Raw genomic sequence first — 115343 nt, 5'->3', positions numbered from 1 at the left:
GGGGAGCCGGTGTGTTACCGGCGCCGGACTTGCAGCTGACCCTGACCACAGCGGCACCGGGACGGCAGCTGCAGCTGCAGGCCGGCAGCGACGCAGGCCGGGCAGCGCTGGCCCGTTTGCACCAGCTACACACAGGCACTGTGCCTGCCAACCACTGACTACGAGAGTGCGCCTGAACATTATGTTGCAGCGGGGACAGGCAATAATCGCGATGGCAGCCAGCCTGTGGCTGTTGCTGGCCGCGCCTCTGTCGCTGGCCGACGCGGTGGTGGACAGTGTGCGCCTGTGGCGTGCACCGGACAGTACCCGCCTGGTGTTTGACCTCAGCGGCGAGGTGGAGCACAAGCTGTTTCCCCTCAGCAATCCCGATCGTCTGGTGATCGATCTCAAACAGGCCAGCCTCAATACCTCCCTGTCGCAACTGGAACTGGAAGGCACGCCCATCCGCAGCGTGCGCTCGGCGGTGCGCAACGGCAGGGACCTCCGCGTGGTGCTGGATCTCAGTGGCGCCATCCGGCCGAAAAGCTTTTTCCTGCGCAAGCACGCTGACAAGAGTGACCGTCTGGTGGTCGACCTCTTCGATCGGGCCGCGGAAGTGGAAAAAACCGTGCAACAGGCGGTACAACAGCAGAGCGGTACGCGGGATATTGTGATTGCCATTGACGCCGGCCACGGCGGTGAGGACCCGGGCGCGCTGGGGCCAAAGATCGGCGGCAGCCGGCTGCGGGAGAAAGACGTGGTGCTGGCCATCAGTAAAGAGCTGGCCGCCATGATCAACGCCGAAAAGGGTTACCGGGCCGAACTGGTGCGCACCGGCGACTACTATATTCCCCTCAGCAAACGGCGCGATGCCGCCCGCGAGAAACGCGCTGACCTGTTTGTGTCGGTTCACGCCGATGCGTTTACCAATACCAAGGCCCGCGGCGCGTCTGTATTCGCGCTGTCGCTGCGCGGCGCCACCTCGGAGACGGCACGTTTCCTGGCCCAGAGCGAAAACGAGGCTGACCTTATCGGGGGTGCCGGCAGCCTGAGCCTGGATGACAAGGATGAAATGCTGCGCGGCGTGCTGGTGGAGCTCTCCATGAACAAGCAGCTGGAGCACAGTCTGCTGGCCGGCGACCGGGTACTGAAATCCATGGATTCGGTGGCTAAACTGCACAAAAACAACGTGGAGCAGGCGGGCTTCGCGGTGCTGAAGTCACCGGATGTGCCCAGTATCCTGGTGGAAACCGGGTTTATCTCCAACCCGGATGAAGCCAAAAAGCTCAACAGCAGTTACTACCGCAAGCAGATGGCGAAATCCATTTTCACCGGCATCCGCCAGCACTTTGAGGCGTTGCCTCCCGCCGGTACCTATATCGCCTCCCGCAAAAACGGTGGGGCGAAAGTCGCAGGTGGCCTGGAGCACGTCATTACCCCGGGGGATACTCTCAGTGGCATCGCCCGCCGTTACGATGTCAGTGTGGCTGATATCCAGAAGGCCAATCGAATGAACAACAGTGTGATTCGTGTCGGCCAGAAATTGAAGATTCCGGCCTCCTGACACCGCCGCGGTGCCGGCCTCCTGATGCCACCACTGCGCCGCGCCTCTGAACCAGACCCAACCGTTTAATGGAAAGATTGATGGCAAAAATTCAGTTGCTCAGCCCCCGTTTGGCCAACCAGATCGCTGCGGGTGAGGTGGTGGAGCGCCCGGCGTCGGTAATCAAGGAGGTGCTGGAGAACAGTCTGGATGCGGGCGCCACCCGCCTGGATGTGGAGGTGGAGCAAGGTGGCACCAAACTGATGAGGGTGCGGGATAACGGCGGCGGGATCGACAAGGATGACCTGCCGCTGGCGCTGAGCCGCCACGCCACCAGCAAGATCTATCATCTCGACGACCTGGAAGCGGTGGGCACCCTCGGTTTCCGCGGCGAGGCATTGGCCAGTATCAGCTCGGTGTCGCGGCTGACGCTGACCAGTAATACCGAAGAGAGCAGCAATGGCTGGTGCGCCCGTACCGAAGGACGGGATATGGAGGCGGAGCTGATGCCGGCGGCGCACCCCAAAGGCACTACGGTGGAAGTGCGGGACCTGTTCTTTAATACCCCGGCGCGGCGCAAATTCCTGCGCACGGAAAAGACCGAGTACAACCGCATTGAAGAGGTGGTGCGGCGGCTGGCGCTGTCGCGCTTTGATGTCACCTTTAACCTGCGCCACAACGGCCGCGCCATTCACAACTGGCGTGCGGCTCAGTCACAGGCGGAGCAGGAGCGGCGGGTGGCACAGGTGTGCGGCCCCAGCTTTATGGAAAACGCCCTGCATCTGGATATCGAACGCTCCGGCTTACGCCTTTGGGGGTGGGTGGCTCTGCCAGCCTTCTCCCGCAGCCAGGCAGACCTGCAGCACTTCTTCGTCAATGGTCGCGCCATTCGCGACAAGCTGGTGAGCCACGCGGTGCGCCAGGCCTATCAGGATGTGTTGTTTCACGGCCGTCACCCGGCCTTTGTGCTCTACCTGGAACTGGATCCCGCCAGCGTCGACGTCAACGTCCACCCCACCAAGCACGAGGTGCGCTTTCGCGACAGTCGCATGGTGCACGACTTCCTGTTCCGCAGCCTGCACCAGGCACTGGCGGATGTACGGCCACAGGACCGGCTATCGGGCAGTGAGCCATCAGCGGTGCTGTCACAGCCACAGGCCGGGGTCAGCGGCGGGGCCAGCGCCGGCGAATTTCAGGGACAGGAGGCGATGCGCTTCCAGCCCCAGGGCGCCAGTCGTCCCATGGGCACCGGCTATGGCGGCGGCAGTGTGGCGGCGCCGTCAATGGATGGTTATCGCTCGCTCTACAGTGTGGCCGAGCCTGCGGTGGCGGCAGCACCCATGGGCTTGCCGCAGGAGAACGAGGAGATTCCGCCGCTGGGTTACGCCATCGCCCAGCTGAAAGGCATTTATATCCTGGCGGAAAATGCCCAGGGCCTGATTCTGGTGGATATGCATGCGGCCCACGAGCGCATCACCTATGAGCGCCTCAAGCAGGCCACCGACAGCCAGCAACTGCAAACCCAGCCACTGCTGGTGCCGGAGACCATGGCGGTGAGCCAGAAAGAGGCGGATTACGCCGAGGAGAATCGCGCCCTGTTCCAGCAGCTCGGTTTCGACCTGCAACGGGCGGGGCCGGAGAGCCTGATCATTCGCCAGATTCCGGTGCTGTTGAATCGCGCCAATGTGGAGCAGCTGGTGCGGGACGTGCTCGCCGATCTCCTGCAGCATGGCAGTACCCGTCGCTTGCAGGAGCATATGAACACCATTCTGGCGACCATGGCCTGTCACGGGTCGGTGCGTGCCAACCGGCGGCTGTCGATTGCGGAGATGAACGCACTGTTGCGGGATATGGAGGCCACCGAGCGCAGCGGCCAGTGCAATCACGGCCGTCCCACCTGGACCCTGATGAGCATGACCGAGCTGGACAAGCTGTTCCTGCGCGGCCAGTAGACCGCGCCGGTTCACACTAATTGGGTTGTCTCTTTACCCCGGCCACAGGCGCCGGCAGGCAACCCTTCTGCAGTAACTCCAGGGCGGCTTCGGCATCCACCGGTTTGGAGTAGAGGAAGCCCTGGCCGAAGTCGCAGGCGTTGTGAGCCAGAATATTCTGGTGCGCCAGGGTCTCCACCCCTTCTGCCACCACCTTCAGGCCCAGCTTGTGAGCCATGGCGATAATGGCGCTGACGATTTCACGGTCGTCGTTGTCACTGGTGATGTCCTGGATAAACGAGCGATCAATTTTCAGCACGTTGACCGGCAGTGATTTCAGGTAACTGAGTGAGGAGTGGCCGGTTCCAAAGTCGTCAATGGCGACAGAGACCCCCAGCGCCTGCAGGCTGCTGAGCTGTTTGCGGGTCAGTTCCACATCTGTCATCAGCATCGTCTCGGTCACTTCCAGCTCCAGACTGTGAGGCTGGACCCGGTGACGCTCCAATGAGGCAGATACCTGCGCCACCAGATCGGTATCCTGCAGCTGGCTGGGAGAGAGGTTGATGGCTGTGCAGGTCACCTGTTGGCCGAGACTGCGCCAGAGGGCGACCTGCCGGCACACCTCGTCGATGACCCAGCTACCCAGTGGCACAATCAGTCCGGTCTCTTCCAGTACGCTGATAAACATATCCGGGTAGAGCAGCCCGCGCTCCGGGTGTTGCCAGCGTATCAGTGCTTCAAAGCCAAACACGCGGCCGTTTTCCAGTTCGATCTGTGGTTGGTAGTGGAGGATAAATTCCCGGTTGCGAATGGCGCGGCGCAGCTCGGATTCAAACGCTACCCGGTGTACCGCTTCTTCGGTCATGTAGGACTCGAAGTGCAGGTAGGTGTTGCGACCCCGGGCCTTGGCCTTGTACATGGCGAGTTCGGCGTTGCGCAGCAACTCCTCGCTGCTGCTGCCGTCAGCGGGTGCCGAGACAATACCGATACTGGCGGAGACGATCACATCGGCGTGACCCAGCTTGATCGGGGTACTGAGGGCTCGCAGTATATTCTGCGCCACACCGAAGTGATCCTGCGGGTGGGTCATGGAGGAGAGAATGATGCAGAACTCATCGCCGCCAAGCCGGGCGATGGTGTCGGTGGTGCGCACGCATGAGCGCAGTCGCTCTGACACCACCTTGAGCAGCTCATCGCCGGCGGAATGGCCCAGGGAGTCGTTGATGCGCTTGAAGTTATCGAGGTCGATATAGAGGAGCGAAAAGAAGGCATTGTCCGCCGCACTGATCTTCAGCGCGGCGTTGATCTGCTCGATCAGTACCGGGCGGTTATTGAGCTGGGTCAGTGTGTCAAAGGTGGCGAGGGTGTGGAGCCGGTTGCTGCGCTGGATCAGCTCGTCGCTCATGGCGGTCAGCTGCTCACACACGTTTTCCTCAATGCTGTTGAGTTGGTCGATTTCATCGCTGAACCAGTGATTGGCCCGGTTCTGTTGCAGACGCTCCAGGGCAGTGCGGAAGTTGCCGCTGGTGAGCATCGGTACTATCTCTGCCAGCCGTTTCAGGCGTTGGATGGGTTGCCAGATCAGCAGCAGTAACAGCAGGCAGGAGAGCAGGATCCCGGCGACCGCTGCCACCATGTGCGAGGAGCTGGAGGCCCGCATAATGGCAGCGCTGGAAGAGGTGTCGGCGATGATCACGAAATAGCCGGGGCGGCGGCTGGCTTCAATGGAGACAAGGTCGACATCGTAGGTGCGTCCCTGGAAAGCAACACTGTTGCTCTGATTGAGAGCGCTGCGCAAGCCCACCTGCTCCGTCAGGGTTTGCAGAATGGGAATGGCGCTGCCGGGTGATGTCATGATCTTGAGATCCTGTTGCCATCCCGACAGATGCTCCACCGCGGAGCCGTTGTTGCTGGTGCTCGGCAGCATGATACCGATGTGAGTGCCGGATATGCGGGCGAAGTCGATCAGCATGTCTGCCATGCTGATCTCCAGCTGCAGATACTGCGGCTGTTTGTCGGCGGTCAGAATGGGGGCAACGATGACCTGACGACAGGAGCGTTCACAGACGATGCCCCAGTGGGGCGTGGGAGTGATGTCAGAGTTTTCAGGCAGCTGTGCCTGAACCTTGCTGGTCTGCCAGAGCACTTTGCCACTGTGGTCATAAATTGCCGCGTCCTCAATGCCCCAGTTCAGTTGCAGGGTGGGCCAGTTGGCGAGCAGCAATTGTTGCAGCGAGAGCTGTGGTTCGCTGCTGCCCAGTGCCGGCATCAGGTCGATCAGTTGCAGGTAATGGTGGTAGGACTGAATCAGCAGTCCCTCCAGCTCTCTGTTGATGGAGGCAAAGTTCTGTTGCTGTTGCTGCTGTGCCAGGCTCTGCATCTGCCGGTGGTTGAGAAACAGCAGCAGACTGCAGAGCCCGATCAGAATGGCCGCAATCAGGCCAACCGCTTTCCATTTCAGACTGACAAACATGGCCGTCGCCTCAGAACTGATAGTGGATCTGGGCGGCAACCATGGACCACTCCTCTTCAGCATCCGGCAACCAGTTCTCGTTCCAGGAGAGCCAGGCGGTGCCAGTCACCTCGTGCAGCTCCAGTGCCAGGTGCCAGTTCTTGTTGGGGCTGTAGGAGATGCCGAAGGTGGAGTCATAGGCGTAGCGGTTGTGCGCTGGTCGCCCGGTGGCCGCAGCGAACTGACTGCCGTCCTTGTCGTCCTTGTCGGCGTAGAAGATGTCCCGCCGGGCGTAGACGCGTACCCCATTGGGCCAACGATAGGCAATGGCGCCGTAGAGGCTGCGGGTGGGCTGGTCATTACGGCCCCGGGGTGAGGAGTCGTAGCGATCGTAGGTCAGGTTCTGGAACTCGGTGGTGAACTGCCAGCGCTCCAGATTGGCGTCCAGTGAAAACAGGTGAATATAGGTGGTGGTGTGGCCGGGGTAACCGTTCAGCGGCACCAGCTGGGTCACGCCGGGGCCGACAGTGACCTGGCGCATGCCGGGATCCGGATCGAACTCGGTATAGATTTCGGTGTAGGTGTAGCCGAGTTTCAGCCGTGAACCGAAGGATTCGGTGGTGATGCGGGCGATGGTGATCTCTTCGTTGACCAGCTCACCTTTGAGATAGGCGGGGATAAAGAACTCGTTTTCCGCCTCTTCCGTAATGATCGGTTTGCCAGTCAGCAGGTCCAGCTGCAGCAGGTGATCGCCGAGGTACCAGTGTCCGTAGAGGGAGACAGAGTCGGAGCTGTGGAAAACATCCCTGAATGGATCCATATAGATGGACTCCGCCAGCAGGATGGAAGGCCGGTAGGCGGCGATATCGCGGGTTTCGCTGTAGAGTCCATAGGGGTTTTTCACCCGTCCGGCGCGCAGTCCCCACTGTGTGTCCATGCTCTCGAACAGATTCAGGTCGGCGAAAGCGTAGTCGGTATAGATGCCATCCGGGGAGGTCTTGCCGGCGCGGCGGTAGAGTGCCTGCCCGGAGACCGTCAGCCTCGGGTGCAGGCGCCAGTTGAGGCCCAGGGCGGCGCTGCTGAATTCCCAGCTGTAATTCTCACTGTCGCCAAAAAAGCTGTTGTCTGAAGTCTTGATAACCCCCTGGCTCAGGTAGCCATGCCATTGGGGGCCGGACTCCGCCAGCAGCTGCGGACTCAGCAGACAGCAGAGCAGGGCCAGCGCGTGACGCGCGAGCTGCTTGCTAGGGCGTAATATCGACAATAATAAGAGACTCATTGCTCTTCTCTTGTAGGAGTTCGGAGATATCCGGGGTCAATTCCAGATAACCAATGCTGCCCGGGTGCCGGCGCAGCTGTTGCAGCATGGTGTCGCTGTCAGGGACTTCGTTGGGGGCCTGCCCGGTGCCGGTGTAGACCAGCCGGTCCCAGTGGCGGCGCAGCTGGTGTGGCAGTAACGCCAGGACCTGCTGCACGAATCGCTGGTGGGCGGCATCCTGGTCGGGCATGACGTAGGCCCGGATGGGGGTGCCATCGCTCCAGCGGCGGGCGTTCATGGAGAAGATGGCGCGAATTTCGTTGATTTCCAGGCTTTCCCGGTAGGGGGGCGGATTCAGCAATACTGCAATCCGCTGCGGGGGGGCGTCTGTATCGGCGGCGTGCACACTCCCGCAGGCGGCTATAAGCAACCACAGCAAGACGTATCTCAGGTGTGAGATGGGGGTGGGGAGATGGCGCTGATGATGCGTCATGGAGCGTTGGTGCAAAAGTCCTCCACGCGCTGGGGTAAATTGCACTGGCAATGCCGATTCAAGATTTTGGCATTGTAATGCAAGATAGGCCCTCCTGTTACCCCGATTCGTACCCAATTACCGGTCGAGTTGATGGTTAACAACCGCCACATGGTAAAATGCAATAATGCACGACAGCAATGTTTTTTCAGGTGACAATGGCCGGCCGTTGGTGGTCTTTCTGATGGGCCCCACCGCCTCGGGCAAGACCGATCTGGCCATCGCCCTGCACCAGCGATTGCCCATGGATATCATCAGTGTCGACTCGGCGCTGGTCTATCGCGGCCTTGATATCGGCTCTGCCAAGCCCGATGCCGCGGAGCTGGCGCAGGCGCCGCATCGACTGCTGGATCTGAGGGATCCTGCGGAACCCTACTCGGCCGCCGATTTCCGCGAGGATGCGCTGCAGGCAATTGCGGAAATACACGGCGCTGGGCGTATCCCGCTGCTGGTGGGCGGTACCATGATGTATTTCAAGGCGCTGCTGGAGGGCTTTGCGGACATGCCCGCCGCCGATGCCGGGGTGCGGGCGGCTATTGAGGCTGATGCTGAACGCCATGGCTGGCCCTGGGTGCACCGGCAGCTGGCGGCGGTTGATCCGGAAGCGGCAGCGCAGATTCACCCCAACCACTCCCAGCGACTGAGCCGTGCGCTGGAGGTCTACCGGGTCAGTGGCGAGACCATGACCGCCCTGCGTGAGCGGCAGGAGCGCCAGGCCCAGGATTTGCGGCAACGCTTTGACGTAGTGCAGGTGGCCATTATGCCCCGTCAGCGCAAGGTGCTGCATGAGCGCATCGAGCGGCGCTTCCGGCGCATGTTGGAGCAGGGGTTTCTGGCGGAAGTGGAGGCGCTGCACCGGCGTCCGGAGCTGCACCGGGATCTGCCGGCGATCCGTGCCGTGGGCTACCGCCAGGTGTGGGAGTACCTGGATGGTGATTGCAGTTACGAGGAGATGGTGGAGCGGGGCATAGCGGCCACCCGACAGCTGGCCAAACGGCAGTTGACCTGGCTGCGGGGCTGGCCCGAACTGCACATTATCTATACGGACACAGAGGCTGGTCAAAATCGTCAAAATTTTGAGCTTCTGAACGAATTTTTGAACTTTTTACCGAAACTGCCCCTATAATAGGGCGGTGCTATCAGGTTTCTGGTAGGCCGTCAGTCAAAGTCAGTTCATTAAACGCTTGTTGGCCAGTCTGACCATTAGCAGATTGGTGTTTTTGCTTGTTTCTGAATGAAGGAGAATAACTATGTCAAAGGGGCACAGCTTACAAGACCCTTATTTGAATGTTCTGCGCAAAGAGCGCATTCCGGTTTCCATCTATCTGGTTAACGGCATTAAGTTACAGGGGCAGATCGAGTCCTTCGATCAGTTTGTCGTACTGCTGAAAAATACCGTCAGCCAGATGGTTTACAAGCACGCAATTTCTACCGTGGTGCCTTCCCGCCCGGTGCGTGTTCCTATGCTGAACCCTGCGGCCTCTGCCGATGGGGAAGACAGCGAGTCCTGATACCCTGAGGTACGTGGTTGTTTTTTGAGCGTCCCGAATCCGGTGAACTGGCGGTGCTGGTTCACCTGGAATTTCCCCAACACACCGATCCGGATGATCCCCGCGAATTCGAAGAGCTGGTGCTGTCAGCCGGCGGTGATCCCGTTGCCATGATTTCCGGCCATCGCGCCACCCCCCATGCTCGCTACTTTGTCGGTACCGGCAAGCTCGAGGAGCTGCGGGAGTGTGTCGAGACACACGGCGCGGAGCTGGTGATCTTCAACCACACCTTGAGCCCGAGCCAGGAACGCAACCTGGAGCAGGAGCTCAAGTGCCGGGTGCTGGACCGCACCGGTCTGATCCTCGATATCTTTGCCCAGCGCGCCCGCACCCACGAAGGTAAGCTGCAGGTGGAGCTGGCGCAACTGCGCCACATGTCCACCCGGCTGATTCGCGGCTGGACCCACCTGGAGCGCCAGAAAGGGGGTATCGGCCTGCGCGGTCCCGGTGAAACCCAGCTGGAAACAGACCGTCGCCTGCTGCGTGTGCGCATCAAGTCCATTGAGAAGCGGCTGGAAAAGGTGCGTAAGCAGCGGGACCAGGGGCGTCGAGCCCGGCGCCGTGCCGAAGTGCCTACCGTGTCGCTGGTGGGTTACACCAACGCCGGCAAGTCGACCCTGTTCAACCGCATCACTGCGGCCGGGGTATACGCCCAGGACCAGTTGTTTGCCACACTGGATCCCACCATGCGCCGCATCGAGCTGCCCACCCTGGGGCCGGCGGTGCTGGCGGATACGGTGGGCTTTATCAGTCACCTGCCGCACCGTCTGGTACAGGCCTTCCGTGCGACGCTGGAGGAGGCCGCCAGTGCCGACCTGCTGCTGCACGTGATCGATGCCGCCGCGGAAGAGCGCAGCCGTAACATCGAGCAGGTGGAGGAGGTGCTGGAGGAGATCGGTGCCGCTGACCTGCCCCAGCTCAAGGTGTACAACAAGATTGACCTGCTGGAGGAGTTGCAGCCGCGCATCGATCGCAACGAACTCGGGCGGCCTGTTGCAGTATGGCTGTCTGCGCAGAGCGGTGCCGGGGTGGAACTGCTGCTGGAAGCCCTGGCTGAACTGCTGGGCGAGGACCGTGTAGTACAGACGCTCATCCTGGCGCCGGCACAGGCGCGTTTGCGTGCCCGTCTCTACGCCTGTCATGCCGTCACTCATGAAGACTACACTGACTGTGGGGACATGGAGCTGGCCATCAATGTGCCAAAGTCCGACCTGTTGCGTATCCTCAGTCAGGAGCACCTGCAGTATGACGAGTTGCGCTGGCATTGAGCTGGCGCCAATTCAGCATAAATAAGCAAAAACAGATTCAAGAACAGAGATCTGCAACCGTTAAGGCAGAGTTAATTCGGTTAACAATAACAGTGGCTTTGTTAGAATCGCTGTCGCTTTGATGGTCGCAGACCAGGAAATTCAAAAACGGAGATTAACTATGGCCTGGAACGAACCGGGTGGTAACGATCAGGACCCATGGGGAGGCAGAAAAGGTGGTGATGGACCGCCGGATCTGGATGAGGCCCTGAAAAAATTTCAGGAGAAGCTGAACGGTATTTTCGGTGGCGGCTCCGGTGGCGGCAGTGGTTCCGGCGGTGGCTTCAGCAGCAGCCTGCTGGGCCTGTTGCTGGTGGGTGCACTGGTGGTCTATGGACTGTTTGGTATCTATCAGGTGAACGAACAGGAGCGTGCCGTGGTGCTGCGCCTGGGTGTCTACCACGATACCGTGGGGCCGGGCCTGCACTGGAACCCGCCGCTGATCGACCAGGTTTTCCCGGTCAACGTCACCAAGGTGCGCTCGCGCAGCGCCCGCGGCCAGATGCTGACCCAGGATCTGAATATCGTCGATGTAACCCTCTCCGTGCAGTACGAAATTGGCGATGTCAAAAGTTTCGTGCTGAACGTGCGTGATCCCGAGAGTTCACTGGTGCAGGCGACCGACAGTGCCCTGCGTCATGTGGTTGGCTCCAGCCCCATGCACGAAGTGCTGACCGAGGGTCGTGAGAAAATTGCCATTGAGGTGCAGACCCGCTTGCAGGCTTACCTTGACTCCTACCAGACCGGTATCAGTCTCGGTACGGTGAACGTGGAAGACACCTCCCCACCCCGTGAGGTGCAGGCAGCCTTCGATGACGTGAACAAGGCGCGGGAAGACGAGGAGCGTCTGAAGAACGAAGCCCAGACCTACTCCAACGGCATCCTGCCGGAAGCCCGTGGTGCGGCGCAGCGCGTGATCGAGGAGGCCATGGCCTACCGCGAGCAAGTGGTGGCCAAGGCAGAGGGTGAGGCCAAACGCTTTGAACAGTTGCTGACCGAGTACCGCAAGGCGCCGAAAGTGACCCGCGAGCGTCTCTATATAGATGCCATGCAGGAAGTAATGTCAAACAGCTCCAAGGTGATGGTGGACGTGGAGGGTGGCAACAACATGCTCTACCTGCCGCTGGATAAAATTATCGGCAGTAGCAGCAAGCCCGTTACTTCCGGTCGTGCGGACGAAGTCTCCCCCGATGTGATTCGTGAGATTGCCGATCAGGTGGCCGATCAGTTGCGCCGTGAGTCAATCAACAACACCCGTCGCAGGGAGGTGCGCTGATTATGAATAACAAACTGTTTGCCGCTGTAGTGGCGGTGTTGCTGGCAGTGGTGCTGGCTTCCAATACGCTCTACATCATTCACGCTACCGAGCGTGGGGTGCTGCTCAAGTTCGGTAAGGTGGTGGAGAGTGACCTGCCACCGGGCCTGCACTGGAAACTGCCGATGGTGCACGAAGTGCGCAAGTTCGATGCCCGTATCCTGACCCTGGATGCGCGTCCCGAGCGTTTCCTGACGGTGGAGAAGAAAGGCATTATCGTCGACTCCTTCGCCAAGTGGCGCATTCAGGATGTGGGCACCTTCTACACCTCCACCAACGGTGAGGAGTCGCGGGTCGAGCAGCTGCTGGCGCAGCGCATCAACGAAGGCTTGCGCAACCAGTTCGCCACCCGTTCCCTGCAGGAGGTGGTGAGTGGTGAGCGTGACCAGCTGATGGAAGACCTGACCGGCAGCCTTAACAAACTCACTCTGGAGCGCTACGGCATCCAGCTGGTGGATGTGCGCGTAAAGCGCATTGACCTGCCGGAGCAGGTGAGCGATTCGGTGTTCAGTCGTATGACCACCGAGCGTGAGCGTGAAGCCCGTGAGCACCGCTCCAAGGGTAAGGAGCAGGCGGAAGTGATTCGCGCCGATGCCGATCGCCAGCGCACGATTCTGGAGGCCGAGGCCTATCGTGATGCGGAGCAGATGCGTGGTGAAGGTGACGCCAAGGCGGCCGCCATCTACGCTGCTGCTTACAATCAGGACCCGGAGTTCTACAGCTTTATGCGCAGTCTCACGGCCTATAAAGAGTCCTTCCAGACCAAGGGTGATGTACTGCTGGTAGCCCCGGACAGCGAGTTCTTCCGCTACCTCAAGGACAAGACCCCCGAATAGGGTGAAAGCCGCGCCGCGCCTGCGTTGTTACGCAGCGCGCATCGGTGGTAGAATGCATCAACCGGGCCCGAACAGGCCCGGTTTTTTTGTGTCTGGCAGATCCGTAATCCTGCCGGCGCCAAGATTTTACAGTCCTCGGAATACAGGCAAGCGCCGGTCATGTGGGAAGAGTTGGGAAAGGCGTTCTGCCTGATGCTGGTACTGGAAGGGATCTTGCCTTTCCTCTACCCCCAGCGCTGGCGCCGTATGGTGGCGACCCTTGCGCAGGTGAGCGACCAGCAGCTGCGCCTGGTGGGACTGTTGAGCATGCTGGCCGGAGCCGGCCTGCTGTACCTGATTCACTGAACGGCGGGTTGCCGGCTCCGGTGCCGGAGTCCTGACCTGCCTCAAGAGGTTGAACATCACCCATGACCTACGCTGACCGTTGGTTATTGCCTGATGGCGTCGAAGATATCCTGCCCGAGAAGGCCGCCCGCATAGAGACCCTGAGACGGCGGTTGCTGGATCTCTACCAGCGCTGGGGCTATGAGCTGGTGATTCCACCGCTGATTGAATACACCGAATCCCTGCTGATCGGTCTGGGTAGCGACATCGACCTGATGACCTTCAAGATCACCGATCAGCTCTCCGGTCGTACCATGGGTATTCGTGCCGATATCACCCCGCAGACCGCCCGTATTGATGCCCACAGTCTGCAGCGCAGCGGGCCGTCCCGTCTCTGCTACGCCGGCCATGTGCTCTTCACCCGTCCCAAGTCACCCCTGGGTACCCGTTCGCCGATCCACGCCGGTGTCGAGCTCTATGGTGAGGCCGGGGTGGAAGCTGACGTGGAGGTGATCTGCCTGCTGCTGGCCTCGCTGCAGGCCTGTGGCCTGCAGCAGCTGAACATCGACCTGGGCCACGTGGAGATCTACCGCAGCCTGGCTGACATGGCCGGCCTGGATGCCACCCGGGAAGGCGAGCTGTTTGACCTGCTGCAGAGCAAGGCGGTGGCGGATATCAACGCCTGGGTGGATGCCAACGTCAAACAGGCGGCGGTTGCCGCCATGCTCAAGGCGCTGCCGCAGCTGGCCGGTGACCGCACTGTCCTCAAGGCGGCGCGGGAAAAGCTGGCCGGCGCTCCGGCGGCGGTGTCAGCGGCGCTGGATACGCTGGATGCGATTGCGGCCAGCCTGACCGAGCGCTATCCGCAGGCGCGTCTCTACTTTGATTTAAGTGAGCTGCGGGGCTACAACTATCACACCGGCGTGGTGTTTGCGGCCTTCGCCCCGGGCTTTGGTGTCTCGGTGGCTAACGGTGGTCGCTACGATCACGTGGGTGAAGTGTTTGGCAACGCCCGTCCGGCCACCGGCTTTGCGATCGATATTACCGCCATCGACAAGCTGGTGCGGGTGCCGCCCCCGTCCCACGGTGCTGTTTTTGCGCCCCACAGTGATGAGCCAGGCTGGTGGCAGGAGATCAATCGCCTGCGCGAGCAGGGCGAAGTGGTGGTGTGTGGCTTTCCCGGTCAGGGCGTGGCGGATGTGCACGCCGATTGCGACCGGCAGCTGGTATTCGAACATGGGCGCTTCTCTGTGAAGTCTCTCTGAATCTGTTAATTCCCTCTACACGAGTTATCTGAACGATGGGCAAGAACGTTGTTGTGCTGGGCACCCAATGGGGTGACGAAGGCAAAGGTAAAATTGTTGACCTGCTGACCGACCAGGTGTCGCTGGTGACCCGCTTTCAGGGCGGTCATAACGCCGGCCACACGCTGGTAATCGACGGCAAGAAAACGGTTCTGCATCTCATCCCCTCCGGCATCCTGCGTGCCGATGTGACCTGCATGATCGGTAACGGTGTGGTGCTGGCCCCCGACGCCCTCATCAAGGAGATGGCCGGCCTGGAAGCCAACGGTGTGCCGGTACGGGAGCGCCTGCGCCTGTCCCCCGCCTGTCCGCTGATCCTGCCCTACCACGTGGCCCTGGATCAGGCCCGCGAAGCGGCTCGTGGCAACGCCAAGATCGGTACCACCGGTCGCGGTATTGGTCCTGCCTACGAAGACAAGGTGGCCCGTCGCGGCCTGCGCCTGGGTGACCTGATGTGTCCCGAGCGCTTTGCCACCAAACTGAAAGAGGTGCTGGAGTATCACAACTTCGCACTGGTGAACTACTACAAGGCCGAAGCGGTGGATTACGACACCGTGCTGAAAGATGCCCTGGCCTGGGGTGAGCAGCTGAAGCCCATGGTGGCCGACGTTACCGACCTGCTGCACACCGCCCGTGAAAACGGCGAAAGTATTCTGTTTGAAGGTGCCCAGGGTTCTCTGCTGGATATCGACCACGGTACCTACCCGTTTGTAACCTCCTCCAACACCACCGCCGGTGGGACCGCTACCGGTTCCGGTTTTGGTCCGCTCTACCTGGATTACGTGCTGGGTATTACCAAGGCCTACACCACCCGCGTGGGCGGCGGCCCGTTCCCCACCGAGCTGGAGTGCGCGGTAGGCAAGCACCTGGGTGAGAAAGGTCATGAGTTCGGTGCCACCACCGGTCGTCAGCGCCGCACCGGCTGGTTCGATGCCGTGGCTGTACGTCACGCCATCCGCATCAACAGTATCTCCGGCCTCTGCCTCACCAAGCTGGATGTGCTGGACGGTCTGGAGACGGTCAAAATCTGTATCGGTTACCAGGACAGCGAGGGCAACAGCATAGGTGTTCCTGCCGATGCGGAAGGCTGGGAAGAGGTGGTTCCGGTCTATGAAGAGATGTCCGGCTGGAGCGACAGCACTGTGGGTGCCAAGAGCTGGGATGAGCTGCCTGCAGCGGCCCAGGCCTACATCAAGCGCCTGGAAGAGCTGGTGGGTGCGCCGGCCGATATTATCTCCACCGGCCCGGACCGGGTAGAGACCATCGTGCTGCGTCACCCCTTCGCGTAACAGCAGTGCACTCTCCGGGTGATGCGTCATCCGGAGCCACAAAAAAGCCGCCTTTCATGGCGGCTTTTTTGTGGCTGTTTATCCGGCAGGTTATTGCTGCCGGTGGTTCCAGTCGATGCACTCCTGCAGGGTGACGCCGCTGCCGCCAAAGATATCCAGCGCGCTGCCGATGGTGAGGTCAACCCGGCCGTCGGAGAGCTGATCCACCAGCTGCAGGTCCTGCAGGCTGCGGGCGCCACCGGCGTAGGTGACGGGAATGGGGCAGCTGTTGCCCAGCAGGCTGACCAGGGCTTCGTCGATGCCACCCTGCAACCCTTCCACGTCAGCGGCGTGAATCAGGAATTCGGCGCAGTGTTCGCTCAGTGCCTGCAATGTCTCGGCGTTGACCTGTGTGGCGGTGACTGTCTGCCAGCGGTTGGTCGCAATGTTCCAGCCATCGCTGGTGCGGCGGCAGCTGAGATCCAGCACCAGTCGTTCGCGGCCGGTTTCGCCCTTGATCCGTTCCAGCCGCTGCCAGGAAAACTCCCCGTCTTCAAACAGCCAGGAGGTGACGATCACCTGGGCGGCGCCAGCCTGCAGGTAGTGGGCGGCGTTGTCGGCAGTGACACCGCCACCGAACTGCAGGCCGCCGGGCCAGGCCGCCAGTGCTGCCAGCACCGCCTCTTCATTGCCGGGGCCCAGGGCGATCACATGGCCGCCGGTGAGCTGGTGCTGGCGATAGAGCTCGGCGTACCAGGCCGAATCCTTGTCGCTGATGAAGTTGGTGGTGGCGCCGCTGTCGTTAAGGCTGCCGCCGACAATCTGTTTCACCTGGCCCTGGTGGAGATCAATACAGGGGCGGAAAAGGGTCACGGCAGGCTCCTTGGGTTGCACGGCGAAAAGGGTGGGGCGGGATTATAGCGTTTTGCCGCGCCCGGGGCAGGCCTTAATCCGCCGCTGTGGCGGGGGCGCCGAGCCAGTCACCCATGGCCTGGAGCGCCTGATCGCGATAAGGGGGCAACTCATTCACCAGCTGGTGTCGTGCGCCGGGAATCATTTTTGTCTGACTGTTGGGGAATACAGCCTGTATCTGCGTCAGGTTGTAGCGGAAGTCGATGGTGCCGTCGTCATCTCCCTGAACCAGTAACAGGGGGCGCTGCAGGGGCGGCTGTTGCACAAACTGCTGCTGCCAGCGGTGCATGGCCTCCGCCCAGCGCAGGGGGGTGTGGCGGTATTGCAGCGGGTCGGCGTTGCGGACAAAGTCGAGGAACGCCTCGTCGTGGGAGTTGCTGGTGAACTTGCGTGGCAGCTGGCGCAGGTGCCGCAGCAGCGGCAGGGCGTATTGCAGGTGTCCCCAGCTTTTGGGGCGCAGCAGTGGTGCCAGCAGGCAGATGCGGTCAATGGCCTCTTGCGAGGGGTGCTGGCAGAGGTAGTTGAGCCACACGGCACCGCCGGTGCTCTGGCCGGCGCCGTGCCAGGGGCGGGGCAGGCGCCCGGGCACTGTGGCGCACAGCGCCAGGCACGCCTCCAGCACCAGGCGGTACTCATCAAATGAGCCAATGCTGCAGCGCTCGCCGCTGCTGAGGCCATGGCCGGGCAGGTCGAAGGCCACCAGATTCCAGCCCTGTTGCAGCAGGTAGCGCAGGGCGTGCTGCATCAACCCGACGTGATCGGTAAAACCGTGCAGGAAAAACAGCGTGCCGCGGGGGGCGGCCTGCAGCCACAGGTGGCAGGCGATACGGTAGCCGGCGGCGTCAAAGGTGCCGCACAGGTGCTGTTGGCAGAGGCCCTCCTGCACAAAGTCGGTGTGGTAGTGCTGGCTCCAGCGGGTCAGCAGCGGCAGCTTGTCCGCCCCGGGGTCGTTGAGCAGGTCGTGGAGGCTGGGAAGCTGGCGACTGAGGGCGTCGGCGTCAGCGGCGGTAAAGGGCATGGCTTAAACCGGCGGCTGTGGCTTTAAGGGCGTGAAAGCGGCCAGACTGACACAGGGGGCGACCGCCTTCAAGGGCTTACTGCCACTGCAGGCCGCTGGTGTCAGCGCTGGCGTCGGTGCGGTCAGGCAGGGCTGGATAGTCGCCAATACCGGCCTTCTTGCGGTCCGGGAAGGTGATGCTGCCCTCGCTACTGCCGGAGGCGTCCCGGCCCACAATCACATTGCCCCGCACATTGGAGAGGTCGTATTTCTGGCGTGTGTGCAGCAGGTAGTTGGGGCCGTCGCGCTCAAGGATGAAGAGGTTGTTGGTAATCTGCAGCTGGTTGTTGCGCTTGTTGTCCTCCAGGGCGAAGCCGATGACATCGCCATTGGTGGTGCCCGGCCCCTGGTGCAGCACCGAGTCGGTAATCACCAGTTTGCCGCCGTTGGAGATGTCCACCAGCCGGCTGTCGTCGGAGGAGAGGGAGGTCAGCAGGCTGTTGCGGATCTCGTTGACGGCGGCGCGGGATTTGATTTCGTGGCCGGAACCCCGGGCGGCAGCAAAGATGCTGTTGCTGATGTAGAGCTCCCCACCGCCTACATAGACGCCGTGGGCGCGACCGCCGCGACCCAGTTTCACAAAGCGGCTGTCGTGGATGCGCATGATGCCGGGGGTGTAGCCGGTCAGCAGGCCCTGGTCACTGTCGTGGAAGTAGACGTGATCGAGGATGATGTTCTTGCCTTCAAGCCGCACACAGGCGCCGTTGCGGTCACTGACAGAGATGCCGCTGCACTCGATATTGCGGATGAGGGTATTGTGGCCGCGGATGACCATGGCCCCCTTGCCGCCGGTGGCCTTGTTGCGGATGTGCACGGCGCCATTGCCGATGATTCTGGTGTTGCTGGCGGTGAGGAGGAAGGCCTCTTCGTAGATGCCGGGCCCGATCATCAGGGTATCACCGTCGCGCAGAGCCTTGACCGCCTCCTGCAGGTTGGGGAACAGGCGCGTGCCGATGCGGATCTCCCCTGGTGACATGGGTGTGCCGGCTTGCGGCTGCCAGGGGGGCAGCACCTGCTGCAGTTCACTTTCGAGGTCGTATTCCACCGGGATGGTGCCGGCCATGGCCGCCAGCATCGGGAAGCTGTCGTTGAATCGCTCCACCATGCGCTCCTGCACCTTATAGATGACACCGGGGAAAAACAGGTAGACGGTGAGGGCGGAGAGGTGTGCGACCAGCCCGGCCAGGGCGAAATAGAGAACGACCAGTCTGATGACTTTCTGCATGCGGCAATCCCTTCTGCTGAGTATCCGGCCTGCTTCAGGCATCCATTGCGACCGGCGGCAAGGCGCCCAGTATGACCGCCAACCGCGGCGGGGTGCAACCTGGGGGCGGCGGCTGAGGTTTACGATCCGCTCTCCATATGACTATAATTATAATAAGCATAGTTATTAAGTGCAGGCTTATGGAAGATACACTCGCCTCCCTCTTCTCCGATACCTCCCGTCTGATGCGGCGCTATTTCGACGAGCGCGCGCGACAGATCGGGGTCACCCGCCCCCAGTGGCAGGTGCTCACCATGCTGCGCCGCCACGAAGGTATCAACCAGGGCGGGCTGGCGGAGATTCTGGTGGTGGAGCCCATCACCCTCTGCCGCATGGTGGACCGGCTGCAGGAGGCGGAGCTGGTGGAGCGCCGCCGTGACCCCAATGACCGCCGGGCCTGGCAGCTGTTTCTCACCGACCGCGCGCGACAGTTGCTCACGGACCTGAAACCGGTGGGTGAAGAGCTGGTGCAAAAAGCGTTCGCGGGGCTGGATGCGAACGAACTGGAGCAACTGCGGCGGGCGCTGAGCTGCGTCCGTGACAATCTCACGCGCTGAGGGCTGCTGCCTTCAGCCCGACCTCATGCGGAGCTGTATATGTCGCAATCAATCCGACGTTTGACCCTGATGCTGGGCGTGCCGCTGCTGCTGGCGGCAGGTGCCGGCGCCTATTACTTCTCGGGTCTCTCCTATGCCACTACCGACAACGCCTATGTGCAGCAGCACAAGGTGGGTGTCAGTGCCGAGGTGGGGGGGCGCATTGTCGAGGTGGCGGTGAGCGAAAACCAGCGTGTAGAGGCAGGCGAGCTGCTGTTCCGTATCGACCCGGAACCCTATCAGCTGGCGCTGCAGGAGGCGCAGGCGGAGCTGGCCAATGCCCGGGCGCGTCTGGAGCAGCTGGAGACTGACCTGCAAACCTCGTCGGTAGACATCGAGCGCGCGGAAGAGGACGTGCGTTTCTACGAGAAAGAGTTGCAGCGCCATCTGGCACTGGCCAAAACCGGTGTCTCCACCGATGCCCAGTTGCGCGCCGCCGAGCATGCGCTGTCCGCTGCCCGTTCCGAGTTGGCTACTGCGCGTGCCGATGCGGCCAAGGCGCGGGCGGCGCTCTCCACCGGCTCCGCGGATAACACCGTTAACCCGCAAGTGCTGGCGGCTCAGGTAAAAGTGGCGCGGGCGCAACTGAACCTGGCGCGTACCGAAGTGCGCGCCCCCGTCGGTGGCATTGTCAGTCAATCCGATCGCCTGCAGCCGGGGCAGCTGATGATGCAGGGGCTGTCGGCCGTCACCATCGTCGATACCGGCGAGAGCTGGGTGGAAGCCAATTTCAAGGAGACCGAGCTGAACGACATCCGTATTGGCCAGGCGGTGGATATTCGTGTCGATGCCTTCCCGGATCATAAGCTGCAGGGTGCGGTGGCCAGCATAGGTGCCGGCACCGGTTCCGAGTTTTCCATCCTGCCGGCGCAAAATGCCAACGCCAATTGGGTGAAGGTGACCCAGCGGGTGCCGGTGCGGATTGCCATCAATGATGCCCGGCCGGAGTTGATTGCCGGTTTGTCGGTGCATGTCCGTGTCGACCTCAACCACTGATACGGCAACCGCCGCCAGCGCCGACAAGCCGGCGCTGGAGACCCGCCACCGCGGTCTGCTGACGGCAGCGGTGATGGGCGTCTCCATCATCCAGCTGCTGGATATGACCATCGCCAATGTGGCCTTGCCCCACATGCGCTCGGGGCTGGGGGCTTCGCCGGATTCCATTACCTGGGTGCTGACCAGCTTTATCATTGCCGGTGTGATGGTGACGCCGGCGGTGGCCTGGGTCTCTGACCGGCTCGGCTCGCGGCGGGTGTTCCTGTGGGCGGTGGCGGGGTTTGTGCTCTCCTCCATGCTCTGTGGTGCTGCCACCTCATTGGCACAGATGGTCTTTTTCCGCGCCTTGCAGGGGGTGTGTGCGGCCTTTATCGGGCCTATGTCGCAGACCATCCTGTTTGACATCAACCCCCCCAGCAAGCATTCGGCGGCCATGGCCATCTGGGGCATGGTGGTGATGATTGCGCCTATTTCCGGTCCCATTCTCGGTGGTTACCTGACCGACAGCCTCAACTGGCGCTGGGTCTTCTACATCAACTTACCCATCGGTATTCCCACACTGCTATTGCTGGTGTGGCTGTTGCCGTCGCGCAACATAGTGCCGCGCAAGCTGGATCATCTCGGCTTTATCCTCATCGCCACGGCGCTGGTCTCCCTGCAGCTGATGCTCGACCGGGGGCAGCACCTGGACTGGTTCGCTTCGTGGGAGATCATCGTCGAGTTGTTGATTGCCCTGTCGGCGTTCTGGATGTTCATTGTGCATACCCTGCACACCAAAAATCCCCTGTTCCAGCCGTCGCTGTTTGCCAACCCCAATTTTCTCGGCGCCTTTGCCTTTATGTTTGTGCTGGGGGTGGCGAACGTGGCCATCGCCTCCATCCTGCCCACCATGTACCAGACGGTATACGGTTACAGTCCGGTGGACACCGGCTTGCTGATGATTCCGCGGGGCTGCGGGGTGTTTATCTCCATGCTGCTGGCCAACCGCCTGATGCAGTACTTTGATGTGCGCCACCTGGTCTTGGTGGGCTACCTGATTGCCGGCGGCGCACTCTGGTCCATGTCCGGCTTCGCCCTCGATATGGGCAGTGAACCTATTCTGGTGACTGGCTTTATCCAGGGATTGGGGCTGGGGCTGATCTTTACCCCCATGAACATTGCTGCCTTTGCCACGGTGTCAGTGGAGCAGCGGCCGGACGGCGCCAGCCTGCTGAACCTGATGCGCAACCTGGGGGGCAGCTTTGGTATTTCGCTGATCATCACCCTGCTGTCGCGCAATACCCAGACCAGCCACTCCGACCTCGCCGCCCATATCACCACTAACACCCTGGGGGGGATGGACCCGGCAGCGCTCAGTGGTCGTTTCGGCGACGCCGGCACGGCGGCACTGCAGATGGTGGAGGCAGAGATCAATCGCCAGGCGGTGATGATCGGCTACCTGGATAATTTCCACCTGATGGCCATTGGTGTGCTGTGCGTGGCACCGGTGGTGCTGTTGCTGAAGCCCATGCGGATCAGCGATATGCGGGCGGCGGGGAGATAAGCGGCGGCGTGGCTCAGCCGGATTGCTGCAGGTGCCACTGCTCACGCAGCTCGTTGCGAAAATCCGGGTGGGCAATATTGATCAGCGCCTGTGCCCTCTCCCGCAGGCTGGTACCGCGCAGCTTGGCAATACCGTACTCCGTCACCACATAGTCCACCTGTGCCCTCGAGGTGACCACGCCGGCACCGGGCGTGAGCTGGGCGCGAATGCGGGACTGGCTGCCGCCCCTGGCAGTAGAGGGTAGGGCAATGATGGAGCGCCCGCCCTCGGAGAGCTGCGAACCGGTGACAAAATCCACCTGCCCGCCAAAGCCCGAATAGATGCGATTGCCGATGGAGTCGGCACTCACCTGACCACCCAGGTCAATCTCGATGGCGCTGTTGATGGAGACCGCCTGCGGGTTCTTGCGAATCACTGCCGGCGAGTTGACGTAGGCAATATCGAGAAACAGCACCTCGGTGTTGTCATCCACAAAGTCGTACAGCGCCTGTGACCCAAGTACAAAGCCGGTGACGATCTTGCCGGGGTGAATCACCTTGCGGCTGTTGTTGATGACGCCGCTGTGCACCAGCGGCAATACGCCATCGGCAAACATTTCGGTGTGTATCCCCAGGTCCTTGTGTCCCCCCAGTGCCGCCAGCGCCGCATCCGGAATGGCGCCAATACCCAGCTGCAGGCAGTCGCCATTTTTGATCAGCTCGGCGATGTTCTCGCCAATCTGGCGGTGGGTGGCAGAGAGCGGTGCCGGATCGTGGGTGGGGATAGGGCTGTCGATGGTCACCGCATAGTGGATGCGGCTAAGCGGGATGGCAGCATCGCCGTGGGTGCGGGGCATCTGCGGATTGATCTGGGCAATGATGGTGGTGGCCATTTCACAGGCGGTGAGGGTGGCCTCCACCGACACGCCGAGGGAGCAGTTGCCGTGGCGATCCGGTGGCGACACCTGGATCAGCGCCACATCTATGGGCTGGTCGCCGCGGCGGAAGATGCGCGGGATATCGGAGAGAAAGGCGGGGACATAATCGGCGCGGCCGCAGTTCACCAGCTCGCGGGTGTTGCTGCTGACAAAGTAGCAACGGTTGCGCAGGTGGCCCTCCAGTTCCGGCCGGCACACCGGCTCGGCGTGCTCCAGGTGCAGCTGCAGTAACTCCAGCTCCTGCAGCTGCAGGGCTCTCTGGGCCAGTGCTTCCAGCAGGCGGTAGGGGGTGGCGGCCATGGAGTGGCACCAGATGCGATCGCCGGAGCGCAAACACTGCAGGGCTTCCTCGGCGCTGTTACAGATCAGGGTCATACAGGTCTCCGGCATTCCGTCTCCAGTAAAGACCTGATAATAATAGGGTCACTGTGACGGTTAAAGGTGAGCCCCTTTAACGCCCTGTTTTTACCCCTCGATTAAGGAGAGAGCCTTGCCTGTTCCAGCTGCTGTGGTGAAGTCGGCCCGGGTGCCGTTTCTGGTGTTGACCCCGGCGGTGCTGCTGCTGGCGCTGGCCATTGGTTTGTACGCGGGCGCCGGGTTGCAGCCGGTCTATGTGGCGGTGGCCTTGCTGGCCGCCATCAGCGCTCATATCAGTGTCAATGCGCTCAATGAGTACAGTGATTTTCACAGCGGCCTGGATGACATGACGCTACGTACTCCCTTCAGTGGCGGCAGTGGTGCCCTGCCGGCGGAGCCGAAGGCGGCCGCTGCGGTGGGAGCGCTGGGGGTGGTGACCCTGTTGCTGACCATCGGTGGTGGCCTGTGGCTGGTGTGGCAGCGGGGCTGGGGTCTTTTACCGCTGGGGCTCGCCGGTGCGCTGTTGATCGTCACCTACACCCGCTGGCTCAACCGTTCGCCCTGGCCCTGTCTGCTGGCTCCCGGGCTCGCTTTCGGGCCGCTGATGGTGGTGGGGGGAAGTTGGGTGGTCAGTGGTCATTTCCAGCCGCTGGCGCTGTGGTTGTCGCTGTTGCCCTTTGCCCTGAGCAACAACCTGCTGTTGCTGAACCAGTGGCCGGATCGGGAGCCGGACCGACTGGTGGGGCGTCGTCACCTGGCCATCGTCTATGGACTGAAGATGGTGCTGTGGGTTTACGGCCTGCAGTGGTTGCTGGCGCTGCTGGTGCTGGTCTCTGCGCTGCTGGTTATGCAGGTGACGGGTTGGGGCTGGCTGGTGCTGCTGCCCATGGCCGGAGGTCTGTTTGCGCTGCAGGGGATGGCCAGGAAGGCGGAGAGTAGTGCGTCGCTGGCGCCCTACCTGGCGGCCAATGTGGTTACCGCGGTGTTGACGCCGGCGCTGTTAGGGGTGGCGCTGCTGGTGTGAATTTGTTGAGGTAGAAAAGCTCGCCCGGGGGACCGGGCTCCTACATCAGCGCACGGGTCTATTGTAGGAGCCCGGTCCCCCGGGCAATGTTTTGGTCGCACCGAAAAGGGGGGGTTATTGCCCCGGCGGTTGTGGTGGCTGGTCGGACGGCGCTGGTCCGGAGTGACAGCTGCCCTGTGACGAGCAGCTGCCGCAGCCGCTGTCACTGCCGCAGCCCTTGCTGAAAAACACCTTGCGTATCACCGCCGCCACGGCGAGGGCGATACAGATCCCGACGATGATCTCCTGCCACATGGTGTTATACCTCCGTTACAGGAACAGCGATGCGATCTGATAGGTAGCCATGGCCGCCAGATAGGCCAGGGCAAACAGATACACGGTGAAAAAGGCGGTGGCGGTATTGGAGTTGGTCTCGCGACGCACCACGGCAATGGTGGCCAGGCACTGGGGGGCGTAGACAAACCACGCCAGGTACGCCAGTGCCACCGGCAGCTCCCAGCTCACACCCAGTGCTTGTCCCAGCGCCAGTTCCGAACTGGCGGCGCCCACGGCATAGACGGTGGCCAGTGCACTGACTGCCACTTCGCGGGCGGCCATGGCGGGAATCAGTGCCACACACATCTGCCAGTTAAAGCCCATGGGGGCGAACAGTGGTTGCATCAGGGCGCCCAGCTGGCCGGCAAAACTGTACTCAATGGCGGGGCGCACGGCGTCCACCGGAGCGGCCGGGAAGGAGGCCAAGGCCCACAGCAGCACCGACAGCGCCAGGATGACGGTACCGACCCGGCGCAGGAAGATCCAGATACGTTCCCGCAAGCCGATCAGCAGGTGGTAGGGGGAGGGCCAGCGGAAGCTGGGCAGCTCCAGCAGCAGCGGGAACTCCTCGCGGATATGGCGCAGGCGCAATACCCAGGCGGCGGCCGCGGCGCTGACAATACCGGCAAGGTAGAGACCAAACAGGGTCAGCCCCTGCAGGTTAAAGAACCCCAGTACCTTCTCTTCAGGAATGAAGGCAGCGATGATGAGGGTGTAGACCGGCAGCCGCGCCGAGCAGGTCATCAGCGGCGCCACCATAATGGTGATCATACGCTCCCGCGGGTCGGGTACGGTACGGGTGGACATGATGCCGGGCACGGCACAGGCAAAGCTGGAGAGCAGCGGGATAAACGAGCGGCCGGAGAGGCCCACGCCGCGCATGGGGCGGTCCAGCAGGAAGGCCGCGCGGGTGAGGTAACCGGAGTCTTCCAGCAACAGGATAAAGAAAAACAGGATCACGATCTGGGGCAGGAACACCAGTACACCGCCGACACCGGCGATCAGGCCATCCACCACGAAGTCCTTGAGAATACCGTCTGGCATGTAGGTGGCGACCAGGTCACCCATAATCCCGAACCCACCATCGATCAGGTCCACCACCGGCGAAGCCCAGGCGAATACTGCCTGGAAGATGGTCAGCAGGACGGTGAAGAGGATGGCCAGGCCGGCCACCGGGTGCATAACCACGCGATCCAGCGCATCCTGCCAATTGGTTTGCTCCGCGGGCATGCGCACATGGGCATCCAGCAGGGTTTCAATCCGGTCGTAGACCGCTTCCACCGACTCCTTGCGCACCGCTTCGTCGTCGCTGATGACCTTGGCGCGCTGCTCTTTGAAACGGTGGGCCGCCTCGGCGATGGTGGCGCGCAGCTGTGCGGAGCCGGGCTTGCGCAGGGCAATGGTCTCAATCACCGGAATGCCGAGAGCCTCCTGCAGGCCTGCGGTATCAATTTCGATGCCGCGGCGGCGGGCGGCGTCCATCTGGTTGATGGCCAGCATCATCGGGCGCCCGAGCTGCTCCAGCTCCAGCACCAGGCGCAGTCCGAGGCGCAGGTTGGTGGCATCCACCACCGCCACCAGCACGTCCGGTGGCGCCTCGCCGGCCATCTGGCCGAGGATCATGTCACGGGCCACCTTCTCGTCGAGGGAGGAGACGTGCAGGCTGTAGGTGCCGGGCAGGTCCATCAGCTCTACCGGGGCGTCAATATCGGTCACCATGCCGGCGCGGCGTTCAACAGTAACACCCGGGTAGTTGGCCACTTTGGCGCGGGCACCGGTGAGGTGATTGAAGAGGGAGGTTTTACCGCAGTTGGGGTTGCCTACCAGGGCGAAGCGCAGGGCTGAAGTACTCATGCGCTAGCCTCGACGGTGCTGACCAGCAGCTTGCTCGCCTCGCGGCGACGCAGGGCAAACTTGGTGCCGGCGATCTTCACCGACAAGGGGTCGCGGCCGAGGAAGCCGTAGCCAAGAATGGTGAGTCGTGCACCGGGCAGGAACCCAAGCTCTTTCAAGCGCATGCTTACCGAGGCGTCGCCGTCGCCGAATTCCGGCTGCTCAACCAGGGCCTCTATGCAGAGGGTTTCACCCTTGTGGCACTGATCCAGGGTGCGCAGATGGGCCTGAGCCAGACACTCTTCGCTGGCGGCAACGGGTTGGGCAATTGACATAAGCGGACTACTACGGCGACAGGTTAAATGAGATTGATTAGCGATTAGAGTAAACCTTTTGCGGGGTTTCGGCAATCGCTCTAAGCGCGTTGAACAGGGTATTTCGGGGATTTATTGATCCTGCTCAGCCGTGGCGGAAAAACAGCGGGCACAAAAAACGCGGGCCCAGGCCCGCGTTTTTTGTCAGTCACCGGAGCGGAAGGCTCAGTTGACCCTGGCGTCCAGCTCACCGCTGGCATAGCGCTGGTACATGTCGTCCAGGCTCAGTGCCTTGATCTTGCTGGCGTTGCCGGCGGTACCAAAGGCTTCGTAGCGCGCCACACAGATATCCTTCATGGCGGTGATGGTGTGCTGCAGGAACTTGCGCGGATCGAACTCGGACGGGTTCTGGGCCAGGAAGCGGCGCACGGCGCCGGTTGAGGCCAGGCGCAGGTCGGTGTCGATATTGACCTTGCGCACGCCGTGTTTGATACCTTCCACGATCTCTTCCACGGGGACACCGTAGGTCTCGGGGATGGCACCGCCGAACTCGTTGATCACTGCCAGCCAGTCCTGTGGTACGGAGGAGGAGCCGTGCATCACCAGGTGGGTGTTGGGGATGCGCTGGTGGATCGCCTTGATACGGTCGATGGCCAGGATGTCGCCCGTGGGTGGACGGGTGAACTTGTAGGCGCCGTGGCTGGTGCCGATGGCAATGGCCAGGGCGTCCACATTGGTTTTGGCAACGAAGTCGGCGGCTTCTTCCGGGTCAGTCAGCATCTGGCTGTGATCCAGGATGCCTTCGGCACCGATACCGTCTTCTTCACCGGCCTGTCCGGTTTCCAGGGAGCCGAGACAGCCCAGCTCACCTTCCACAGAGACGCCACAGGCGTGGGCCATATCCACGGTGCGACGGGTAACGTCGACGTTGTACTCGTAGCTGGCAGGGGTCTTGCCATCTTCACCCAGGGAGCCGTCCATCATCACCGAGCTGAAGCCCAGCTGGATGGAGCGCTGGCACACGGCGGGAGAGGTGCCGTGGTCCTGGTGCATGCAGACGGGAATTTCCGGAAACTCTTCAATGGCGGCCAGGATCAGGTGGCGCAGGAAGGGGGCGCCGGCGTATTTACGGGCACCGGCGGAGGCCTGCACGATCACCGGGGAGTCGGTCTGGCGGGCCGCTTCCATAATGGCGCGCATCTGCTCCAGGTTGTTGACGTTAAAGGCCGGGACGCCGTAGCCGTACTCGGCGGCGTGATCCAGCATCTGACGCATGCTAATAAGGGCCATGTTGTCTGTCCTGTTACTGTTTTGAATTCAGATAATTGTTATAGCTGACCGGCGTCAATGGCTGACGCCGTTGCTCCGTCGTTCAGCGGCTTATTACGCCCGCTCTTCCAGAATGGCGACGGCCGGCAGTGTCTTGCCCTCGACGTATTCCAGGAAGGCGCCACCACCGGTGGAGATGTAAGACACCTTATCAGCAATGCCGTATTTGTCCACTGCTGCCAGGGTGTCGCCGCCGCCGGCAATGGAGAAGCCGTCACTGTCGGCAATGGCCAGGGACAGGGCTTTGGTGCCCTCGCCAAACTGGTCAAACTCGAACACACCCACAGGGCCGTTCCAGATGATGGTTTTGGCGCTTTTCAGAATCTCGGTGAGGGCCTTGGCAGAGTCCGGACCGATATCGAAAATCATGTCGTCGTCGGCCACTTCGTCGGCACTTTTCAGGGTGGCGGCGGCGGTCTCGGAGAACTCCTTACCGGTCACAACATCAGTGGGGACAGGGATGTCACACTTGGCCATCAGGTTTTTGGCGTTGTCGATCAGGTCGGCCTCGTACAGGGACTTGCCCACCGGCTTGCCGGCGGCGGCCAGGAAGGTGTTGGCAATACCGCCACCGACAATGATCTGGTCACAGAGGTCAGACAGGGAATTGAGTACGTCCAGCTTGGTGGAGACCTTGGAGCCGCCAACGATGGCCACCATGGGGCGTGCCGGGTTGGCCAGCGCTTTTTCCAGAGCGTCCAGCTCGGCGGCCAGCAGTGGGCCCGCGCAAGCAACCGGTGCAAATTTAGCCACGCCGTGGGTGGAGGCCTGGGCGCGGTGGGCGGTACCGAAGGCGTCCATCACAAAGATATCGCACAGGGCAGCGTAGGCTTTGGAGAGCTCTTCGTTGTCCTTCTTCTCACCGGGATTGAAGCGCACGTTTTCCAGCAGCACCAGCTCGCCGTCGGCCAGCTCGATACCACCTTGCCACTCTTTAATGACGGGTACGTCGCGGCCCAGCAGTTTGCCCAGGTGGTCGGCCACCGGCTGCATGGAGAACTCTTCCGCGTACTCCCCTTCCGTGGGGCGTCCCAGGTGGGACATGACGATTACCCTGGCGCCGGCCTTGAGAGCAAGCTCGATGGTGGGCAGTGAGGCGCGGATACGCGCATCGCTGGTGACCACACCGTTCTTCACCGGTACGTTAAGGTCTTCACGGATCAGCACGCGCTTGCCGGCCAGATCCAGTTCCGTCATCAGTTTTACAGCCATGGCTGTGATTCCTCTGTATCAGTCATTGTAATAATGGGTGTTGCGATCGGGAGGCATTGTACCCGTATTCTGTGCACTGCTCGCCACCTGGATCACCCGCAGAGCGTGCTCCTAGGGCAGGGCGAGCCAGCTGCGGGCTACGTCCAGCATACGGTTGGCGTAGCCCCATTCGTTGTCAAACCACACCAGTAGCTTCACCAGCCGCTTGCCCGCGACCCGGGTCTGTCCGGCATCGACGATGGCGGAGCGGGCGTCGTGGTTGAAATCGCAGGAGGCCAGCAGTTCTTCAGTGTAGCCAAGCACACCGTGGAAGCGGTTGATTGCGGCGTCCTGCAGCATGCAGTTGACCTGTTCCACCGTGACATCCTGTTGCACGACCACCGACAGGTCGATGGCGGAGACGTTGGCCACCGGGATGCGCATGGCCTGGGCTTCAAAGCAGCCCGCCAGTTGTGGCAGGAAGCGCTCGATACCACGGGCCAGGCCGGTATCCACCGGGATCATGGAGTTGATGGCGGAGCGGGTCTTGCGCAGGTCGGTGTGGTGGTAGGCGTCGATCACCGGCTGGTCATTCATGGCCGAGTGCAGGGTGGTGATCACTCCGCTGTCGATGCCGAAGGCGTCCTGCAGGGCGGTAATCACCGGAATGCTGCAGTTTGTGGTGCAGGAGGCGTTGGAGACGATGCGGTGTTCTGCACGCAGCTCCTGCTCGTTGACGCCGTAGACGATGGTAGCGTCCACATCGGCTTCCGCCGGCTGGCTGAACAGCACCCGTTTGGCCCCTTGGGCGATGTGTTGCAGGGCGCTGGCGCGATCGGAGAAGGCGCCACTGCACTCCAGCACCAGGTCGATATCCAGCTCGGCCCAAGGCAGCTGCTCAAGTCGCTCCTCGTGCAGGATGCGTATGCTGTGGCCGTCGATGCTGAGGCAGTCGTTGTCCACGCTGACCTCGGCGGGAAAGCGGCCGTGGGTGGAGTCGTACTTGGTGAGGTGGGCAATGGTGCGGCAGTCGGCCGGTTCATTGATGGCCACGACCTGCAGCTGATCCTGCAGGCCGGACTCAAACAGCGCACGCAGCACGCAGCGGCCGATGCGACCATAGCCATTAATGGCCAGGCGCGCAGGCCTGGCACTTGGGGGGGTGGTGCGACTCACCAGTAGCGGTTTCCCTGTGGTGGTTGCCCTCTGGCGCAGAGGGCGTTGAGCGGGGGAGGCGGGGCGGTAATCAGCCCAGCACTTCCTCCACGGCGGCTACCACATTGTCCACGGTAAAGCCGAACTCTTCCATCAGTTGCGGGCCGGGGGCGGATTCACCAAAGGTGGTCATGCCCACCACGCGACCGTCGAGGCCGACAAACTTGTACCAGTAGTCCTCGATACCGGCTTCCACCGCCACGCGGGCAGAGACTTCCAGCGGCAGCACGGCCTGACGGTAGGCGGCGTCCTGCTCACAGAAGATCTCGGCGCAAGGCATGGAGACCACGCGCACAGCCTTGCCGGCGGCGTTGAGCTGGTCGGCGGCGTTTACGGCCAGCTCCACTTCGGAACCGGTGGCGATGATGATGGCCTCTGGTGCACCGTCACAATCTTTCAGGATGTACCCGCCGCGGGCGATGTTGGCCAGCTGTTCGTCGTTACGTGGCATAGGGGCCAGGTTCTGACGGGAGAAGATCAGCGAGGTGGGACCGTTGCGACGCTCGATGGCCGCCTTCCAGGACACGGCGGATTCGGTGGTGTCACAGGGACGCCATACCTGCATGTTGGGAGTCATGCGCAGGCTGGCAATCTGCTCTACCGGCTGGTGAGTGGGGCCATCTTCACCCAGGCCGATGGAGTCGTGGGTGTAGACGAAGATGCTCTGCTGCTTCATCAGTGCCGCCATGCGCACGGCGTTGCGGGCGTACTCCATAAACATCAGGAAGGTGGCGCCGTAGGTGACGAAACCGCCGTGCAGGGCGAGGCCGTTCATGATGGCGCTCATGCCGAACTCACGCACGCCGTAATAGATGTAGTTGCCGTTGGCGTCTTCCGCACTCACGCCCTTGCAGCCTTTCCACAGGGTCAGGTTGGAGCCGGCCAGGTCGGCGGAGCCGCCCAGCAGTTCCGGCAGCAGCGGGCCGAAGGCGTTGAGGGTGTTCTGGCTGGCCTTGCGGGAGGCGATCTTCTCGCCTTTCTCCTGACACTCGCGGATGTAGGCGTCGGCCTGTTCAGCGAAGTCGGCGGGCAGTTCGCCCTTGATCACGCGGCGCTCGAATTCGGCGGCCAGCTCGGGGTGGGCGCCCTTATAGATTTCGAAACGGCCCTGCCAGTCATTCTCGGCAACGGCACCGGCGTCGCGGGCGTTCCAGCGGGCGGCGATGTCGGTGGGAATCTCGAAAGGGCCGTGGTTCCAGTTGAGGGTCTTGCGCACCAGTGCCACTTCGTCGGCACCCAGTGGTGCACCGTGACACTCTTCCTTGCCCTGCTTGTTGGGGGAGCCAAAACCGATCACGGTCTTGCAGCAGATCAGGGTGGGCTTGCCGGTCTCGGCGCGGGCGGCTTCGATGGCGGCTTTAATGGCGTTGCTGTCGTGACCGTCAACGGCGGGAATTACCTGCCAGCCGTAGGCTTCAAAGCGCTGCGGGGTGTTGTCGGTAAACCAGCCCGGGGTGCCGTGGCCACCGGCCACTTCGCCGTCAATGGAGATGCCATTGTCGTCGTAGAAAGCAATCAGCTTGCCCAGGCCCAGGGTGCCGGCCAGGGAGCAGGCTTCGTGGGAGATGCCTTCCATCAGGCAGCCGTCGCCCAGGAATACGTAGGTGTAGTGGTCAACGATGTCGTGACCGGGACGGTTGAACTGGCCTGCCAGTACCTTCTCCGCCAGTGCCATGCCGACGCCATTGGTAATGCCCTGGCCCAGTGGGCCGGTGGTGGTCTCAATACCGGGGGCGTAGCCGTACTCGGGGTGGCCCGGGGTTTTGGAGTGCAGCTGGCGGAAGTTCTTCAGCTCTTCGATAGGCAGGTCGTAGCCGGACAGGTGCAGCAGGGAGTAAATGAGCATGGAGCCGTGGCCGTTGGACAGCACAAAGCGGTCGCGGTCGGCCCAGTCAGGGTTGGCCGGGTTGTGCTTGAGATAGTCGTTCCACAGCACTTCGGCGATGTCCGCCATGCCCATAGGGGCACCCGGGTGGCCGCTGTTGGCTTTTTGTACGGCGTCCATACTGAGGACGCGGATGGCATTGGCAAGTTCGGCGCGGGTTGGCATGGGCTCGGGGCTCCTGTTGAGGCATTAACTCCCCGCCACGGCGAGTCGCGGGACTGGCGGTCAGCGGGGGCGTCAAAAAAGGGGCGGTATTTTCCCTTACCAGCCTCTGCAGGTAAAGGCGCGGCGGGTAAATAATTGCCAATTTTTCCGTCGATCTGGTTAAAAATTGACTGCCGCTGTGCGGGGGCGGGTCGTGTCGCTGTGCGGGGGCTGGTCGACAGGGGCTGCAAAGGGGGTGGGGCCCCCGGGAAAAGCGCTCACAGGGGGCGGGCGCGGCTGGCCAGATCACCCTGACGGGCCAGGGTGAGAAACTCCTCTCCCAGCTCCAGGCTGAGGTCCATCACCTCCTGCCACAGGGCGATACGCTCGGCGTCGCGCCCGGCCAGGCGCTTGAAGTCGGCGCGATCAGGTACACGGCCCAAGCGGGTGCGGGCAAAGAACTCCGCCGAGGGGGTCAGCAGCAGGGTGTTGTCCAGCAGGGTTGCCGGGGCCTTGCGCCAGGGCAGCTGCTTGTCGAACCAGCCCATTTTGCAGAAAGGGTAGAAGTGGGGGTAGAGCACCAGCCCAGCATCCTGCCAGAAGTTGCCCGGCACCGGGTGGTAGTCCAGCAGGCCGCCATCGCGGTAGACGCCGGGGCCGGCGCCGGCAATATCCTCCACCCCGTACATGTAGACGGGGATGGAGCCGGAGGCGGTCAGCGCCGCTTCCAGGTTGCCGGCGTCCAGGGCCACGGTTTCCGTAGGGTAGCCATCCAGGGCCGCCACCGGCGGTGGCGTGCGCGGGTCGTGAAACACCACCCGTTCCACCAGCCCGTGCATACCGCCGCGGCCGCTGAGGTTGCGCAGCGAGGCGTGCAGGCAGGCCAGGGTCTGGCGTCGGGGGTTGTGACTGGCCAGTCCGCTGTGACAGCGCACCGCGCCGCAACTCAGGCGCAGGATGGGGTGGGAGAGAATCTCGTCACCGCCGCCATTGCCCAACACTCCGTCCCGCAGCTGCCGGAACTCCCGCTCAATGGCGGCGGCGGAGATGCCATCGGGGTAGGTTTGCAGCTGGTACGCCCTGGCCAGGGTGTCGAGGGCGGCACCGGTATCACGGCGACAGGCGGCCGCCAGTTTGAAGGCGCCGACGGAGGTGCCAAACAGCGGCAGTGGTTGCTGGCGGGACTGCAGCCACTGGCCAAAGATGGCCCGGTCGAGACCATAGATGGCCAGCCACTTGGCGGCACCGGAGGCGGCGAAGACGGCGGCCAGGTGCTCAGGCGCCAGTCCCTGCTGTTGCAGGTGGTGCAGGGCGGAGGGGCCGGCGAAGATCGAGAGCAGGGACATGATGCTGAGTGGTGAATGGCGAATGGCGAGTGGCGGGGCAGCTGCTTTTACCCGTAACTCGCCACTCAATACCCGCTACTTAAAAAAGCCTTGAGCGATCGTCGTCGTCCCGTTGCAGCGACAGTTCGTCGGCGGCGTGGGAGAGATATTCGGAGTCGGTTTCCGACTTCAGCTTGATCATCAGACGCAGGTCGTTGGCGGAGTCGGCGTGGGCGAGGGCGTCCTCATAGGTGATTTCGCCCTGGTCGTAGAGTTCGAACAGCGCCTGGTCGAAGGTCTGCATACCCTGCTCGGTGGACTTCTTCATCAGCTCCTTCAGGTCTGCTACTTCCCCTTTGCGGATCATGTCCGAGGCCAGCGGCGTATTCAGCAGTACCTCCAGACAGGCGCGGCGGCCATTGCCGTCCGGTGTGGGGATCAGCTGCTGGGCGACGATGCCCTTGAGGTTCAGCGAAAGGTCCATCCACAACTGGTGGTGCCGGTCGGCGGGGAAGAAGTGGATGATGCGGTCCAGCGCCTGGTTGGCGTTGTTGGCGTGCAGGGTGCAGAGGCAGAGGTGACCGGTTTCGGCAAAGGCGATGGCGTGTTCCATGGTGTCCCGTGAGCGCACCTCGCCAATGAGGATGACGTCGGGTGCCTGCCGCAGGGTGTTTTTCAGGGCCACTTCGAAGGAGTCGGTATCGATACCCACTTCGCGCTGGGTGATGATGCAGCCCTGGTGCTGGTGCACGAATTCAATGGGGTCCTCGATGGAAATGATATGGCCCTTGGAGTTGCGGTTGCGGTGGCCGATCATCGCCGCCAGCGAGGTGGACTTACCGGTACCGGTGGCGCCCACAAAGATGATCAGGCCGCGCTTGGTCATGGCCAGTTCTTTGATGATTTCCGGCAGGCCCAGGTCATCGATCTTGGGAATGTTGGTCTCGATACGACGCAGCACCATGCCGGCGAGGTTGCGCTGGTAGAAGGCGCTGCAGCGGAAGCGGCCGATGCCCCGGGCGCTGATGGCGAAGTTCAGCTCCTTGGTGTCGAGAAACTCGCGGCGCTGTTTTTCATTCATCACCGAGAGCACGGTTTCGCGGGTCTTTTCCGGCGACAGTGGCGTGGTGGTGACCGGCACCACCTTGCCGTGCAATTTGATGGAAGGCGGAATGCCGGCAGTAATAAACAGGTCGGAAGCGCCCTTCTCAACCATCAATTGCAGTAGTCGTTCGAAATCCATGGGGTGTCCTTGGCCCTGTACGGGTTCTCAGCTGGCAACCGGCGACTCGTCAGGACGCCGCCGGTTGCAGGGGGTGTTCAGGTCTTGTGCGGCAATCAGAAGTTTTCCGGCATCTTGGCTTTTTCGCGGGCCACGTCGCGGCTGATGATGCGCTTGGCCACCAGGTCTGCCAGGCACTGGTCCATGGTCTGCATCCCCAGTGCGGCACCGGTCTGGATGGCCGAGTACATCTGCGCCACCTTGTCCTCACGGATCAGGTTACGGATCGCCGAGGTGCCGCGCATGATTTCGTGGGCCGCTACCCTGCCACCGCCGTTGCGCTTGAGCAGGGTCTGGGAGATAACCGCCTGCAGGGATTCCGACAGCATGGAGCGCACCATGGCTTTCTCCGCCGCCGGGAACACATCCACCACCCGGTCGATGGTCTTGGCCGCCGAGGTGGTGTGCAGGGTGCCGAACACCAGGTGGCCGGTTTCGGCCGCGGTCAGTGCCAGGCGAATGGTCTCCAGGTCCCGCAGCTCACCCACCAGGATGATGTCCGGGTCTTCCCGCAAGGCGGAGCGCAGGGCTTCGGCAAAGCCGTGGGTGTCACGGTGCACTTCCCGCTGGTTCACCAGGCATTTCTTGGATTCGTGCACAAATTCGATGGGGTCCTCAATGGTGAGGATGTGTTCGTATTTGTTGTCGTTGAGGTAGTCCATCATGGCGGCGAGGGTGGTGGACTTGCCGCTACCGGTGGGGCCGGTAACCAGCACCAGGCCACGGGGTACGGCGACGATATCGCGGAACACCTGGCCCATGCCCAGCTCCTCCATGGTCAGTACCTTGGAGGGAATGGTACGGAACACAGCGCCGGCGCCGCGGTTGTGGTTAAAGGCGTTTACCCGGAAGCGGGCAACACCGGGAACCTCGAACGAGAAGTCGGTTTCCAGGAACTCTTCGTAGTCCTTGCGTTGCTTGTCATTCATGATCTCGTAGATCAGACTATGCACCTGCTTGTGCTCCATGGGCGGCAGGTTGATGCGTCGTACATCGCCATCTACCCGGATCATGGGAGGCAAGCCGGCTGAAAGGTGCAAATCCGAAGCGCCCTGTTTGGCACTGAACGCCAGAAGTTCCGTAATATCCATGCTGCGACTCTAGTAATTGGTAGTTCTGATTCCCCGGTGGCTGCCAGCAGCTGCCAGTGATTGATCGTTAACAGCCGGTGGCAACGCCGCAAGGCGGCCGGACCAGTATATGTCGAAGATACCCGAGCAACTAGCTCAAGTGCAAAACCGTGTTCACGCTGCACTGGCAGCCGCCGGCCGCGCCGAAGATGCCGCACTCCTGCTGGCGGTGAGCAAGACCAAAAGTGCCGCCGCTGTCCGCGAAGCCTTTGGCTGCGGGCAGACCTGCTTCGGTGAGAACTATCTGCAGGAGGCGCTGGAGAAGCAGCAGCAGCTGCAGGACCTGCCCATCGAATGGCATTTTATCGGCCCCATCCAATCCAATAAAACCCGCGCCATCGCTGAAAACTTTGACTGGGTTCACAGTGTTGATCGCGCCCGCATCGCCGTCCGCCTGAATGACCAGCGGCCGCCGTCACTGCCGCCGTTGAATGTCTGTGTGCAGGTCAATATTGATGCCGAGCCCAGCAAGGCGGGGGTATTGCCGGAAGAGCTGCCGGAGGTGCTGGAGAGTGTGGCACAACTGCCGCGCCTGCGGTTACGGGGTTTGATGGCGATACCGGCACCGCGCAGTGACCATGGTGAACAACAAAAGGTATTGCTGCAGGTGGCCAGCCTGCTGCAGGAGTGGCAGCAACGCTATCCGCAGCTGGATACCCTCTCCATGGGGATGTCCGGCGACCTGGAGGCGGCCATTGCGGCGGGGGCTACCATAGTACGTGTGGGTACCGATATTTTCGGTGCGCGCTGAGTGCGCCCGGACAATTTGAACAGCTGTGCGAGCTGCACAGGATTTTGACAGAACAGGACTTTGACAGAGAGGAAAGCCACGGTGAGTCAGGCAAAGATTTCGTTTATCGGTGCGGGCAATATGGCCAGCAGTATTATTGGTGGCCTGGTGGCCAGGGGTTACCCCGCCGCGCAGATCACCGCCACCGATCCCTACCTGCCCAGCCTGGAGAAGGTACAGCAACAGTTTGGTATCGAAGTGACCCAGGATAACGCGGCTGCCGCGGCGGCAGCCGAGGTGGTGGTGCTGGCGGTCAAGCCGCAGGTGATGCAGCAGGTGGCCGAGGACTTGAGTGGCAGTCTTGGCCATCAACCGCTGGTGATCTCCATCGCCGCCGGTATCGATATGCGCAGTCTCGACCTGTGGCTTGGCAATGACCTGCCCATCGTGCGCTGTATGCCCAACACCCCGGCGCTGGTGCAGCTGGGTGCCACCGGGCTGTTTGGCAACAGCCGTATCAGTGCGCAGCAGCGACAGCTGGCCGATGACATAGTCTCCGCCGTTGGCATTGTACAGTGGCTCGAGAGCGAAGCGCTGCTGGATGCGGTAACCGCCGTTTCCGGCAGTGGGCCGGCTTACTTCTTCCTGTTTATGGAAGCGATGATAGATGCCGGTGTGGCCCAGGGGCTGAGCCGTGACAGCGCCACCCAGCTGACCCTGCAGACGGCCCTGGGTGCGGCACAGCTGGCGCTGGGCAGTGATGTGGACGTGGTGGAATTGCGTCGCCGGGTCACCTCACCCAACGGCACCACCGAGCAGGCGATCCGCTCCTTCGAAGAGGGTGGTTTGCGGGTTGCGGTTGAGAAAGCCATGGAGGCCTGCGCCGAGCGCTCGCGGGAGATCGCTGCGGAACTGGGTGCCTGAGTCACGATCTGAGTGAGCAGTCGCAGGCCCCGGCCAGTTACGCCGGGGTACGGATTCATTTTCGGAAGGAGATAAAGATGGGGCCAATGCAGGAAATCGGTACCTTGCTGATACAGACACTGGGATCACTGTTTCTGATCGTCGTGTTGCTGCGGTTTTTACTGCAGCTGGCGCGGGCCGACTTTTACAATCCGCTGTCGCAATTTGTGGTCAAGGCCACCAACCCCCTGTTGATCCCGTTGCGCCGGCTGATTCCCGGCGTTATGGGTATCGATGTCGCTTCGCTGGTATTGGCGCTGCTGGTGCAGGTGGTACTGATCGAGGCCACCGCGCTGGTGCTGGGGGTGGGCTTTATCGGCCTGCTCACCGTGGCAGTGTGGGGCGTTATCGGTGTGTTGTCGCTGTTGGTCAATATCTACTTCTGGACCCTGGTGGTGATGGTGGTGGCCAGTTGGGTGGCACCCCATAGCCGCCACCCGGCGCTGCTGCTGGTGCGGCAGCTGGTGGAACCTGTGATGGCGCCGTTCCGTCGCATCCTGCCGGATCTTGGCGGTATCGATATTTCACCTATTTTTGCGTTTCTCGCCATCAGCGTGGTGCAGATTCTGCTGCGCCACCTGGGCGCCGCCGTGGGTCTTGCCGGTGGCGCTGCACAGCTGGTAGTGGGGGTTTGATCACACCCTGATTGCCAATCCTGCCTCTGGCACCCTTTCCGTTTCTCCATTGTTGGGTTTTAATAGAGGGCTTGCGTGCCAGGTAACTGGCACTGCTCACAATAACAACAATAAATAACCAGAAAAAAGATTCTGCCGGAGAGCGGAACCCCGAGGTGTGATGGCGTGGATGTACAGTCTTTTTATCGACAGATGGCGGATTATGTCCGCTGGAAATCGTCGCTCAGCACGCAGCTGAGTGCTTTCCTGTGCTGGTATAAAACCTACCAGCCGGCCGATGCGACAGCCCTGCGCTGCCTGCGTCAGGCGTTGCAGACCCTTAACAGCGACAGCTTCCTGCTGGTGTTGGTGGGGGAGGTGTCGCGTGGCAAAACCGAATTAATCAACGCGTTGCTCTATCCCCAGTACGACTGCAAGTTGCTGCCCTCCGGCCCCGGGCGCACCACCATGTGCCCCACCGAAATTTATTACGACCCCCTGGAGCAGGCCAATGTCCTGCGCCTGCTGCCTATAGAGACCCGGCGCTCCTCGGCAACCCTGACCAGCTTCCGTCGCATCCCCAAACACTGGGTCAGCGTGCCGCTGGACAGCAGTGATCCCACGGCGCTGGCGGCGGCGCTGCAGCGTCTGGCGCAGGTGAAGCGGGTCACCACCGAAGAGGCTCACGCCCTCGGCTTTGATCTCGGTCACCTGAAGGCGGCCAGCGATGGTTTGTGGGAGATCCCGGCCTGGCGTCACGCCCTGCTCAACATGGACCATCCGCTGTTGCGCCACGGCCTGCGGCTGCTGGATACCCCCGGCCTCAATGTGTTGGGTAACGAGCCGGAACTGACACTGAGCAACCTGCCCGACGCCGATTCCATTCTCTTTATGCTGGCGGCGGATATCGGCTTGTCGGCCTCTGACACCCAGATCTGGCGCGACCACATCAAGCCCATGGCGGAGGAGACACCGGAGCGCGTACTGGTACTGCTCAATAAGATGGACAACCTCTGGGGAGAGGCCAGCGGCGATCAGGCACAGGTCTCTGCCAATGTACGGGCCAGTACTGCCCGCGCCCTGCGCATGAGCGAGGATCAGGTTCTGACCCTGTCGGCGCGCCAGGCCCTGCAGGCGCAGCAGCAGCCCAACGAGGAACTGTTGCAGTTCAGCCACCTGCCACAGATAGAGCAGCAGCTGGCTCAGCAGTTAATCCGCAATCAGGAACACCTGAGCAGCAGCGTGCAGGTGACGGATGCCATTCAGGTCATGCAGAACACCCGCAAGCTGATGAAAGAGCGGCTGGAGCGTGCCCGCCAGGAGCGCGAACAGTTGCGCAAGGTGCTCGACAGTCCGGCGCAGTCGGCGGCGCAGATCAACAGCCTGCGGCAGCAGGTGCGCCACCTGCACCAGCTCTACCGTCGCCAGTCTCTGGACCTGCGCGCCTACCAGCGGGAGCTGGAGCGGCGCTGTGAAGCCATGCGTGTACCCATGGCGGCCTTCCATCTGGAGGGGCTGATCAACGCCACTTACGAAGAGATGCTGAAAAGCTGGACCTTCGTCGGCTTGGGTCGGGTGCTGGGCAAATTTTTTGAGCAGTTGCACCAACGCAGTGACCGCTTGCGGCTGGAGGTGCAGGCCGCCAATGAGTCGCTGTTGCGCATATACGAAAATGCCCGTTATCACCGCCGCAATCCGCAGGAGGCCCTGGCCCGCCGCTTTGACCTGCAGCCCTACCAGCGACAGCTGGGATTGCTGGAGCAGCAGGCGCGGGAGTTCCGCCGCTCACTGGTGACCATGCTGGGCCTGCGTCGTCACCGCGCCGCACGCTTTATGCACACTCTCGGTCAGGAGGTGCGTACCATCAACAACCAGCTGCAGGAGAAGCTGGACGGTTGGGTGGAATCCGCCATGACCCCCATGCTGCAGGAGACCGAGCAGCAGAAGGAGACCTTGGACAGCTACCTCAAGCAGATGACCCAGCTGCGCCAGCAGCGCAGTGAGCAGTGGGCCAGGGTGCAGGAACTGAAGCAGGAGCTGGCGGTGCAGGAAGCGGCGCTGAGCGAACTGGACCACATTATCACCAGTGCGCAGGCCACCCCGGCGGCGCCCCTGCCGGACGGCGCCAGCCTCGCCTGAGGTTGTCCCCGTTCAAGGCTTGCAGGAGCGCAGCCTGATCCTTAGACTTGCGCTCCATTGCCCGCCGCCGCCTTGCCGGCGGCCATTTCGCCCTTTCTGTCACTGGTATCCCGATGGCTGACATTCACGCACCGGACTCCGTAGGAGTGGTGGTTCCCCAGACCCTGCAGTTTGACCAACCGCTGCAGCTTGCCTGTGGGCGCACGCTGGAGAGTTACCAGCTGGTGGTCGAGACCTACGGCACCCTCAATGCCAGCAAGTCCAACGCCGTACTGATTTGCCACGCCCTCTCGGGCCACCATCACGCCGCTGGCTACCACAGTGCCGAAGATCGCAAGCCCGGCTGGTGGGATGCCTATATCGGCCCCGGTAAACCTATCGATACCAACCGCTTCTTTGTGGTGTCGCTGAACAACCTCGGCGGTTGTCACGGCTCCACCGGACCGCGCAGTATCAACCCGCAGACCGGCAAGGCCTGGGGCAAGGACTTTCCCATGTTGCGGGTGCGCGACTGGGTGCACTCGCAGGCGCGCCTGGCGGATCGCCTGGGCATTGAACAGTGGGCGGCGGTGATCGGCGGCAGCCTCGGTGGTATGCAGGCCATGCGCTGGGCGCTGGAGTACCCGGAGCGGGTGCGTCACTGTGTGGTGATGGCCTCGGCCATGAAACTCTCGGCGCAGAATATCGCCTTCAACGAGACTGCCCGTCAGGCGATTATGTCGGACCCGAAATTTTGCGATGGTGATTACCTGAGCCATGACACCTACCCCAAGGAGGGGTTGGCCGTGGCGCGCATGATCGGCCATATCACCTACCTCTCCGACGATGGCATGGGGGAGAAGTTTGGCCGTGAGATCCGTTCCGGCAGCTTTGCGCAGGGGATTGAGGAGCCGGTGGAGTTCCAGATCCAGAGCTACCTGCGTCACCAGGGCGATGTCTTCTCCGACAGTTTTGATGCCAATACCTACATCCTGATGACGCAGGCGCTGGACTACTTTGACCTGGCGCGGGAGTACGATGACGATGCGGTGGAGGCTTTCAGCCGCGCCCAGTGCCGTTTTCTGGTGGTCTCCTTCACCACTGACTGGCGCTTCTCGCCACAGCGTTCGCGGGAAATTGTTGATGCACTGGTGGGTGCCAGCAAGCAGGTCAGTTACGCCGAAGTGGATACCGCCTACGGGCATGACGCTTTCCTGATGCCCATTGAGCGCTACTACCGCCTGTTTCAGGCCTTCATGCAGGGGATTGAGTTGTCATGACTGCGGTTGTCTCCAACAACACCTTCGTCGGCGACCTGCGCATTGACCTGTCGGTGATCCAGGAGTGGATTGCCGGCGGCTCACGGGTACTCGACCTCGGCTGCGGCGACGGTACGCTGCTGGCCAGTTTGCGGGATCACAAACAGGTCACCGGCTACGGCCTGGAGATCGACCCGGAGCAGATCACCACCTGTATCGCCCGTGGTCTCAACGTAGTGGAGCAGAACCTCGACCGGGGCCTCGCCAACTTCGCCGACAACAGTTTTGACACGGTGGTGATGACCCAGGCGCTGCAGACCCTGCGCGAGCCGCACCGGGTACTGGAAGAGATGTTGCGGGTGGGCAAGGAGTGTATCGTCACCTTCCCCAATTTCGGTCACTGGCGGGCGCGCTGGCACCTGTTCTTTAATGGCCGCATGCCGGTCTCCGACCTGCTACCCTATGAATGGTACGATACGCCCAATATCCATTTCTGCACCTTCCGCGATTTCGAAGTGCTGTGCCGCGAGTTGCAGATCACCATCCTGCAGCGTCAGGTGGTGGCCGAGGGGCCGTTCAGCCGCTTTCTGAAAGAGACGCGTCCGAACCTGTTTGGCGAAACGGCCATCTACCATCTCACCCGGCGTTGATAACTATATTCTGGCTATCGCGGTACAGGACTGCGGCAACCGGCTCAGGGAGGTACGATCATGGCCCGCTTTACCCATCATATTTTGCACATTGCTGCAGCTGCCCTGTTGTTGCTGGCGCTGCCGTCCCAGGCGCAGGAGGAGGCCCGGGAGCAGCAGGTCTATACGCAGTTCGGTGATGTGCGGGTGTTGCACACGGTGTTTAACAGCAGCTTCCTGCAGCCGGAGGTGGCCGCCACCTACAACTTCAAGCGCGCCGCTAACCAGATGCTGGTGAATGTGGCGGTGGTGCGTGGCGAGACAGCGTCCGGTGGCCTGCCGGTCAAATTGAGCGGTGAGGTCAGCAACCTGATGCAGCAGAAAAAGACGCTGCAGTTCACCGAAATACACGAGAAAGGGGCGGTCTACTATCTGGCCCCCCTGCGGCTGGATGCCGATGAGGTGCTGCACTTCCACTTTCTGGTGGAGCTGGACGGCAAGCGCTACGACGTGAATTTTGACCGCAAGCTCTACCGCGACTGACTGCTGTCGGAGGCACCATGCTCACCTATCTTGCCCACATGGCCGGCGCCGCGCTGCTGGTAAACAGCGTGCCCCACTCGGTGAAGGGCCTGTGCGGCGAATGCTTTCCCAGCCCCTTTTCCAAACCGCCCGGTGTGGGCCCCTCGAGCCCGCGGGCCAATATTCTCTGGGGTGGTATTAACTTCCTTGCTGGCTGCGGGCTGTTGTTCGGCATAGGCCAGTTTCAGTTTGGGCTCAACCTGGATACGGCGTTAGTGATCGCCGCGGGTTGGGGTTGCGGTTTCGCGCTGGCGCGTCACTTCGGCAAGCAGTTTGCCGGTACCGAAACCGTGGTTGAATGGCAGGTAACAGAACGTGACACAACTGACTAAGCTGGTGCTGGCCAGTGGTAATGCCGGCAAACTGCGGGAGTTTCAGCAGCTGCTGCAGCCCCTCGCCTGCGAGGTGGTGGCGCAATCCGAACTGGGTGTGGCGGATGCCGACGAAACCGGGCTCAGCTTTGTGGAAAATGCCATACTCAAGGCCCGTCATGCCGCCCGCCTGACCGGTTTGCCGGCACTGGCAGACGACTCCGGGCTGGAAGTGGATGCACTGGGCGGAGAGCCGGGTATCTACTCATCCCGCTATGCCGGCGTTGATGGTGAAGACAAGGATGCGGCCAACAACCGCAAGCTGATCAATGCCCTGGCGGGGCTGGCCACCGAAGAGCGCAGCGCCCGTTTCCAGTGTGTGCTGGTGTTTATGCGGCATGCCAACGACCCCACCCCGTTGATCTGCCAGGGCAGCTGGGAGGGGCGTATCCTGCACGAGGTGGCGGGGGAGGGTGGCTTCGGCTATGACCCGCTGTTCTTTGTGCCGGAACTGGATTGCAGCTCGGCACAGCTCCCCAAGGAAGAGAAGAACCGTATCAGTCACCGCGGGCGTGCCATGCAGCAAATGTTGCAGCAGCTGACGGCGCGCTACGGCGTATAAACGGCCTGAGCCGCGGGACTGTTATGCTCGTTTTACCGCCTCTTTCACTCTATGTGCACATCCCCTGGTGTGTGCGCAAATGCCCCTACTGTGACTTCAATTCCCACCGCGCGGGCGACGACCTGCCTGAGGCTGAATACGTGCAGCGCCTGCTGGCAGACCTGCAGCAGAGTTTGCCGGCGGTGCAGGGGCGGCGTCTGCATTCGGTCTTCTTCGGCGGCGGCACGCCGAGCCTGTTTTCGCCTGCGGCCATTGGTGAGGTGCTGGCGGCAGCAGAGCGTCATATTGGCTTCGAGACCGGGGCCGAGATCACCATGGAGGCCAACCCCGGCACCTTCGAACAGGAGAAGTTCCGCGGTTTTCGTGCCGCTGGGGTCAACCGTCTCTCCATTGGCGTGCAGAGCTTCAGTGACCTGCACCTGCAACAGCTGGGACGGATACACTCCGCCGGCGAAGCGGTGCGGGCGGTGGCCATGGCGCGGGAGGCCGGTTTCGATAACCTCAATATCGACCTGATGCATGGCCTGCCGGGCCAGACCCCCGCCGATGCCTGCGCAGACCTGCAGCAGGCGCTGGCGCTGCGGCCGGAGCACCTCTCCTGGTATCAGCTCACCATCGAGCCCAACACCGAGTTTTACCGGCGTCCGCCGCTGCTGCCCGAGGATGACACCCTGGCGGATATCCAGCAGGCTGGCGAGGCCATCCTGGCACAGGCGGGACTGCAGCAGTACGAGGTATCCGCGTTTGCCCGTGACGGGCGCCGCAGTCAGCACAACCTGAATTACTGGCAGTTCGGTGATTACCTGGGTATCGGTGCCGGAGCCCATGGCAAGATTACCTGGCCGCAACCCGGGCGGATCGAGCGCACCCGCATGACCCGCCTGCCCCAACATTACCTGCAGCGTGATGAAAGTGGCCTGGCGGCGGCTGAGCCGGTGGACGCCGACGAGCTGGCGCTGGAGTTTATGATGAATGCGCTGCGCCTCTGTGACGGCGTGGAGCGGCGCCTGTTTGGCGAGCGTACCGGCTTGCCCTGGTCGCAGGTGGCGGGGGTTTACGGGGAACTGTGCGAGCGAGGTCTGGTGGTGGCCGATGAAGGCCGGATTGCCACCTCGTCGCTTGGCCAGCGTTATCTGAATGAGGTATTGTCAGCGTTCCTCTGCGCCGAATAATTCGCCGGGGGAAGAGCCGCAAGATTTTTACTGGTGTCCGGGAGCCAAGTTTGGACAAGGGAATGTCAATCCACCTGCTGCAACCTGTTGCCGCCAACAGCTCGGCCCCGGGGCTGACGAGAGTCCGGTTCCTGTTCTGTTCATGCTGAATATCCGTCACTACAGTCGCCGCAATCCCATCGCCACCCGCCTGATGGTGCTGATCCTGTTGATCAGTACGCTGCTGGCGGCGGCGGTTGTCTGCCTGCAGGTCTACCTCGCCTACGAGGACGATATGGCCGAGCTGGAAAGCCGCCTGGATCAGGTGCGTATCAGCACCTTGCCCAGTATCACCAAAAGCCTCTGGAGTTTTGACGAAGAGCAGTTGCAGGTGCAGATCCGCAGCGTGCTGGAGGTGGAAGACGTGGTACAGGTCACGGTGTTGTGGCGTGACTGGAATGACGACGAGCAGGCGATGATGGCCAGCTCGCTGGACAAGGACCTGGATCTGGACGAGGTGGATCGCATTACCCGCCAGGTGGTGGTGAAACAGTACCCGCTGGTGTACCGGGCCGAGGGCGTACCGGACCAGGCACTGGGGACGCTGGTGGTGACGGTCAGTCTCGCCAGTGTCTACGAAAAACTCTACCAGCGCGCCTGGATTACCGGCGGGGTACAGATGACCCAGGCGCTGCTGGTATCGGTGCTGATCCTGTGGCTGGTGCGCTACCTGTTGACCCGTCATATCGAGGCCATCGCCACCTACACCCGGCGCCTCAATCTCGAGAACCTCAATATTGGACTGCGGCTCACCCGGCTGAAGAAGCCGGAGTCTGCCCCCGATGAGCTGGACAATGTGGTTTCTGCTATCAACCAGATGCGGCTGTCGCTGGTAGAGGATATCGAGGCCCGCCGCCTGATGGAGGAGGCGCTGCGGGCGGAGAAGGAGGAGACGCTGGTCAGTCGCCGGGAGGCGGCGGTGGCGGAGGAGGCGAACCGCGCCAAGAGCCAGTTCCTGGCCACCATGAGCCACGAGATCCGCACGCCCATGAACGGTGTGATCGGCATGGTGGAGTTGCTGCGTGACACACCGCTGAACGACAACCAGCAGCACTATCTGGAGGTCATACACCGCTCCGGGGAGACCCTGCTCACCATCATCAACGACATTCTCGATTACTCCAAGATCGAAGCTGGCAAGATGGAGCTGGAGTCGGTGGCTTTCAGCCCGGAAGCGCTGGTGGACGATTGTGTCGAGTTGTTTGGTGCCACCGCCAACAAGCGCCGCATTGAATTGATCGGCAGCGTCAGCCCCGACCTGCCGGCGCGTTTGTACGGCGACCCGACCCGGCTGCGGCAGATACTGATCAACCTGCTGGGCAATGCCTTCAAGTTTACCGAGCAGGGCAGTGTGACGGTGCGGATGGAGCCCTGTGGCGACGCTGACAGTGAGGCGCTGCCGGTACGCTTTACCGTGACCGACACCGGCGTGGGCATCTCCGCGGAAACCCAGAAGCACCTGTTTCAGTCCTTTACCCAGGCTGACAGTTCCACCACCCGCAAATACGGGGGTACCGGGCTGGGGCTGGCCATCTGCAAGAGATTGGTAGAGCTGATGGGGGGCGAGATTGGTGTTCACAGTGAACCGGGGCGGGGCTCCAGTTTCTGGTTTACCGCCAGCTTTGGTCCGGTGACGGCCGCAGGGCTTACCGATGCGGGGGATTCGCCGCCCTTGCTGGCGGGGCGTTCCATGCTGGTGGTGGAGGACAGCCCGCTGTTGCAGGAAACGCTGCAGTTGCACGGACAGACCTGGGGTATGGAGGTGGTTACCGCCACCGGACGCCGCAGTTGCCTGAGTGCGCTGGTCGAGCGTCGCGCCAGCGGCAAGGCGGATTTCGACTTTATCTCGCTGGACTACTACCTGCCGGGCGACGACGGCATCCGTGTGGCGCAGGAGATCCGGCAGCAGTACCCGCACTGCAGCAGCCAGCTGTTTATGCTGACCGCCGCCGATGACACCTTTGAGCCGGAGTTGCTGCAGGCCTGCGGCATAGTGAGGGTGCTGCGCAAACCCCTGTCGCCGGCCAAGCTGCGTACCGAGCTCTGCTCCATGCTGGGCCATATCAGCGGCAGTCCGGCACTGGCGGGTGAAGGGCGGCCCCAGATTGACCTCTCGACCCTGAAAGTGCTGGTGGCGGAGGACAATGCGGTCAACCGGCTGGTGATCAAGGGCTTGCTGGGTAAACTGGGTATCGAGCCGGTAATGGTGGAGAACGGGCGCCAGGTGCTGGCGGCCTGTGACGCCGCCGGGCGCCGTTTTGATGCGATCCTGATGGATTGTGAAATGCCGGAAATGGACGGTTTCGAGGCCACACGCCGGCTTCGGCGCCTGGAGCAGGAGCAGGGGGCCGGGGCGCTGCCCATCGTCGCCCTCACCGCCCATGCCATGAGCGAGCACCGGGAACAGGTGTTCAGTTGCGGCATGGATTATTTTCTCTGCAAACCGCTGACGCTGGCGGAGCTGCGCACCACCCTGGAAAAAATAGTGGCCCGTCGCCCCGGTCACAGGGCCTTGCAGGGCGCCGTATCAGACTCCTGAGGCGCTGTAGTGCCTGCGCAGGCTGTGTCGCAGGCTTCAGCACCCGGTCAGGCTTGAGTGTTGGGGGCGCAGTCTTTATCATTCAGCGTCACTATCCGCTTTTCAGGGGCGCTTTCCTGCGCTCTGCGAATCCGCCACTCTCAGGAGAACCGTTATGAGTAACAGCATCGTGCATGTAACCGATGCCAGCTTCGAAGCTGAAGTATTGCAAGCCGAAGGCCCGGTCCTGGTCGATTTCTGGGCCGAATGGTGTGGTCCATGCAAAATGATCGCCCCGGTTCTGGATGAGTTGTCCAGCGAGTACGACGGTAAGGTAAAAATCTGCAAAATGGATGTGGATGCCAACCAGGAGACTCCCGCCAAGTTCAACATTCGCGGTATCCCGACCCTGATTATTTTCAAGGGCGGTGCAGCGGAAGCCACCAAGGTTGGTGCGCTCTCCAAAGCCCAGCTGGTTGAGTTCGTGAACGGCAGTCTCTGACAGCCGCTTCAGGAACAGGGCTTCCGGCCCTGTTCCTGCCACTTTCCGGCCGCTCTGATTTAATTTTGCACAGCCGGGAATTTGCCGTTATACTCGCCGCTATCAATTGGTCGTCTGGCCAACAGTCCTGCCCATCAGTGGATGGTAATTTCAAAAAAACACCCGCCCTGATCCTACTCTTAAGCGCCCGTTACTGTGCATCAAGTGTTGGTCCAACAGCAGGCTTGGCCAAGTAATTCCCGATTCTTCTTGTACGATTTCTAATCAGCTAATGATTGGCGAAGTTCTGCACCTGTTGCGTGCCCGGGCTGTTGCCGGCCTCAGGCTGAAATAAAACAGACTTGAAGTTGATAAGGTAAACCGCAAACCCGTTACCGCAATTAACCACGGTGGGCGCCAGCCCCAGCTCGAGCGTCGTGTCGTCCGGCCCCAACCCCCACCAGCCCCAACCCCCCTACATCTCAAGAGCCTATGAACCTTACTGATCTGAAAACAAAGCCCATCGAAGAGCTGATTACTATCGCCAAAGATATGGGCATGGAAAGTCTGGCCCGCTCCCGCAAACAGGACATCATCTTCAATATTCTCAAGCGCCACGCAAAAAGCGGCGAGGATATCTATGGCGATGGTGTACTGGAAATCCTGCAGGACGGTTTCGGTTTCCTGCGATCAGCCGACAGCTCCTTCCTGGCTGGTCCCGACGATATCTACGTATCACCCAGCCAGATTCGCCGCTTCAACCTGCGCACCGGTGACACCATCTCCGGCAAGATCCGCCCGCCCAAAGATGGCGAGCGTTACTTTGCCATGCTCAAGGTTAACGACATTAACTTTGACAAGCCGGAGAACTCCAAGAACAAGATCCTGTTTGAGAACCTGACGCCGCTGTTCCCCAATGAGCGTCTGGTGCTGGAAGCCGGTAATGGTTCTACCGAAGATCTCACCGGTCGTATCATCGACCTGATCGCACCGATCGGCAAAGGCCAGCGCGGCCTGATCGTGGCACCGCCGAAGGCCGGTAAAACCATCATGATGCAGAACATCGCCCAGGCGATTACCCGCAACAATCCGGAGTGCTACCTGATCGTACTGCTGATCGACGAGCGTCCGGAAGAGGTGACCGAGATGCAGCGCTCGGTGCGCGGCGAAGTGGTCGCCTCCACCTTCGACGAGCCGCCCGCCCGTCACGTGCAGGTGGCTGAAATGGTGATTGAGAAGGCCAAGCGCCTGGTAGAGCACAAGAAGGATGTGATCATCCTGCTGGATTCGATTACCCGTCTGGCCCGTGCCTACAACACCATCGTGCCCTCGTCAGGCAAGGTGCTGACCGGTGGTGTGGACGCACACGCGCTGGAGCGCCCCAAGCGTTTCTTCGGTGCTGCCCGTAACATCGAAGAGGGCGGCAGTCTCTCCATTGTCGCTACTGCACTGGTGGAAACCGGCTCCAAAATGGATGAGGTTATCTTCGAAGAGTTCAAGGGTACCGGTAACCAGGAGCTGCACCTGGATCGCAAGATCGCCGAGAAGCGTGTCTACCCGGCCATCAATATCCGCAAGTCCGGCACGCGCCGTGAAGACCTGCTGATGCGTGAAGATGAGCTGCAGCGGGTGTGGATCCTGCGCAAGCTGTTGAACGATATGGAAGATGTATCCGCTACCGAGTTCCTGGTGGATAAACTCAAGGATCACAAGACCAACGATGAGTTCTTCCTCTCCATGAAGCGCAAGTAAGCGCTGCGCAGCACGCTGCAGATCCTGCCGGTTGTCCCTGTCGCCGGCCCCAAAAACCCCGCACTGCGGGGTTTTTTATTGTCCGGTTACAGCGGTTGTGCGGGTTTTTGTGAACATTGTGTGTGAAAAGTGATCGAAAAAGGTGGTGCTGCGTGGCGGCCGTGTTAGTATCCACACAAGCGTATTAAACGTACGTTTCATAAAGTGGCGGATCGATACGAACCCGCCGCAATAATAAATATTCCGCGTCAGAGAGATTAGATTATGAAGAGCGTCAAGCGACCCTTGTGGCTGGTTACCGGTGGGCTGGTAGCGGCTGCCGGACTCTCCTCCCAGGCCATGGCGGCCGGGTTTCAACTCAATGAGCACAGTGCTGCCGGCCTTGGGCGTGCCTTTGCCGGCGAAGCCGCCATCGGCGATAACGCCGCTGCCATCGGCCGCAACCCGGCTCTGGCCACGCAGCTGCAGGGTACTCAGGTCTCCGGAGGTGTCACCTACATCAATCCCGAGATCAGCGCCGACGGTACCGCCTCCTATCTGGGAGGCTTTGGTCCCACAGTGGATGCCGGGCGTGACGATTATGCCCCGGACGCCTGGGTACCAAACGCCTACCTGAGTGTGCAGCTCAACGACCGCTGGAGCTGGGGGTTGTCACTAAACTCCCACTTTGGCCTCAGCACCAACCTGGGCAGTACCTACGCGGCCTCGGATGTGGCCGATGAGGCCGAGATCATCACCTACAACATCAACCCCAGTGTGGCCTATCGCCTCACCGATGCTATCAGTCTGGGACTGGGAGTGAGCCTGGTGAAAGCCGATGCCACCTTTGGCACCTCCGTGCCCCTGGATCTGGGCCCGCCGTTCTTTCCTGTGTCGGTACCGCAAGGCTCCCAGGTGCTGAAACTGGAGGGCGACGATATTGGTTGGGGTGTAAACCTCGGTGCCAGCTGGCAGGTCAATGACGCCCTGCGCCTGGGTATGGCCTATCGCAGCGAGGTGGAGCTGGAGCTGGAAGGCAAGGCTACTTCCGACCTCAACCCTGCTTACAATCAGGGGGGCTCTCTCTCTTTGGACCTGCCTGCGGGTGCTGAGCTGTCGGCGATCTATGAGGTGAGTGGCTGGACCCTGTCCGCCAGTGCCCAGTGGACTGAATGGAGTGTGTTTGAAGCGCTGGTGGTGGACTTCGATGATGGCAACAGCCTCTACCTGAAAGAAGAAAACTTTAACGACAGTTGGCGCTACGCCATCGCCGCTGCCTACCAGCTCGGTGATCGCTGGACAGTACGCGCCGGTTTGGCGAAGGATGAGAGTGCTGTATCGGCTGCGCATCGTTCTCTCAGCATTCCGGACACTGATCGCCTCTGGTACAGCGCCGGTGTCACCTATCAGTTCGATAACCAGCTGAGTGTGGACCTGGGCTTTGCCTATCTGGATGGCGACGATGTGGACCTGCACGAGACCAGCCAGTTGGGCACCTCGTTCAATGGCACCAGCAGTGCCAGTGCCGAGATTGCCGCGCTGTCGGTTAACTACCAGTTCTGACGTTTGCCCTATACGACGACCGGCCCGCTTGCGGGCCGGTCTTGTTTTGGGGGGCGGCCGGCATCTGCTCCAGTTGCTGTCCTGCGTTCTGCAGGTGCCATTCTCCCGGGTGGTCACCAGCGAGTGACAGCCGATTCTGGGTACAACAGTCGCTCAGGTTTGGCGCCAAAAACAATGCTGCCCTACAATAACGGTCTACTGGGTAATACAAGGCCAATGCCGGCGCCGATCCGCGGCTGACGGTGTGGAATTCTGACACTATGAAATACAGCGACCTGCGGGATTTTATCAAGCTGCTGGAGAAGCGCGGCCAGTTGCAGCGCGTGAAGGTACCGGTTGACCCGGTGCTGGAAATGACTGAAATCTGCGACCGCACACTGCGTGCCGGCGGGCCGGCGCTGCTGTTTGAGAATCCGGTGGGTTTTGACACGCCGGTCCTGGCCAACCTGTTTGGCACTCCCGAGCGGGTGGCACTGGGTATGGGGGAGGACTCGGTCGAGGCACTGCGCGAGCTGGGCCAGCTGCTGGCTTTCCTGCGTGAGCCGGAGCCGCCCAAGGGCTTGAAAGACGCCTGGGAAAAGCTGCCCATCTTTCGCCAGGTGCTGAACATGGGCCCCAAGGTGGTGAGCAAGGCCGCCTGCCAGCAAGTGGTGTTGCAGGGGGATGATGTTGATCTCCATAAGCTTCCCATCCAGACCTGCTGGCCCGGCGACGCCGCGCCGCTGGTGACCTGGCCGCTGGTGATCACCCAGGGGCCCAACAAGCCGCGCCAGAATCTGGGCATCTACCGCATGCAGCTGATCGGCAAAAACCGCCTCATCATGCGCTGGCTCTCCCACCGTGGTGGCGCACTGGATTTTCGTGAGTGGCAACAGGCCAATCCCGGCCAGCCCTATCCCGTGTCGGTGGCCCTGGGGGCCGACCCGGCCACCATTCTCGGCGCGGTGACGCCGGTGCCGGACACCCTCAGTGAGTACGCCTTTGCCGGACTGCTGCGCGGTGACAAGACCGAAGTCACCCGCAGTATCAGCAACGACCTGCAGGTGCCTGCGTCAGCGGAGTTTGTGCTGGAAGGCTACATCTACCCGGACGACATGGCCGACGAGGGGCCGTTCGGCGATCACACCGGTTACTACAACGAGGTGGATAGTTTTCCGGTCTTTACCGTGGAGACCATCACCCACCGCAAGGACCCCATCTATCACAGCACTTACACCGGGCGACCACCGGATGAGCCGGCGGTTTTGGGTGTGGCCCTGAACGAGGTGTTTGTGCCGATCCTGCAGAAGCAGTTTCCGGAAATTGTCGATTTCTACCTGCCACCGGAAGGTTGCTCCTACCGTCTGGCCATCGTCACCATGAAGAAGCAGTACCCGGGTCACGCCAAGCGCGTCATGATGGGGGTGTGGTCCTTCCTGCGGCAGTTTATGTACACCAAATTTGTCATTGTCACTGACGATGATGTCAACGCCCGCGACTGGAAGGATGTGATCTGGGCCATTACCACGCGCATGGATCCGGCCCGCGATACCACGCTGGTGGAAAACACCCCGATTGATTATCTCGACTTTGCCTCCCCGGTCTCGGGGCTGGGATCCAAAATGGGGATGGACGCCACCAACAAGTGGCCGGGTGAAACCGATCGCGAGTGGGGTGAGCCTATTGTTATGGATCCGGCGGTCAAAACCCGTGTCGATGAGATGTGGGATAGCCTCGGAATTCAGTTGCCCTCCGGGCATTAATTGCAGTCTGTTTGGCAGTGTCGTGATCCGGCACAGGCCGGGCTGTCGTAAAGCAGGATGATCCTGTAGTTCCGGCTGTAAAAGGAGTTGTAGTCAATGCGTCTGCCCAACAAACCTCCCCGCTGGCTCGGCTATCTGGCGCTGGCCTTGCTCGCGCTGGTGTCGGCGTTGCCGTTGCTGACCTCCCTGGGGCTGGAACTGTTTCTGCGCCACTGGTTATCCGCTCAGGGGGCGGAGAATATCCAGGTGGAGAGGCTGCGGGTAAATCCGTACTCCGGCACCGGCAGTGCTGAAGCGCTCAGTTACCGACTCAATGACCAGGATTTTGCGCTGCAGTTACTGCGCTTTGACGTGGAGCTGTGGGCCCTGTGGGGCAAGCGGGTGCACATTCGCGAACTGACGTTGACCGGTGTTGACCTGGTGGCCCGCCAGACGGAAGAGGGGTTTGTCATTGACGGTTTGTTGCTGACCCAGGCTGCGGCGGCGGAGAGTGTCGTTGATGCGGAAGCTCAGCAGGAGTCAGGGGCAGCCGCCGATTACGGTGACTGGCATGTGCAGATCGACAACCTCGCCTTCGAAGACCTGAAGATCAGTTTTCACAACGACGACATTGGCGCTCAGCTGCAGGTGCAGCGGATCAGTATTGCCAACTTCAGCAGTGCCGGTTCCGAGTCGCAACTGCACGCCGAGCTGCAGCTGCCCAGCCTGGACCTGCCTTCCGATGCGCTCAACCTGCAGGGTGGACTGGTGCTGGACGGTGCGTTGCAGTTGACGCCACAGGAGGGCGGTTGGCAAATTGCCCTCGACTCCAGTGTGCGACTGCAGAGCTGGCAGGTGCAGCAGGACCTGGACAACAGCTTCCAGCTGGAGTCCATGGACCTGAAGTTGAAGACGCGCATTGACCTGGCCGAAGAGACGGTGGTTGAGGCCAGCTGGGATAGCGGGCTGGGCGGTTTGCAGATCAAAACGCCCGAGGGAAATCTTGGCTGGAGCAGCAACCAGTCCCTGCAGGGTAACCTGACATTGCGGTCCATTGATGACGGCTGGAAACTCCGGCTGGACAGTAACTCCCGGCTGCGGGACTGGCAGCTGCAGGCCCAGGGGCTGGACCTTGGTTTAGAGTCTGTGGAGCTGGCGTTGCGGGGTGATCTCACCCTGACAGAGGCACTGGATTACCGGTTGCAGTGGCAGACGACCCTTGGCCCGCTGCAACTGCGGGAGCAGGAGGGCGGTCTGGCCTGGGGTGGCTGGCAGGCATTACAGGTAAAAGGGGAGGTCTCCCCGGCACAACTGCAACTGGATGAGCTCAGCCTGCAGCAACTTGCCCTGCTAAGCGTGGATAAGCTTGAGCCTCTGGTGCAGGGGCTGGACCTGAAGGTTGAGTTGCTGCAGCTGGCCCTGCAGGGCGATGCCCCGCGGCTGTCGGTGGCGCAGGTGAGTGTTCCCCGTGCGCAGGTTCGGGCCGAGCGCAAAAAAGATGGCTCCCTGCCACAGCTGGATCCGTTCCTGGAAGCGGCACAACGATTCAATAGCGGCCCTGAGACGGCTCCGGCCGCAGAGGTTTCAGGGGAAACTGAGGCGCCGGATGCTGAGGCCCTGGCCGTGGATGTGGGCCTGATTGAACTGGGACCGGAGGTGGTGGTGGCCTATGAGGATGCCACCGTAAGGCCGAAATTCCGCGAGACGATCACGGTACAAAAGGGCCGTCTGAAGGAGCTGCAGCTGCAGAATGAACAGCAGCAGTCGCCGTTTGAAATCGGTTTGTTGCTCTCCAATGATGCCACTGCGGAGTTCAAGGGTGCGGTCAACGTGCTGCGCCCTTCGCTGAAGATGGATGCCGACTTGCAGGGCTATCAGCTGCTCAGCGTCAGCGGCTTCAGTCGTGAGGCGACTGGCTATTCGCTGGAAAGCGGGCGTCTTAATTTCACCTCTGCCATGTCGCTGGACCAGCAGCAGATCAACAGCAAAAACCACATCGTTATGGATGGTGTAAGGCTGCGGGCGGAGAAGCCGGATCAGGCGGAAAAGACGGCTCTGGAGCTGAGTATGCCGCTGGATCAGGCGCTGGATCTGTTGCGTGACGGCAAGGGCCGAATCACGCTGGATGTACCGGTGAATGGCGACCTCAGTGACCCGGATATCAGCTTGCAGCAAATTATTAACAAGGCCCTGGCCGGTGCTGTCACCAAAACCACGGTGTTGGCCCTGAAGATCATGCTGCAGCCTTACGGCGCGCTGATGATGGCCGCGGATTACGCCAAGGGCGAGATGGGGCGTGTGCGCCTGGAGCCGGTGCAGTTTGCTGCGGGTCAGGCGGAGCTGGACGCGGTGGGGCTGGATTACACCGGCAAGCTGGCCGAGATGCTCAGTACCCGGGAGACGCTCAGTGTACGCCTGTGCGGGACCACCAATCGTGGTGATCTGGCCGTCCTGGGTGGCAGGGACCCGGCGCAGGTGGCAGCCGAAAGCCCACTGGTGGTGCCGGATGAGTTGCAGCAGCCACTGCACGACCTGGCACAGGCCCGCTCCGCGGCAGTGCGCCAACAGTTGCTGGGTGGTGGTGTAAAGGCGTCGCAGCTGCAGCGCTGCCTGCCGGAGTTTGATGGGGCTGCCAAAGCCCCATCCGCCGTGGCGCTGAGCATGTAGCCGCTGATTCAGCCGGGAAGTTGTACTTCCCTGTGTCGCGGACAGCTGACCAGGTGATCGTTGACCATGCCGGTTGCCTGCATAAAGGCGTAGCAGATGGTGCTGCCGACAAAGTTGAAACCATCCTTCTTAAGACACTTGCTCATCAGGTCGGACAGGGGGGTGGAGGCCGGTACCTGCTTCATGGTGGTGAAGTGGTTGATCACCGGTTCGCCATCCACAAACTGCCACAGGTAGTCCGCGAAACTGCCATGGCGCTCGCGTATATCCAGGTAGGCCCTGGCGTTGCGAATGGCGCTGGCTACCTTCAGCCGGTTGCGCACAATGCCGGGGTCGGCCAGCAGCTTCGCTACCCGCTTGTCGCTGTAGCGGGCGATTTTGGCTGCATCGAACTGGTCAAATGCCCGCCGGTAGTTCTCCCGCTTGCGCAGGATGGTAATCCACGCCAGTCCCGCCTGCGCCCCTTCCAGCAGCAGGAACTCAAACAGTTTGTGGTCGTCGCGGCAGGGCACCCCCCACTCCTGGTCATGGTATTGACGGTAGAGGGGATCCCCTAGGCACCAGGGGCAGGCCGGGTCGCTCATAGGTTCGCTCCTTGAAGTGGGTGGTGTGTCAGTGCCGGTTGCGGGCAGAGCGTCACTGTAGCCATGATCTACACTGAATGCAGCCACCCGGTTCGGGTGGTACCGGAGGCGGGTGCAGGATCAGGTCCTGCCGGGCTCTGCAGGGAGGCGCCATGCACGTTCTCTATCCCGAGCTTAAACCCTTCAGCAGCGGTATGCTGGAAGTGGGGCAGGGGCACAGGATTTACCTGGAGCAGTCGGGTAATCCCGGCGGTATACCGGTGCTGTTTGTCCACGGCGGCCCCGGTGCCGGTGTCAGCTGCCGCGACCGCCGCTATTTCAGCCCTGACCGCTACCACATCATTCTCTTCGACCAGCGCGGCAGTGGCCGCTCCCTGCCCCATGCCTCACTGGAGCATAACACCACCCAGCACCTGCTGGAGGATATGGAGCGTATCCGCCAGTACCTGCAGCTGGAGCGCTGGGTGTTGTTCGGTGGCTCCTGGGGGGCGACCCTCAGCCTGGTCTATGCGGAGACCTACCCCAATCGGGTACTGGGGCTGATCCTCCGGGGTATCTTCCTGGCCCGCAAGGAGGACATTGCCTGGTTTTGCGAGGCGGGGGCCAGTCGTATCTTTCCCGACTACTGGGAGGACTTTCTCTACCCCATACCGGCGGAGGAGCGGGACAACCTGCTGCAGGCTTACCACCGCCGCCTGACCGGTGGTAACGAACTGGCCAAGATGGCCTGCGCCAAGGCCTGGGCCCTGTGGGAGGCACGCTGCGCCACACTGCGTCCCAATGTGGATCAGATGGAGGCGTTCGGCGATCCGCGGTTGGCGCTGCCGCTGGCGCGCCTGGAGGCCCATTACCTGCTGCATGAGGCGTTCCTCGGGGACAACCAGATTCTGGATCGCGCCTCCCTGCTGGAGGGCATTCCCGGAACCATTGTGCACGGGCGTTATGACATGGTCTGCCCGCTGGATAACGCCCAGGCGTTGCACCAGGTGTGGCACGACTCGGAACTGCACATTGTCCGCGATGCCGGCCACGCCGCCAGTGAGCCGGGTATTACCGATGCTCTGGTGCGGGCCACCCGCAGCATGTCACGGCGCTTCTCCGACGAATTTCCGGTGGGTGCCTGAGAGGGGATTCCCGCCTCGGGGCTATCACCTGCAGGGGCTATCACCTGCAGGTCGCAGGCGTCACAATAGCGGCCCAGTAAACAACAGGGGCCACCGATGACCATCTGGATTGATGCCGATGCCTGCCCGGGCGTGATCCGGGAGATTCTCTTTCGCGCCGCCGAGCGCACCCGAATTCCGCTGGTGCTGGTGGCCAACCAGCCCATCAAGGTGCCGCCCTCACGCTACATCAGCACCCTGCAGGTGATGCAGGGCTTCGATGTGGCGGATAACGAGATTGTGGCGCGGGTGGCGGCCGGTGACCTGGTGGTTACCCAGGATATACCGCTGGCGTCGGATGTGATTGAGAAGGGTGCACAGGCGCTCAGTCCCCGTGGCGAACGTTTCACCGCCGACAATATCCGTGCCCGCCTCAATATGCGCGATTTCATGGACACCTTGCGCTCCAGCGGGGTGAACACCGGTGGCCCGCCGCCGCTGAACCAGGCGGATCGCAAGCTGTTTGCTGACAACCTCGATCGCTGGCTGGCCCGTGCCGCGAGGCCTTCACCGACGAGGCCTTCACCGAACTGAACACCTCTGTTCAATTACTTTGCCCTGGCTCCTGTTGTGTGGATAATGTGGCGTCCCTTTTTCTTCGGGGCCCGCACCGGCTCGCTGCCGGATGCCTATAACAACAGCTGCCCATGATGGCGGCGCGGACCATAGCCAGGAGTACAGAGCAAAGTGACAGATCAGCAGCAGAATTTTATCGACAAGCCGGTGCTGGTTGCCGGCGCCAGTGGATTTGTGGGCAGTCACGAGGCGCGCCTGCTGTGTGAGCAGGGCCGCAAGGTGCGGGTATTGCTGCGCAAGACCAGCAGTACCGATGCGGTAAAAGACCTGCCGGTCGAGATCTGCTACGGCGATGTGCTGGACCCGGATTCCCTGCGCAAGGCGATGGAGGGCTGTGGTTCGGTGTTTTACAGCGTGGTGGACCCGCGCTTCTGGCTCTCCGATCCCGCGCCGCTCTACCGCAACAACGTGGATGGCCTGGTGAATGCCATGGACGTGGCGCTGGAGCTGGGTGTCGAGCGCTTTATCTTCTGCAGCACCATGGGCGCGCTGGGCTTTAACCCCAATGGTCCCGTGACCGAGGATATCGAGTTTAACTGGCGCGACAAGGCGTCCCCCTACATTCTTGCCCGTCTGCAGGCGGAAGAGCGTTTCCTCGAATATTGCCGCGACAAGGGCCTGCCCGGTGTGGCCCTGTGCGTGGCCAACACCTATGGTCCACAGGATTACCAGCCCACCCCCCACGGTGGCATGTTGTGGAAAGTCGGCTCCGGCCAGTCCAGTGCCGTGATGGATTCCAGCGCGCCGATGGTGGATATCCGCGATGTGGCCCAGGCGGCTGTAGCAGCGGAGACCAAAGGTAAGCTGGGTGAGCGTTACATCATTGCCCACGAGTACATCAGCAACCGCGAATTTTTCACTATGGCCGCTGAGTGGGGTGGCCTGAAGCCACCCAAAGTAATTCCACATTGGGTAGCGGCGGTGGTGGCTTCCGTGGCCGAAGTGTTTATCAAACTCTTCGGCATCAAGGACTCCATCCTCAGTAAGGACGCCGTATTTCTCTCCGGAGCGTTCAAGGAGGTGGATAACAGCAAGGCGCGTCGCGACCTGGGCTTTAACCCGCGGCCGGTGCGCGAGACCGTCAATGACGCGCTCGACTGGTACGCGCAGCGCGAGAAGGAAAAAGCGGCGCAGGGCTGATCCATATCGCTGGGGGCATTAAAAAGGGCTGCAATTGCAGCCCTTTTTTGTCGCCGGCAGACCGTGATCAGGCGTTGAGGAAGCCGACCCCGCTGAGTTGCTCGGATTTTTCCCACAACTGTTTGGCCAGCGCCGGGTCAAAGGCCGCCTTGTTGATGCGCGCCTTGCCGGGCTTGCCGCAAATGCCGGTCTCCAGCAATCCGCCGGGGCCGTAGTAGTCGCCGCCTTTGACGTCCGCGCCCTCGGCCGCCAGGATGATCGGCTGGGCGGCCTGGGTGGCGGACGGAATGATCTTCTGCATCTGGGCGTGGAACCACTTGCTCACCGGGTTGGTTTTCTCCTTGGAGAGGGCCGGGCTGTTGCTGTGAATATTGGTGTTGGCAAAACCCGGGTGGGCGCCGAGGGCGATCACATTGCTGCCCTGAGCCTGCAGGCGCTTATTCAGCTCCAGGGTGTGGCTCATCATTGCCACCTTGCTGCGACCGTAGGACTGCCACTGGTCGTATTCGCCCTGATCCCAGTTGAGGTCATCCACCAGCAGTTTGCCCATGCGGTGCGCCAGGCTGCAGACGTTGACGATGCGGCACTCGCCCTGCTTGCGGAAGTGAGGCAGCAGCAGGCCGGTGAGGGCAAAGGCGCCCAGGTAATTGGTGGCCATCTGCATCTCGTGACCGGCGCTGTTGCGTTGCAGGGGGATGGCGACGATACCGGCGTTGTTGATCAGGATATCCAGCTCTCCAAACTGCTCGATAAACTGCCTGGCAAAGGCCTGCACCGACTCCAGGTCGGAGACGTCCAGGCGCAGCACGGTCAGGTCCGCTGCCGGTACCTCGGCCAATATCTCCTGCCGAGCCTTGTCGGCCTTGTCCATGCTACGGCAGGCCATGATGATCCTGTCGCCCTTGCGCGCAAAATGTTGCGTCGCAGCGTATCCAATACCGGAGTTGGCTCCGGTGATCACGATGCATTTCTTGTCCACGGGTTTCACTCTTCTTGTGTCGTTATAAGGGGGTCGGCCATGGCTCTTGCTGGCCCGGTCCGTCAGTGGTGGCGGGCATTATATAGAAGTGGGGCCGGAGGCGTCAGGGCTTGGGGGCCGGGGGTGTCAGGAGTGTGTTACAGCGGGCAAAAAAAACGGGCGTCCGGGGGGAGCGGACGCCCGGTAAGGGGCTTTGACGTCACTTACCAAAGCGGAAAGCGGGGGCAAGATCGTCTGCGGCGATCATGCCAAGCAGCATGAATGCGGATACAAAAGTGGATATCAGTAGGTACATAACCATCTCCTTTGCTGTTAGCTATGGCGTTGTCTGTACGCTTGGGGACAGTTTAGCGATGGCAATCCAAAGTAGGTTTAAGTCGGGGTAAAGATCTGTGTGGCTTTGTTCTTTGAGGTAAAGGGGAGGGAAGCCAGTGACGGGTGAGCGAGGTCTGGGTGGGGTGGATCAGATCCGGTGAGGCTGCAGGTCGGCACTGATCAGGTGGCGGCCGTGAAAGCGCAAATGCCCCAGATAGCGGGCGTCGCCACTGCTGGTGAACGCGAACTGATAGCCGCGCTGCAGGCCCCAGTTGCCGCGTCCGTCGCGGCCCGGTCTGAGGCTCACCAGCTCCACGGTATCGTCCAGCAGCTGCACATCCATGGTTTCGCAATAGCGGCGGGCCTGGCCCATGGCGCGGTCGCGAAACGCAGCATTTTGCCAGATCAGCAGGGCGGGCAGCAGCAGGATGGAGATCAGTATCAGGTCGTAAATGGTCATAGGTTGTGGCGGGGTAGTCGTCGTCACGGGTAGATGGCTGGGGACGACTATACAGAAACTCCGGCCTGCAGGTGCAACCCCAAAGAGGATGCCGGGAACTGGCCTGAACAAAAAACAGACAGGATGTTGCTTTCTGGTCGTAGTCTCCCTAGAATACGCGGCCCAAAATACCGCCGGAGCCCGTACTGCCGTCAGGCAGGCCTGGAGCCGGTACTCCTTGCCTCACCGGTATTTGCCGGGAGGCTATAACCCGTAAGGAGCAACAATGCGTCATTACGAAATCGTACTGCTGGTTCACCCGGACCAGAGTGATCAGGTGCCAGGCATGGTAGAGCGTTACACTGCGTCCGTTAAGGATGCCGGTGGTGCTGTACACCGTCTGGAAGACTGGGGTCGCCGTCAAATGGCTTACTCCATCAACAAGGTGCACAAGGCTCACTACATTCTGATGAACGTCGAGTGTAGCGAAGAAGTGCTGGAAGAGTTGACTACCAACTTCCGTTACAACGATGCCGTGCTGCGTAACATGGTAATCCGTGCTGATGAGGCTGTAACCGAAGAGTCTCCCATCATGAAGGCAGAGAAAGAGAGTCGCGAGCGCAAGGCTAACCGCCAGGAGCGTCGTGATGACAACGCCGAGAAAGCCGAGTCCGCGCAGGACGACTCTGCTGACGATGCAGACGAAGAAGAGTAAGGAGTCGACCCATGGCACGTTTTTTCCGTCGTCGTAAGTTTTGCCGTTTCACCGCCGAAGGCGTTAAGCAGATCGACTATAAAGATCTGGACACCCTGAAGGCGTACGTTTCCGAAACCGGCAAGATCGTACCCAGCCGTATCACTGGTACCAAGGCCAAATATCAGCGTCAGCTGGCCACCGCTGTCAAGCGCGCCCGCTACCTGGCCCTGCTGCCATACACGGACAGCCACGAGTAAGACACAAAATCAGTGCGCGCTCTTGCTGAATTTATTATGCGTGGCCGCGCACAGGCCGCAGTGGTTGCCCTGCTGGGCAGTTGGTTACCACTGATTAGCCCGGCCGCGGTGGCTCTGGTCACCCTGCGCCGTGGAAGCCTCGACGGATCCATGATCCTGTTGTGGGCACTTTGTCCCGCGCTCGCCACTTTCTGGCTGAGTGACATGGGGCCGCTGATGCCAGCGGCTACCGTGCTGGGACTGCTGGCAGTGACACTGGCAGCGCAACTGCTGCGTAACAGCAGCTCCTGGCAACAGGCCCTGTTCGCCATGGCCGGTCTCGGCGCCTTCAGTGGTGTGTTGATCGGTTCGGTGATTCCGGACCCGGTAGCCGGGGTGACACAGGCTTTGGGCGACTTGTTTGCGGAGATCGAAGCGCAGCAACCCCAGGGCACGGCCATGATCAGGCCCACTGACACCTTCGTGTTGGGGCTGATTGGCTATGTGGTTGCGGTGAGTGCTCTGCTGAGTCTGCTGCTGGCGCGCTGGTGGCAGGCGATGCTGTACAACCCCGGCGGGTTTCAGGCGGAGTTTCACCGCCTGCGCCTGCATCCGGTAGCGGCGCTGGTGTGTGCACTGGCGGTTGTCTACTGCTGGAACCGGGGGTTGGACTACCAGTACTGGGGCTCGTTGTTCGGGCTGCCACTGCTGGTGGCTGGTGCAGCGCTGGCCCATGGCGTCGTGAAACTGCGGCGTATGAGCGGGCAATGGCTGATTGTGTTTTACCTGGCTCTGGCGTTTGCCGGCATCATTGTGATGGTGTTTGCAGCGCTGGATTCCTGGACTGACTTTCGTTCGCGCATCCGGGCCGCCGCCCCGCCAGACAGGCAGGACGGTAACGGCCACTAGCGCGATGCGTGAACAATGAAATTAACTTAGAGGATTAACGAGATGAACGTTATTCTGCTCGAGAAAGTCGGCAAGCTGGGCACCATTGGTGACCAGGTTTCCGTTAAGGCCGGTTTCGGTCGCAACTTCCTGATTCCCCAGGGTAAGGCTATCCCTGCTACCGCCTCCAACGTTGCCGAGTTTGAAGCTCGTCGCGCTGAGCTGGAAGCTGCTGCTGCCGAGAAGAAAACCGCTGCTGAAGCCCGCGCTGCACAGCTGGTTGAACTGACTGTAACCATCGCTGCCAACGCTGGCGACGAAGGCAAGCTGTTCGGTTCCCTGGGCACCCGCGACATCGCGGAAGCCATCACCGCTGCTGGTGTTGCTGTAGCCAAGTCCGAAGTGAAGCTGCCTGAAGGCACCCTGCGTGAAACAGGTGAGTACGAGATCGACGTACAGCTGCACTCTGAAGTGACTCAGGCTGTTAAGCTGGTAGTTGTAGCTGAGTAAGAAGTTTGTGGTCGGAGACTTGTAACCCGACCTCATCCTTCGCAGCATTTGTATCGGGCGCACTCCGCCGGGCCTTCGGGCCTGCCGTGGAGCTGCGCCCGATGCGCATCTGGCTGATGCCCGGGGGGCAGTGAGCCGCCGCTCTCTTCTGTCAGGGGAATTGTCTTCTGGCGCCTTGATTCAACCCCGCCTGAGTAGCAAACTAGCTGATCCGGACTGACCGACCCCAGACCCCATGAGCGACTACGCCTACGATCCAGACTTCCGCCCCGATTACGACGACGAACCGTTTGACGGCGACGTGGTGGCGCAAGCGCAGAAAGATCCCATGCCTCACTCCATTGAGGCCGAGCAGGCTGTGCTGGGCGGGCTGATGCTGGACAACCAGCGGATGGACGCGGTGGCAGAGGTCCTGGGAGAGAACGACTTCTACCGCGAGAGCCATCGCCACATCTACCAGATGATGCAGGCGCTGCAGGAAGCGGGTCAGCCACTCGATATCATTACCCTCTCCGAAGAGCTCAACCGTCACGACCTGTTGGAGCGTGTTGGCGGTCTCGCCTATCTCTCGGATATGGCCAGCCATACCCCCAGTGCGGCCAATATTACCGCCTACGCCCATATCGTGCGTGAGCGTGCCACCTTGCGGCAGCTGATCCAGGCGGCTAACGAGATCAGTCGCAGCAGTCTCAACCCGGCCGGGCTGGACTCCGATGATCTGTTGCAGCTGGCAGAAAAGCGGGTGGCGGAGATTGCAGAGGATCGCCCCAAGGAGGGCGGTTTCCTCGACGTGAATACCCTGCTGAAGAAGTCGGTGGAAAAGATCGACGAGCGCTTCCGCTCCGACTCCGACATTACCGGGCTCTCCACGGGGCTGTCCGACCTGGATCGCCGCACCTCCGGCTGGCAACCCGGTGAGATGATTATTCTGGCGGCACGTCCCTCCATGGGGAAAACCGCGCTGGCGCTGAACTTTGTGGAGGCGGCGCTGATGACCCAGCCCAAGCCTTCACTGGTGTTCAGTATGGAGATGCCTGCCGACTCGCTGGTGATGCGGATGCTCTCTTCCGTGGGGCGTATCGACGCCGGCAAGCTGCGTGACGGCAGCCTCACCGAAGAGGACTGGCCCAAGCTCTCCACCGCCGTGGCGAAGATGAAGGACAAACCGCTCTATATCGATGACACCCCCGGGCTGACACCGCAGGAGGTACGGGCACGGGTGAAGCGCGTCTGTCGTACCCACCAGATGGAACTGCAGCAGAAGCAGCCGCAGCTGCCGCAGGAGGAGCTGGAGCGCCTCAGCAAGCCGGGACTGATCATGCTCGACTACCTGCAGCTGATGCAGGTGGCAGGCAAAAGCGAGGGTCGTACCCAGGAGATCTCCGAGATCTCCCGCTCGCTCAAGGCGCTGGCGAAGGAGTACGAGTGCCCGGTGATCGCCCTGTCGCAGCTCAACCGCGGCGTGGAGCAACGTCCCAACAAGCGCCCCATGAACTCCGACCTGCGGGAATCCGGTGCTATCGAGCAGGACGCCGACGTGATCCTGTTTATCTACCGCGACGAGTATTACAACGAGGACAGCCAGGACAAGGGCGTGGCCGAGTTGATCATCGGCAAGCAGCGTAACGGTGAGGTGGGCACCTCGAAGGCGGCGTTCCTCGGCAAGTTCACCCGTTTTGAAAACCTGGCGCCGGAATATTTCATGCAGGATGACGGCTACTGATCGACCTGGCTGCTCCGCTCGGCTTCATATCTTCTCCCATCTTCCCAGTGCCGCTCAGCCGGCAGGTAAAGAGAGACAGTCCCTATGCAGATTTTTCATCACATCGCCTCCCTGCGTGACGCGCTCAAAACCGAGCGTCTGGCGGGCAAGCGCATTGGCTTTGTCCCCACCATGGGCAATCTCCATGCTGCGCATATCGAGCTGGTGAAGCAGGCGCAGCAGACCAATGACATCGTCGTCTGCTCGATCTTTGTGAATGGCCTGCAGTTTGGCCTCAACGAGGACTGGGACAAATACCCGCGCACTTTTGAGGCGGATTGCCAGCGCCTGCGCGATGCCGGCTGCGATTTTCTGTTCCACCCGGATGACCGGGAGATGTACCCCAATGGCATGGACACCCAGACCCGGGTGATCTGTCCCACCATGACCGATGTGTTGTGTGGGGCGAGTCGCCCAGGCCACTTTGAGGGCGTGACCACGGTGGTGACCAAGCTCTTCAATATCGTGCAGCCGGACGAAGCGGTGTTTGGTGTGAAGGACTTCCAGCAACTGGCGGTGATTCGCCGCATGGTGGAGGATCTCTGCATGCCGGTACAGATCACCGCCGGTACCATTCACCGCGAAGCCGACGGCCTCGCCATGAGTTCGCGCAACGGCTTTATCACGCCGGAGGAGCGGCCGCGGGCCAACCAGCTCAACAAAAGTCTCAACTGGGTGGCCGGGCAAATACGCGACGGGCGCCGGGATTTTGAACTGCTGGAGAGTGAGGCCAGGGCGCAGATCGAGGCGGCTGGTTTCCGGGTGGACTACCTCACCGTCTCCGACAGCCGTACCCTCAACCCGGCGGCAGTGGACGATACCGAGATCACCATCCTGGGGGCGATGTACACCAGCGGGGCGCGTTTGATTGATAACGTGTCGGTGGAGTTGTAGGGGGCAGGGCGCTGCGCTACAGGGTTCAGGACGCGTTGCTACAGGACGCTTCGCTACAGGAAAAACAAAAAGCCTGGTGTGGTTGCGGGCGGTTTGTTTTCATTATCCTGAATCCTGAATCCTGAATCCTGAATCCTGAATCCTGAATCCTGAATCCTGAATCCTGAATCCTGAATCCTGAATCCTGAATCCTGAATCCTGAATCCTGAATCCTGAATCCTGAATCCTGAATCCTGAATCCTGAATCCTGAATCCTGAATCCTGAATCCTGAATCCTGAATCCTGAATCCTGAATCCTGAATCCTGAATCCTGAATCCTGAATCCTGAATCCTGAATCCTGAATCCTGAATCCTGAATCCTGAATCCTGAATCCTGAATCCTGAATCCTGAATCCTGAATCCTGAATCCTGAATCCTGAATCCTGAATCCTGAATCCTGAATCCTGAATCCTGAATCCTGAATCCTGAATCCTGAATCCTGAATCCTGAATCCTGAATCCTGAATCCTGAATCCTGAATCCTGAATCCTGAATCCTGAATCCTGAATCCTGAATCCTGAATCCTGAATCCTGAATCCTGAATCCTGAATCCTGAATCCTGAATCCTGAATCCTGAATCCTGAATCCTGAATCCTGAATCCTGAATCCTGAATCCTGAATCCTGAATCCTGAATCCTGAATCCTGAATCCTGAATCCTGAATCCTGAATCCTGAATCCTGAATCCTGAATCCTGAATCCTGAATCCTGAATCCTGAATCCTGAATCCTGAATCCTGAATCCTGAATTCAGCTCCGTACCTCTGCCCCGCGCAAAAACACATCCACGGCGATCTCAATATGTTTGCGCAGGGTTGCGCCGTCGACGTAATGGTTGTCGAACATGGCGTGGAAGTGCAGGTCGCCGCGGGCGAATTCAAAAAACTGTCGGGCGCTGATCTCCGGGTTGTCCAGTTGCAGTTGGCCGGCGGCCATGGCGGCGCGGAAGTAGTTGCAGAGGATGGCTTGCGCCCGCTCGGGTCCTGCGGCCATAAACTGTCGCCCCAGCTCCGGGGCGTGGGTGGATTCCGCCACTACCAGCCGATAAAAGGCGATGCGCCTGGGTGTGATCAGTCGACTGATGAACTGCTCGGCGAGGCTGATCAGTGCATCCCGTGGTGGCATGTCCAGTAGCTTGTCCGTTTCCAGTTGCCCCAGGATCGAGTCGCAGCTCTCTTTCACTACGGCCTGTAACAACCCCTCCTTGCTGCCAAACATCTGGTAGATGGTGCGGCGTGAACCGCCGGCCTTCTCAATCACCTTATCCAGGGACGTGTTGGCAAACCCCAGTTCCAGAAACAGCTCCAGAGCCGCCTCCAGCACAGCCTGGGCGCGGGACTCACCGCGTTTGGTGGGCGCAGTGTTGTCGCTGACAACGGCAGCGGTGTTATCGGTAAAGCTCATGGTCAGGTCCGGGCGGGCTAAGCGGTTCAGCTAGTGTAAGGGTCCCTAGTTTAGCGCGATTTGGTCGGGCTTTGAGGGGGGAATGGGTGGATATGTGATTGACAGTCTATGGTACTGAAAAGTACCATTTCAACCCCTTTTGGTACTGGTTAGTACCTTTTTCGGAGGTGTTCACATGACTGCCGATGCAGCGAAGCAAAAACTGGTGTTATTGGTGTCCGTGGTGGTTCTGCTGCTGGGGGCATTGGCTGCGCACTGGTTTTTTGTCAGTCGTCACCTGCAATCGACGGACAACGCCTACGTGGAAGCGGACATGGCCGTGCTGGCCCCGAAAATTACTGGTTATGTGGTCGAAGTGCTGGTGCAGGACAATGAGCCCGTGGTGGCTGGCCAGCCATTGCTGAAGATTGAGGACTCCGACTACCGGGCGCGTGTTGCCTACGCGGAGGCAGCGTTGGGCGCGCAGGTGGCGGCCCTGCAGACCCTGGAAAGTGAAATACGGCTGCAGCAGTCTGTTATTCGCCAGGTACAGGCTGAGCAGACCAGCGCCAGGGCGGAGCAGCAGCGGGCCGGCAGTGACCGGAGTCGTTTTACCGAGCTGGGGCGCAGCGGTGCTGCCAGTCGTCAGCAGCTGGATGACGCTGTGGCCAAGGCGGTGCAGGCCGATGCGGCGCTGGTGGCGGCGGAGGCCCGGTTGGCGGCGGAGCAGGGGCGCCTGTCGGTGTTCCGGGACCGGCGGCTGGAGCTGCAGGCGGCTCTGGCCGAGGCGGAAGCCACCCGGCAGCTGGCGCAGATTGACCTGGAAAATACAGTGTTGCGTGCGCCGGTAGCCGGGGTGCTGGGCAACAAGAGGGTACAGGTGGGGCAGCTTCTGCAGCCGGGGGTGCAGGTGATGACCGTGGTGCCCCTGGCCGAGGTCTATGTGACCGCCAACTTCAAGGAGACCCAGGTCTCTTCCATGCAACCGGGACAGCGGGTGGCACTGGAGGTGGATGCCCTGGCGGGTGAGCCGCTGCAGGGCTATATCGACAGTTTTTCGCCGGCCGCCGGCTCCCGTTTCAGCCTGCTGCCGCCGGAGAATGCCACCGGTAACTTTACCAAAATCGTGCAGCGTATCCCGGTCCGTATCCGGGTGCAGAACCTGGCAGAGCTGCAGGGGCGGCTGCGTCCGGGCATGTCTGTGGTTGCCAGGGTGGACACGCGCAGCGGCAGTGAGCGGTTGGTGCTTGCCGAGCCGGTGGAGCTGCCCGGGCCCGCTGCCCCGGCCCAGGCACGCCTCGGCTTTTGAGGTGAGGTGTGACTGACGCGGTACTCGGGCAGGCGCCGGCAGCAGCGGTGCCGCGACGGCTGTTGATTGGCTGGGTGGCGATGGTGGTGGGGATGTTTCTCGCCATTCTCGATATCCAGATTGTGGCCAGCTCGCTGTCGGATATTCAGGCTGGCCTGGCTGCCAGTCCCGATGAGATCAGCTGGATACAGACCGCTTACCTGATTGCCGAAGTGATCATGATTCCCCTGTCCGGTTACCTGGCCCGTATGTGGGGTAGCCGGCGCCTGTTTGTGATTTCCGCCATAGGCTTTACCGCGGCGAGCTTTGCCTGTGCCTTCGCCTGGTCGCTGCAGTCCCTGATTGTGCTGCGGGTGCTGCAGGGGTTTATTGGCGGCGGCATGATCCCCTGTGTCTTCAGCTCCATCTACATGATCTTTCCAAAGGAGCGGCAGGCCAGCGCCAATGTGGTGGTGGGGATGATTGTGACCTGTGCGCCGGCCATCGGCCCCACCCTCGGCGGTTTTATTACCGATACCTTCTCCTGGCACTGGCTGTTCCTGATCAACGTGGTGCCGGGCCTTATCATCATTATGCTGGTGTCGGCGATGCCCGACTTCGACCAGGCCGATCCGTCACTGATCCGGCAGATAGACCTGCGGGGGCTGGTGCTGATGGCGCTGTTCCTGGGGGGGCTGGAGTTCGTGCTGGACGAAGGTCCCAGGGATGACTGGTTTGATGAGCCGGTGATCACCTTCTGGACCTGTGTCTGTTCCCTCTCCGGGGTGCTGTTCCTGTGGCGTTGCCTCACCTACCACCAGCCACTGATTGACCTGCGTATCTTTGCCAACCGCAATTTCTTCCTCGGTTGCCTGGTGGCAGCGGTGATGGGTATGGGGCTGTTTGGTGGTGTCTATGTGACCCCGCTGTACCTGGCGCGGGTGCAGCATTTCAATGCCCTGCAGATCGGTACTGTGATGAGTATCGGCGGCATTGCCATGTTCCTGACCGCACCACTGGCAGGGCGGCTGGCGGCGGCCTTTGGCGCCCGGGTGGTATTGGCCGGCGGCATACTGCTGGCGGCCTGTGGCTTTTTCGGCGCCAGCCTGTTGAGTTCGGAGGCCGCGGGCGATCAGCTCTTCTGGCCGCTGGCCATTCGTGGCATGGGGCTGGTGTCCATGATCATCACTCTCAACACCATTGCCCTGGGGACCCTGCAATTGCAGCAGATGAGTAATGCCAGCGGGCTCTACAACCTGTCGCGCAATATGGGCGGTGCCATGGGGCTGGCGGCAATCAATACCCTGCTGGACAGGCGTTTCGACCTGCACCTGGCGAGACTCAGCGACTGGATCAACCCGGTGCGACCGGAGTTTCAGGAGTTTGCCCGCCAGGCTGGCCTCTACCTCGACAGCGCCGGCCTGGGCTCGGATCAGCGGGTGCTGGCGTTGGCGCAACAGCTGGTCAGTCGTGAAGCGCTGATGATGACGTTCAATGATATCCAGTTGCTGATGGGGGCTGCGATTGGTGTGTCACTGCTGTTACTGCCCCTGATGAGCCCGCCGCGGCAAGCCGTGAGTAGTGCTCACTAGGGCTCTGGTACAGGGCCGGGCTTGAAGCTGGTCTACTAAAGTAGGGTTCTGCTCCCGGCCCCCTCTGGTTTAAGATTTCCCCTATAGTTATAACAGTTTAAAAATAGGGAGTTACCATGTCAGAGGTTCACGTCTATCCGGTGGCGCGCGAAGTCGCAAACAATGCCTGGATTGATCACCACACTTACGAGCTGATGTATCGCCAGTCGGTTGAAGACCCTGACGCTTTCTGGGCCGAAGAGGCCAATAAATTCCTTACCTGGAGCAAGCCTTTTACCCAGGTGCAGGAGTTTGATTTTCACAAGGGCACTGCCAGCTGGTTTGGCGATGGTGAACTCAACGTCAGCGTCAACTGTATCGATCGTCACCTGCCCCAGCGCCACGACCAGGTCGCCATCATCTGGGAGGGCGATGACCCGCACAATGACAAGAAGGTGACCTATCAGCAGCTGCACGATGAAGTGTGCAAGCTGGCCAACGTCCTGCGTGATCGCGGCGTCAAGAAAGGTGACCGCGTCTGTATCTACATGCCGATGATTCTGGAAGCGGCCTACGCCATGCTCGCCTGTGCCCGTATCGGTGCCGTGCACTCGGTGGTGTTTGGCGGCTTCTCTCCCGACGCCCTGCAGGGGCGTATCCTCGATTCCGATTGCCGTGTACTGATCACCGCTGATGAAGGTGTTCGCGGTGGCAAGGCGGTGCCGCTGAAAGCCAACGCTGATCGCGCGCTGGAGGAGTGTCCCGATGTGCACACCTGCCTGGTGGTAAGACGCACCGGCGGTGAAGTGAATTGGGACGAGAGCCGTGACGTCTGGTATCACCAGGCCACTGCCAGCATGCCGGCCCAGTGTGAGCCTGAACCCATGGCAGCGGAAGATCCGCTCTTTATCCTCTACACCTCCGGTTCCACCGGCAAGCCCAAGGGTGTGTTGCACACCACTGCCGGTTACCTGTTGCAGGCGGCCATGACCCACAAGTACACCTTCGACTACAAAGAGGGTGAGGTCTACTGGTGTACCGCCGATGTGGGCTGGGTTACCGGTCACAGTTATATCGTCTACGGCCCGCTGAACAACGGCGCCATCACCCTGATGTTCGAAGGCGTGCCTACCTATCCGGATGCTTCGCGTTGCTGGCAGATTGTGGACAAGCACAAGGTGAATATTTTCTACACCGCGCCCACGGCGATCCGCGCCCTGATGGGTGCTGGCGACCAGTACGTAACCAACTCCACCCGTGAGTCCCTGCGCCTGCTGGGTACGGTGGGAGAGCCCATCAACCCGGAAGCCTGGGAGTGGTACCACCGCGTGGTGGGCGAGAGCCGTTGTCCAATTGTCGACACCTGGTGGCAGACCGAAACCGGAGCCCACATGCTGACCCCGCTGCCGGGCGCCACAGCACTTAAACCCGGCTCGGCAACCCTGCCGTTCTTTGGTGTGCAGCCGGTGTTGCTGGACGGTGAGGGCAAGGAGATCGAAGGCCCGGGCGAAGGCAGCCTGGCCATCAAGGCCTCCTGGCCCAGCCAGATCCGCAGTGTTTACGGTGATCACCAGCGCTGTGTGGAAACCTATTTCAGCACCTACCCGGGTTATTACTTTACCGGTGACGGCGCCCGTCGCGATGAGGACGGTTACTACTGGATTACCGGTCGTGTGGATGATGTGCTCAACGTATCCGGCCACCGCATGGGTACCGCCGAAGTGGAGAGCGCACTGGTATTGCACCACGATATTGCAGAGGCCGCCGTGGTTGGCGCTCCGCACGATATCAAGGGGCAGGGCATCTACTGTTATGTCACGCCAATGGCCGGCGTCACGCCCACTGATGAGTTGAAAAAGGCACTGGTTAACCTGTGTGTGCAGGAGATCGGTCCCATTGCCAAGCCCGACTGGATCCAGTGGGCGCCGGGCCTGCCGAAGACCCGCTCCGGCAAAATCATGCGCCGTATTCTGCGCAAGATTGCCGCCAACGAACTGGATAGCCTGGGGGATACCTCTACCCTGGCCGATCCATCGGTGGTGGAGCAGCTGATTGAAAATCGTCTGAATCGTTAACAGTAAGTACGAGCGATTGCGGGGGTACGACAGTGCCCCCTTTTTTATCGGGGCAACAAATTGCTGAAAATGTTTTGTTAAGGTTGCAGGAACTGCTTGACGGCGAAGTTGGATGCTTTATAAGCTAAACCTCGCTTGAAAGTGCGCCTTAATATTTATGCACATTTCGAAGTACCTCTGGCACCACTTCTGGAAAGACCTCTGGCACCTCGTCCTGTTTTCATAAGTAGCTAGCAACACACTTCAGCACCACTGCTCACTGTGAGCACATACACACTTTTGAAGATAGGAAATGATCCATGTCTAAAGTCACCGGTACCGTTAAGTGGTTTAACGACTCCAAAGGTTTTGGTTTCATCGAGCAGGAAAATGGTCCTGATGTATTCGCGCACTTCAGCGCTATCCAGGGCACTGGCTTCCGCACTCTGGCCGAAGGCCAGAAAGTGGAATTCAAAGTGACCCAGGGTCAGAAAGGTCCTCAGGCTGAAGAGATCGTTCCTCTGTAAGCCATTTGAGAGATCGCCGCAGGCGCTGGCAGCTGCTGGTGTCGCGGTACTCCGGAAGCCCGGCCGGCGCGGTTCAGACTGCGTGGTGACCGGGTTTTTTTATGCCTGCTGCTCGTCAGGTTGGCGGGCTGTGACGTTGGCACTGCTGCGGGATTGCAAGTAAACTCAAGGCCGATCCAATGTCTGACCGGAGAATCATGAGGGGTTCATGAGCAACGTTTTTCTTCTACAGAACCAGTACCAGCAATTGCTCAGCAAGCAGGGCGAGTGGGTGGATGGCCGGGAGGCTTCGACGCTCTTTCGCACCGCACACCGCGATGAGGCGCTCAATCACATGATTGAAACCAATGCCCGTGACTATACGCTGCGCATGAAAATTCTCGAGTGCCCGCTGAATGATCGCGGCCTGCCGCTGTTGCGGGATGAGGACCTGCCGCCGCTGGCGGTGGCCGGGGCCGCCGGTGAAGAGAGTGAATGCCGTGAAGAGCTGCAAGCGGAGCCCGAACTGGCAGCGGAAAACGCCTGACCGGTTATAATCCTTCATTATCGACGTTGGTGCGCTGACCTGAGGCGGGTGGCGACACTGCCAGCGTTTTCCCATCTGTACTCACACACCGTTATACCGGTGTGCGCTTGAGGATCTCAGCTTGTCACTGCTAACCCAACGTCTTGCAGTTCTCAATGATACTGCCCATGCCTCCCTCACCCGGGTCTACAAAGGTCTCGAGAAAGAGAGTTTGCGCGTCAATGGCGAGGGCACCCTGGCGCAGACGCCACACCCGGCGGCGCTGGGGTCGGCCATGACCCATCCGGGTATTACCACCGACTACAGCGAATCCCTGCTGGAATTTATTACCCCGCCCGGAGACAGTACCGACAGCCTGCTGAAGCAGTTGGACGAAATTCAGCGCTACACCTACCAGGTGCTGGACGATGAATACCTGTGGGTGGCGAGCATGCCCTGTATGCTGGCCGGCGACGACAATATTCCGGTGGGGCGTTACGGCACCTCCAATCCGGCACGGATGAAGACCATCTATCGGCTGGGGCTGGGTGAGCGTTACGGTCGCGCCATGCAGACCATCGCCGGCATCCATTACAACTTTTCCCTCAACGACGAGTTCTGGCACTTCTGGCACGGGCGCGAAGGTAATGGCGACAGCCTGCAGCGTTACAAGAACCGGCGTTACTTTGACCTGATCCGCAACTTCCGCCGCACCTTCTGGCTGCTACTCTACCTGTTCGGTGCGTCGCCGGCGGTGTGCAAGAGCTTTGTACGTGGTCGCGATCACAACCTGGTGCCCTTTGGCAGTGATACCCACAGCCTGCACCTGCCCTATGCTACCTCGCTGCGCATGGGTGACCTGGGCTACCAGAGCAGTGCACAAAACTCACTGGTGGTGGACTACAACCACCTGGAGACCTATCTCAGTACTCTGTGTGCTGCTATCACGCAACCGCATCCGGATTACACAGCCCGTGGATTGAAAGACGCCGACGGTAACTACAAGCAGCTCAATACCAGCCTGCTGCAGATCGAGAACGAGTTTTACAGCACCATCCGCCCCAAACGCACCGCCCGTTCAGGCGAGACGGCGTTGGGCGCTCTCCACAATCGCGGGGTGGAGTACATCGAAGTGCGCTGCATAGACCTCAACCCCTATGAGCCGCTGGGGATCAACGCACAGCAGATCGATTTCATGGATGTGTTCCTGCTCTACTGCCTGCTCAGCGACAGCCCCGAGACCGATTGCGTGAAATACAAGCGGGCGCAGGAAAACCAGCGCCTCATCGTCACTCGCGGGCGGGACACGTCCATGCGCCTGCACAGTGCCGCCGGTGATCAGTCAGTGCAACAGTGGGGCAATGCCATGCTGGACGACATACTGCGGGTGGCACAGCTGCTGGATCGCAGCTACGACACCAGTCTGTACTCGGAGGCGGTGGAGGCGCAGCGTATCAAGCTGGCGCAGCCGCAGTTGACACCGTCAGCACAGATACTCACCGACATGGCATCGCGGGACGAAACTTTCTTCCGCTTCGCCATGAATCAGTCCCTGCGTCACGCCGACTACTATCGTCAGCGACCGTTGCAGGGCGATGCGCTGCAACGCATGCAGGCGCTGGCCCGCGACTCGCTGGCACAACAGCAGGACCTGGACGCGCGTCACTGGGAGCCGTTCGAGGATTACCTCGCCAACTACTACGCCCAGTACACCTGCTGCCAGGGATAGAGAGCCGGCGGTGAACTACCTGGCCCACATCTGGCTGTCCGGTCCCGACCTGCACTGGCAGCTGGGCGGCCTGCTGGGGGATTTCATCAAGGGGCCTTTGCCGGACACGCTGACCGACAGCAGTGGCCGGTCGTGGCCACCAGCGGTGCGCGGCGGTGTGCGCCTGCACCGGTTGCTGGATGCCCGGGTGGAGCAGCTGGAAGACTATCGCGCCTGCCTGCAGTTGTTGCCGGCGTCCCGGCGGCGTATCGCCGGTGTAGCGCTGGATGTCTACTTCGATTACCTGCTGGTGCATCACTGGGCTGCGTTTTGCGAACAGCCACTGGACCAGTTCAGCCAGCGCTTCTACGACTTCAGTGCGCAACAGGGTGGTCGCCTGCCGGCAAGGGCAGAGCGTTACCTGGGGCGTGCCCGCGACAATCACCTGTTTCGTGGCTATGGTGAACTGACCACTTACCGGCAGGTACTGGCAGCCATAGAGCAGCGCCTGCGCTACCCGCTGGACTTGCGCGCTGCCGGTGACGCGGTGGTGGCCCGGGGGGCGGAGATCGAACACCATTTCCTGCAGCTGCTGCCGGAGCTGCGCCGCTGGGCCGATGCGCAGCGCCAGCAGGAGACCCTGTTGCGCAGCGGTCAGTAATCGCCGCCCAACCCGGCAGAGCCTGCAGAGTCGGCGGCGAGAGGTGGTTCACCCCTGCCGCCGCTTTTCCCCTATAATGCGCGCCCTTCTTCACCACCACACAGATCGCCGCCGGAGGCCCCATGTCATCTGCATCCCCACTGCCCCAACTGTTGCTCAAGGCACAGGCGGATCGTCGTCTCAAGCGCGGCCATCTGTGGATCTACTCCAACGAGGTGGACGTGGAGCGCACCCCGCTGAAAGATTTTACCCCCGGCCAGCAGGTGCAGGTGTGCACCCAGCAGGGCAAGCCGCTGGCCATTGCCACGCTCAATCCCGGCGGTCTCATCTGTGGCCGGGTGGTGAACCGGGATGTGTCGCACCCGCTGGATAAATCGCTGCTGGTGCATCGCATCAAACAGGCGCTGGCGCTGCGGGAAGCCTGCTTCGACAAACCCTTCTATCGCCTGGTCTACGGTGACAGCGACCTCTTGCCGGGGCTGGTGGTGGATCGTTTCGGCGACTACCTGGTGGTGCAGATCGCCACCTGGGGTATGGAGCTGCTGAAAGAGTCGGTAGTGGCGGCGCTGCAGCAGTGCCTCAAGCCCACCGCCATCCTGCTGCGCAACGATCACTCGGCGCGGGCGGCGGAAGGGCTGCCGGAGTATGTGGAGGCCATCGGTGATGTGCCGGAAGCGGCAGAGCTGGAGGAGAACGGAGTGCGCTTCCTGGCCCCCATCGCCACTGGCCAGAAGACCGGCTGGTTCTACGATCACCGCGACAGTCGTGCCATGTTGCAGCGGCTGGCGCCGGGCAAGCGGGTGCTGGATGTCTTCTCCTACGTGGGTGGCTGGGGCGTGCAGGCGGCGGCCGCCGGTGCCAGTGAAGTGATTTGTGTCGATGCCTCCGAGCAGGCACTGCAGTGGGTGGGGGAGAACGCGGCCCTCAACGGTGTCGATGAACGCATGAGTGGCCTGCACGGCAAGGCAGTGGCGGTGCTGAAAGACCTGATCGCCCAAAACGAGAGCTTTGATATCGTGGTGCTGGATCCGCCGGCGTTTATCAAGCGCAAAAAGGACCAGAAGTCCGGCGAGGCGGCTTACCGCCACCTTAACGAGCTGGCCATGCGCCTGCTGGCGCGGGATGGCCTGCTGGTGTCAGCCTCCTGCAGTATGCACCTGCAGCGTGACACCCTGGTGGAGATAGTCCGTGGCGCTGCCCGTCACCTGGATCGCCACGCCCAGATCCTGCATCAGGGCGGGCAGGGTGCCGATCACCCGGTGCACCCGGCCATTGCGGAAACCGACTACCTGAAAGCGGTATTTGCCCGCGTCTATTTACCCTGAAGCCTGTTACCTGAAAGCTGGTGCTGAGGCGCCAGAGTATTGCGGACCGGGGCCCTGTGCCCCGGTCTCCCGTTTTACTTCAGGCCCTGGCTCAGTTTCTCCAGTTGCTGCCGTTGTTCCGCGGAGAGCAGGTTGGCGGGATCTTCTTCGGTTTCACCGCTGTCTGCCAGGCTCTCCATCAGCGCCTGCAGCTCACGGGCGATGCCCTCCTGGTGCTGCGGCGTCAGCCACTGCAGCAGCGCCGGGGTAGTTTCATCGGTGTCACTCAGTAACGTGTCGATGGCTTGCAGCTGCGCCCTGATGCTGGCGCGATTGTCGCCGGCAAAAGGTGCGTGTTGGGAAGGAGAGGTCTCACCACCGGCTTGCAGTTGCTGCAACAGATGCGCCGAGGCTTGCTGCCACAGTTGCAGGCGACCGCTGGGGGGCAGTGACTGATACGCCTTGCGCAGGCCGCTGGCGGGGTGGGAGAGGCGGTATTGCAGGCTGCCGAGGTCTTCCAGCAGCAGGTTGGCCTGCAGCTGCAGCAAGGCGACCCGGCGATGGCCTGGCAGGTCGATGGCGGTCATGCCGCTGGCCTGCTGCTCGCTGCTGGGGGAGCCAGCCACAAAGTCGTCCAGGGGGCGCTCGCCCTTCTCACCCCACAGCAGGTACTCCATGGCGTGCAGGCCCAGCGCCACATCGGCCTCGCTGCTGAAACCGTGCTGATGGCGCACCGCTTCGGCATCAATGGGAATCACAATATCGTTCACCAGGCCGCTGTGCCGGTAGAGATCGAAGTAGTCCAGGTAGCCCGGCTCAATGGGCCAGGCATCGCTCTGCCAGCGGGCATCGTCCAGCTGGCGGAAGAGGGTGGCCTGCACCTGGCCCAGGGCAAACAGCGGGCTCAGTTGCAGCAGCTGTTGATGGCTGTTGCGCCAGGCGTCCCGCGCCGCTTGCAGGTGGGCATCGGTGGGCTCGCCTGCCAGTGCCTGCAGCGCTTGCTGCAGGGTGACCACGCTGCTGATGGCGCTGGCGGTTGCTGTATCGAAGTGCTGCCAGAGCCGGTTGCTGATGGCGTCGGCCTGATCGGTGGCGGCGGCGGAGGTGGTCTCTGCGGTATCGGAGGTGGCGGGCTGGTCGCTGTCACAGCCCCACAGGCAGAGCAGCGTGGCCAGCAGCAGAGCTGATGTTGTCTTGGGCCGCGGTGCAAGGATCATGGTTGTCAGTACTCTCGTGGGTGTTGCGTGTGGTCTTGTCTGCCCCGGGTCAGCGCAGGCTGATAACGGGCCAGCCTGCCTGTTGCGCGTGCTCTGCCAGGGCCGGGTCCGGGTCTACCACCACCGGGTTATCCACCTGCAGCAGCAGTGGCAGGTCATTCATGGAATCGCTGTAGAAGTAGCAGTCGTCCAGTGAGCCACTGAAGCCGCGCTCGCCGGCGTGTCGCAGCCACTCCTGCAGGCGGGTGATTTTGCCGCTCTGGAAGCAGGGGGTGCCGACAATGCGGCCGGTGTAGCGGTCGTCGAGGATTTCGGCATCGGTGGCGAGGATGTCGTCGACGCCCAGGGACTCGGCAATGGGTTTGGTGATGAAACCGTTGGTGGAGGTGATGATCAGCAGGTAGTCGCCGGCGTCGCGGTGTTCCTGCAGCAGCGCCTCGGCCTTGGGCAGGCGCAGGGGATCAATCACCTGCTGCATAAATTTGTTGTGCAGTTGCGCCAGCTCTTCCAGGCTGTAGCGGGTCAGCGGGGCGAGGCTGAACTCCAGGTAGGCTTCCAGGTCCAGCTGGCCGGCTTCGTAGTCAGCATAGAACTGGTCGTTGGCCAGCTTGTAGGCCTGGGCGTCCACCATCCCTTCCTGCACCATAAATTCGCCCCAGGCGTGGTCGCTGTCACCGGCAATCAGGGTGTTGTCCAGGTCAAATATTGCCAGTCTCACGAGGTCACCTCCGGGTGGTTGGCTGGGATTGTTTGGCGCGGGTTGCAGGCAGGGGCCGGCAAAGGGCGCTAGGATACAGGAGCGGCGTTGGAGTGTGAAAAAAATTAGCGCTGCTGTCCTGCGCCGGTGTCACAAAACCCCCGTCGGGCTGCGGCAACATGGCTGCTCCTGTTGACGTGCCGGTCGCATTGATGAAAGTCGAAGAAGTGTGGAACAATAGCTGTTCGTTATAGACATTGGCCAAACAGGTACCGTGGGAGAATTTAAGAGTGATTGATGCAGACGGTTTCCGGCCCAATGTTGGCATTATCCTCACCAATTCCCGGGGACAGGTGCTGTGGGCCCGCCGTGTTGGCGGCCAGGACGCCTGGCAGTTTCCCCAGGGTGGTATTCAGGAAGGGGAAGACCCGGAGGAGGCTCTCTTCCGCGAGCTCAATGAGGAGGTTGGGTTGACCCGCAAGGATGTGAAAATTCTCGGCCGCACCCGCGGCTGGTTGCGCTACCGCCTGCCCCAGCGGCTGCAGCGCCATGGCAGTAATCCCCTCTGTGTTGGCCAGAAGCAGAAATGGTTTCTGTTGCAGCTGATCTCCGACGACAGCGCCGTGCGCCTCGATACCCACGGCAAGGCTGAATTCGATCACTGGCGCTGGGTGAGCTACTGGTATCCGCTGGATCAGGTAGTGGCATTCAAACGCGACGTCTACCGCCGGGCCATGAAAGAGCTGGCACCCGTGCACGCGCTGCTGGAATCCCGCAGCGTTGCCAGCAGTGGCTAGGGCCCCTCTATGCTGAATTATCTGCGCAGTATTGTTCAGGAAGTCAACGCCGCCCGCGATCTGCAGTCGGCCCTGAATATTATTGTGCAGCGGGTCAAGTCGGTGATGGTCACCGAAGTGTGTTCCGCCTACCTGCGTGATGGCCAGGGCAATTTTGTGCTCATGGCCACCGATGGCCTGAACCAGTCATCGGTGGGTCAGGTGACCCTGGCTCTGGGAGAGGGCCTGGTGGGCTATGTGGCCCAGCGGGAAGAGCCCATCAACCTGGAGCAGGCCACTGCTCACCCCAAATACCAGTACTTCGAAGCCACCGGTGAGGAGCGTTACTCCTCCTTCATGGGTGTGCCCATCATCCACCAGCGGCAGGTGCTGGGGGTGCTGGTGGTACAGCAGGTGGAGCGGCGTCGTTTCGATGAGGGCGAAGAGGCCTTCCTGGTGACCATGTCCGCCCAGCTGGCCGGTGTTATTGCCCATGCCGAGGCCACCGGTGCGCTCAAGGTCATGGGGCAGAAGGCCCGCTCAGCCCGTTTCAAGGGTGTGGCCGGGTCGCCGGGGGTGGCCATTGGCCGCGCTGTGGTGATGTCGCCGGCGGCGGACCTGCGCAGCGTGCCCTTCCGGGCCTGTACCGATGTGGATGCCGAGCTGGCCTTTTTTAACCGCTGCCTGGCTTCGGCGCGCAACGATATCAAGGAGCTGGGCAAGCAACTGGAGGCGCGCCTCAACGCCCAGGAACAGGCGCTGTTCGATGCTTACCTCTCCATGCTCGATGACGCCTCCCTCGGTGGCGAAGTGGTGGAGCGTATCCGCAACGGCATGGGCGCCGCCTACGCCTGGAGTGAGGTAATCCTCGAGCACGAGCGTAACTTCAGCAGCATGAACGACGCCTACCTGCGTGAGCGCGCTGCCGATATCCGCGACCTGGGCCGGCGGGTGCTGGCCTATCTGCAGGAGTCCACCCAGAAGAGCCGGGTGTTTCCCGAAAACGCCATTCTGTTGGGTGAGGAGCTGACGGCTTCCATGCTGGGCGAGGTGCCCAAGGAGCGTCTCGCCGGTATGGTGTCGGTGCAGGGCTCCAGCAACTCCCACGTTGCCATCCTGGCGCGGGCCATGGGTATCCCCACGGTGATGGGGGCGGTGGATATGCCCTTCACCCAGCTGGAGGGGCGGGAGCTGATCGTCGACGGCTACCGCGGCAATGTCTACTGCGATCCGCGGGAGGACCTGCGCCAGCACTTCGAGGCCATCTGTGCCGAGGAGCAGGAACTGGTCAAGGGGCTGGAGGCGCTCAAGGACCTACCCTGCGAAACCACGGACAAACACCGGGTCCCATTGTGGGTGAACACGGGCCTGATGGCCGACGTGGTGCGCTCGCTGGAGCGTGGCGCCGAGGGGGTGGGGCTCTACCGTACCGAAATTCCCTTCCTGCTGCGTGAGCGCTTCCCCAGCGAGGAGGAGCAGCGCCTCACCTATCGTGAGCAGCTGGAGGCATTTGCCCCCAAGACGGTCACCATGCGCACGCTGGATATCGGCGGCGACAAGTCGCTGCCCTATTTCCCCATCGACGAGGAGAACCCTTTCCTCGGCTGGCGGGGTATTCGTGTCACCCTCGACCATCCGGAGATTTTTCTCGCCCAGGTGCGCGCCATGCTCAAGGCCAGCGAAGGCCTCAACAACATGCGCATCATGCTGCCCATGATCTCCAGTGTCGGTGAGCTGGATGCCAGCAAGGCGCTGATCTATCGCGCTCACCAGGAGTTAGTGGAAGAGGGCTACCAGATCGAGGTGCCACCCATCGGTGTCATGATCGAGGTGCCGGCGGCGGTCTACCAGGCCCGCGAACTGGCGGCGCGCTCCGATTTCCTGTCGGTGGGCAGTAACGACCTCACCCAGTACCTGCTGGCGGTGGATCGCAACAACCCGCAGGTGGCGGATCTCTATCAGGCTTTCCACCCGGCGGTACTGCGGGCCCTGCACCAGATTGTGCGCGACGGCCATAGCCAGGGGGCGAGTGTGGGCATCTGTGGTGAGCTGGCTGGTGATCCGGCGGCGGCGGTGCTGCTGATGGCCATGGGCTACGATGTGCTCTCCATGAACGCCACCAACCTGCCCAAGGTGAAGAAGGTGATCCGCAGTATCACCCTGGAGCAGGCGGAAGACCTGCTGGATCAGGTGATGGTGCAGGAAGATGTGGAGGCCGTACTGCAGTGCCTCGACAAGGGCCTGGAGAGCGCCGGTCTCTCACGCCTGGTAAGCGGCCCGCCCACCGACCTGACCGAATAACCCGGGCGGTTCCTTTTTCCCCGCGCCCCTCCTCTTATCCGGCTTCCCGTTTCTCAGTGTTGTGTCCCCGGGCTCAGCCCAGCTGCCAGCTCTGCTCCCCGCTGATCCCCTGCTCATTAAATTGCCGCTCAATAAACTGCCAGCCGTGCCGGCGGTGGAACAGGGCCAGGGTGGAGGCGCGGGTGCCGTAGTCGGCGCTGTGGATAAAGGCGGAGGAGAGCTGTATTTCCCGCTCCAGCGGAATGCCGGTCTGGGGCAGCTGCGCCACCGGTGCGGCGCTGGCGTCGGCCAGCAGGTCAAACAGCTCATCACAACGCGCTGCCGGATTCGACCAGTCCCGCTGCAGGCATTGCAGCAGGCCCTGGCGGCTGCGCTCCACCTTGGGCCAGGGGCTGTCCAGCAAGCCGTTGCTGAGGCCGTAGACGCCCGCCGCCAACTCGCGGTTGGCACCCTGTTGGCGCTGCCCGGCATCACTGCCAAAGGTGTCGATGTTGGAGCTGTACCAGAGGCTGTCAGCGCTGCCGCTGAGCAGGTTAAAACCGTTGAATTGCGCCGCCTGCGACTGCAGTTGTTGCAGGTGTGCGGCCGCGTCCGGGCTCAGCAGGCTGTCCAGTACCAGCTGCCCGCGGGAGCGGGGGCGATCGGAATTGATATGGCCGTTGCGGATATTGGTGACCGCGGCAAAGCGGCCATTGGCGCGCACACCCATCCAGGTGCCTCCGGCCTGCAGGTCGCGGCCGCTGAGCACGGTCTCCCCACCCGGCACGGGCTGCCACAGGCTGGCATTGTCCGTGGGCCGCTGATAATACTCATCGCGGTTGGCGGCGACGATCAGGGGGTAGTCGGGGTGGCTGCGCAAGCCGAAAACTATCAGACACATGGGCGGGTGTTTCAACGTTCGGGTCCGGCAGTTTGCGTAAAGGTTGGCCCCCTGTAAAGGCGCAATGTGCGTGGCCGGATTAAGGCGCTAAACGCCGGTGATGCGACGAATCAGCGGAAAGTAGAGGCCGTAGGGCAGCAGCCGCAACAGCTTCAGGAAGGTCACAAAGCGGCGCGGAAAGATAATCTCGAAGCGATCACTGCAGAGCCCCTTCAGCAGTGCACTGGCGGCGTCATCCGCCTCCATCAGGTCCGGCATGGGGAACTCATTCCTGTCCGTCAGGGGGGTACGCACAAAGCCCGGGTTAATCACCTGCAATTTCACTCCGTGGTTCTGCAGTTCCGGGTACAGCGATTCGGCCAGATGAATCAGCGCCGCCTTGCCGGCGCCGTAGGCCGCGGCGGTGGGCAGCCCCCGATATCCGGCGGACGATGCCATGACGGCGATGTGGCCGCTGCCGGTTTCCAGCATCTGTTTCATCACCGGCTCCAGGCAGTGACAGGTGCCCAGCAGGTTGGTCTGCCACAGCTGCTGGCAGCGCTCGGTACTGAAGTCGGCGGCGCCAAACGGGTCGTGGGTGCCGGCGTTGAGAACCGCCAGCTGTGGCCAGTCGTCACGAGCCTGCCAGTGCTGGCAAAGCGCATGGATCTGCTGCGGGTCGGTGATGTCCAGTGGCGCCGGCTCAATGGGCCCGGGCAAGTTGGCACAGCGCTGCTGCAGGGCCTCAAGCTCGGCGCGGTTGCGGGCCGAGGCGGTGACCCTGACGCCGGCGCGACTCAGGGCTTCGCAGAGGGCGGCGCCGATTCCGCGGCCGGCGCCGGTGACCCAGGCGTGGCGCCAGGGGAGGGGGTTGGGGCTAGTCATGTGTCAGGCCTCTGGTGTGGCTGGTGAGCGGAGCTGTGCTCACCGCGCAGGGCGCGGGCCAGCTCCGGAAATTGGCTTTCCGGTGCCAGCCAGATACTGAGGAACGCGGGGGCGAATGCCGGGTCGCTGATGCTGCCGAGGAGATCGCCATTGGCATAGAACCAGGCCGCGCCCCCGGCATCGGTGAAGAGGCTGAGGCGATCACCCTTGTGTACATCGGGCCACAGGCGCGCCAGTTGCGGCAGCCATTGGCGGCGCTGTTCGCCGCTGCTGAAGGGCTGCAGCTGGCTCTCGGTTTCGCGCAGCAGCTGGTCGGCACTGATGTCGCGCTGGTAGGTGAGCTCCAGTAACAGCGGCTGCCCCTCCCACGGGGAGTGATTGCGGTGGCCGTGTTCCGGGCGAAACAGCCGCGCCTGGTAGATGTCCCACCAGAGCACGCTCAGTTGCGCTTCACCCACCAGCGGCCAGTCCCGGGGCAGGGGTGGGGCGGTGGCGTACAGGCAGGCGGGCTGGAGCAGCAGCCACAAGCCGGCCCAGGCCAGAAGTGGTTTGCGCGTTGCAGGTCGGCGTATCAGCATGGTTTGCCTCCCGGGAGTGGTTTGGGGGTGGCCTGGGCCAGATACAGCAGCAGTGGCAGCAGTGCCAGCCACAGGGCCCCTATCACCAGTGCCGTGACCGTATTGCCCAGGGGAAACTCCACGGCACCGAGGCGGGCGGCGGCCCAGTAAGAGGCGCCGCCTGCCAGCCCGCCGCTGACCGCCGCCAGCAGGGGGTGGGGGCGTAGCCAGGCCAGGCTCTGGCGCAGGCAGGCGCCAAAGCCGAGCCAAAGCAGCAATAGCCACCAGGGCAGTTGCAGCAGGGGAATCATGGCCTGGTCGGCAAAGCGATAGAGGCCGGCGTGGCCCAGCACGGCATCGACGCTCATGCCGATGGCCGCGGTCAGTACCACAACTCGCAGCTCGGGCTGTGGCTGCGGGTGCATCCACAGGTGCAGTAGCAGCAGTGCAGCAGCCAGTGGCAGGGCGCTGTTGCCCAGCAACACACAGCACCACCACAGCAGTTGGAAGCCCGCTGCGTTGAGTAGTAGCTGCTGGCTGTTAAGCGGGCCCCTGAACCACATGCCCTGTTTCTCCCGGTGTTGGTGGTGTTTAAGGGGATTACGCAGCGGCGCTGACGGTGGATGAGTTTGCTGGCCCCCGCCGATTTCCGGATAATGCCGCCAGCCGTCGAGGGGGGCTTATGCTGACACTGTTACTTCTTTTTGCTTTGGTGGGATCACTGGCGGGTCTGGTGGCGGGGCTGTTTGGTCTCGGTGGTGGCGTGGTGATGGTGCCGGCGCTGATTTATGCCTTTGCGGCCCTCGGTTTTCCGCCGGAGATTCTCACCCACCTGGCGGTGGGGACGTCGCTCACCTGCATTGTGGTGACATCCATTACCTCGGCCTGGACACACTGGCAGAAAGGGGCGGTGGAGCTCGGTGTGCTGCCGGCGCTGATTCCCGGCGTACTGGTGGGTGGCTGGATTGGCGGTATGGTGGCGGCGGAGCTCAAGGGGCCGCAGCTGCAGACTGCCTTTGCGGTGTTTCTGGTGTTTGTGGCAATTACCATGCTGCGCGCGGTGCCCAGTGGTCAGGTACGCCTGCCCGGGCGTGTCGGCCTGACCACAGTGGCCACCCTGATTGGTACCCTGTCGGCGTTGTTCGGCGTGGGTGGCGGCTCAATGACGGTGCCTTTCCTGCGCTACTGCGGCATGGTCATGGCTCGCGCGGTGGCCACCTCTGCCGCCCTGGGGCTGCCCATCGCGCTCTCCGGTTCGCTCTCCTATCTGGTGCAGGGCTGGCAGCATGAACAACTGCCGGAATTTGCGGTCGGATTCATCTACCTGCCTGCCTTCGCTGGCATGGTAGTGTGCAGTGCCCCCGCCTCGCGGGTAGGGGCCAAGCTGGCTCACCGGCTGCCGGCCCGTCGCCTGCAGCAGGCCTTCGCTGTGGTCCTGTTGCTCATTGCGGGGCAGTTGTTGATTGGTGGTATGATGGCGAGCCACGCCTGAGGTGCCTGGCGCCGGGGTGACAAAGGACGAGTAACGCGAGGGCGGGCCACGCTGGAGTCACTTACTCCAGGCAAGCCAGTCTCCAGAGAAAGTAATCCGCAGGACTTATGCTGAAATACCCCGCTATTGACCCGGTCGCTATCGCGCTGGGCCCCTTCGAGCTGTTCGGTCACACCCTTGGCCCACTGCAAGTCCACTGGTACGGCATCATGTACCTGGTTGGCTTCGGTTGCGCCTGGCTGCTGGCGCTGTATCGCGCTGGCCTTCCCCACTCCCCCATAACCCGCGCCCAGGTAGAAGACATGATCGTCTGGGGGGCGATAGGGGTGGTACTGGGCGGTCGCCTGGGCTACGTGTTCTTCTACCATTTTGATCGACTGCTGCAGGAGCCTGCGTGGCTGTTGCGGGTGTGGGAGGGCGGTATGTCCTTCCATGGCGGCATGATCGGTGTGATCGCGGCGATGGCGCTCTACGCCTGGAAAATCAAGGTGCCGTTCTTCCGCCTGATGGATTTTGTGGCACCGCTGGCGCCCCTGGGGCTCGGTTTTGGACGGCTCGGTAATTTTATCGGCCAGGAGTTGTGGGGGCGCGCTACGGACGTCTCCTGGGGCATGGTGTTTCCCCGCGACCCGCTGGGCCTGGCACGGCACCCGTCGCAGCTCTACCAGGCGGCACTGGAGGGGTTGGTGCTGTTTGTGGTGCTCTACTGGTTTTCGTCAAAGCCGCGGCCACGCATGGCGGTCAGCGGCCTGTTCCTGGTGCTGTACGGCAGCTTCCGCTTTGCGGTGGAGTTTGTACGGGAGCCGGACAGCCATATTGGTCTCGATGCCCTGGGCTGGATGACCCGGGGGCAGGAGCTATCCCTGCCCATGGTTGTGCTGGGGGTGGTATTGCTGGTGCTGGCCTATCGGCGTGCCCGCAATGAACAGCAGCCGGCAGCTGCGGTGAACAATGGGGGGAACGCATCATGAAGCAGTATCTGGACCTGTGTCAGCGTATCGTTGACGAGGGGGTGTGGGTCGAAAACGAACGCACTGGCAAGCGTTGCCTCACCGTGATCAACGCGGACCTGAGCTACGATGTGGCCGCCAATCAATTTCCCCTGATTACCACCCGCAAGAGCTACTGGAAGTCCGCCATTGCCGAGCTGCTGGGTTACCTGCGCGGCTATGACAACGCGGCCGATTTCCGCAAGCTGGGCACCAAAACCTGGGATGCCAACGCCAACGACAACGAGGTGTGGCTGCAGAGTCCTTTCCGCAAGGGCGAGGACGACATGGGCCGGGTCTATGGTGTGCAGGGGCGCAGCTGGAGCAAGCCGGATGGTGGCAGCGTAGACCAGTTCGCCAAGCTGGTGCACAACCTCTGCAACGGTATCGATGATCGTGGCGAAATCCTGAGTTTCTATAACCCCGGCGAATTCCATATGGGCTGCCTGCGCCCCTGCATGCACACCCACAACTTCTCCCTGCTGGGGGATACCCTCTACCTCACCTCCTACCAGCGCTCCTGCGATGTGCCGCTGGGCCTCAACTTCAACCAGATCCAGGTGTTTGTGTTGCTGGCGCTGGTGGCGCAGATCACCGGCCACAAGCCGGGGCAGGCCTACCACAAGATCGTCAATGCCCACATCTACGAAGACCAGCTGGAACTGATGCGTGATGTGCAGCTGCAGCGCGAGCCCTTTGCCTCGCCGCAGCTCAACATCAACCCCGATATCCGCAAGCTGGAAGACCTGGAGACCTGGGTCACCATGGACGATTTCGAGGTGGTGGGCTACGAGCACCACGACCCCATCAACTACCCGTTTTCCGTGTAAGGCTGTTTATGAATGAAGCACCCGTAGCCCTGATCGTGGCACAGGCGCAGAACCGCGTGATCGGCCTTAACAACGCCATGCCCTGGCATCTGCCGGAGGACCTGCGCTATTTCAAACAGGTCACCCTGGGCAAACCGGTGATCATGGGGCGCAAGACCTTCGAATCCATCGGCAGGCCCTTGCCGGGTCGGCACAATATCGTCATTACCCGTCAGTCCGACTGGCAAAGTGAGGGTGTCTCTGTGGCCGGTTCACTGGCGGACGCCATTGCCCTGGCGCGACAGGAGCAGCCTGAAGAGGTGATGGTGATCGGCGGTGGGCAGATCTATGCCGAGGCCCTGCCACTGGCAAAGCGTGTATATCTGACCCGAATCGGGCGCGAGTTTGAGGGGGATGCCTGGTTTCCGGAGTTGGGTTCCGAATGGTGTGAAGTGAGTCGCAAAGACGGCATCTCCGAAGCGTCCGGATTACCTTATGCCTTCTGCGTTCTCGAATCCGGATTGATCAATAATTAGCCAATCCTGCTCATCCGGTAACGGGTGGGTGGGTGTCGGCTTGTGGTTACTCTTATAATTTTTCCTAACAATAAAGCGAAATTGTTACTTCGGATTGAATAGCTGCAATGCAGTTGTTACCCGCCCTGATACCAATATACACATCGCCGGAAGTTTCCAGACAAACCGTTGAATGTTTAAAGCCGGTGTTATTAAATGGCCAGCTTCAAATTATCGCCACATGGCGAAAATCATGAAAACAATAGCGGTTAGACGCCGTTTTATAGAGTTGATAGTACGCACCCACACTGGGGGAAATATGAAGAAGCAGCGATTTAAAGCCGTGGCTCTGTCCACTGTGCTTTCTGCTGGCGCGCTCATTGGCAGTGTTGCTCAGGCGGATCAAACGTTGAATTCCATTCTGCAAGTAGGTGAGCAGAAGACCAAACTGGCTCAGAACTCTCAGCAAAAGATCGACAAGATTGCTGATCAGACCACCAGTTTGCTGAACGAATTTAAAGTGGTGAACAAGCAGATCGAAGGTCTTCGCGTCTATAACGCGCAGCTGGAGAAGCAGTTGGCCAACCAGCTGAAAGTGATCACGCAGCTGGAAGAGTCCATCGGCAACGTCACCGTTATCGAGCGTCAGATTCAGCCCCTGATTCTGAAGATGCTGGATGGTCTGGAGCAGTTCATCTCTCTGGACATGCCTTTCCACTCCGGCGAGCGCAACGAGCGTCTGGCAGCCCTCCATCGCAACATGGATCGTGCCGACATTTCCGTTGCCGAGAAATTCCGCCAGGTTCTGGAAGCCTACAAAATTGAGGCCGAGTACGGTCGCAAGATTGATACCTACCAGGACACTCTGACCGTTGGTGGTCAGGAGCGCGAAGTGAACATTCTGCGCGTTGGCCGTATCGCCCTGATGTACCAGACTACTGATCTGGAATTCTCCGGTGCCTGGGACAAGCGTCAGCAAGCCTGGGTTGAGCTGCCATCTTCCGAATACCGCGCTGCCATTCTCAAGGGCATTCGCATCGCGAAGAAACAAGCATCTATTGAACTGCTGAATCTGCCGATTCTGTCTCCGGAGGCTGCGCAATGAAAATGACTTTTGCCAAACGCTGCCTGGCCGTGGCAGCCGCTGCAATGCTCACCTCTGGTGTAGCTGTGGCTGAAGAAAAGGCCCAATCCCTGGATCAGCTGCTGAAAATGGTTCAGCAGAGCAAGATCGCTGAATCTGCCGAGCACCGCAAGCGCGAAGCTGAGTTCCTGCGTCAGAAAAGCGAGCAGGCCAGCCTGCTGAAGCAGGCCGAGAACACCAAGGCCAGCGAAGAGAAGCGTTCAGCTACCCTGGAGAAGAAGTACGAAGAGCAGGACCTGCAGGTTTCTGCCAAGCGTGCCCAGCTGCAGGAGCGTCTCGGTTCCCTGAAAGAGCTGTTCGGTCACCTGACCTCTACCGCTGGTGACCTGCGTTCCAGCCTGGGTACTTCTATCGTCTCTGCCCAGTATCCCGGTCGCGCCGACTTCCTGGATGGCCTGATCGACAAGATGAACAGCAATACCCAGCTGCCAACCATCGAAGAGATCGAGCAACTGTGGTTTGAAACCCAGCGTGAAACTGTTGAAGGCGGCCGTGTGGTCAAGTTCAACGGTGCTGTGATCAAGCCAAACGGTGACCGCGAAGATCGTGAAGTGGTACGTGTGGGTAACTTCCAGCTGCTGTCCGACGGCAAGTACCTGGAGCTGCGCGAAGGCCGTATGCTGGAGCTGACCCGTCAGCCACCAGCCACTGCTCTGGGTCAGGCTAACTCCCTGCAGAATGCTACTGACGGCTTTACCCGTGTAGCAATCGACCCTACCGGTCCTGCCGGTGGTACCTTCCTGTCTGCCCTGATCAACAGCCCTTCTATTGTTGAGCGCTGGCACCAGGGTGGCATCGTGGGTTACATCATCTCTGCAGTAGGTCTGTTTGCCATGCTGCTGGGTGCCTGGCGCTTCGTTGTCCTGATGGGCATGAGCAGCAAGGTTACTTCCCAGTTGAAGAGCGAAAGCGCCAACACCAACAACCCACTCGGTCGCGTGCTGAAAGTCGCGGAAGAGAACAAGGGTCTGGACGGCGAGTCCCTGGAGCTGAAACTGGAAGAGGCGGTGCTGAAAGAGCGTCCTGCCATTGAATCCGGCCTGACGCTGCTGAAGATCATCTCCATGATCGCCCCGCTGCTGGGTCTGCTGGGTACCGTAACCGGTATGATCATTACCTTCCAGGCCATCACCATCTTTGGTGCCGGCGATCCGAAGGCCATGGCCGGTGGTATCTCCTCTGCTCTGGTAACAACTGTACTGGGTCTGGTAGTGGCTATTCCTACCGTACTGGTTCACACCCTGGTTAACGGTCGTGCCAAGCGTGTTCTTCAGATTCTGGAAGAACAGTCTGCCGGTATCATCGCCGAAAACGCAGAGCGCAAGTAGGAGATAACGCATGTTGGCATTAATGGACGCACTTGCAGCCATTGAAGCCTTACTGGCTAAGGGTGGACCTATATTGTTGTGGATCTCCGCCCTGACCCTCGTCATGTGGACCCTGATTTTCGAACGTTTGTGGTATTTCAAAAGCAGTCTGAAAGGTGAAATTCAGACTGCTCTGGATAGCTGGGAATCACGTCCCGAGCGCAAATCCTGGAATGCCCATCAGGTGCGTTATGCACTCGTCTCCCGCGTATCCGAGAAGGTAAATGCCAACCTGGATATGATCGCCACTCTGGTGGCCCTGGCTCCTCTGCTGGGTCTGCTGGGTACGGTGACGGGTATGATCGAAGTGTTTAACGTACTGGCTGTAACCGGTGGCGGCGACGCCAAATCCATGGCTGGCGGTGTGTCCAAGGCGACCATCCCGACTATGGCGGGCATGGTGGCTGCACTCTCCGGAGTGTTTGGTAACACCTACGTCAACCGGATTGCAGAACGCGAAAATCAGCTGCTCGAAGACCATTTGACGATGGACCATTAAGGCTTGGTAAAGCATTAACCGGTTACTGAGAGAATTATCATGGCCAGACGAAAAAAGGCAGCTGAAGACGAGCAGGGCGCGATTGACCTGACACCGATGCTCGACGTGGTTTTTATCATGTTGATCTTCTTTATCGTGACGGCTTCTTTTATTAAAGAAGCGGGCATCGAGATCAATCGCCCTGAGGCTACCACTGCCCTGCTGAAGAAAAACGCCAATATTCTTGTAGCTGTCAGCTCTAGCAACGAAGTCTGGATCGACAAAGCCCGGATTGATCTGCGTGAAGTTAAGGGCGCCATTGAGCGCCTGCACGCAGAGAACCCCAAGGGTGCTGTAGTTATCCAGGCGGACGATGAATCCGATATTGAAACCATGACCAAAATTGCGCAGGCAGCCCGTGAAGCGGGAGTGTCAGACGTTTCTGTATCTACTGAGAAGAAATAGAGCGCTATGAATGTTGCAAGACTAGGATTAGCAGGGCTTTTGGCGGCGGTGACCACCACCGCCCTGCTGTATTTGATGCACGCATTGATTGCGGCAAACGATAAGCCTCCAGCAGACGTGGAGGAGAATCGCATTGCCGACATCTTTATGCCTGAGCGTAAAATTGAAACCCGGTACGACGTCGAGAAGCCGGAAAAACCGGAAGATCCCGAGACGCCACCACCAGAGATGCCGGAGCCTGATTTCGATCAGCCCGACCTGAAACCGGACGCCCTTAATATGAATGCTCCACGGGTCAAGCCGGAGATGAATATTAAAGGTGTGGGTGGTTTTAGCGGCGACGGTGAATATCTGCCAATCGTTAAGGTGCAGCCCAACTACCCAAGTCGTGCTTTGTCGCGGGGTATTGAGGGTTATGTGATCGTTGAGTTCACCGTAACCACTAACGGTTCAGTTCGCGACCCGATTGTGATTGAAGGCATGGCCGGGCGTAACGGGAACTTTTCGGAATCAAGCATCTTCAACAGCTCAGCACTGAAAGCGGCCTCGAAATTTAAGTACAAGCCGCGTGTGGTTGATGGTGTGGCGATCGAGGTGCCAGGCGTTCGCAACAAGATCACCTTTGCGATTGCCGAGTAAACGGTGGGTATGATTATGACTATGACGGCTAAGGTTTCCAGGCTTGTCAGACACACTTTGGTGGCAGCACCACTGGCGTTCGCGCCGGCGGCCACGAGTGTCCTGCTGCAGACCGCAGGCTTCGATAGCCTGACCTCCGGTTCTGTACAGGCCCAGGAAGCGAAACCAGAATACAAAACCAAGAAAACCTACTCGCTGCGTCAGCCGGTCTTTAAAGACTTTGCCCGAGTGCAGGAAAAGACCGACGCCAATGACTGGAAAGGGGCGCTGGCTGTACTGAAAGATCTGGAGCGCAGTAAGGCTCCGGGTTACACCAGCTTCGAGAAGGCCAACCTCTGGAACTACTACGGCTGGGTGTACTACTCGCTGGAAGATTACAACAGCTCCATCCGCTACTACCGCAAGGTGCTGGTGGAAACCGAGCTGAGCGATGCCCTCGAGATCGGTACTCTGAAAACCCTTGCACAGCTGATGTTTGTGCAGGAGGACTGGAAGAACGCCATCAAGATGTTGCAGCAGTACATGAAGGTCAATCCGATCATCGGTGCTGACGATTACGCCCTGCTGTCACAGGCTTATTACCAGGACGGTGATATGGCGCAGTCGTTGAAGAACATCAACATTGCAGTGACCAAGGTTGAGGGTACCGGCAAGATTCCGAAGGAAAACTGGTACACCCTGCAGCGTGCGATCTACTACGATAAAGGCGATTACAAGAAGGTCATCGATATCCTGACCAAGCTGGTACGCCACTATCCGAAGGGTTCCTACTGGAAGCAGCTGGCCGGCATGTATGGTGCTGTTGAGCAGGAGCGCAACCAGATGTACGCCATGGAAACCGCGTACCTGATGGGTGCCCTGGATAAAGAGACCGAGCTGATGAACCTGGCCTACCTGATGATGGGTAGCGACGTGCCTTACAAGGCCGCCAAGATCATCGACAAGGGTATGAAGGAAGGCAAGATCTCCGAGTCCTCCAAGAACCTGGAAGTCCTGGCTACCGCCTGGCGTATGGCGCAAAACGTCAAAACCGCGATTCCGATTATGGAGAAAGCGGCCGCCAAGTCCGGTGATGGTGACCTCTACGCGCGTCTGGCGGGTATCTACCTGGACAGCGACAACAACGAGAAAGCTATCGAAGTTGGTGGCAAGGCGTTGAAGCGCGGCGGTATCAAGCGTCCGGATCAGCTGCAGATCGTTTTGGGTATGGCCAACACCAACCTGAAGAAGTACGACGCCGCGATCAAGGCGTTTAAAGAGGCTGCCAAGGACAAGCGCAGTGAGCAGTTTGCTGCCCAGTGGCTGCAGTTTGCCCAGGGTGAACTGGAGCGCGAGCGTTCGCTCAACCTCTGACAGACCTCAACACCTGTCGTACCGAAGCCGGCCCCGTCTCTGTAAAGAGTCGGGGCCGCTTTCGTTCTGGGGTGTCGCTTTTCCCTCGCGCCCGGACGCTCGCACTCCTGTCGGGCAAGCCGCTGATGCCGGTGCGCGGTGAGCGTAATCGCTGTGAGGATCACCGGGTAGAGGATCGCCGGGTAGATGGTTGCTGAAGAGAATGGCGCACGGGGATGCGGTGATCCTGCAGGCGTGGGCAGTAACAGGTCGGAGGCAGGAGGGGAAAGGGACAGCAGGTGCGGAGGAGTCCGGCACCTGCTGAAGGGGGGGGGCTTAGTCCAGCTGGCTCAGGTCCCGCACCGCGCCCTTGTCGGCACTGGTAGCCAGCTTGGCGTAGGCTTTCAGTGCTGCACTGACTTTGCGTGGGCGCTCCTTGACCGGCTTCCAGCCCAGCTGGTCCTGCTCGGCGCGGCGGGTGGCCAGCTCTTCATCGCTCAGCAGCACGTCGATAGTGCGGTTGGGGATGTCGATACGGATGCGGTCGCCGTTGCGCACCAGGCCAATGGCGCCACCGGCGGCGGCTTCCGGTGACACGTGACCAATGGAGAGGCCGGAAGTACCGCCGGAGAAGCGTCCGTCGGTCAGCAGGGCGCAGTCTTTACCCAGGCCTTTGGACTTGATGTAGGAGGTGGGGTAGAGCATCTCCTGCATGCCCGGGCCGCCGCGGGGGCCTTCGTAGCGAACGATTACCACGTCACCGGCTTTCACCTTGTCGGCCAGGATATCCGCCACCGCTTCGTCCTGGGACTCGGTCACATAGGCAGAGCCCTCAAACACCAGGATGGACTCATCTACACCGGCGGTCTTCACCACACAGCCGTCCAGGGCGATATTGCCGTGCAGAACGGCAAGGCCGCCCTCGCGGCTGAAGGCGTGTTCCAGGGAGCGGATACAACCGTTTTCGCGGTCGGCGTCGAGGCTGGTCCAGCGGGTATCCTGGCTGAAAGCCACCTGGGTGGGGATGCCGGCAGGGCCGGCTTTATAGAAGGTTTTCACCTCCTCGCTGGCGCCGCGCATGATGTCCCACTGCGCCAGGGCTTCCGCCATGGTGCTGCTGTGGACCGTGGGCAGGTGGGTGTGCAGCAGGCCGGCACGATCCAGCTCACCGAGGATGGCCATGATGCCGCCGGCGCGGTGCACGTCCTCAATGTGATATTTCTGGGTGTTGGGTGCCACCTTGCACAGCTGTGGAATGGTCTTCGACAGGCGGTCGATGTCTGCCAGGGTGAAATCCACTTCCGCTTCCTGGGCGATGGCCAGCAGGTGCAGGATGGTGTTGGTGGAGCCGCCCATGGCGATATCCAGCGCGATACAGTTTTCGAACGCCTCGAAGGAGCCGATGCTGCGCGGCAGCACGCTGGCGTCATCTTGCTCGTAGTAGCGTTTGGTGATTTCCACAATCTTGCGACCGGCTTCCAGGAACAGCTGCTCACGATCGGCGTGGGTGGCCACTACGGTGCCGTTACCCGGCAGGGACAGGCCCAGGGCTTCGGTCAGGCAGTTCATGGAGTTGGCGGTGAACATGCCGGAGCAGGAGCCGCAGGTAGGGCAGGCGCTGCGCTCGATCTCGGCCACGTACTCGTCGGAAGCGCTGTCGTCAGCTGCGATCACCATGGCGTCCACCAGGTCCAGCTTGTGTTCGGACAGTTTGGTCTTGCCCGCTTCCATGGGGCCGCCGGAGACAAAGATCACCGGGATGTTGAGGCGCATGGCTGCCATCAGCATGCCGGGGGTGATCTTGTCACAGTTGGAGATGCACACCAGGGCGTCGGCGCAGTGGGCGTTGACCATGTACTCCACTGAGTCGGCAATGATGTCACGAGACGGCAGGCTGTAGAGCATGCCGTCGTGACCCATGGCGATACCGTCGTCCACCGCGATGGTGTTGAACTCCTTGGCCACGCCACCGGCTTTTTCGATTTCACGCGCCACCAGCTGCCCCAGGTCTTTCAGGTGCACATGACCGGGCACGAACTGGGTGAAGGAGTTGGCGATGGCAATAATCGGCTTTTGAAAATCTTCGTCCTGCATGCCGGTGGCACGCCACAGGGCACGGGCTCCGGCCATATTGCGGCCGGCGGTGGAAGTCTTCGAGCGGTAGGCAGGCATAATCTCGGTCTCGTTACCAATACACGGGAAGTAAGGCGGGGGATTTTAGCACAGGCAGATGCAGGGCGCTGCGCTTCCAGGGCGCTGGCGCTACAGGTGTGAGGACGCTTCGCTACAGGGGCGGGGCCGGCTATCCTCATTGAATCAGATAATCGCTACAGATCGCCCGCGGGAGCGTGCTCCTGCGAAAGAGCGCACCCTGACTGTAGGAGCCCGCTCTCGCGGGCGATCTTTTTTGCGGCTCAGTGTCATCGCCTCAGGCGCTCGGATTGTTAACCTGTAGCGCCAGCGTCCTGTAGCGAAGCGTCCTCACACCTGTAGCGCCAGCGTCCTGTAGCGAAGCGTCCTTAACCCTGTCACCTCACAGCGGTTTTACAAACACCTTCGAATTCCGCTGGTAGTTGTAGAAGGTCTTCTTCTCCTCCGGCAGCCACTCCAGCGGGGCGCTGCGGAAGCCCTGCTCGATAAACCAGTGGGCAGTCTGGGTGGTGAGCACAAACAGCTCGCTAATCCCCAGTCCCCGGGCCTTTTTCTCGATGGTGGCCAGCACCTTGGCGGCGCGGCCGTCCTTGCGGTAGTCCGGGTGGGTGGCGACGCAGGCCAGTTCGCCCACGTTGCGGTCACCGGCGTAGGGGTAGAGGGCGGCGCAGGCGATGATGGCACCATCCTTTTCCATAATCGTAAACCGGCTGATCTCGCTCTCCAGCAGTTCCCGGGAGCGCCGCACCAGTGCGCCCTGGCGCTCCAGGGGTTCGATCAGGCTCAGCAGGCCGCCCACATCATCGATGGTGGCCTGACGCACAAACTCATAGTTGTCCCGGTGCACCAGGGTGCCGGAACCGTCGCGGGTAAAGAGCTCCTGCAGCAGGGCGCCGTCTTCGCGGAAACTGACCATCTGCGCCCGCGGCACGCCCCGCTGGCAGACATCGAAACAGGCCTGCAGCGACAGGGAACGATCCTGGTCATGCTGCAGGCGCTGCAACTGCTGTTCGCACTCCGGCAGGCTCAGCTGCCGCAGCAGTTCGCCCTCGCCATCCACAAAGCCGGCCTCGCTGGAGAAGGCGATCAGCTTGTCCGCCTGCAGGGCGACCGCCACCTCGGTGGCCACTTCGGCAAAACTGAGGTTAAAAATCTCCCCGGTGGGGGAGTAGCCCAGTGGTGACAGTATGGCGATGGCCCCCTGTCCCAGAGCCGCTTGCAGGCCGGTCTTGTCCACCCGGCGCACCTTGCCGGTGTGCTGCAGGTCGGTGCCGTTGATCACGCCCATGGGTTTGGCGGTGACAAAGTTACCGCCCAGCACCCGGATATGGGCGCCGTGCATGGGGGAATTGGGCAGGCCGGTGGAGAGTGCGGCTTCTATATTCAGGCGCACCTCGCCAATGGCCTGGGCCACGGCATTGAGGTGCTCCGCCTCGGTGATGCGCAGCTGTTCGGTAAACGAGGATTCGATGCCGCTGCCGGCCAGCCGGGCATCAATCTGCGGCCGCGCGCCGTGCACCAGCACCAGCCGTACGCCAAGGCTGTTAAGAAGGGCGATGTCGTGAATGATGTTGCTGAAGTTGGCGTCCAGGATAGCGGCGCCAGGCAGCATCAGCACAAAGGTCTTGCCACGGTGAGCATTAATGTAGGGCGACGACTGACGGAACCACTTGACGTAGTCTTTGGTGGCATCGGTCGCCTGGCTGTTAGCTGGCGGCGGCGTGTCGGGTCTGTCGGTCACGGTGCATCCCTTGGTGGCGCAATTTAGTGGCGTAATCAGTTTGGTTACGCAAGGTCTCTGGTGGCGCAAAGCATTGCCGGCCCCTGGGCCGGTTATCGGGCTTATTGGCGCATTATAAACAGAATTGCTGAATCAGCGCCCGCAGCGTGGCAATGGCGGGTTGAATCTGCTCCAGCGGGATGTACTCGTCCGGCTGGTGGGCCTGATCGATAGAGCCGGGCCCCATCACCAGAGTCTCCATACCCAGCTGCTGCAGGAACGGCGCCTCGGTGGCAAAACCCACCGCCTGTGAGCTGTGGCCGGTGAGCTTCTCGGCGGCGCTCACCAGCGCTGTCGCCTGTCCCTGTTCAAACGCCGGCACATCTCCCATTAATGGCAGCCGCTCAATCCGGCAGCCGGACTCTTCCGAAATCTTTGCCAGCCGGGCGTCAATCGCTGCCCGCAGCTCGTTGTTGTCCATGCCCGGCACCGAGCGCAGGTCGAACTGCAGCTCACACTGGCCGCAGATACGGTTGGGGTTGTCGCCGCCATGGATACAGCCGAGGTTGAGGGTAGGGCCGGGGACGGTAAAGCCGGGGTTGTTGTAGCGCTGCTGCAGGTGGCGGCGGTAGTCCATCAGTTCCGACATTACCCGGTGCATCGACTCCAGCGCGTTGCGTCCCAGGGACGGGTCAGAGGAGTGTCCCGACTGACCCTCGATGGTGATCTTCTCCATCATGATGCCCTTGTGCATGCGGATCGGCCGCATGCCGGTGGGCTCGCCAATCACCGCGTAGCGTGCCTTGGGGCGGCCCTGTTCCACCAGCAGGCGGGCGCCGCTCATGGAGCTCTCCTCGTCGGCAGTGGCAAGAATAATCAGCGGCTGTTTGAGATCACCGGCACTGAAGGCGCTGGCGGCCTCAATGGCGATGGGGAAGAAGCCCTTCATGTCGGTAGCCCCGAGACCGTACCAGCGCTGGTCGCGCTCGGTCAGGGAGAAGGGATCGGTCTGCCAGCGCTGGTCGTCAAACGGCACGGTGTCGGTGTGTCCCGCCAGCACCAGCCCGCCGGGCCCCTGGCCGAGGGTGGCAATGAGGTTGCACTTTTTGCCCTGGCTGCCGGGTACCTCAAGGATCTCGCAATCGAAACCGATGGATTCCAGCCAGCCCGCCAGCAGTTCGATCACGCCGCGGTTGCTCATGTCCCACAGCGGATCGTGGCTGCTGACAGACGGGCTGGCCACCAGTTGTTGCAGGCGGGTGAACAGGTTGGGGAGTGGCATGGGGGTCACCTGAAGCGGCGGGAAAAGGGATCGGTTAGCTGCGCCCAATTTAGCAGAATTCGGGGCCAAATGCGCCAGCGCCAGCGCCAGCGAGCTGCCGGGGGCTGGGGTTGTGGTTGGTGCCCCTGTATTGGTCTACGCCACTCTGACCGGGGGCGTACGTCGCCTGGGCCCGCCATATACGTCAAATGACGTATATGGGTACGTAGGTTGCCGAATGGTGACCCCGTCCTGCCTGTGGATTAATGCTGTAGCGTGAGACACAAAGCAGTCAGATGCGTCCTGACGCATCCAGGGCAAGACGGATTTTTCACTATAAACAACAGGTAGCTAATTATGATCTTTAAAAAGACTCTTATGGCAGGCGCATTGGGGGTTTCGCTGGTCGCCTCCATGGCGCTGCAAGCCGCAGAAACCATCAAGGTTGGTGTTCTCCACTCTCTCTCCGGCACCATGGCCATCAGCGAAACCACACTCAAGGACACGGTTCTGATGATGGTGGAAGAGCAGAACAAAAAAGGCGGCCTGCTGGGCAAGAAGCTGGAAGCCGTGGTCGTTGATCCCGCCTCCAACTGGCCCCTGTTTGCGGAAAAAACCCGCGAGCTGCTGACCAAGGAGAAGGTGGATGTAATCTTTGGTTGCTGGACATCGGTATCGCGCAAGTCGGTACTGCCGGTGATCGAAGAACTTAACGGCCTCATGTTCTACCCTGTGCAGTACGAGGGTGAAGAGTCTTCCAAAAACGTTTTCTACACCGGTGCGGCGCCAAACCAGCAGGCCATTCCTGCGGTTGACTACCTGATGAACGACCTGGGTGTGAAGCGCTGGGTGCTGGCGGGTACCGATTACGTCTACCCACGTACCACCAACAAGATTCTGGAAAGCTACCTGAAAGCCAAGGGTGTGGCCGACAAGGACATCATGATCAACTACACCCCCTTCGGTCACTCCGACTGGCAGAGCATCGTGTCCGAGATCAAGAAGTTCGGTAGCGAAGGCAAGGCAACTGCTGTGGTCTCAACCATCAACGGTGATGCCAACGTACCTTTCTACAAGGAGCTGGCCAACCAGGGCATCTCTGCGGAAGACATTCCTGTAGTGGCGTTCTCCGTGGGTGAAGAAGAGCTGTCCGGTATCGATACCGGTCCTCTGGTGGGTCACATGGCTGCCTGGAACTACTTCCAGAGCGTCGACAACAAAGCCAACGCGGCATTCATCAAGCAGTGGCACAAGTTCATCGGTGACAAGAAGCGCGTAACCAACGACCCAATGGAAGCCACTTACATCGGTTTCGAAATGTGGGCCAAGGCGGTTGAAAAAGCCGGTACTACCGATGTGGACAAGGTTGAGCAGGCGCTGATTGGTATTGAAGTGCCTAACCTGACCGGTGGCATGGCGGTGATGAACAAGAACCACCACCTCTCCAAGCCCGTGCTGATTGGCGAGATCCAGGACGACGGTCAGTTCGAAGTGGTTTGGGAAACCGACGGTGTGGTTCCCGGCGATGCCTGGTCTGACTTCCTGCCAGGTTCCAAGGACCTGATTGCCGACTGGACCAAGCCCATCAAGTGCGGCAACTACAACACCAAGACCAAAACCTGTTCTGGTCAGAACTACTGAGTTGTATGTTGACTCGTCGCAACACTAAATCATCTTGCTGATGATCTGTACTCCACCGCGCCGCACCGGCCGGTGGAGTCTTTCTTTAACTCTCATGCCGATTCCTGCAGTGTATACCGGTCGGCGTGAGAGTATCCGGACTACGAGGCATCTGGCCGTGAATGTATTACCGATTAGCCGGTTGTGTCTGGCGCTGGTGCTGCTGTTGGCAAGCAGTCTGTCCCTGGGACAGGAGCAGGCCGAAGCGCCGGCAGCGGCAGAGACCGAAGTGGCTGTGCAAGCCCCCGCAGAATCATCCGCCGAGCGGGTGCAAACGATTCTGCAGCAGTTGGCAGAAGCCAACTACCGGGAAAAAGCCCGTTTGATCACCACCCTGGACCAGCTCTCCGGCAAAGAGATGTTGCCGCTTTACTCCGCCATGCTGGAAGGTGAGCTGCATTATCTGCCGGGCGACCTGTCGCTCTACCGGGTTACCGAAGCCGGTGAGGTGACGTCATTGTTTACCCAGCAGGCCGCTGCCAGTGTGATGGCGGATGAGCTGGAAAAAATTCGCGTCAATAACTCACTGCGCAAGCAGTTGCGCGAAAGCATCGCCCGTATCCAGCTGCTCTATGGTGACAAGGGCGAGCGCGAGATAGCGGCAGCAACGCTGCTGGACAATATGTCCGACGAGTCCATTGCGCTGTTGCAAAAGGCGCGGGCAAGCGAGCAGGACGTTGACGTTCTGGGCTTGCTGGATGCCGGCATCGCCATGTACACAGCCACCACCTCGGACAGCACCGCCGAGCGCGTCAGTGCGGTGAGATCGCTCTCCGGACGACTGGAATCACCAGTGCGCAACCTGTTGACGCAGCTGGCGGACAAGGAGCGTGAAGACGACGACGCCGTGCGTCAGGCGGCTGCCAGTGCATTGAAAGACATCGAAGGCAAAATCAAATTCTTTGAACTGACCGAAACGGTTTTCTTTGGCATGAGTCTCGGCTCTGTGTTGTTGCTGGCCGCCATCGGCCTGGCCATTACCTTTGGCGTCATGGGGGTCATTAACATGGCCCACGGCGAGATGATCATGCTCGGTGCCTACACCACTTACGTGGTGCAGTTGTTGCTGCCACAGTGGCTGGAGCTGAGCGTGCTGATCGCCATTCCGGCAGCGTTCCTCGTTTCCGGCGCCGTCGGTGTCATTATCGAACGCACCGTGATCCGCCATTTGCACGGTCGTGCACTGGAAACCCTGCTGGCCACTTTCGGTATCAGCCTGATCCTGCAGCAGCTGGTGCGCACTGTGTTCTCGCCGCTGAACCGCCAGGTGGCCACGCCCGAGTGGCTGAGCGGTTCCTGGGTGATCAATCCGGTGTTCTCCCTTACCTACAATCGCCTGGCCATTCTCATCTTTGCGCTGGTGGTGTTCGTGGCGCTGCTGCTGATCATGAAGCGGACCTCACTGGGCCTCTATGTGCGCGCTGTCTCCCAGAACCGCGACATGGCCAAGGCCATGGGTATCAAAACCGAACGTGTCGATATGATGACCTTTGGTCTCGGTTCCGGTATTGCCGGCGTTGCCGGTGTGGCACTGAGCCAGCTCACCAACGTGGGACCAAACCTCGGGCAGTCCTACATCATCGACTCCTTTATGGTGGTGGTGTTTGGCGGTGTGGGTAACCTGTTTGGCACATTGGTCGGCGCCTTCTCGCTGGGCATCGCCAACAAGTTCCTGGAGCCGGCCACCGGCGCGGTGCTGGCCAATATTCTCATACTGGTCTTTATCATCCTGTTTATTCAGAAACGTCCCAAGGGGCTGTTCCCGCAGAAAGGGAGGGCAGCAGAATGATGTCCGGGAATGCATTACTGGAGCGTGGTGGCATGGGCGCCACCTTCGCCGCCACCACCACCCGCTGGGTAGTGGGAATCCTTTTTGTACTGACCCTGCTGGCCTCAATGGCCAACCTGCTGATCCCGCAGGACTCGGCACTGCACGTCAGTACCTACACCATTACATTGCTGGGTAAGTATCTCTGTTACGCGCTGCTGGCGCTGGCGGTGGATGTGGTGTGGGGCTACTGCGGGGTGTTGAGCCTGGGCCACGCCGCCTTCTTTGCGTTGGGCGGTTACGGCATGGGCATGTACCTGATGCGCCAGATCGGCGATCGCGGTGTCTATGGCAACCCGGAGCTGCCGGACTTTATGGTGTTCCTCAACTGGGATGCCTTGCCCTGGTACTGGTTCGGCATGGATCAGTTCTGGTTCGCCATGCTGATGGCACTGCTGGTGCCCGGTCTGCTGGCGTTTGTGTTTGGCTGGCTGGCGTTCCGTTCACGGGTTACCGGTGTCTACCTGTCGATCATGACCCAGGCGCTGACCTACGCCCTGATGCTGGCCTTCTTCCGCAACGAGATGGGTTTTGGCGGCAACAACGGCCTCACCGACTTCAAGGATATCCTTGGTTTCAGCCTGCAGTCAGACAATGTAAGGGTGGTGCTGTTTGCCACCACCGCCTTTATGCTGGCGGCCGCCTATGTGGCCAGCCACTTCATTATGAGTTCCCGTTTCGGGCGGGTGATTGTCTCCATTCGTGACTCAGAGGCGCGCACCCGTTTTATGGGCTATCGCACCGAGAACTACAAGGTGTGGCTGTTTGTCTATTCTGCGCTGCTGGCAGCGGTGGCCGGTGCCCTCTATGTACCACAGGTGGGTATCATCAACCCTGGTGAGTTCTCGCCCATCAACTCCATTGAGGTGGTGGTGTGGGTGGCGCTGGGCGGCCGCGGCACGCTCTACGGCGCCATCATTGGTGCGATCCTGGTGAACTACGCCAAGACCCGTTTCACTGCCATCCTGCCCGATGGCTGGCTGTTCGCGTTGGGGGCGCTGTTTGTGCTGGTGACCCTGTTCCTGCCCAAGGGCATTGCCGGCTTGCTGGCGAAAATCAAACCGGCCAAAGGGTCGGGTAACGGCGATGGCGGTGTAGCGGCAGAGGGGGCGTCATCATGAGTTTGCTGGATACCACCCGTGAAGTATTCCGCCGTGACCAGGTGTGGCCTTTCCTGCAGGAAGACCACGCGCCGGTGGATGTCTCGAAGCAGATGATCCTCTATGTCGAGGGGCTGAGCGTCAGCTTTGACGGTTTCAAGGCGCTGAACGATCTCAATCTTTACATCAAGGATGGCGAACTGCGCTGCCTGATCGGTGCCAACGGTGCCGGCAAGACCACGCTGATGGATGTGATTACCGGCAAGACCCGCTGCGACAAGGGCAGCGTCTACTTCGGTCAGACCATCAACCTCTTGAAACACAGCGAAGCGGAAATCGCCGAGCTGGGTATTGGTCGCAAGTTCCAGAAGCCCACCGTGTTCGAGGCGCATACGGTATTCGACAACCTGGAGTTGGCGCTCAAGGCGGACAAGGGTATGTGGTATACCCTGCGCGCTGCGCTCAGCAGCAGTGACATCGACCGCATCGACAGCATTCTCGACCTGGTGGGGCTCAAGCAGCAGCGCTTCCAGCAGGCCGGTGCCCTGTCACACGGACAGAAGCAGTGGCTGGAGATCGGCATGCTGCTGGCGTCGGATCCGCGCTTGCTGTTGATCGATGAGCCGGTGGCGGGGATGACCGCAGAAGAGGGCGAGCGCACCGCCGAGTTGCTGACCTCTCTGGCAGGTGAGCGCACCGTGGTGGTGGTGGAGCACGATATGGAGTTTGTACGCAGTATTGCCCGTCACGTTACCGTGCTGCATCAGGGCAGTGTGCTGGCGGAAGGTACCATGGACGAGGTGCAGAACAACGCCGATGTAAGAGCTGTGTACCTGGGGGAAGAGGCATGATCAGTATCAAACGTGTCAACCAACGCTACGGCGGTACGCAGATCCTGTGGGATCTGGACCTGGAGATTGAAGCCGGTTCCTGTACCTGCATCATGGGGCGCAACGGCGTCGGCAAGACCACACTGTTAAAAGCACTGATGGGGCTGTTGCCGGTGAGCAGCGGCGAGATCCTGATGGAAGGTACGCCCATCCAGAATCGTCCGGCGGAGGACCGGGCGCCGCTGGGGATTGGCTATGTACCCCAGGGACGACACATCTTTCCGCTGATGACGGTGGAGGAGAACCTGCGCACCGGGCTCGGCATTCGCAAGGACAAGGCCAAACAGGTACCGGAAAAAATCTACGAGCTGTTCCCGGTGCTGAAGGATATGAAGAGTCGACTCGGTGGTGACCTCTCCGGCGGACAACAGCAGCAGCTGGCCATTGGCCGGGCACTGGTGATTGAACCCAAGGTGTTGATCCTCGATGAGCCCAACGAAGGTATTCAGCCCAACATTGTGCAGCAGATCGGTGACGTAATTGTGAAGCTCAACCGGGAAGAAAACTTGACCGTTATCCTGGTAGAGCAGAAACTGGGCTTCGCCCGTCGTGTCGGTGAGGAGTTTCGCCTCATGGAGCGCGGCCGGGTGGTAGCCAGCGACAAGATGGCTAACCTCAACGACGAATTGATCAGGCAGCATCTGGCGGTATAAGAGTGACCTCATCATTAACGCTTGCCACAGCGTTAGACGCGGACCTATCGGAAGAGGCTGCAGCCGCTCCTGGCTCCGGTCCCACAGCGTCAACGCCCGGCACCGCAGCAACGGACTGGGGGCATTGGCCCGCCAGCCTGGAGCTGGAATTCAGTCATGGTGCCCGCGGCTCCCGTCTCACCACCAATCGCCATCAGGGTCCGCTGTATGTGCAGAAGCCTTTCTACCCGGAAGGCGACGACCTGGCCCACGCTTACATCCTGCACCCCCCCGGCGGCCTGGTCTCCGGTGACCAGTTGCGGATCGCTGTGCAGGTGCACGAGCAGGCGCGGGCGCTGCTGACCACGCCCGGCGCCGGCCGTGTCTATCGCGCACGACCTGATCGCGCGTGGCAGTACCAAAGCAACCATTTCAATGTGGCAGCCGGAGGCAGCCTGGAGTGGTTACCGCTGGAGACCATTGTCTACCCCAATGCCCGTACCGACCTGGCCACACGCATTGACCTGGAAGGTGACGCCACCTTTATTGGCTGGGAGGTAACGTCATTGGGACTGCCTGCCTGTGGTGCTGACCTGCAGGATGGGGAAGTGCGGCAGCGCTTTGCGCTCTACCGTGACGGCACGCCCCTGTTTATTGAGCGCTTCCAGCTGGATGCCACCACGCGCCGGCTGTATGCGGCCCGGGTTGGCATGCAGGGCAATCCGATCAACGGCCTGTTTGTGGCCGGCCCATTCAGCAACGACGCGCAGAGAGTCGCCATCAAAAGCTGGTGCACAGAGGTCAACCAAAACCTGATGGAGGCAGAGGTGCCGGAGCATGAGTCACCCTTCCTGGCGGGTGTCAGCCTGGTGGACGACTGCCTGGTGGGGCGCTACCTGGGAGGCTGTTCCGAACAGGGGCGCAAGCTGTTTACCCGTTGGTGGCACGTGGTGCGGCCGCAATTGATGCAGCGGCCCGCCTGTGAGCCGCGCATCTGGCTAACATGATGCATGAATAACGCCCGGTGCATGAATAACGTATGTTACTGGGTGGGCGGATAGGTAAATAATAGCGGTTGCCCAGTAAATTAAGTCGTAAAGCGCACTCGCAACCGAGAACCTCGCAACAGAGAACAAGAGACCGGGGAATCCCATGGAACTGTTACCAAGAGAAAAAGACAAGCTGCTGGTATTCACCGCCGCGCTGCTGGCGGAGCGACGCCTGGCCCGCGGCCTGAAATTAAATTACCCGGAGGCCGTTGCCCTGATCACCATGGAGATCATGGAGGGGGCCCGCGATGGCAAGACCGTGGCGCAGCTGATGAGCGACGGCAAGAATATCCTGCGCGCCGACCAGGTGATGGATGGCGTGGCGGATATGATTCACGAAGTACAGGTGGAGGCGACCTTTCCGGACGGTACCAAACTGGTGACGGTGCACGACCCCATTAACTGAGTGCGCTGCTGTAACAGCAGGCCCGCAATGCAAAAGGATAACGGCGATGAAACCCGGAGAAATCCAGACAGCCAAGGGCGACATTGAACTCAATGTCGGCCGCGAGACCCGCACACTCAGGGTAGAGAACACCGGCGACCGCCCGGTGCAGGTGGGTTCCCACTACCACTTTTACGAGGTGAACCCGGCGCTGCAGTTTGATCGCCAGCAGGCGCTGGGTTTCCGCCTCAACATTGCTTCAGGCACCGCCGTGCGCTTTGAGCCGGGCCAGGGCCGGCAGGTGGAACTGGTGGCCTACGCCGGCAGCAAAACCATTTACGGTTTCCGCGGCGACGTGATGGGTCCCATCGCCAACACAGGAGACGCATCATGACCAGCATGGACAGACACAGCTACGCCCACATGTTTGGCCCCACGGTGGGTGACCGTGTGCGCCTGGGCGATACCGAATTGTGGATCGAGGTGGAGAAGGACTTCACCACCTACGGCGACGAAGTGAAGTTCGGCGGTGGCAAGGTGATTCGCGATGGCATGGGCCAAAGCCAGGTCTCCTGCAGCGACTCCGTTGACCTGGTGATCACCAACGCGTTGATCCTCGACCACTGGGGCATCGTCAAGGCGGATGTGGGTATCAATAACGGCCGCATCGTGGCCATCGGCAAGGCCGGCAACCCGGATGTGCAGGACAGTGTCACCATCGTGATTGGCCCCGGTACGGAAGTGATTGCCGGTGAGGGTTCGATCCTTACTGCCGGCGGTATTGATGCACATATTCACTTTATCTGTCCGCAACAGGTGGAGGAGGCGCTGATGAGCGGCGTCACCACCATGATCGGTGGCGGCACCGGCCCCGCCACAGGTACCAATGCCACCACCTGTACCCCCGGCCCCTGGTACATCGGCAAGATGTTACAGTCCACCGATTACCTGCCCATGAATTTTGGTTTCCTCGGTAAAGGTAACGCCAGCCTGCCACAGGCACTGGAAGAGCAGATTGAGGCCGGCGCCTGTGGTCTGAAGCTGCACGAGGATTGGGGTACTACACCGGCGGCCATCGACTGCTGTTTGAGTGTGGCGGACAAATACGACGTGCAGGTGGCGATTCACACCGACACCCTCAACGAATCCGGTTTCGTGGACGACACCATTGGTGCCTTTAAAAACCGTGTCATCCACACTTACCACACCGAAGGTGCGGGTGGTGGTCACGCGCCGGATATTATCCGCGCCTGTGGTTATCCCAACGTGCTGCCGTCTTCCACCAATCCGACACGGCCCTACACCATCAACACCATCGACGAACACCTGGATATGCTGATGGTGTGTCACCACCTCGATCCCAGCATTCCGGAAGACGTGGCCTTTGCCGACTCTCGCATTCGCAAAGAGACCATCGCCGCGGAAGATATCTTCCACGACCTGGGTGCCTTCAGCATGATCTCTTCCGACTCCCAGGCCATGGGTCGGGTGGGGGAGGTAGTGACCCGTACCTGGCAGACGGCACACAAGATGAAAGTGCAGCGCGGCGCGCTGCCGGAAGACGCCGACACCACCGACGAGCGCGGCCCGGCGGATAACTTCCGCGCCCGCCGATACGTGGCCAAGTACACTATCAATCCCGCCATTACCCACGGCATCTCCCACGAAGTGGGTTCTGTTGAAGTGGGCAAGCTGGCGGACCTGGTGCTGTGGAAGCCGGCCTTCTTCGGTATCAAGCCGGCACTGATTGTGAAGGGCGGTATGATTGCCGCGGCACCCATGGGGGATGCCAACGCCTCCATTCCCACGCCGCAACCGGTGCACTACCGCACCATGTTTGGCGGTATGGGCCATGCGCCGGCGGAAACCTCGGTGACCTTTGTGTCGAAGGTGGCGCTGGAGAATGGTATCGGACAGCAGTTGGGCTTGCGTCGCAAGCTGGTGGCTTGCGGCAACACCCGCAACATCAGCAAGGACGATATGGTGCTTAATAACTGGCAGCCCACCATTGATGTGGATCCGCAGACCTATGAAGTGCGGGCCGATGGTCAGTTGCTCACCTGTGATCCGGCGACCGAGCTGCCGCTGGCGCAGTTGTACACTTTGTTTTAAGAAAGTTTGTTAAAAAATTTGTTTTAATACGTCTGCGGTGTTGCACCGCAGATTTTATTTTTCGTTGTAAGGATTCTGAATGAATCAGACCGTATCCCTGGATGTGTACGAGCGTCTGGGTATTGATCCCCAGCTGACTGCTGATGAAGTGGTGGTGCTTACTCACGAACAGCGCGATCGCGGCCGTATGCGGTTGCAGTCACTGAACGGCGCCGAGGTACGCCTTTTTCTGGAGCGGGGCAAACCACTGCTGGTGGGTGAAAAGTTGCAGAGCCAGTGTGGCAAAATCGTGGAAGTACAAGGCGCGGAAGAAGAAGTGACCTACGCCACCTGTGATGACTGGTACACCTTTACCCGCGGTTGTTATCACCTGGGTAATCGTCATGTGAAGTTGCAGATTGGTGAACGCTGGTTGCAGATGACACCGGACCATGTGCTGGAAGAGATGCTGCAGCTGCTGGGCCTGACCACCGAGCGCCGTGTGGCAGTGTTTGTGCCGGAGTCCGGCGCTTACAGTGGTGGACACTCTCATGGTCACTCTCATGGTCACTCGCATGGCCATTCACACGGTCACGACCATTCACAAGATCATGAGCACCATGGACATCACCACCACTAAGCTGCTGCGCCTGCTGCAGCTCTCCAGTGTCAGCCTGCCGGTGGGTGGTTACGCCTTTTCCCAGGGGTTGGAGATGGCGGTGGAAAAAGGTTGGGTGAAAAATTTTGCCGACGCCAGTGAGTGGCTGGAACTGCAAATGTTCGACGCGCTGGCGCGGGTGGACCTGCCGGTTCTGGCACGGGTCTATGATTGCGACGCCGGCGATGAATCCATGCTGCAGCACTGGAACGCTACCGCGCTGGCCTGCCGGGAAACCCGCGAGCTGCGCCTGACCGATACCGCCATGGGCGAAGCGCTGGCACGGCTGCTGCCCAATGTGGGTGTGCCGCTGCCAGCGCTGAAGAGCGCGGGCAGTAACGACATCAGTTTTGTGGTGTTGTTTGCCTGGACTGCACATTATTGGCAGGTGCCGCTGGATTCGGCGTTGACTGGTTATGTCTGGTCGTGGCTGGAGAACCAGGTGGCTGCTGCCACCAAGCTGGTGCCGCTGGGGCAGACCCAGGCGCAGCAATTGATCAGTGCGCTGCAACAGCATGTGCCTACCTGTATAGAACAGGCGCAGGCGCTGCAGGATGAGGAGTTGGGGGCGAGCCTGCCCGCACTGGCCATTGCCAGCAGCCTGCACGAGGTGCAGTACACCCGCTTGTTCCGCTCCTGATGGGTGAGTAATTGCAGAGCGCAGCAAGATTTTCAAGAAACATTATTCGAACGTAACAGTAAAAGAGTCTTTGACTATGGAAACCGCACAAGTCCTGAATGCCGCTCCCAAACAAACCCTGCGCGTCGGTGTGGGTGGCCCGGTGGGTTCCGGTAAAACCGCGCTGCTGCGCACCCTGTGTGCGGCGCTGCGCGACCACTACGACATCGCTGTGGTCACCAACGACATCTACACCCAGGAGGATTCCCAGTTTCTCACCCGTCACGAGGCGCTGAGTGAAGATCGCATTATCGGTGTCGAGACCGGCGGCTGCCCGCACACCGCCATTCGCGAAGACGCCTCCATGAACCTCGCCGCCATCGACGAGCTGCAGCGTCGCCACGGTGCGCTGGACGTGATTTTTGTGGAGAGTGGCGGCGACAATCTCAGCGCCACTTTCAGTCCGGAACTTTCCGATCTCACCATCTATGTGATTGATGTCTCCGCCGGTGACAAGATTCCCCGCAAGGGTGGCCCTGGCATTACCAAATCCGATCTGCTGATCATCAACAAAACCGACCTGGCGCCATTGGTAGGCGCGTCTCTGGAAGTGATGGATCGGGATGCGAAAAAGATGCGCGGCGAACGCCCCTTTGTCTTCTCCAACCTGAAAAAGGGAGAGGGCGTGGATGAGATTATTCAGTTCATTGTGCGCGAAGGTATGCTGCCAGCCAAAGAGCTGCCTCCGGCGAAAGCGGTTGTTTAATTATTCAGAAACCCGATCGGATTAATGAGGAAGACGGTCATGAAAAAATTCGGATTGTTGGTGGCGGCCAGCCTGGCATCTCCCCTGTTGTGGGCCCATGAGGGGCACGCTGGCGGTGCCGGTGCATCACATGACCTGCAGCACGCTATGTGGTTGCTGGGTGGTATCGCGGTAGCCACGGTAGCCGTGGCTCTGATTCGCAACGGCAAGTGGAGCTGGTGGAAGTAAATTTCCCCGCCCCCGGAGTGAAGCCGTTGGTTGCACTCCGGGGAGTCCCTGTCCCTCTACCCGGTTACTTCTGCCGCTAATTCTGCCGTTGCCACCGTGTTGTGTGCAGAAACCTGTGCGCGCACTTTCCTGTTTGCCACCCGCCACTCAACCCAAACAACCAGATTGATGAGCATCCACGCCAACAGCATGGAGGCGATGGTGTGGCTGAGAAAATGATCGCCAATCGCCATTTTGTAAAGACCTAACACCCACGCCAGTGACAGAGTGGCCATCAGTGCCCGGCGTTTTGCCTGCCGGGAACGAAACAAAAACACCAGCGACAGCAGCGCAAAGGCACCGCTGGCATGACCTGCCGGGAAGCAGCGTTGGTGACTGTAGGGTACAGCCTGTAGCAGGTGATCCAGCAGTGTCAGGTGAGGCAGGGTGCCATTGAACAGCGACAGGTTTTTGGGGCATGGCATGTTGGTAGTGGCTTTCAGCAGTCCTACCGTGAGCGGCACCAGAATCATGGACGCCAGCACAATACGCAGGCCCGGCAGGTAGGTACGCAAGCGTGGCCATTTGCGGTTGGCCAACAGCGCCACCAGAATCACCACCGCCGCTATCTGTACCAAGAACTTGGGTCCGTTGTAAAACAGCAGTTGTAACAGGGCGTCATCTTTCGACAGCAGCCAGTGTCCGCCAGCGTCGTTGTACAGCCAACGCTGTACGGTGACGTCGAGGGGCAGCCATTCAAACAGCACCAGCGTGAGGGCCAGCAACAACAGGCTGGCCCCGGCATGGCGCAGGCAGTTGCAGGGTTGATGGTTCAAGGGTTGCTGGCCTGGAACAGCACGTTACTCCTGTCGATCACCTCGGATTCAACTTCAAAAGCGGTCAGCACGCTGTTGAAGACGGCGTCGTGTGAGCTTTTCTTGTCCTTGAGTGCCAGTGCCTGTTGCAAATCCATATCCGCCGATTCTCCCAGCCACAACATGGTGGCCACTTCGGTTTGCTCTTTGGGGGCCATCATATAGGGCATGCCGTGCAGGTAGAGACCCATCTCGCCGAGGGATTCACCGTGGTCGCTGACATAGAGCATGGCGGTGGCATAGTTGGGGGTATTCTCTTTCAGCAGTGAGATCACCTGTGACAGGAAGAAGTCGGTGTAAAGAATGGCATTGTCGTAGGCGTTGACGATCTCCTCCTGGCTGCAGCCAGAGAGATCCAGTGATTTGCAGGCAGGGGTAAAATGCTCGAACTCCGGCGGGTAGCGCTTGAAGTAGGCGGGACCGTGGTTGCCCATCTGGTGCAGCACAATGAGGATGTCGCCGGGCTGTTTGTCGATGTACTCCTGCAGGCCCGCCAGCATGCCCACATCGCGGCACTCTGCATCACACACCGGGTTGTGCTTCGGTGATTTGAAATCCTCATAGGGCACACGATCGGCCACCCCTTTGGAACTGGAGTTATTGTCGCGCCACAGCACGCTCACACCGACCCGCTGCAGGATATCCAGCAGGTTTTCTTCATGACGGGCGTCGTCCAGGGAGAAGTCGTTGTGGCCCTCGCGGGCAAACATACAGGGCACGGAGATCGCCGTAGAGGTGCCGCAGGAGGAGATGTTGGTGTAATCCACCAAACGCTCTTCCTGCTCCAGCAGGGGATTGGTCTTGCGTTCGTAGCCATTGAGGGAGAAGTGATCGCGGCGGGCGGTCTCGCCCACCACCAGAATGATCAGTTCATGTGCTTCGTGTTCCTCTTCTCCGGCTTCGTGCTGCGGGATGCGGGCATCGGGCGCGATGGTGGCCAGCACCCCGGCCTGGGCGCTAGCGGCATTGTGGCTGGCGTAGCGGATACCGGAGTAGATGGGGGTCAGCGGGTTGGTGTAGGTGCGCAGGGCTTTGTGCTCACGGAAGAAGCCGGCAAACTGGTCGCCATTACTGAGCAACACCAATACCAGCACCACCAGGGATGCGGCCGCGGTGAGGCCGTGGTGGCCAGCGCGACGGGGCAGGCTCATGGTACGCAGGGGCACCATCCAGATCAGCACTGTGCTGACAACACCCAGCAGTGCTACCCGCATCAGGAAGCCGGCGCTCAGCAGGTCACGCACCTCCGCTGGATCGGTCTGCAGCGTGTTTTCGATCATCACCGTATCGATAATGGTGCCAAACTGATCGGTAAAATAACCGCTCACCGCCGCCAGCAGTACAAACAGTGTGGCCACCACCCGCACCGGCAGCAGCAGCGCAAACAGGCTCATGACAAACACCATGACCGCCAGCAGCGCGAGAGCGATTGCCGCCAGAAAGAGCCAGTTGCCGTCTCCCGGCGGGTAGGCGTGCAGGGTTTCGCGGAAGAAGCTCACATTGGCGGTAAGCAGCAGGAATATGGCGCTGAAGGAAATCAGCAGCCGTTGGGACAGGCTCTGCATGGAAAATGCCACCGTATCAGAATTGAGACGGTGGCATATTGGCGGTCGTGGCTTAAGAAAAACTTAAGGGCGCTCTTATGGCCGGGATGGCACGGCTGAGCAGACATGCCGGCTGGCTGTCATTCCTGCACCGGCGTACATCCACGGTGTACGGAATTTACAGGGCGTCGCTAATTGCTCAGTGCAACGGGTTCTCAAAGCGCAACAGCTTCTCTTCACAGTCGGTAAAATCCCGGGTATTGCCGACGGTGCGCACAGCCTCCTCCACAATGCCGGGTGTATAGGAGTGGCAGGCCCCGAGCATGCTCCCCGAGTCTCCGGCCGGGGTGCCCTGCAACTTGTTCATATCAAAGCGGCGGCCGTAGCTGACCATATAGCCTTTCTGCAACAGGAAAGCCGCTTCCAGCTGCTCGCCGGTGTAGATTTCATTCGCCCATTTACCAAAGCCGCTGGCCAGGTATTTGCCCTGCAGTGCTTTATCCTGCAGCGCCCAGTTGGAAACGGTCCAGCTGAGTACCAGGCGGCCGTCGTAAAAGATCTCTGCGGTGTTGTGATTGTCCTGTTCATCGGGAATCACTATGTCGATCACCCGGGTGGCCTGGCCGGCCTTGCAGTGTTGAATGGCACTGACGGTCAGGTCGAAAAGGTGGGTACAGTGGGATTTGGGGTTAGTACTCTGGTTGATGCTGCTGATATCGGCATCAATGGCTGTGCCGACCAGTGCTTGCAGCAGGGGCAGCGCGCCGGGGCAGGTGGTCATGGGGTAGCGCAGGGCTTCTCCCTGAATTGAGGTTATGTGGTATCCATCGTGGCTGACAATGCTGCGAAAACCGTGATTGGTATCCTCAAGCTCCGCCACAACACGTCCCTCTTCACCTTGCAGGCGAATGCGGCGGCGGTAGATGCCGGAGCCGTAGTCCGGGTTGCGGGGGGTATTGTCGGGGGCGGTACGGGTCATGACTGGCTGGCCTCGGCACACAACGGCAGGCGCTGCTGGCGCCCGCGTGCTGGCTCTGATTATTGTTAAATGGCCCTACATGATGGCGTTACCGTGTGCAGCTGTCCAGTGTCGTCAGCAGCCCACCAGCATGCGGCTGCGGGTTTCAAATACCGTCTGGCTGAGTCGCAGGAGAAATACACAGCTGATGCTGATAAAGGCGATCATTGCCAGGTAGACCAGCAGGTTGCCGGGCAGCAGGCTGGGGTAGCCCAGTTGTGGCAACACCAGCTTGATGGCCGCCAGCAGGTAACCGTGAATGAAAAAGATACCAAAGCTCAGGTCGCCCAGCGTGCGGAAGGTATCCCGTACCTGCGCATCGAAACGTTCCAGGTTGACCAGGAACAGGGGGATGGCCGCGAGCTTGAAGAAGAACAACCAATGGGTCTGCTGGTCAAAAAAGCGCATGTTCAGTGCCATAAACAGCAGCGAGAGTACCCAGAACAGCCACTCAAAGCGACGGAACAGTTGCATCGCTTCGGCCTGGTAGTGGCTGACGCACATGCCCAGCCAGTAAACCGAAAACAGGTACAGCGCCTTTGACGGAGTGGCGGCGAACAGTGGCTCACCCAACAGGCCCTGCAGTCCGCCCCTGCCCAGCCAGGCGGAGAGGGCGAGAAAGAATGGCAGTGCCAGATAGGCAGCTGGCCGTTTGTCGAGCCATAACAGCAGCGGTGCCAGCAGGAAAATGAGGGTGATGGTAGGCACAAACCAGAAGGGCGCCAGGTGTTTGCCGGTGATCAGGAACAGCAGTGCCTGGCCAGGTATGGAGTAGTCGTAGATCTGTGGCGGGACGCTCGACACCGGAATAATAAACAGCGCCACAATCAACGCCGGGATAGAGAGAATCAGGTAGGGCGTTATGACATTGCGCAGCTTGGTTCGGTAAAAGCTCCTGACCTTGAAGCGCCCCGAGAGATGCTGGAACAGCAGGCCTGCGATGAAGAAAAACCAGATCGAGGATTGGTTAAAGAGGGTGTCAAACAGGCGGAAAGTGAACTGGTCAGGCGACCAGTCCAGGGAGCGGAGACAGTGGGCACCGACAATGCCGAGAATGGCCAGTCCGCGGAAACTGTGTACGTAGGAGAGATACATTGGGCAGCAATCCGAATTAATCCATTAAAAGCCGTATAGCCGATGATCCTTGGTGCGACAGTGTGACGCACCCGGGCGTGGCTGCG

108 protein-coding genes (1 of these 108 running past the window's edge) are annotated in these 115343 nt (G+C 60.8%); 73 read left to right on the top strand and 35 right to left on the bottom strand.

What is annotated here, in order from left to right; all coding sequences use genetic code 11:
* From tsaE to mutL, 3 genes are all read left to right on the top strand, one after another.
* Positions 1-158, top strand: partial view of a tRNA (adenosine(37)-N6)-threonylcarbamoyltransferase complex ATPase subunit type 1 TsaE gene (gene tsaE / locus GSF27_RS09305; RefSeq protein ID WP_160968203.1) — the 3' end only. The gene continues 346 nt to the left of window position 1, outside the view; 158 of the gene's 504 nt are visible here — the last part of the coding sequence; the start codon falls outside the window, past its left edge; it ends in the stop codon at positions 156-158.
* A gap of 53 nt (positions 159-211) precedes the next feature.
* The gene (locus tag GSF27_RS09300; protein ID WP_237457469.1) at positions 212-1543 is read left to right on the top strand and encodes an N-acetylmuramoyl-L-alanine amidase; all 1332 of its coding nucleotides are present in this window, start codon (positions 212-214) and stop codon (positions 1541-1543) included.
* Between the two features lie 80 nt (positions 1544-1623).
* Complete coding sequence (gene mutL / locus GSF27_RS09295; RefSeq protein ID WP_160968193.1) at positions 1624-3474, top strand: DNA mismatch repair endonuclease MutL; 1851 nt, start codon at positions 1624-1626, stop codon at positions 3472-3474.
* Positions 3475-3490: 16 nt separating this feature from the next.
* On the opposite strand, the gene GSF27_RS09290 is transcribed toward mutL, so the two are convergent.
* The 3 genes from GSF27_RS09290 to GSF27_RS09280 are packed head-to-tail and all read right to left on the bottom strand — an operon-like array spanning position 3491 to position 7524.
* Positions 3491-5926, bottom strand: a complete 2436-nt coding sequence (locus GSF27_RS09290) for an EAL domain-containing protein (RefSeq protein ID WP_160968191.1) — start codon at positions 5924-5926, stop codon at positions 3491-3493.
* A 10-nt stretch (positions 5927-5936) separates the two neighbouring features.
* A complete protein-coding gene (locus GSF27_RS09285; RefSeq protein WP_160968189.1) occupies positions 5937-7184 on the bottom strand; it encodes a hypothetical protein in 1248 nt (415 codons plus the stop codon).
* A complete protein-coding gene (locus tag GSF27_RS09280) occupies positions 7150-7524 on the bottom strand; it encodes a hypothetical protein (RefSeq protein ID WP_160968187.1) in 375 nt (124 codons plus the stop codon). Before GSF27_RS09280 ends, GSF27_RS09285 begins: the two co-directional genes overlap by 35 nt.
* A 298-nt stretch (positions 7525-7822) precedes the next feature.
* On the opposite strand from GSF27_RS09280, the gene miaA reads away from it, so the two are divergent.
* The 8 genes from miaA (at position 7823) to GSF27_RS09240 (ending at position 15620) form a co-directional block, all read left to right on the top strand.
* Complete coding sequence (gene miaA / locus GSF27_RS09275; RefSeq protein ID WP_160968185.1) at positions 7823-8821, top strand: tRNA (adenosine(37)-N6)-dimethylallyltransferase MiaA; 999 nt, start codon at positions 7823-7825, stop codon at positions 8819-8821.
* Between the two features lie 124 nt (positions 8822-8945).
* Positions 8946-9206, top strand: a complete 261-nt coding sequence (hfq, locus tag GSF27_RS09270; protein WP_160968183.1) for an RNA chaperone Hfq — start codon at positions 8946-8948, stop codon at positions 9204-9206.
* Between the two features lie 17 nt (positions 9207-9223).
* Positions 9224-10513, top strand: coding sequence for a ribosome rescue GTPase HflX (gene hflX, locus GSF27_RS09265; RefSeq protein WP_160968181.1), 1290 nt, complete (start codon positions 9224-9226; stop codon positions 10511-10513).
* A 160-nt stretch (positions 10514-10673) separates the two neighbouring features.
* A complete protein-coding gene (hflK, locus tag GSF27_RS09260) occupies positions 10674-11828 on the top strand; it encodes an FtsH protease activity modulator HflK (protein WP_160968179.1) in 1155 nt (384 codons plus the stop codon).
* A gap of 2 nt (positions 11829-11830) precedes the next feature.
* The gene (gene hflC, locus GSF27_RS09255; RefSeq protein WP_160968177.1) at positions 11831-12703 is read left to right on the top strand and encodes a protease modulator HflC; all 873 of its coding nucleotides are present in this window, start codon (positions 11831-11833) and stop codon (positions 12701-12703) included.
* 159 nt (positions 12704-12862) lie between these two features.
* Complete coding sequence (locus GSF27_RS09250; protein ID WP_160968175.1) at positions 12863-13048, top strand: DUF2065 domain-containing protein; 186 nt, start codon at positions 12863-12865, stop codon at positions 13046-13048.
* Positions 13049-13110: 62 nt separating this feature from the next.
* The gene (locus tag GSF27_RS09245) at positions 13111-14292 is read left to right on the top strand and encodes an ATP phosphoribosyltransferase regulatory subunit (RefSeq protein ID WP_160968173.1); all 1182 of its coding nucleotides are present in this window, start codon (positions 13111-13113) and stop codon (positions 14290-14292) included.
* 35 nt (positions 14293-14327) lie between these two features.
* Positions 14328-15620 (top strand): adenylosuccinate synthase, encoded by a 1293-nt coding sequence (locus tag GSF27_RS09240; protein WP_160968171.1) that lies wholly within the window; start codon positions 14328-14330, stop codon positions 15618-15620.
* Between the two features lie 90 nt (positions 15621-15710).
* On the opposite strand, the gene hisA is transcribed toward GSF27_RS09240, so the two are convergent.
* From hisA to GSF27_RS09225, 3 genes are all read right to left on the bottom strand, one after another.
* Positions 15711-16472, bottom strand: a complete 762-nt coding sequence (hisA, locus tag GSF27_RS09235; protein ID WP_160968169.1) for a phosphoribosylformimino-5-aminoimidazole carboxamide ribotide isomerase — start codon at positions 16470-16472, stop codon at positions 15711-15713.
* Positions 16473-16545: 73 nt separating this feature from the next.
* Positions 16546-17529, bottom strand: a complete 984-nt coding sequence (locus GSF27_RS09230) for an alpha/beta hydrolase (RefSeq protein WP_160968167.1) — start codon at positions 17527-17529, stop codon at positions 16546-16548.
* Positions 17530-17605: 76 nt separating this feature from the next.
* The gene (locus tag GSF27_RS09225) at positions 17606-18793 is read right to left on the bottom strand and encodes a right-handed parallel beta-helix repeat-containing protein (protein WP_160968165.1); all 1188 of its coding nucleotides are present in this window, start codon (positions 18791-18793) and stop codon (positions 17606-17608) included.
* Between the two features lie 179 nt (positions 18794-18972).
* Here GSF27_RS09225 and GSF27_RS09220 point away from each other — a divergent pair, with 179 nt between their 5' ends.
* Genes GSF27_RS09220 through GSF27_RS09210 form a run of 3 tightly spaced genes read left to right on the top strand, consistent with a single transcriptional unit; the run spans position 18973 to position 21967 of the window.
* On the top strand, positions 18973-19389 hold the full coding sequence (locus GSF27_RS09220) for a MarR family winged helix-turn-helix transcriptional regulator (RefSeq protein WP_160968163.1): 417 nt from the start codon (positions 18973-18975) through the stop codon (positions 19387-19389).
* 39 nt (positions 19390-19428) lie between these two features.
* Positions 19429-20424, top strand: a complete 996-nt coding sequence (locus GSF27_RS09215) for an HlyD family secretion protein (protein ID WP_237457468.1) — start codon at positions 19429-19431, stop codon at positions 20422-20424.
* Positions 20405-21967: a DHA2 family efflux MFS transporter permease subunit gene (locus GSF27_RS09210; RefSeq protein WP_370462588.1), complete on the top strand. Its 1563-nt coding sequence runs from the start codon at positions 20405-20407 to the stop codon at positions 21965-21967. The genes GSF27_RS09215 and GSF27_RS09210 overlap by 20 nt, the downstream gene beginning before the upstream one ends.
* Positions 21968-21980: 13 nt before the next feature.
* Here GSF27_RS09210 and GSF27_RS09205 read toward each other — a convergent pair whose 3' ends face one another.
* Positions 21981-23258, bottom strand: a complete 1278-nt coding sequence (locus GSF27_RS09205; RefSeq protein ID WP_202410371.1) for an acetyl-CoA hydrolase/transferase family protein — start codon at positions 23256-23258, stop codon at positions 21981-21983.
* A gap of 115 nt (positions 23259-23373) precedes the next feature.
* Between GSF27_RS09205 and GSF27_RS09200 the strand changes: the two genes are divergently transcribed.
* Entirely contained in the window at positions 23374-24264 is an 891-nt protein-coding gene (locus tag GSF27_RS09200; protein ID WP_160968159.1) for a prenyltransferase, read from the top strand.
* 114 nt (positions 24265-24378) lie between these two features.
* Here GSF27_RS09200 and GSF27_RS09195 read toward each other — a convergent pair whose 3' ends face one another.
* The 10 genes from GSF27_RS09195 to GSF27_RS09150 form a co-directional block, all read right to left on the bottom strand.
* On the bottom strand, positions 24379-24558 hold the full coding sequence (locus GSF27_RS09195) for a FeoB-associated Cys-rich membrane protein (RefSeq protein WP_160968157.1): 180 nt from the start codon (positions 24556-24558) through the stop codon (positions 24379-24381).
* Positions 24559-24573: 15 nt separating this feature from the next.
* Entirely contained in the window at positions 24574-26433 is a 1860-nt protein-coding gene (locus GSF27_RS09190) for a ferrous iron transporter B (RefSeq protein WP_160968155.1), read from the bottom strand.
* On the bottom strand, positions 26430-26747 hold the full coding sequence (locus GSF27_RS09185) for a FeoA family protein (RefSeq protein WP_160968153.1): 318 nt from the start codon (positions 26745-26747) through the stop codon (positions 26430-26432). Before GSF27_RS09185 ends, GSF27_RS09190 begins: the two co-directional genes overlap by 4 nt.
* A 204-nt stretch (positions 26748-26951) precedes the next feature.
* The gene (fba, locus tag GSF27_RS09180; RefSeq protein ID WP_160968151.1) at positions 26952-28016 is read right to left on the bottom strand and encodes a class II fructose-bisphosphate aldolase; all 1065 of its coding nucleotides are present in this window, start codon (positions 28014-28016) and stop codon (positions 26952-26954) included.
* A 93-nt stretch (positions 28017-28109) separates the two neighbouring features.
* Entirely contained in the window at positions 28110-29267 is a 1158-nt protein-coding gene (locus tag GSF27_RS09175; RefSeq protein ID WP_160968149.1) for a phosphoglycerate kinase, read from the bottom strand.
* Between the two features lie 111 nt (positions 29268-29378).
* Positions 29379-30422 carry a glyceraldehyde 3-phosphate dehydrogenase NAD-binding domain-containing protein gene (locus tag GSF27_RS09170; protein WP_160968147.1) on the bottom strand — a complete coding sequence of 348 codons (1044 nt, stop codon included), beginning with the start codon at positions 30420-30422 and terminating at the stop codon, positions 29379-29381.
* A 70-nt stretch (positions 30423-30492) separates the two neighbouring features.
* A complete protein-coding gene (gene tkt, locus GSF27_RS09165; protein WP_160968145.1) occupies positions 30493-32511 on the bottom strand; it encodes a transketolase in 2019 nt (672 codons plus the stop codon).
* A 257-nt stretch (positions 32512-32768) separates the two neighbouring features.
* Positions 32769-33905, bottom strand: a complete 1137-nt coding sequence (locus GSF27_RS09160; RefSeq protein ID WP_160968143.1) for a patatin-like phospholipase family protein — start codon at positions 33903-33905, stop codon at positions 32769-32771.
* 10 nt (positions 33906-33915) lie between these two features.
* Positions 33916-35058, bottom strand: coding sequence for a PilT/PilU family type 4a pilus ATPase (locus GSF27_RS09155; protein ID WP_160968141.1), 1143 nt, complete (start codon positions 35056-35058; stop codon positions 33916-33918).
* Between the two features lie 95 nt (positions 35059-35153).
* Positions 35154-36188 (bottom strand): type IV pilus twitching motility protein PilT, encoded by a 1035-nt coding sequence (locus GSF27_RS09150; protein ID WP_160968139.1) that lies wholly within the window; start codon positions 36186-36188, stop codon positions 35154-35156.
* A gap of 109 nt (positions 36189-36297) precedes the next feature.
* Between GSF27_RS09150 and GSF27_RS09145 the strand changes: the two genes are divergently transcribed.
* From GSF27_RS09145 to GSF27_RS09070, 16 genes are all read left to right on the top strand, one after another.
* Complete coding sequence (locus GSF27_RS09145) at positions 36298-36978, top strand: YggS family pyridoxal phosphate-dependent enzyme (protein ID WP_160968137.1); 681 nt, start codon at positions 36298-36300, stop codon at positions 36976-36978.
* Positions 36979-37059: 81 nt separating this feature from the next.
* Positions 37060-37881 (top strand): pyrroline-5-carboxylate reductase, encoded by an 822-nt coding sequence (gene proC, locus GSF27_RS09140; RefSeq protein ID WP_160968135.1) that lies wholly within the window; start codon positions 37060-37062, stop codon positions 37879-37881.
* Positions 37882-37958: 77 nt separating this feature from the next.
* Positions 37959-38555: a YggT family protein gene (locus GSF27_RS09135; protein WP_160968133.1), complete on the top strand. Its 597-nt coding sequence runs from the start codon at positions 37959-37961 to the stop codon at positions 38553-38555.
* Positions 38556-38720: 165 nt separating this feature from the next.
* On the top strand, positions 38721-40673 hold the full coding sequence (locus GSF27_RS09130) for a dynamin family protein (protein ID WP_160968131.1): 1953 nt from the start codon (positions 38721-38723) through the stop codon (positions 40671-40673).
* 113 nt (positions 40674-40786) lie between these two features.
* Positions 40787-41932: a homoserine O-acetyltransferase gene (locus tag GSF27_RS09125; RefSeq protein WP_160968129.1), complete on the top strand. Its 1146-nt coding sequence runs from the start codon at positions 40787-40789 to the stop codon at positions 41930-41932.
* A gap of 35 nt (positions 41933-41967) precedes the next feature.
* Positions 41968-42561 (top strand): methionine biosynthesis protein MetW, encoded by a 594-nt coding sequence (gene metW, locus GSF27_RS09120; RefSeq protein ID WP_160968757.1) that lies wholly within the window; start codon positions 41968-41970, stop codon positions 42559-42561.
* 60 nt (positions 42562-42621) lie between these two features.
* Positions 42622-43083, top strand: coding sequence for a DUF4426 domain-containing protein (locus tag GSF27_RS09115; protein WP_160968127.1), 462 nt, complete (start codon positions 42622-42624; stop codon positions 43081-43083).
* A gap of 17 nt (positions 43084-43100) precedes the next feature.
* The gene (locus GSF27_RS09110) at positions 43101-43454 is read left to right on the top strand and encodes a hypothetical protein (RefSeq protein WP_202410370.1); all 354 of its coding nucleotides are present in this window, start codon (positions 43101-43103) and stop codon (positions 43452-43454) included.
* Positions 43447-44055 (top strand): RdgB/HAM1 family non-canonical purine NTP pyrophosphatase, encoded by a 609-nt coding sequence (rdgB, locus tag GSF27_RS09105; RefSeq protein ID WP_202410389.1) that lies wholly within the window; start codon positions 43447-43449, stop codon positions 44053-44055. Before GSF27_RS09110 ends, rdgB begins: the two co-directional genes overlap by 8 nt.
* A gap of 23 nt (positions 44056-44078) precedes the next feature.
* Positions 44079-45227, top strand: a complete 1149-nt coding sequence (gene hemW, locus GSF27_RS09100) for a radical SAM family heme chaperone HemW (protein WP_160968123.1) — start codon at positions 44079-44081, stop codon at positions 45225-45227.
* 142 nt (positions 45228-45369) lie between these two features.
* Positions 45370-47805 (top strand): response regulator, encoded by a 2436-nt coding sequence (locus GSF27_RS09095; RefSeq protein WP_160968121.1) that lies wholly within the window; start codon positions 45370-45372, stop codon positions 47803-47805.
* 154 nt (positions 47806-47959) lie between these two features.
* Positions 47960-48286, top strand: coding sequence for a thioredoxin TrxA (trxA, locus tag GSF27_RS09090; RefSeq protein ID WP_160968119.1), 327 nt, complete (start codon positions 47960-47962; stop codon positions 48284-48286).
* A gap of 471 nt (positions 48287-48757) precedes the next feature.
* Entirely contained in the window at positions 48758-50017 is a 1260-nt protein-coding gene (gene rho, locus GSF27_RS09085) for a transcription termination factor Rho (RefSeq protein WP_160968117.1), read from the top strand.
* A gap of 264 nt (positions 50018-50281) precedes the next feature.
* Complete coding sequence (locus tag GSF27_RS09080; protein WP_160968115.1) at positions 50282-51559, top strand: OmpP1/FadL family transporter; 1278 nt, start codon at positions 50282-50284, stop codon at positions 51557-51559.
* Between the two features lie 260 nt (positions 51560-51819).
* Complete coding sequence (gene ubiD / locus GSF27_RS09075) at positions 51820-53301, top strand: 4-hydroxy-3-polyprenylbenzoate decarboxylase (protein ID WP_160968113.1); 1482 nt, start codon at positions 51820-51822, stop codon at positions 53299-53301.
* Between the two features lie 96 nt (positions 53302-53397).
* On the top strand, positions 53398-55947 hold the full coding sequence (locus GSF27_RS09070; RefSeq protein ID WP_160968111.1) for a DUF748 domain-containing protein: 2550 nt from the start codon (positions 53398-53400) through the stop codon (positions 55945-55947).
* A gap of 8 nt (positions 55948-55955) precedes the next feature.
* Here GSF27_RS09070 and GSF27_RS09065 read toward each other — a convergent pair whose 3' ends face one another.
* Entirely contained in the window at positions 55956-56531 is a 576-nt protein-coding gene (locus tag GSF27_RS09065) for a DNA-3-methyladenine glycosylase I (protein WP_160968109.1), read from the bottom strand.
* A 152-nt stretch (positions 56532-56683) separates the two neighbouring features.
* On the opposite strand from GSF27_RS09065, the gene pip reads away from it, so the two are divergent.
* The 3 genes from pip (at position 56684) to GSF27_RS09050 (ending at position 59410) form a co-directional block, all read left to right on the top strand.
* Positions 56684-57655, top strand: coding sequence for a prolyl aminopeptidase (gene pip / locus GSF27_RS09060; protein WP_160968107.1), 972 nt, complete (start codon positions 56684-56686; stop codon positions 57653-57655).
* 96 nt (positions 57656-57751) lie between these two features.
* Positions 57752-58228: a YaiI/YqxD family protein gene (locus tag GSF27_RS09055; protein WP_160968105.1), complete on the top strand. Its 477-nt coding sequence runs from the start codon at positions 57752-57754 to the stop codon at positions 58226-58228.
* A 153-nt stretch (positions 58229-58381) separates the two neighbouring features.
* A complete protein-coding gene (locus GSF27_RS09050) occupies positions 58382-59410 on the top strand; it encodes an NAD-dependent epimerase/dehydratase family protein (protein WP_160968103.1) in 1029 nt (342 codons plus the stop codon).
* A gap of 67 nt (positions 59411-59477) precedes the next feature.
* Here GSF27_RS09050 and GSF27_RS09045 read toward each other — a convergent pair whose 3' ends face one another.
* Positions 59478-60398, bottom strand: a complete 921-nt coding sequence (locus tag GSF27_RS09045; protein WP_370462587.1) for an SDR family oxidoreductase — start codon at positions 60396-60398, stop codon at positions 59478-59480.
* Between the two features lie 454 nt (positions 60399-60852).
* Positions 60853-61164 (bottom strand): DUF3301 domain-containing protein, encoded by a 312-nt coding sequence (locus GSF27_RS09040; RefSeq protein WP_160968098.1) that lies wholly within the window; start codon positions 61162-61164, stop codon positions 60853-60855.
* A 265-nt stretch (positions 61165-61429) separates the two neighbouring features.
* Between GSF27_RS09040 and rpsF the strand changes: the two genes are divergently transcribed.
* The 6 genes from rpsF (at position 61430) to panC (ending at position 66130) form a co-directional block, all read left to right on the top strand.
* A complete protein-coding gene (rpsF, locus tag GSF27_RS09035; RefSeq protein ID WP_160968096.1) occupies positions 61430-61858 on the top strand; it encodes a 30S ribosomal protein S6 in 429 nt (142 codons plus the stop codon).
* A gap of 11 nt (positions 61859-61869) precedes the next feature.
* A complete protein-coding gene (gene rpsR, locus GSF27_RS09030) occupies positions 61870-62097 on the top strand; it encodes a 30S ribosomal protein S18 (RefSeq protein WP_160968094.1) in 228 nt (75 codons plus the stop codon).
* Between the two features lie 36 nt (positions 62098-62133).
* Positions 62134-62985, top strand: a complete 852-nt coding sequence (locus GSF27_RS09025) for a hypothetical protein (protein ID WP_160968092.1) — start codon at positions 62134-62136, stop codon at positions 62983-62985.
* 42 nt (positions 62986-63027) lie between these two features.
* Positions 63028-63474, top strand: coding sequence for a 50S ribosomal protein L9 (rplI, locus tag GSF27_RS09020; RefSeq protein WP_160968090.1), 447 nt, complete (start codon positions 63028-63030; stop codon positions 63472-63474).
* Positions 63475-63802: 328 nt separating this feature from the next.
* Positions 63803-65197, top strand: coding sequence for a replicative DNA helicase (gene dnaB / locus GSF27_RS09015; RefSeq protein WP_160968755.1), 1395 nt, complete (start codon positions 63803-63805; stop codon positions 65195-65197).
* Positions 65198-65281: 84 nt separating this feature from the next.
* Positions 65282-66130: a pantoate--beta-alanine ligase gene (panC, locus tag GSF27_RS09010; protein ID WP_160968088.1), complete on the top strand. Its 849-nt coding sequence runs from the start codon at positions 65282-65284 to the stop codon at positions 66128-66130.
* A 25-nt stretch (positions 66131-66155) separates the two neighbouring features.
* On the opposite strand, the gene GSF27_RS17740 is transcribed toward panC, so the two are convergent.
* Both GSF27_RS17740 and GSF27_RS09000 read right to left on the bottom strand, forming a co-directional pair.
* On the bottom strand, positions 66156-66950 hold the full coding sequence (locus tag GSF27_RS17740; RefSeq protein ID WP_202410368.1) for a hypothetical protein: 795 nt from the start codon (positions 66948-66950) through the stop codon (positions 66156-66158).
* Positions 66916-67569, bottom strand: coding sequence for a TetR/AcrR family transcriptional regulator C-terminal domain-containing protein (locus GSF27_RS09000; protein ID WP_160968086.1), 654 nt, complete (start codon positions 67567-67569; stop codon positions 66916-66918). Before GSF27_RS09000 ends, GSF27_RS17740 begins: the two co-directional genes overlap by 35 nt.
* Before the next feature lie 175 nt (positions 67570-67744).
* On the opposite strand from GSF27_RS09000, the gene GSF27_RS08995 reads away from it, so the two are divergent.
* The 8 genes from GSF27_RS08995 (at position 67745) to GSF27_RS08960 (ending at position 77187) form a co-directional block, all read left to right on the top strand.
* A complete protein-coding gene (locus GSF27_RS08995) occupies positions 67745-68857 on the top strand; it encodes an HlyD family secretion protein (protein ID WP_160968084.1) in 1113 nt (370 codons plus the stop codon).
* A gap of 8 nt (positions 68858-68865) precedes the next feature.
* Complete coding sequence (locus GSF27_RS08990; RefSeq protein ID WP_202410367.1) at positions 68866-70428, top strand: DHA2 family efflux MFS transporter permease subunit; 1563 nt, start codon at positions 68866-68868, stop codon at positions 70426-70428.
* Between the two features lie 116 nt (positions 70429-70544).
* Positions 70545-72482, top strand: a complete 1938-nt coding sequence (acs, locus tag GSF27_RS08985; RefSeq protein ID WP_160968082.1) for an acetate--CoA ligase — start codon at positions 70545-70547, stop codon at positions 72480-72482.
* Positions 72483-72781: 299 nt separating this feature from the next.
* Complete coding sequence (locus GSF27_RS08980; RefSeq protein ID WP_160968080.1) at positions 72782-72988, top strand: cold-shock protein; 207 nt, start codon at positions 72782-72784, stop codon at positions 72986-72988.
* Between the two features lie 208 nt (positions 72989-73196).
* On the top strand, positions 73197-73514 hold the full coding sequence (locus tag GSF27_RS08975; RefSeq protein WP_160968078.1) for a hypothetical protein: 318 nt from the start codon (positions 73197-73199) through the stop codon (positions 73512-73514).
* A gap of 121 nt (positions 73515-73635) precedes the next feature.
* Positions 73636-75222, top strand: coding sequence for a glutamate--cysteine ligase (gene gshA, locus GSF27_RS08970; RefSeq protein WP_237457467.1), 1587 nt, complete (start codon positions 73636-73638; stop codon positions 75220-75222).
* A 10-nt stretch (positions 75223-75232) separates the two neighbouring features.
* Entirely contained in the window at positions 75233-75862 is a 630-nt protein-coding gene (locus tag GSF27_RS08965; protein ID WP_160968076.1) for an ACP phosphodiesterase, read from the top strand.
* Positions 75863-75984: 122 nt separating this feature from the next.
* Positions 75985-77187, top strand: coding sequence for a class I SAM-dependent rRNA methyltransferase (locus GSF27_RS08960; protein WP_160968074.1), 1203 nt, complete (start codon positions 75985-75987; stop codon positions 77185-77187).
* Between the two features lie 74 nt (positions 77188-77261).
* Here the strand turns inward: GSF27_RS08960 and GSF27_RS08955 are convergent, their stop codons facing one another.
* Together GSF27_RS08955 and GSF27_RS08950 are read right to left on the bottom strand one after the other, a co-directional pair.
* Positions 77262-78383 (bottom strand): imelysin family protein, encoded by a 1122-nt coding sequence (locus GSF27_RS08955; protein WP_160968072.1) that lies wholly within the window; start codon positions 78381-78383, stop codon positions 77262-77264.
* A gap of 49 nt (positions 78384-78432) precedes the next feature.
* Positions 78433-79101: an HAD family hydrolase gene (locus GSF27_RS08950; RefSeq protein ID WP_160968070.1), complete on the bottom strand. Its 669-nt coding sequence runs from the start codon at positions 79099-79101 to the stop codon at positions 78433-78435.
* 269 nt (positions 79102-79370) lie between these two features.
* Here GSF27_RS08950 and GSF27_RS08945 point away from each other — a divergent pair, with 269 nt between their 5' ends.
* Positions 79371-79877 (top strand): RNA pyrophosphohydrolase, encoded by a 507-nt coding sequence (locus GSF27_RS08945; protein ID WP_160968068.1) that lies wholly within the window; start codon positions 79371-79373, stop codon positions 79875-79877.
* Between the two features lie 9 nt (positions 79878-79886).
* Positions 79887-82157 carry a phosphoenolpyruvate--protein phosphotransferase gene (gene ptsP, locus GSF27_RS08940; RefSeq protein ID WP_160968066.1) on the top strand — a complete coding sequence of 757 codons (2271 nt, stop codon included), beginning with the start codon at positions 79887-79889 and terminating at the stop codon, positions 82155-82157.
* A 73-nt stretch (positions 82158-82230) separates the two neighbouring features.
* Here ptsP and GSF27_RS08935 read toward each other — a convergent pair whose 3' ends face one another.
* The 4 genes from GSF27_RS08935 to GSF27_RS08920 all read right to left on the bottom strand — a co-directional run bounded on the left by GSF27_RS08935 (position 82231) and on the right by GSF27_RS08920 (position 85021).
* Positions 82231-83037 (bottom strand): NRDE family protein, encoded by an 807-nt coding sequence (locus GSF27_RS08935; RefSeq protein ID WP_160968064.1) that lies wholly within the window; start codon positions 83035-83037, stop codon positions 82231-82233.
* Between the two features lie 87 nt (positions 83038-83124).
* On the bottom strand, positions 83125-83901 hold the full coding sequence (locus GSF27_RS08930; RefSeq protein ID WP_160968062.1) for an SDR family oxidoreductase: 777 nt from the start codon (positions 83899-83901) through the stop codon (positions 83125-83127).
* Positions 83898-84479 carry a chalcone isomerase family protein gene (locus tag GSF27_RS08925; protein WP_160968060.1) on the bottom strand — a complete coding sequence of 194 codons (582 nt, stop codon included), beginning with the start codon at positions 84477-84479 and terminating at the stop codon, positions 83898-83900. The genes GSF27_RS08930 and GSF27_RS08925 overlap by 4 nt, the downstream gene beginning before the upstream one ends.
* Positions 84473-85021: a DUF2878 domain-containing protein gene (locus tag GSF27_RS08920; protein WP_160968058.1), complete on the bottom strand. Its 549-nt coding sequence runs from the start codon at positions 85019-85021 to the stop codon at positions 84473-84475. Before GSF27_RS08920 ends, GSF27_RS08925 begins: the two co-directional genes overlap by 7 nt.
* 119 nt (positions 85022-85140) lie before the next feature.
* Between GSF27_RS08920 and GSF27_RS08915 the strand changes: the two genes are divergently transcribed.
* The 10 genes from GSF27_RS08915 to GSF27_RS08870 all read left to right on the top strand — a co-directional run bounded on the left by GSF27_RS08915 (position 85141) and on the right by GSF27_RS08870 (position 93709).
* Positions 85141-85950 carry a sulfite exporter TauE/SafE family protein gene (locus GSF27_RS08915; RefSeq protein ID WP_237457466.1) on the top strand — a complete coding sequence of 270 codons (810 nt, stop codon included), beginning with the start codon at positions 85141-85143 and terminating at the stop codon, positions 85948-85950.
* 107 nt (positions 85951-86057) lie between these two features.
* Positions 86058-86921, top strand: a complete 864-nt coding sequence (lgt, locus tag GSF27_RS08910) for a prolipoprotein diacylglyceryl transferase (protein ID WP_160968056.1) — start codon at positions 86058-86060, stop codon at positions 86919-86921.
* Complete coding sequence (locus tag GSF27_RS08905) at positions 86918-87769, top strand: thymidylate synthase (protein WP_160968054.1); 852 nt, start codon at positions 86918-86920, stop codon at positions 87767-87769. The genes lgt and GSF27_RS08905 overlap by 4 nt, the downstream gene beginning before the upstream one ends.
* Before the next feature lie 8 nt (positions 87770-87777).
* A complete protein-coding gene (locus GSF27_RS08900) occupies positions 87778-88284 on the top strand; it encodes a dihydrofolate reductase (protein ID WP_160968052.1) in 507 nt (168 codons plus the stop codon).
* 298 nt (positions 88285-88582) lie between these two features.
* Complete coding sequence (locus GSF27_RS08895) at positions 88583-89368, top strand: DUF3450 domain-containing protein (RefSeq protein ID WP_160968050.1); 786 nt, start codon at positions 88583-88585, stop codon at positions 89366-89368.
* Positions 89365-90735 (top strand): MotA/TolQ/ExbB proton channel family protein, encoded by a 1371-nt coding sequence (locus GSF27_RS08890; RefSeq protein ID WP_160968048.1) that lies wholly within the window; start codon positions 89365-89367, stop codon positions 90733-90735. Before GSF27_RS08895 ends, GSF27_RS08890 begins: the two co-directional genes overlap by 4 nt.
* A gap of 10 nt (positions 90736-90745) precedes the next feature.
* Complete coding sequence (locus GSF27_RS08885; RefSeq protein WP_160968046.1) at positions 90746-91273, top strand: MotA/TolQ/ExbB proton channel family protein; 528 nt, start codon at positions 90746-90748, stop codon at positions 91271-91273.
* 39 nt (positions 91274-91312) lie between these two features.
* The gene (locus tag GSF27_RS08880; RefSeq protein WP_160968044.1) at positions 91313-91717 is read left to right on the top strand and encodes a biopolymer transporter ExbD; all 405 of its coding nucleotides are present in this window, start codon (positions 91313-91315) and stop codon (positions 91715-91717) included.
* Positions 91718-91723: 6 nt separating this feature from the next.
* Positions 91724-92356, top strand: a complete 633-nt coding sequence (locus GSF27_RS08875) for an energy transducer TonB (protein WP_160968042.1) — start codon at positions 91724-91726, stop codon at positions 92354-92356.
* A gap of 15 nt (positions 92357-92371) precedes the next feature.
* Entirely contained in the window at positions 92372-93709 is a 1338-nt protein-coding gene (locus GSF27_RS08870; protein WP_237457465.1) for a lipopolysaccharide assembly protein LapB, read from the top strand.
* 315 nt (positions 93710-94024) lie between these two features.
* Here GSF27_RS08870 and ilvD read toward each other — a convergent pair whose 3' ends face one another.
* From ilvD to argE, 3 genes are all read right to left on the bottom strand, one after another.
* The gene (gene ilvD, locus GSF27_RS08865) at positions 94025-95860 is read right to left on the bottom strand and encodes a dihydroxy-acid dehydratase (protein WP_160968038.1); all 1836 of its coding nucleotides are present in this window, start codon (positions 95858-95860) and stop codon (positions 94025-94027) included.
* Positions 95861-96221: 361 nt separating this feature from the next.
* Positions 96222-97580, bottom strand: coding sequence for an amino-acid N-acetyltransferase (argA, locus tag GSF27_RS08860; protein WP_160968036.1), 1359 nt, complete (start codon positions 97578-97580; stop codon positions 96222-96224).
* A gap of 112 nt (positions 97581-97692) precedes the next feature.
* Complete coding sequence (gene argE, locus GSF27_RS08855) at positions 97693-98841, bottom strand: acetylornithine deacetylase (RefSeq protein WP_160968034.1); 1149 nt, start codon at positions 98839-98841, stop codon at positions 97693-97695.
* Positions 98842-99177: 336 nt separating this feature from the next.
* Between argE and urtA the strand changes: the two genes are divergently transcribed.
* The 13 genes from urtA to GSF27_RS08790 all read left to right on the top strand — a co-directional run bounded on the left by urtA (position 99178) and on the right by GSF27_RS08790 (position 110746).
* Complete coding sequence (urtA, locus tag GSF27_RS08850; protein WP_160968032.1) at positions 99178-100461, top strand: urea ABC transporter substrate-binding protein; 1284 nt, start codon at positions 99178-99180, stop codon at positions 100459-100461.
* Between the two features lie 157 nt (positions 100462-100618).
* The gene (gene urtB / locus GSF27_RS08845; protein ID WP_370462586.1) at positions 100619-102289 is read left to right on the top strand and encodes an urea ABC transporter permease subunit UrtB; all 1671 of its coding nucleotides are present in this window, start codon (positions 100619-100621) and stop codon (positions 102287-102289) included.
* Positions 102290-102321: 32 nt separating this feature from the next.
* Positions 102322-103449, top strand: a complete 1128-nt coding sequence (urtC, locus tag GSF27_RS08840) for an urea ABC transporter permease subunit UrtC (RefSeq protein WP_160968747.1) — start codon at positions 102322-102324, stop codon at positions 103447-103449.
* A gap of 92 nt (positions 103450-103541) precedes the next feature.
* Positions 103542-104279: an urea ABC transporter ATP-binding protein UrtD gene (gene urtD, locus GSF27_RS08835; RefSeq protein WP_202410386.1), complete on the top strand. Its 738-nt coding sequence runs from the start codon at positions 103542-103544 to the stop codon at positions 104277-104279.
* Positions 104276-104971, top strand: coding sequence for an urea ABC transporter ATP-binding subunit UrtE (gene urtE / locus GSF27_RS08830; RefSeq protein WP_160968026.1), 696 nt, complete (start codon positions 104276-104278; stop codon positions 104969-104971). Before urtD ends, urtE begins: the two co-directional genes overlap by 4 nt.
* A gap of 2 nt (positions 104972-104973) precedes the next feature.
* The gene (locus GSF27_RS08825) at positions 104974-105957 is read left to right on the top strand and encodes an urease accessory protein UreD (RefSeq protein WP_160968024.1); all 984 of its coding nucleotides are present in this window, start codon (positions 104974-104976) and stop codon (positions 105955-105957) included.
* A 145-nt stretch (positions 105958-106102) separates the two neighbouring features.
* Positions 106103-106405, top strand: coding sequence for an urease subunit gamma (locus GSF27_RS08820; protein WP_160968022.1), 303 nt, complete (start codon positions 106103-106105; stop codon positions 106403-106405).
* Positions 106406-106451: 46 nt separating this feature from the next.
* Positions 106452-106778 carry an urease subunit beta gene (locus tag GSF27_RS08815; RefSeq protein WP_160968020.1) on the top strand — a complete coding sequence of 109 codons (327 nt, stop codon included), beginning with the start codon at positions 106452-106454 and terminating at the stop codon, positions 106776-106778.
* Positions 106775-108496: an urease subunit alpha gene (ureC, locus tag GSF27_RS08810; protein ID WP_160968008.1), complete on the top strand. Its 1722-nt coding sequence runs from the start codon at positions 106775-106777 to the stop codon at positions 108494-108496. The genes GSF27_RS08815 and ureC overlap by 4 nt, the downstream gene beginning before the upstream one ends.
* A gap of 79 nt (positions 108497-108575) precedes the next feature.
* Positions 108576-109115: an urease accessory protein UreE gene (locus GSF27_RS08805; protein WP_160968006.1), complete on the top strand. Its 540-nt coding sequence runs from the start codon at positions 108576-108578 to the stop codon at positions 109113-109115.
* Positions 109027-109773 (top strand): urease accessory protein UreF, encoded by a 747-nt coding sequence (locus GSF27_RS08800; protein ID WP_237457464.1) that lies wholly within the window; start codon positions 109027-109029, stop codon positions 109771-109773. Before GSF27_RS08805 ends, GSF27_RS08800 begins: the two co-directional genes overlap by 89 nt.
* Positions 109774-109849: 76 nt before the next feature.
* Positions 109850-110518: an urease accessory protein UreG gene (gene ureG, locus GSF27_RS08795; protein ID WP_160968004.1), complete on the top strand. Its 669-nt coding sequence runs from the start codon at positions 109850-109852 to the stop codon at positions 110516-110518.
* 39 nt (positions 110519-110557) lie between these two features.
* Complete coding sequence (locus tag GSF27_RS08790) at positions 110558-110746, top strand: hypothetical protein (RefSeq protein WP_160968002.1); 189 nt, start codon at positions 110558-110560, stop codon at positions 110744-110746.
* Between the two features lie 56 nt (positions 110747-110802).
* Here the strand turns inward: GSF27_RS08790 and GSF27_RS08785 are convergent, their stop codons facing one another.
* The 4 genes from GSF27_RS08785 to GSF27_RS08770 all read right to left on the bottom strand — a co-directional run bounded on the left by GSF27_RS08785 (position 110803) and on the right by GSF27_RS08770 (position 115257).
* Positions 110803-111561 carry a phosphatase PAP2 family protein gene (locus GSF27_RS08785; protein WP_160968000.1) on the bottom strand — a complete coding sequence of 253 codons (759 nt, stop codon included), beginning with the start codon at positions 111559-111561 and terminating at the stop codon, positions 110803-110805.
* A complete protein-coding gene (locus tag GSF27_RS08780) occupies positions 111558-113165 on the bottom strand; it encodes a phosphoethanolamine transferase (RefSeq protein ID WP_160967998.1) in 1608 nt (535 codons plus the stop codon). Before GSF27_RS08780 ends, GSF27_RS08785 begins: the two co-directional genes overlap by 4 nt.
* Before the next feature lie 178 nt (positions 113166-113343).
* Complete coding sequence (locus GSF27_RS08775; RefSeq protein ID WP_160967996.1) at positions 113344-114123, bottom strand: DUF2889 domain-containing protein; 780 nt, start codon at positions 114121-114123, stop codon at positions 113344-113346.
* 114 nt (positions 114124-114237) lie between these two features.
* Positions 114238-115257 carry an acyltransferase family protein gene (locus tag GSF27_RS08770; RefSeq protein ID WP_160967994.1) on the bottom strand — a complete coding sequence of 340 codons (1020 nt, stop codon included), beginning with the start codon at positions 115255-115257 and terminating at the stop codon, positions 114238-114240.
* Positions 115258-115343 lie beyond the last annotated feature (86 nt).

The organism is Pseudomaricurvus sp. HS19 (genome assembly GCF_009857815.1).
Classification (GTDB): Bacteria; Pseudomonadota; Gammaproteobacteria; order Pseudomonadales; family Cellvibrionaceae; genus Pseudomaricurvus.
The sequence above is the reverse complement of the archived record's forward strand: the minus strand, read 5'-3'. Positions and strand labels throughout refer to the sequence as shown.

Bases quoted from the DNA above. Each gene is read 5' to 3' on its own strand.
- GSF27_RS09095 (WP_160968121.1), top strand. From the start codon at position 45,370: ATGCTGAATATCCGTCACTACAGTCGCCGCAATCCCATCGCCACCCGC.
- GSF27_RS09135 (WP_160968133.1), top strand. From the start codon at position 37,959: ATGGGGCCAATGCAGGAAATCGGTACCTTGCTGATACAGACACTGGGA.
- rho (WP_160968117.1), top strand. From the start codon at position 48,758: ATGAACCTTACTGATCTGAAAACAAAGCCCATCGAAGAGCTGATTACT.
- GSF27_RS08780 (WP_160967998.1), bottom strand. From the start codon at position 113,165: ATGCAGAGCCTGTCCCAACGGCTGCTGATTTCCTTCAGCGCCATATTC.
- GSF27_RS08895 (WP_160968050.1), top strand. From the start codon at position 88,583: ATGAAGAAGCAGCGATTTAAAGCCGTGGCTCTGTCCACTGTGCTTTCT.
- hfq (WP_160968183.1), top strand. From the start codon at position 8,946: ATGTCAAAGGGGCACAGCTTACAAGACCCTTATTTGAATGTTCTGCGC.
- hemW (WP_160968123.1), top strand. From the start codon at position 44,079: ATGCTCGTTTTACCGCCTCTTTCACTCTATGTGCACATCCCCTGGTGT.
- GSF27_RS08890 (WP_160968048.1), top strand. From the start codon at position 89,365: ATGAAAATGACTTTTGCCAAACGCTGCCTGGCCGTGGCAGCCGCTGCA.
- GSF27_RS08790 (WP_160968002.1), top strand. From the start codon at position 110,558: ATGAAAAAATTCGGATTGTTGGTGGCGGCCAGCCTGGCATCTCCCCTG.
- GSF27_RS09055 (WP_160968105.1), top strand. From the start codon at position 57,752: ATGACCATCTGGATTGATGCCGATGCCTGCCCGGGCGTGATCCGGGAG.
- GSF27_RS08815 (WP_160968020.1), top strand. From the start codon at position 106,452: ATGAAACCCGGAGAAATCCAGACAGCCAAGGGCGACATTGAACTCAAT.
- GSF27_RS09040 (WP_160968098.1), bottom strand. From the start codon at position 61,164: ATGACCATTTACGACCTGATACTGATCTCCATCCTGCTGCTGCCCGCC.
- GSF27_RS17740 (WP_202410368.1), bottom strand. From the start codon at position 66,950: ATGTGTTTTTGCGCGGGGCAGAGGTACGGAGCTGAATTCAGGATTCAG.
- GSF27_RS09215 (WP_237457468.1), top strand. From the start codon at position 19,429: ATGTCGCAATCAATCCGACGTTTGACCCTGATGCTGGGCGTGCCGCTG.
- miaA (WP_160968185.1), top strand. From the start codon at position 7,823: ATGCACGACAGCAATGTTTTTTCAGGTGACAATGGCCGGCCGTTGGTG.
- GSF27_RS09290 (WP_160968191.1), bottom strand. From the start codon at position 5,926: ATGTTTGTCAGTCTGAAATGGAAAGCGGTTGGCCTGATTGCGGCCATT.
- GSF27_RS08770 (WP_160967994.1), bottom strand. From the start codon at position 115,257: ATGTATCTCTCCTACGTACACAGTTTCCGCGGACTGGCCATTCTCGGC.
- GSF27_RS09195 (WP_160968157.1), bottom strand. From the start codon at position 24,558: ATGTGGCAGGAGATCATCGTCGGGATCTGTATCGCCCTCGCCGTGGCG.
- GSF27_RS08885 (WP_160968046.1), top strand. From the start codon at position 90,746: ATGTTGGCATTAATGGACGCACTTGCAGCCATTGAAGCCTTACTGGCT.
- pip (WP_160968107.1), top strand. From the start codon at position 56,684: ATGCACGTTCTCTATCCCGAGCTTAAACCCTTCAGCAGCGGTATGCTG.
- rpsF (WP_160968096.1), top strand. From the start codon at position 61,430: ATGCGTCATTACGAAATCGTACTGCTGGTTCACCCGGACCAGAGTGAT.
- GSF27_RS09225 (WP_160968165.1), bottom strand. From the start codon at position 18,793: ATGCAGAAAGTCATCAGACTGGTCGTTCTCTATTTCGCCCTGGCCGGG.
- tkt (WP_160968145.1), bottom strand. From the start codon at position 32,511: ATGCCAACCCGCGCCGAACTTGCCAATGCCATCCGCGTCCTCAGTATG.
- GSF27_RS09245 (WP_160968173.1), top strand. From the start codon at position 13,111: ATGACCTACGCTGACCGTTGGTTATTGCCTGATGGCGTCGAAGATATC.
- GSF27_RS09175 (WP_160968149.1), bottom strand. From the start codon at position 29,267: ATGGCTGTAAAACTGATGACGGAACTGGATCTGGCCGGCAAGCGCGTG.
- GSF27_RS08955 (WP_160968072.1), bottom strand. From the start codon at position 78,383: ATGATCCTTGCACCGCGGCCCAAGACAACATCAGCTCTGCTGCTGGCC.
- GSF27_RS08915 (WP_237457466.1), top strand. From the start codon at position 85,141: ATGCTGACACTGTTACTTCTTTTTGCTTTGGTGGGATCACTGGCGGGT.
- rpsR (WP_160968094.1), top strand. From the start codon at position 61,870: ATGGCACGTTTTTTCCGTCGTCGTAAGTTTTGCCGTTTCACCGCCGAA.
- GSF27_RS08980 (WP_160968080.1), top strand. From the start codon at position 72,782: ATGTCTAAAGTCACCGGTACCGTTAAGTGGTTTAACGACTCCAAAGGT.
- GSF27_RS09250 (WP_160968175.1), top strand. From the start codon at position 12,863: ATGTGGGAAGAGTTGGGAAAGGCGTTCTGCCTGATGCTGGTACTGGAA.
- GSF27_RS08800 (WP_237457464.1), top strand. From the start codon at position 109,027: ATGGTCACTCTCATGGTCACTCGCATGGCCATTCACACGGTCACGACC.
- GSF27_RS09155 (WP_160968141.1), bottom strand. From the start codon at position 35,058: ATGGATTTCGAACGACTACTGCAATTGATGGTTGAGAAGGGCGCTTCC.
- urtC (WP_160968747.1), top strand. From the start codon at position 102,322: ATGGGCGCCACCTTCGCCGCCACCACCACCCGCTGGGTAGTGGGAATC.
- GSF27_RS09000 (WP_160968086.1), bottom strand. From the start codon at position 67,569: ATGAGCTTTACCGATAACACCGCTGCCGTTGTCAGCGACAACACTGCG.
- GSF27_RS09230 (WP_160968167.1), bottom strand. From the start codon at position 17,529: ATGCCCTTTACCGCCGCTGACGCCGACGCCCTCAGTCGCCAGCTTCCC.
- GSF27_RS08905 (WP_160968054.1), top strand. From the start codon at position 86,918: ATGAAGCAGTATCTGGACCTGTGTCAGCGTATCGTTGACGAGGGGGTG.
- GSF27_RS09065 (WP_160968109.1), bottom strand. From the start codon at position 56,531: ATGAGCGACCCGGCCTGCCCCTGGTGCCTAGGGGATCCCCTCTACCGT.
- GSF27_RS08875 (WP_160968042.1), top strand. From the start codon at position 91,724: ATGAATGTTGCAAGACTAGGATTAGCAGGGCTTTTGGCGGCGGTGACC.
- acs (WP_160968082.1), top strand. From the start codon at position 70,545: ATGTCAGAGGTTCACGTCTATCCGGTGGCGCGCGAAGTCGCAAACAAT.
- panC (WP_160968088.1), top strand. From the start codon at position 65,282: ATGCAGATTTTTCATCACATCGCCTCCCTGCGTGACGCGCTCAAAACC.
- GSF27_RS08880 (WP_160968044.1), top strand. From the start codon at position 91,313: ATGGCCAGACGAAAAAAGGCAGCTGAAGACGAGCAGGGCGCGATTGAC.
- ilvD (WP_160968038.1), bottom strand. From the start codon at position 95,860: ATGCCTGCCTACCGCTCGAAGACTTCCACCGCCGGCCGCAATATGGCC.
- hflC (WP_160968177.1), top strand. From the start codon at position 11,831: ATGAATAACAAACTGTTTGCCGCTGTAGTGGCGGTGTTGCTGGCAGTG.
- fba (WP_160968151.1), bottom strand. From the start codon at position 28,016: ATGGCCCTTATTAGCATGCGTCAGATGCTGGATCACGCCGCCGAGTAC.
- dnaB (WP_160968755.1), top strand. From the start codon at position 63,803: ATGCCTCACTCCATTGAGGCCGAGCAGGCTGTGCTGGGCGGGCTGATG.
- GSF27_RS09285 (WP_160968189.1), bottom strand. From the start codon at position 7,184: ATGAGTCTCTTATTATTGTCGATATTACGCCCTAGCAAGCAGCTCGCG.
- urtE (WP_160968026.1), top strand. From the start codon at position 104,276: ATGATCAGTATCAAACGTGTCAACCAACGCTACGGCGGTACGCAGATC.
- GSF27_RS09080 (WP_160968115.1), top strand. From the start codon at position 50,282: ATGAAGAGCGTCAAGCGACCCTTGTGGCTGGTTACCGGTGGGCTGGTA.
- GSF27_RS09185 (WP_160968153.1), bottom strand. From the start codon at position 26,747: ATGTCAATTGCCCAACCCGTTGCCGCCAGCGAAGAGTGTCTGGCTCAG.
- GSF27_RS09220 (WP_160968163.1), top strand. From the start codon at position 18,973: ATGGAAGATACACTCGCCTCCCTCTTCTCCGATACCTCCCGTCTGATG.
- ubiD (WP_160968113.1), top strand. From the start codon at position 51,820: ATGAAATACAGCGACCTGCGGGATTTTATCAAGCTGCTGGAGAAGCGC.
- GSF27_RS09300 (WP_237457469.1), top strand. From the start codon at position 212: ATGGCAGCCAGCCTGTGGCTGTTGCTGGCCGCGCCTCTGTCGCTGGCC.
- GSF27_RS08960 (WP_160968074.1), top strand. From the start codon at position 75,985: ATGTCATCTGCATCCCCACTGCCCCAACTGTTGCTCAAGGCACAGGCG.
- ptsP (WP_160968066.1), top strand. From the start codon at position 79,887: ATGCTGAATTATCTGCGCAGTATTGTTCAGGAAGTCAACGCCGCCCGC.
- rplI (WP_160968090.1), top strand. From the start codon at position 63,028: ATGAACGTTATTCTGCTCGAGAAAGTCGGCAAGCTGGGCACCATTGGT.
- urtA (WP_160968032.1), top strand. From the start codon at position 99,178: ATGATCTTTAAAAAGACTCTTATGGCAGGCGCATTGGGGGTTTCGCTG.
- trxA (WP_160968119.1), top strand. From the start codon at position 47,960: ATGAGTAACAGCATCGTGCATGTAACCGATGCCAGCTTCGAAGCTGAA.
- ureG (WP_160968004.1), top strand. From the start codon at position 109,850: ATGGAAACCGCACAAGTCCTGAATGCCGCTCCCAAACAAACCCTGCGC.
- GSF27_RS09145 (WP_160968137.1), top strand. From the start codon at position 36,298: ATGTCGAAGATACCCGAGCAACTAGCTCAAGTGCAAAACCGTGTTCAC.
- GSF27_RS08930 (WP_160968062.1), bottom strand. From the start codon at position 83,901: ATGACTAGCCCCAACCCCCTCCCCTGGCGCCACGCCTGGGTCACCGGC.
- hflK (WP_160968179.1), top strand. From the start codon at position 10,674: ATGGCCTGGAACGAACCGGGTGGTAACGATCAGGACCCATGGGGAGGC.
- ureC (WP_160968008.1), top strand. From the start codon at position 106,775: ATGACCAGCATGGACAGACACAGCTACGCCCACATGTTTGGCCCCACG.
- GSF27_RS09240 (WP_160968171.1), top strand. From the start codon at position 14,328: ATGGGCAAGAACGTTGTTGTGCTGGGCACCCAATGGGGTGACGAAGGC.
- GSF27_RS08925 (WP_160968060.1), bottom strand. From the start codon at position 84,479: ATGCTGATACGCCGACCTGCAACGCGCAAACCACTTCTGGCCTGGGCC.
- GSF27_RS09205 (WP_202410371.1), bottom strand. From the start codon at position 23,258: ATGACCCTGATCTGTAACAGCGCCGAGGAAGCCCTGCAGTGTTTGCGC.
- GSF27_RS08920 (WP_160968058.1), bottom strand. From the start codon at position 85,021: ATGTGGTTCAGGGGCCCGCTTAACAGCCAGCAGCTACTACTCAACGCA.
- GSF27_RS09025 (WP_160968092.1), top strand. From the start codon at position 62,134: ATGCGTGGCCGCGCACAGGCCGCAGTGGTTGCCCTGCTGGGCAGTTGG.
- GSF27_RS08900 (WP_160968052.1), top strand. From the start codon at position 87,778: ATGAATGAAGCACCCGTAGCCCTGATCGTGGCACAGGCGCAGAACCGC.
- GSF27_RS09115 (WP_160968127.1), top strand. From the start codon at position 42,622: ATGGCCCGCTTTACCCATCATATTTTGCACATTGCTGCAGCTGCCCTG.
- GSF27_RS09150 (WP_160968139.1), bottom strand. From the start codon at position 36,188: ATGGATATTACGGAACTTCTGGCGTTCAGTGCCAAACAGGGCGCTTCG.
- GSF27_RS08820 (WP_160968022.1), top strand. From the start codon at position 106,103: ATGGAACTGTTACCAAGAGAAAAAGACAAGCTGCTGGTATTCACCGCC.
- lgt (WP_160968056.1), top strand. From the start codon at position 86,058: ATGCTGAAATACCCCGCTATTGACCCGGTCGCTATCGCGCTGGGCCCC.
- GSF27_RS08975 (WP_160968078.1), top strand. From the start codon at position 73,197: ATGAGCAACGTTTTTCTTCTACAGAACCAGTACCAGCAATTGCTCAGC.
- GSF27_RS08805 (WP_160968006.1), top strand. From the start codon at position 108,576: ATGAATCAGACCGTATCCCTGGATGTGTACGAGCGTCTGGGTATTGAT.
- GSF27_RS08870 (WP_237457465.1), top strand. From the start codon at position 92,372: ATGACTATGACGGCTAAGGTTTCCAGGCTTGTCAGACACACTTTGGTG.
- GSF27_RS08775 (WP_160967996.1), bottom strand. From the start codon at position 114,123: ATGACCCGTACCGCCCCCGACAATACCCCCCGCAACCCGGACTACGGC.
- GSF27_RS08935 (WP_160968064.1), bottom strand. From the start codon at position 83,037: ATGTGTCTGATAGTTTTCGGCTTGCGCAGCCACCCCGACTACCCCCTG.
- GSF27_RS09110 (WP_202410370.1), top strand. From the start codon at position 43,101: ATGCTCACCTATCTTGCCCACATGGCCGGCGCCGCGCTGCTGGTAAAC.
- mutL (WP_160968193.1), top strand. From the start codon at position 1,624: ATGGCAAAAATTCAGTTGCTCAGCCCCCGTTTGGCCAACCAGATCGCT.
- urtD (WP_202410386.1), top strand. From the start codon at position 103,542: ATGATCCTCTATGTCGAGGGGCTGAGCGTCAGCTTTGACGGTTTCAAG.
- GSF27_RS09190 (WP_160968155.1), bottom strand. From the start codon at position 26,433: ATGAGTACTTCAGCCCTGCGCTTCGCCCTGGTAGGCAACCCCAACTGC.
- GSF27_RS09125 (WP_160968129.1), top strand. From the start codon at position 40,787: ATGGCTGACATTCACGCACCGGACTCCGTAGGAGTGGTGGTTCCCCAG.
- argE (WP_160968034.1), bottom strand. From the start codon at position 98,841: ATGCCACTCCCCAACCTGTTCACCCGCCTGCAACAACTGGTGGCCAGC.
- GSF27_RS09070 (WP_160968111.1), top strand. From the start codon at position 53,398: ATGCGTCTGCCCAACAAACCTCCCCGCTGGCTCGGCTATCTGGCGCTG.
- GSF27_RS08995 (WP_160968084.1), top strand. From the start codon at position 67,745: ATGACTGCCGATGCAGCGAAGCAAAAACTGGTGTTATTGGTGTCCGTG.